This window comes from Streptomyces sp. NPDC058457 (genome assembly GCF_042720695.1).
Lineage (GTDB): Bacteria > Actinomycetota > Actinomycetes > Streptomycetales > Streptomycetaceae > Streptomyces.
The window spans coordinates 1-107959 of the sequence record NZ_JBHXLU010000003.1; the positions used below are offsets into that span (position 1 = coordinate 1).

At 70.3% G+C, this 107959-nt stretch carries 119 protein-coding genes, 1 rRNA gene and 3 pseudogenes (1 of these 123 cut by a window edge); 70 read left to right on the forward strand and 53 right to left on the reverse strand.

Going from position 1 to position 107959, the window contains the following annotated elements; all coding sequences use genetic code 11:
* Positions 1-142 precede the first annotated feature (142 nt).
* Positions 143-259: ribosomal RNA gene (rrf, locus tag ACFWPS_RS03420) — 5S ribosomal RNA — on the forward strand.
* Positions 260-307: 48 nt separating this feature from the next.
* Here rrf and ACFWPS_RS03425 read toward each other — a convergent pair.
* Positions 308-856, reverse strand: coding sequence for an isochorismatase family protein (locus ACFWPS_RS03425; protein ID WP_383700445.1), 549 nt, complete (start codon positions 854-856; stop codon positions 308-310).
* A gap of 108 nt (positions 857-964) precedes the next feature.
* Between ACFWPS_RS03425 and ACFWPS_RS03430 the strand changes: the two genes are divergently transcribed.
* A complete protein-coding gene (locus ACFWPS_RS03430) occupies positions 965-1531 on the forward strand; it encodes a GNAT family N-acetyltransferase (protein WP_383700448.1) in 567 nt (188 codons plus the stop codon).
* Here the strand turns inward: ACFWPS_RS03430 and ACFWPS_RS03435 are convergent.
* The 9 genes from ACFWPS_RS03435 to ACFWPS_RS03475 all read right to left on the reverse strand — a co-directional run bounded on the left by ACFWPS_RS03435 (position 1528) and on the right by ACFWPS_RS03475 (position 12995).
* Positions 1528-3036 carry a type IV secretory system conjugative DNA transfer family protein gene (locus tag ACFWPS_RS03435; RefSeq protein ID WP_383700450.1) on the reverse strand — a complete coding sequence of 503 codons (1509 nt, stop codon included), beginning with the start codon at positions 3034-3036 and terminating at the stop codon, positions 1528-1530. The genes ACFWPS_RS03430 and ACFWPS_RS03435 overlap by 4 nt on opposite strands.
* A 12-nt stretch (positions 3037-3048) precedes the next feature.
* The gene (locus tag ACFWPS_RS03440; protein ID WP_383700452.1) at positions 3049-4464 is read right to left on the reverse strand and encodes an ATP-binding protein; all 1416 of its coding nucleotides are present in this window, start codon (positions 4462-4464) and stop codon (positions 3049-3051) included.
* A gap of 14 nt (positions 4465-4478) precedes the next feature.
* Positions 4479-6038 (reverse strand): SCO6880 family protein, encoded by a 1560-nt coding sequence (locus tag ACFWPS_RS03445; protein ID WP_383700454.1) that lies wholly within the window; start codon positions 6036-6038, stop codon positions 4479-4481.
* Entirely contained in the window at positions 6035-7393 is a 1359-nt protein-coding gene (locus ACFWPS_RS03450) for a hypothetical protein (RefSeq protein WP_383700456.1), read from the reverse strand. The genes ACFWPS_RS03445 and ACFWPS_RS03450 overlap by 4 nt, the downstream gene beginning before the upstream one ends.
* Positions 7383-8210 carry a hypothetical protein gene (locus ACFWPS_RS03455; protein WP_383700458.1) on the reverse strand — a complete coding sequence of 276 codons (828 nt, stop codon included), beginning with the start codon at positions 8208-8210 and terminating at the stop codon, positions 7383-7385. Before ACFWPS_RS03455 ends, ACFWPS_RS03450 begins: the two co-directional genes overlap by 11 nt.
* A 141-nt stretch (positions 8211-8351) precedes the next feature.
* Positions 8352-8660 (reverse strand): hypothetical protein, encoded by a 309-nt coding sequence (locus ACFWPS_RS03460; protein WP_089101683.1) that lies wholly within the window; start codon positions 8658-8660, stop codon positions 8352-8354.
* 335 nt (positions 8661-8995) lie between these two features.
* Positions 8996-10303 (reverse strand): peptidase S8, encoded by a 1308-nt coding sequence (locus ACFWPS_RS03465; protein WP_383700460.1) that lies wholly within the window; start codon positions 10301-10303, stop codon positions 8996-8998.
* Between the two features lie 416 nt (positions 10304-10719).
* Positions 10720-12099, reverse strand: a complete 1380-nt coding sequence (locus ACFWPS_RS03470; RefSeq protein WP_383700461.1) for a peptidase S8 — start codon at positions 12097-12099, stop codon at positions 10720-10722.
* Positions 12100-12392: 293 nt separating this feature from the next.
* On the reverse strand, positions 12393-12995 hold the full coding sequence (locus ACFWPS_RS03475) for a TetR/AcrR family transcriptional regulator (protein ID WP_383700463.1): 603 nt from the start codon (positions 12993-12995) through the stop codon (positions 12393-12395).
* Between the two features lie 53 nt (positions 12996-13048).
* Between ACFWPS_RS03475 and ACFWPS_RS03480 the strand changes: the two genes are divergently transcribed.
* The 3 genes and pseudogenes from ACFWPS_RS03480 to ACFWPS_RS03490 all read left to right on the forward strand — a co-directional run.
* Complete coding sequence (locus tag ACFWPS_RS03480) at positions 13049-13957, forward strand: oxidoreductase (RefSeq protein WP_383700465.1); 909 nt, start codon at positions 13049-13051, stop codon at positions 13955-13957.
* Positions 13958-14111: 154 nt separating this feature from the next.
* Positions 14112-14879, forward strand: coding sequence for an SDR family oxidoreductase (locus tag ACFWPS_RS03485; protein ID WP_383700467.1), 768 nt, complete (start codon positions 14112-14114; stop codon positions 14877-14879).
* Between the two features lie 213 nt (positions 14880-15092).
* Positions 15093-15248, forward strand: a pseudogene (locus ACFWPS_RS03490) (trypsin-like serine protease); the annotation flags it as partial.
* Here ACFWPS_RS03490 and ACFWPS_RS03495 read toward each other — a convergent pair.
* Both ACFWPS_RS03495 and ACFWPS_RS03500 read right to left on the reverse strand, forming a co-directional pair.
* The gene (locus tag ACFWPS_RS03495; RefSeq protein WP_383700469.1) at positions 15245-15568 is read right to left on the reverse strand and encodes a DUF397 domain-containing protein; all 324 of its coding nucleotides are present in this window, start codon (positions 15566-15568) and stop codon (positions 15245-15247) included. The pseudogene ACFWPS_RS03490 and the gene ACFWPS_RS03495 overlap by 4 nt on opposite strands.
* An 11-nt stretch (positions 15569-15579) precedes the next feature.
* Positions 15580-16425 (reverse strand): helix-turn-helix domain-containing protein, encoded by an 846-nt coding sequence (locus tag ACFWPS_RS03500; protein ID WP_383700471.1) that lies wholly within the window; start codon positions 16423-16425, stop codon positions 15580-15582.
* 183 nt (positions 16426-16608) lie between these two features.
* On the opposite strand from ACFWPS_RS03500, the gene ACFWPS_RS03505 reads away from it, so the two are divergent.
* The 5 genes from ACFWPS_RS03505 to ACFWPS_RS03525 all read left to right on the forward strand — a co-directional run bounded on the left by ACFWPS_RS03505 (position 16609) and on the right by ACFWPS_RS03525 (position 20664).
* On the forward strand, positions 16609-17043 hold the full coding sequence (locus ACFWPS_RS03505) for an ATP-binding protein (RefSeq protein ID WP_383700473.1): 435 nt from the start codon (positions 16609-16611) through the stop codon (positions 17041-17043).
* A 172-nt stretch (positions 17044-17215) separates the two neighbouring features.
* Positions 17216-17842, forward strand: a complete 627-nt coding sequence (locus ACFWPS_RS03510; protein WP_089101694.1) for a Uma2 family endonuclease — start codon at positions 17216-17218, stop codon at positions 17840-17842.
* A gap of 44 nt (positions 17843-17886) precedes the next feature.
* The gene (locus ACFWPS_RS03515; RefSeq protein WP_383700475.1) at positions 17887-18660 is read left to right on the forward strand and encodes a trypsin-like serine peptidase; all 774 of its coding nucleotides are present in this window, start codon (positions 17887-17889) and stop codon (positions 18658-18660) included.
* Positions 18661-18760: 100 nt separating this feature from the next.
* Positions 18761-19780, forward strand: a complete 1020-nt coding sequence (locus ACFWPS_RS03520) for an NlpC/P60 family protein (RefSeq protein WP_383700477.1) — start codon at positions 18761-18763, stop codon at positions 19778-19780.
* 191 nt (positions 19781-19971) lie between these two features.
* Positions 19972-20664: a phosphatase PAP2 family protein gene (locus tag ACFWPS_RS03525; protein ID WP_383700479.1), complete on the forward strand. Its 693-nt coding sequence runs from the start codon at positions 19972-19974 to the stop codon at positions 20662-20664.
* A gap of 165 nt (positions 20665-20829) precedes the next feature.
* Here ACFWPS_RS03525 and ACFWPS_RS03530 read toward each other — a convergent pair whose 3' ends face one another.
* The gene (locus tag ACFWPS_RS03530; RefSeq protein WP_383700481.1) at positions 20830-22392 is read right to left on the reverse strand and encodes an FAD-binding oxidoreductase; all 1563 of its coding nucleotides are present in this window, start codon (positions 22390-22392) and stop codon (positions 20830-20832) included.
* 365 nt (positions 22393-22757) lie between these two features.
* On the opposite strand from ACFWPS_RS03530, the gene pstS reads away from it, so the two are divergent.
* The 4 genes from pstS to pstB all read left to right on the forward strand — a co-directional run bounded on the left by pstS (position 22758) and on the right by pstB (position 26902).
* Entirely contained in the window at positions 22758-23888 is a 1131-nt protein-coding gene (pstS, locus tag ACFWPS_RS03535) for a phosphate ABC transporter substrate-binding protein PstS (RefSeq protein WP_383700483.1), read from the forward strand.
* Positions 23889-24031: 143 nt separating this feature from the next.
* Entirely contained in the window at positions 24032-25042 is a 1011-nt protein-coding gene (gene pstC, locus ACFWPS_RS03540) for a phosphate ABC transporter permease subunit PstC (RefSeq protein ID WP_383700485.1), read from the forward strand.
* Positions 25039-26085 (forward strand): phosphate ABC transporter permease PstA, encoded by a 1047-nt coding sequence (gene pstA / locus ACFWPS_RS03545; RefSeq protein ID WP_383700487.1) that lies wholly within the window; start codon positions 25039-25041, stop codon positions 26083-26085. Before pstC ends, pstA begins: the two co-directional genes overlap by 4 nt.
* Positions 26086-26125: 40 nt before the next feature.
* Positions 26126-26902 carry a phosphate ABC transporter ATP-binding protein PstB gene (gene pstB / locus ACFWPS_RS03550; RefSeq protein ID WP_383700489.1) on the forward strand — a complete coding sequence of 259 codons (777 nt, stop codon included), beginning with the start codon at positions 26126-26128 and terminating at the stop codon, positions 26900-26902.
* A gap of 397 nt (positions 26903-27299) precedes the next feature.
* On the opposite strand, the gene ACFWPS_RS03555 is transcribed toward pstB, so the two are convergent.
* Both ACFWPS_RS03555 and ACFWPS_RS03560 read right to left on the reverse strand, forming a co-directional pair.
* Positions 27300-28298: an anion permease gene (locus ACFWPS_RS03555; protein WP_383700491.1), complete on the reverse strand. Its 999-nt coding sequence runs from the start codon at positions 28296-28298 to the stop codon at positions 27300-27302.
* A gap of 7 nt (positions 28299-28305) precedes the next feature.
* Complete coding sequence (locus ACFWPS_RS03560; protein WP_132892118.1) at positions 28306-28926, reverse strand: DUF47 domain-containing protein; 621 nt, start codon at positions 28924-28926, stop codon at positions 28306-28308.
* 197 nt (positions 28927-29123) lie between these two features.
* Here ACFWPS_RS03560 and ACFWPS_RS03565 point away from each other — a divergent pair, with 197 nt between their 5' ends.
* Positions 29124-29462, forward strand: coding sequence for a metal-sensitive transcriptional regulator (locus ACFWPS_RS03565; protein ID WP_217546246.1), 339 nt, complete (start codon positions 29124-29126; stop codon positions 29460-29462).
* A gap of 30 nt (positions 29463-29492) precedes the next feature.
* Here ACFWPS_RS03565 and ACFWPS_RS03570 read toward each other — a convergent pair whose 3' ends face one another.
* The 9 genes from ACFWPS_RS03570 to ACFWPS_RS03610 all read right to left on the reverse strand — a co-directional run bounded on the left by ACFWPS_RS03570 (position 29493) and on the right by ACFWPS_RS03610 (position 37666).
* Positions 29493-29660 carry a hypothetical protein gene (locus tag ACFWPS_RS03570; RefSeq protein ID WP_383700493.1) on the reverse strand — a complete coding sequence of 56 codons (168 nt, stop codon included), beginning with the start codon at positions 29658-29660 and terminating at the stop codon, positions 29493-29495.
* Positions 29661-29764: 104 nt separating this feature from the next.
* On the reverse strand, positions 29765-30619 hold the full coding sequence (locus ACFWPS_RS03575; RefSeq protein ID WP_383700495.1) for a hypothetical protein: 855 nt from the start codon (positions 30617-30619) through the stop codon (positions 29765-29767).
* A gap of 426 nt (positions 30620-31045) precedes the next feature.
* The gene (locus ACFWPS_RS03580) at positions 31046-31462 is read right to left on the reverse strand and encodes an NUDIX hydrolase (RefSeq protein ID WP_383700497.1); all 417 of its coding nucleotides are present in this window, start codon (positions 31460-31462) and stop codon (positions 31046-31048) included.
* Complete coding sequence (locus ACFWPS_RS03585; RefSeq protein WP_383700499.1) at positions 31459-32481, reverse strand: CHAD domain-containing protein; 1023 nt, start codon at positions 32479-32481, stop codon at positions 31459-31461. The genes ACFWPS_RS03580 and ACFWPS_RS03585 overlap by 4 nt, the downstream gene beginning before the upstream one ends.
* Entirely contained in the window at positions 32462-34873 is a 2412-nt protein-coding gene (locus ACFWPS_RS03590; protein WP_383700501.1) for an RNA degradosome polyphosphate kinase, read from the reverse strand. Before ACFWPS_RS03590 ends, ACFWPS_RS03585 begins: the two co-directional genes overlap by 20 nt.
* Before the next feature lie 220 nt (positions 34874-35093).
* Complete coding sequence (locus ACFWPS_RS03595; protein ID WP_383700503.1) at positions 35094-35249, reverse strand: hypothetical protein; 156 nt, start codon at positions 35247-35249, stop codon at positions 35094-35096.
* 256 nt (positions 35250-35505) lie between these two features.
* Positions 35506-36408 (reverse strand): ABC transporter permease, encoded by a 903-nt coding sequence (locus ACFWPS_RS03600; RefSeq protein WP_383700505.1) that lies wholly within the window; start codon positions 36406-36408, stop codon positions 35506-35508.
* The gene (locus ACFWPS_RS03605) at positions 36405-37283 is read right to left on the reverse strand and encodes an ABC transporter ATP-binding protein (RefSeq protein WP_383700507.1); all 879 of its coding nucleotides are present in this window, start codon (positions 37281-37283) and stop codon (positions 36405-36407) included. The genes ACFWPS_RS03600 and ACFWPS_RS03605 overlap by 4 nt, the downstream gene beginning before the upstream one ends.
* On the reverse strand, positions 37280-37666 hold the full coding sequence (locus ACFWPS_RS03610; protein WP_383701016.1) for a GntR family transcriptional regulator: 387 nt from the start codon (positions 37664-37666) through the stop codon (positions 37280-37282). Before ACFWPS_RS03610 ends, ACFWPS_RS03605 begins: the two co-directional genes overlap by 4 nt.
* A 111-nt stretch (positions 37667-37777) precedes the next feature.
* Here ACFWPS_RS03610 and ACFWPS_RS03615 point away from each other — a divergent pair, with 111 nt between their 5' ends.
* The 5 genes from ACFWPS_RS03615 to ACFWPS_RS03635 are packed head-to-tail and all read left to right on the forward strand — an operon-like array spanning position 37778 to position 41818.
* A complete protein-coding gene (locus tag ACFWPS_RS03615) occupies positions 37778-38320 on the forward strand; it encodes an RNA polymerase sigma factor (RefSeq protein ID WP_383700509.1) in 543 nt (180 codons plus the stop codon).
* Positions 38317-39126 (forward strand): zf-HC2 domain-containing protein, encoded by an 810-nt coding sequence (locus ACFWPS_RS03620; RefSeq protein WP_383700511.1) that lies wholly within the window; start codon positions 38317-38319, stop codon positions 39124-39126. The genes ACFWPS_RS03615 and ACFWPS_RS03620 overlap by 4 nt, the downstream gene beginning before the upstream one ends.
* A gap of 40 nt (positions 39127-39166) precedes the next feature.
* Positions 39167-40030: an ABC transporter ATP-binding protein gene (locus tag ACFWPS_RS03625; protein WP_383700513.1), complete on the forward strand. Its 864-nt coding sequence runs from the start codon at positions 39167-39169 to the stop codon at positions 40028-40030.
* On the forward strand, positions 40027-41568 hold the full coding sequence (locus ACFWPS_RS03630) for an ABC transporter permease (RefSeq protein ID WP_383700515.1): 1542 nt from the start codon (positions 40027-40029) through the stop codon (positions 41566-41568). Before ACFWPS_RS03625 ends, ACFWPS_RS03630 begins: the two co-directional genes overlap by 4 nt.
* Before the next feature lie 7 nt (positions 41569-41575).
* On the forward strand, positions 41576-41818 hold the full coding sequence (locus tag ACFWPS_RS03635; RefSeq protein ID WP_383700518.1) for a hypothetical protein: 243 nt from the start codon (positions 41576-41578) through the stop codon (positions 41816-41818).
* Between the two features lie 7 nt (positions 41819-41825).
* Here ACFWPS_RS03635 and mshD read toward each other — a convergent pair whose 3' ends face one another.
* Positions 41826-42755: a mycothiol synthase gene (mshD, locus tag ACFWPS_RS03640; RefSeq protein ID WP_383700520.1), complete on the reverse strand. Its 930-nt coding sequence runs from the start codon at positions 42753-42755 to the stop codon at positions 41826-41828.
* Between the two features lie 168 nt (positions 42756-42923).
* On the opposite strand from mshD, the gene ACFWPS_RS03645 reads away from it, so the two are divergent.
* Both ACFWPS_RS03645 and ACFWPS_RS03650 read left to right on the forward strand, forming a co-directional pair.
* Positions 42924-44720, forward strand: a complete 1797-nt coding sequence (locus tag ACFWPS_RS03645; RefSeq protein WP_383700522.1) for a bifunctional metallophosphatase/5'-nucleotidase — start codon at positions 42924-42926, stop codon at positions 44718-44720.
* 862 nt (positions 44721-45582) lie between these two features.
* On the forward strand, positions 45583-47370 hold the full coding sequence (locus tag ACFWPS_RS03650) for an ABC transporter ATP-binding protein (protein ID WP_383700524.1): 1788 nt from the start codon (positions 45583-45585) through the stop codon (positions 47368-47370).
* A 25-nt stretch (positions 47371-47395) separates the two neighbouring features.
* Here ACFWPS_RS03650 and ACFWPS_RS03655 read toward each other — a convergent pair whose 3' ends face one another.
* A complete protein-coding gene (locus ACFWPS_RS03655) occupies positions 47396-48118 on the reverse strand; it encodes a response regulator transcription factor (protein WP_383700526.1) in 723 nt (240 codons plus the stop codon).
* Positions 48119-48376: 258 nt separating this feature from the next.
* Positions 48377-49120 carry a PH domain-containing protein gene (locus ACFWPS_RS03660; protein WP_383700528.1) on the reverse strand — a complete coding sequence of 248 codons (744 nt, stop codon included), beginning with the start codon at positions 49118-49120 and terminating at the stop codon, positions 48377-48379.
* Between the two features lie 381 nt (positions 49121-49501).
* Between ACFWPS_RS03660 and ACFWPS_RS03665 the strand changes: the two genes are divergently transcribed.
* Positions 49502-50149 carry a Uma2 family endonuclease gene (locus ACFWPS_RS03665; RefSeq protein ID WP_383700530.1) on the forward strand — a complete coding sequence of 216 codons (648 nt, stop codon included), beginning with the start codon at positions 49502-49504 and terminating at the stop codon, positions 50147-50149.
* 318 nt (positions 50150-50467) lie between these two features.
* Positions 50468-50743, forward strand: coding sequence for a hypothetical protein (locus tag ACFWPS_RS03670; protein ID WP_383700532.1), 276 nt, complete (start codon positions 50468-50470; stop codon positions 50741-50743).
* Between the two features lie 15 nt (positions 50744-50758).
* Here ACFWPS_RS03670 and ACFWPS_RS03675 read toward each other — a convergent pair whose 3' ends face one another.
* Positions 50759-50893 (reverse strand): hypothetical protein, encoded by a 135-nt coding sequence (locus tag ACFWPS_RS03675; protein ID WP_383700534.1) that lies wholly within the window; start codon positions 50891-50893, stop codon positions 50759-50761.
* On the opposite strand from ACFWPS_RS03675, the gene ACFWPS_RS03680 reads away from it, so the two are divergent.
* The 3 genes from ACFWPS_RS03680 to ACFWPS_RS03690 all read left to right on the forward strand — a co-directional run bounded on the left by ACFWPS_RS03680 (position 50892) and on the right by ACFWPS_RS03690 (position 51959).
* Positions 50892-51113, forward strand: a complete 222-nt coding sequence (locus tag ACFWPS_RS03680) for a DUF397 domain-containing protein (RefSeq protein WP_383700536.1) — start codon at positions 50892-50894, stop codon at positions 51111-51113. The two genes, ACFWPS_RS03675 and ACFWPS_RS03680, sit on opposite strands and share 2 nt — an antisense overlap.
* A gap of 136 nt (positions 51114-51249) precedes the next feature.
* Positions 51250-51600: a hypothetical protein gene (locus ACFWPS_RS03685; protein ID WP_383700538.1), complete on the forward strand. Its 351-nt coding sequence runs from the start codon at positions 51250-51252 to the stop codon at positions 51598-51600.
* A complete protein-coding gene (locus tag ACFWPS_RS03690; protein ID WP_383700540.1) occupies positions 51597-51959 on the forward strand; it encodes a hypothetical protein in 363 nt (120 codons plus the stop codon). The genes ACFWPS_RS03685 and ACFWPS_RS03690 overlap by 4 nt, the downstream gene beginning before the upstream one ends.
* On the opposite strand, the gene ACFWPS_RS03695 is transcribed toward ACFWPS_RS03690, so the two are convergent.
* The 6 genes from ACFWPS_RS03695 to ACFWPS_RS03720 all read right to left on the reverse strand — a co-directional run bounded on the left by ACFWPS_RS03695 (position 51922) and on the right by ACFWPS_RS03720 (position 57834).
* The gene (locus ACFWPS_RS03695; RefSeq protein WP_383700542.1) at positions 51922-53361 is read right to left on the reverse strand and encodes an ATP-binding protein; all 1440 of its coding nucleotides are present in this window, start codon (positions 53359-53361) and stop codon (positions 51922-51924) included. The genes ACFWPS_RS03690 and ACFWPS_RS03695 overlap by 38 nt on opposite strands.
* The gene (locus tag ACFWPS_RS03700) at positions 53358-54092 is read right to left on the reverse strand and encodes a response regulator transcription factor (protein ID WP_383700544.1); all 735 of its coding nucleotides are present in this window, start codon (positions 54090-54092) and stop codon (positions 53358-53360) included. The genes ACFWPS_RS03695 and ACFWPS_RS03700 overlap by 4 nt, the downstream gene beginning before the upstream one ends.
* Positions 54093-54194: 102 nt before the next feature.
* The gene (locus tag ACFWPS_RS03705; RefSeq protein ID WP_383700546.1) at positions 54195-54428 is read right to left on the reverse strand and encodes a hypothetical protein; all 234 of its coding nucleotides are present in this window, start codon (positions 54426-54428) and stop codon (positions 54195-54197) included.
* A 35-nt stretch (positions 54429-54463) separates the two neighbouring features.
* Entirely contained in the window at positions 54464-55645 is a 1182-nt protein-coding gene (locus tag ACFWPS_RS03710) for a S1C family serine protease (RefSeq protein ID WP_383700548.1), read from the reverse strand.
* A 279-nt stretch (positions 55646-55924) separates the two neighbouring features.
* A complete protein-coding gene (locus ACFWPS_RS03715; RefSeq protein ID WP_383700550.1) occupies positions 55925-56947 on the reverse strand; it encodes a LacI family DNA-binding transcriptional regulator in 1023 nt (340 codons plus the stop codon).
* A 107-nt stretch (positions 56948-57054) separates the two neighbouring features.
* Positions 57055-57834, reverse strand: coding sequence for a response regulator transcription factor (locus ACFWPS_RS03720; RefSeq protein WP_217546290.1), 780 nt, complete (start codon positions 57832-57834; stop codon positions 57055-57057).
* A 179-nt stretch (positions 57835-58013) separates the two neighbouring features.
* Here ACFWPS_RS03720 and ACFWPS_RS03725 point away from each other — a divergent pair, with 179 nt between their 5' ends.
* The 8 genes from ACFWPS_RS03725 to ACFWPS_RS03760 all read left to right on the forward strand — a co-directional run bounded on the left by ACFWPS_RS03725 (position 58014) and on the right by ACFWPS_RS03760 (position 63480).
* Positions 58014-58850, forward strand: coding sequence for an alpha/beta hydrolase (locus ACFWPS_RS03725; RefSeq protein ID WP_383700552.1), 837 nt, complete (start codon positions 58014-58016; stop codon positions 58848-58850).
* A gap of 45 nt (positions 58851-58895) precedes the next feature.
* Positions 58896-59150 (forward strand): MoaD/ThiS family protein, encoded by a 255-nt coding sequence (locus ACFWPS_RS03730; protein WP_217546294.1) that lies wholly within the window; start codon positions 58896-58898, stop codon positions 59148-59150.
* 9 nt (positions 59151-59159) lie between these two features.
* Positions 59160-60260, forward strand: a complete 1101-nt coding sequence (locus tag ACFWPS_RS03735; protein ID WP_383700555.1) for a hypothetical protein — start codon at positions 59160-59162, stop codon at positions 60258-60260.
* Positions 60261-60664: 404 nt separating this feature from the next.
* Complete coding sequence (locus tag ACFWPS_RS03740; protein ID WP_383700557.1) at positions 60665-61402, forward strand: DUF2993 domain-containing protein; 738 nt, start codon at positions 60665-60667, stop codon at positions 61400-61402.
* A 201-nt stretch (positions 61403-61603) separates the two neighbouring features.
* On the forward strand, positions 61604-61711 hold the full coding sequence (locus tag ACFWPS_RS03745; protein WP_350849312.1) for an Ms5788A family Cys-rich leader peptide: 108 nt from the start codon (positions 61604-61606) through the stop codon (positions 61709-61711).
* A gap of 120 nt (positions 61712-61831) precedes the next feature.
* The gene (locus tag ACFWPS_RS03750; protein WP_383700559.1) at positions 61832-62671 is read left to right on the forward strand and encodes a sulfurtransferase; all 840 of its coding nucleotides are present in this window, start codon (positions 61832-61834) and stop codon (positions 62669-62671) included.
* A gap of 57 nt (positions 62672-62728) precedes the next feature.
* Complete coding sequence (locus ACFWPS_RS03755; RefSeq protein ID WP_093501297.1) at positions 62729-63016, forward strand: DUF1416 domain-containing protein; 288 nt, start codon at positions 62729-62731, stop codon at positions 63014-63016.
* Between the two features lie 203 nt (positions 63017-63219).
* Entirely contained in the window at positions 63220-63480 is a 261-nt protein-coding gene (locus tag ACFWPS_RS03760; RefSeq protein WP_383700561.1) for a DUF3099 domain-containing protein, read from the forward strand.
* Here ACFWPS_RS03760 and ACFWPS_RS03765 read toward each other — a convergent pair.
* Positions 63474-63836 carry a DsrE family protein gene (locus tag ACFWPS_RS03765; protein WP_217546300.1) on the reverse strand — a complete coding sequence of 121 codons (363 nt, stop codon included), beginning with the start codon at positions 63834-63836 and terminating at the stop codon, positions 63474-63476. The genes ACFWPS_RS03760 and ACFWPS_RS03765 overlap by 7 nt on opposite strands.
* Positions 63837-63915: 79 nt before the next feature.
* Positions 63916-64554, reverse strand: a complete 639-nt coding sequence (locus ACFWPS_RS03770) for an LUD domain-containing protein (protein WP_383700563.1) — start codon at positions 64552-64554, stop codon at positions 63916-63918.
* 188 nt (positions 64555-64742) lie between these two features.
* On the opposite strand from ACFWPS_RS03770, the gene sigJ reads away from it, so the two are divergent.
* The gene (sigJ, locus tag ACFWPS_RS03775; RefSeq protein ID WP_383700565.1) at positions 64743-65696 is read left to right on the forward strand and encodes an RNA polymerase sigma factor SigJ; all 954 of its coding nucleotides are present in this window, start codon (positions 64743-64745) and stop codon (positions 65694-65696) included.
* Positions 65697-65723: 27 nt separating this feature from the next.
* Here sigJ and ACFWPS_RS03780 read toward each other — a convergent pair whose 3' ends face one another.
* Entirely contained in the window at positions 65724-66740 is a 1017-nt protein-coding gene (locus ACFWPS_RS03780) for a Gfo/Idh/MocA family oxidoreductase (protein ID WP_383700567.1), read from the reverse strand.
* Between the two features lie 78 nt (positions 66741-66818).
* Positions 66819-67601 (reverse strand): TIM barrel protein, encoded by a 783-nt coding sequence (locus ACFWPS_RS03785; RefSeq protein WP_383700569.1) that lies wholly within the window; start codon positions 67599-67601, stop codon positions 66819-66821.
* A 200-nt stretch (positions 67602-67801) separates the two neighbouring features.
* On the opposite strand from ACFWPS_RS03785, the gene ACFWPS_RS03790 reads away from it, so the two are divergent.
* From ACFWPS_RS03790 to ACFWPS_RS03800, 3 genes are all read left to right on the forward strand, one after another.
* Entirely contained in the window at positions 67802-68854 is a 1053-nt protein-coding gene (locus ACFWPS_RS03790; protein ID WP_383700571.1) for a LacI family DNA-binding transcriptional regulator, read from the forward strand.
* Positions 68855-69044: 190 nt separating this feature from the next.
* The gene (locus ACFWPS_RS03795) at positions 69045-69275 is read left to right on the forward strand and encodes a hypothetical protein (RefSeq protein ID WP_383700573.1); all 231 of its coding nucleotides are present in this window, start codon (positions 69045-69047) and stop codon (positions 69273-69275) included.
* 83 nt (positions 69276-69358) lie between these two features.
* Positions 69359-69961, forward strand: a complete 603-nt coding sequence (locus ACFWPS_RS03800; RefSeq protein ID WP_383700575.1) for a hypothetical protein — start codon at positions 69359-69361, stop codon at positions 69959-69961.
* A gap of 29 nt (positions 69962-69990) precedes the next feature.
* Here the strand turns inward: ACFWPS_RS03800 and ACFWPS_RS03805 are convergent, their stop codons facing one another.
* Together ACFWPS_RS03805 and ACFWPS_RS03810 are read right to left on the reverse strand one after the other, a co-directional pair.
* On the reverse strand, positions 69991-70224 hold the full coding sequence (locus tag ACFWPS_RS03805) for a hypothetical protein (RefSeq protein ID WP_383700577.1): 234 nt from the start codon (positions 70222-70224) through the stop codon (positions 69991-69993).
* Complete coding sequence (locus tag ACFWPS_RS03810; protein WP_383700579.1) at positions 70221-70589, reverse strand: hypothetical protein; 369 nt, start codon at positions 70587-70589, stop codon at positions 70221-70223. The genes ACFWPS_RS03805 and ACFWPS_RS03810 overlap by 4 nt, the downstream gene beginning before the upstream one ends.
* A 176-nt stretch (positions 70590-70765) precedes the next feature.
* On the opposite strand from ACFWPS_RS03810, the gene ACFWPS_RS03815 reads away from it, so the two are divergent.
* From ACFWPS_RS03815 to ACFWPS_RS03830, 4 genes are read left to right on the forward strand one after another with little or no spacing between them, the layout of a single operon-like run.
* Positions 70766-71608, forward strand: coding sequence for a helix-turn-helix transcriptional regulator (locus ACFWPS_RS03815; RefSeq protein WP_383700581.1), 843 nt, complete (start codon positions 70766-70768; stop codon positions 71606-71608).
* Complete coding sequence (locus ACFWPS_RS03820) at positions 71590-71790, forward strand: DUF397 domain-containing protein (RefSeq protein WP_383700583.1); 201 nt, start codon at positions 71590-71592, stop codon at positions 71788-71790. Before ACFWPS_RS03815 ends, ACFWPS_RS03820 begins: the two co-directional genes overlap by 19 nt.
* 49 nt (positions 71791-71839) lie before the next feature.
* Positions 71840-72511 (forward strand): HEAT repeat domain-containing protein, encoded by a 672-nt coding sequence (locus ACFWPS_RS03825; RefSeq protein ID WP_383700585.1) that lies wholly within the window; start codon positions 71840-71842, stop codon positions 72509-72511.
* Positions 72512-72514: 3 nt separating this feature from the next.
* Complete coding sequence (locus tag ACFWPS_RS03830) at positions 72515-73519, forward strand: MerR family transcriptional regulator (RefSeq protein ID WP_383700587.1); 1005 nt, start codon at positions 72515-72517, stop codon at positions 73517-73519.
* A 54-nt stretch (positions 73520-73573) separates the two neighbouring features.
* Here ACFWPS_RS03830 and ACFWPS_RS03835 read toward each other — a convergent pair whose 3' ends face one another.
* Positions 73574-74434 carry a LysR substrate-binding domain-containing protein gene (locus ACFWPS_RS03835; RefSeq protein WP_383700589.1) on the reverse strand — a complete coding sequence of 287 codons (861 nt, stop codon included), beginning with the start codon at positions 74432-74434 and terminating at the stop codon, positions 73574-73576.
* Positions 74435-74514: 80 nt separating this feature from the next.
* Between ACFWPS_RS03835 and ACFWPS_RS03840 the strand changes: the two genes are divergently transcribed.
* The 9 genes from ACFWPS_RS03840 (at position 74515) to ACFWPS_RS03880 (ending at position 82284) form a co-directional block, all read left to right on the forward strand.
* Complete coding sequence (locus tag ACFWPS_RS03840) at positions 74515-74982, forward strand: cupin domain-containing protein (RefSeq protein ID WP_383700591.1); 468 nt, start codon at positions 74515-74517, stop codon at positions 74980-74982.
* The gene (locus tag ACFWPS_RS03845) at positions 74979-75338 is read left to right on the forward strand and encodes a DoxX family protein (RefSeq protein ID WP_383700593.1); all 360 of its coding nucleotides are present in this window, start codon (positions 74979-74981) and stop codon (positions 75336-75338) included. The genes ACFWPS_RS03840 and ACFWPS_RS03845 overlap by 4 nt, the downstream gene beginning before the upstream one ends.
* 212 nt (positions 75339-75550) lie before the next feature.
* The gene (locus ACFWPS_RS03850) at positions 75551-76222 is read left to right on the forward strand and encodes a hypothetical protein (RefSeq protein WP_383700595.1); all 672 of its coding nucleotides are present in this window, start codon (positions 75551-75553) and stop codon (positions 76220-76222) included.
* Positions 76219-77097 carry a hypothetical protein gene (locus tag ACFWPS_RS03855; protein WP_383700597.1) on the forward strand — a complete coding sequence of 293 codons (879 nt, stop codon included), beginning with the start codon at positions 76219-76221 and terminating at the stop codon, positions 77095-77097. Before ACFWPS_RS03850 ends, ACFWPS_RS03855 begins: the two co-directional genes overlap by 4 nt.
* Positions 77098-77099: 2 nt before the next feature.
* The gene (locus tag ACFWPS_RS03860; RefSeq protein ID WP_383701019.1) at positions 77100-78005 is read left to right on the forward strand and encodes a hypothetical protein; all 906 of its coding nucleotides are present in this window, start codon (positions 77100-77102) and stop codon (positions 78003-78005) included.
* A 226-nt stretch (positions 78006-78231) separates the two neighbouring features.
* The gene (locus ACFWPS_RS03865) at positions 78232-78807 is read left to right on the forward strand and encodes an FABP family protein (RefSeq protein ID WP_383700599.1); all 576 of its coding nucleotides are present in this window, start codon (positions 78232-78234) and stop codon (positions 78805-78807) included.
* A gap of 53 nt (positions 78808-78860) precedes the next feature.
* The gene (locus ACFWPS_RS03870) at positions 78861-79337 is read left to right on the forward strand and encodes a Fur family transcriptional regulator (protein ID WP_383700601.1); all 477 of its coding nucleotides are present in this window, start codon (positions 78861-78863) and stop codon (positions 79335-79337) included.
* A gap of 10 nt (positions 79338-79347) precedes the next feature.
* Positions 79348-80313: a YgfZ/GcvT domain-containing protein gene (locus ACFWPS_RS03875; RefSeq protein ID WP_383700603.1), complete on the forward strand. Its 966-nt coding sequence runs from the start codon at positions 79348-79350 to the stop codon at positions 80311-80313.
* 156 nt (positions 80314-80469) lie between these two features.
* Positions 80470-82284, forward strand: coding sequence for a helix-turn-helix domain-containing protein (locus ACFWPS_RS03880; RefSeq protein WP_383700605.1), 1815 nt, complete (start codon positions 80470-80472; stop codon positions 82282-82284).
* Here ACFWPS_RS03880 and dtd read toward each other — a convergent pair.
* Positions 82262-82687 carry a D-aminoacyl-tRNA deacylase gene (dtd, locus tag ACFWPS_RS03885; protein ID WP_383700607.1) on the reverse strand — a complete coding sequence of 142 codons (426 nt, stop codon included), beginning with the start codon at positions 82685-82687 and terminating at the stop codon, positions 82262-82264. The genes ACFWPS_RS03880 and dtd overlap by 23 nt on opposite strands.
* A 169-nt stretch (positions 82688-82856) precedes the next feature.
* On the opposite strand from dtd, the gene ACFWPS_RS03890 reads away from it, so the two are divergent.
* The 3 genes from ACFWPS_RS03890 to ACFWPS_RS03900 all read left to right on the forward strand — a co-directional run bounded on the left by ACFWPS_RS03890 (position 82857) and on the right by ACFWPS_RS03900 (position 86121).
* On the forward strand, positions 82857-83450 hold the full coding sequence (locus tag ACFWPS_RS03890; RefSeq protein ID WP_383700609.1) for an aerial mycelium formation protein: 594 nt from the start codon (positions 82857-82859) through the stop codon (positions 83448-83450).
* Positions 83451-83577: 127 nt separating this feature from the next.
* Complete coding sequence (locus tag ACFWPS_RS03895; protein WP_383700611.1) at positions 83578-84822, forward strand: GNAT family N-acetyltransferase; 1245 nt, start codon at positions 83578-83580, stop codon at positions 84820-84822.
* 384 nt (positions 84823-85206) lie between these two features.
* Complete coding sequence (locus ACFWPS_RS03900) at positions 85207-86121, forward strand: winged helix-turn-helix domain-containing protein (protein ID WP_383700613.1); 915 nt, start codon at positions 85207-85209, stop codon at positions 86119-86121.
* 49 nt (positions 86122-86170) lie between these two features.
* On the opposite strand, the gene ACFWPS_RS03905 is transcribed toward ACFWPS_RS03900, so the two are convergent.
* On the reverse strand, positions 86171-86362 hold the full coding sequence (locus ACFWPS_RS03905) for a hypothetical protein (RefSeq protein ID WP_383700615.1): 192 nt from the start codon (positions 86360-86362) through the stop codon (positions 86171-86173).
* A 145-nt stretch (positions 86363-86507) separates the two neighbouring features.
* On the opposite strand from ACFWPS_RS03905, the gene ACFWPS_RS03910 reads away from it, so the two are divergent.
* The 3 genes from ACFWPS_RS03910 (at position 86508) to ACFWPS_RS03920 (ending at position 89130) form a co-directional block, all read left to right on the forward strand.
* Positions 86508-87383 carry a GntR family transcriptional regulator gene (locus tag ACFWPS_RS03910; protein WP_383700617.1) on the forward strand — a complete coding sequence of 292 codons (876 nt, stop codon included), beginning with the start codon at positions 86508-86510 and terminating at the stop codon, positions 87381-87383.
* A 29-nt stretch (positions 87384-87412) separates the two neighbouring features.
* On the forward strand, positions 87413-88126 hold the full coding sequence (locus ACFWPS_RS03915) for an HAD family hydrolase (RefSeq protein WP_383700619.1): 714 nt from the start codon (positions 87413-87415) through the stop codon (positions 88124-88126).
* A gap of 134 nt (positions 88127-88260) precedes the next feature.
* Complete coding sequence (locus ACFWPS_RS03920) at positions 88261-89130, forward strand: winged helix-turn-helix domain-containing protein (protein ID WP_383700621.1); 870 nt, start codon at positions 88261-88263, stop codon at positions 89128-89130.
* Positions 89131-89135: 5 nt separating this feature from the next.
* On the opposite strand, the gene ACFWPS_RS03925 is transcribed toward ACFWPS_RS03920, so the two are convergent.
* Together ACFWPS_RS03925 and ACFWPS_RS03930 are read right to left on the reverse strand one after the other, a co-directional pair.
* Positions 89136-90122, reverse strand: a complete 987-nt coding sequence (locus tag ACFWPS_RS03925) for a hypothetical protein (RefSeq protein ID WP_383700623.1) — start codon at positions 90120-90122, stop codon at positions 89136-89138.
* A 99-nt stretch (positions 90123-90221) separates the two neighbouring features.
* A complete protein-coding gene (locus ACFWPS_RS03930) occupies positions 90222-90965 on the reverse strand; it encodes an HAD family hydrolase (protein WP_383700625.1) in 744 nt (247 codons plus the stop codon).
* Positions 90966-91219: 254 nt separating this feature from the next.
* Here ACFWPS_RS03930 and ACFWPS_RS03935 point away from each other — a divergent pair, with 254 nt between their 5' ends.
* From ACFWPS_RS03935 to ACFWPS_RS03950, 4 genes are all read left to right on the forward strand, one after another.
* Positions 91220-92323, forward strand: a complete 1104-nt coding sequence (locus tag ACFWPS_RS03935; protein ID WP_383700627.1) for a phosphotransferase — start codon at positions 91220-91222, stop codon at positions 92321-92323.
* Positions 92324-92366: 43 nt separating this feature from the next.
* Positions 92367-92972, forward strand: coding sequence for a TetR family transcriptional regulator (locus ACFWPS_RS03940; protein WP_383700629.1), 606 nt, complete (start codon positions 92367-92369; stop codon positions 92970-92972).
* A 62-nt stretch (positions 92973-93034) separates the two neighbouring features.
* Positions 93035-95083, forward strand: coding sequence for a HelD family protein (locus ACFWPS_RS03945; protein WP_383700631.1), 2049 nt, complete (start codon positions 93035-93037; stop codon positions 95081-95083).
* 143 nt (positions 95084-95226) lie between these two features.
* Positions 95227-95706 (forward strand): HAD domain-containing protein, encoded by a 480-nt coding sequence (locus ACFWPS_RS03950; protein WP_383700633.1) that lies wholly within the window; start codon positions 95227-95229, stop codon positions 95704-95706.
* A gap of 7 nt (positions 95707-95713) precedes the next feature.
* Here the strand turns inward: ACFWPS_RS03950 and ACFWPS_RS03955 are convergent.
* Positions 95714-95974, reverse strand: a pseudogene (locus ACFWPS_RS03955) (LysR family transcriptional regulator); the annotation flags it as partial.
* A gap of 113 nt (positions 95975-96087) precedes the next feature.
* On the opposite strand from ACFWPS_RS03955, the gene ACFWPS_RS03960 reads away from it, so the two are divergent.
* The 3 genes and pseudogenes from ACFWPS_RS03960 to ACFWPS_RS03970 all read left to right on the forward strand — a co-directional run bounded on the left by ACFWPS_RS03960 (position 96088) and on the right by ACFWPS_RS03970 (position 97647).
* Positions 96088-96690, forward strand: a complete 603-nt coding sequence (locus ACFWPS_RS03960) for a DUF6817 domain-containing protein (protein ID WP_383700635.1) — start codon at positions 96088-96090, stop codon at positions 96688-96690.
* 97 nt (positions 96691-96787) lie between these two features.
* Positions 96788-97159, forward strand: coding sequence for a VOC family protein (locus ACFWPS_RS03965; protein WP_383700637.1), 372 nt, complete (start codon positions 96788-96790; stop codon positions 97157-97159).
* A 74-nt stretch (positions 97160-97233) separates the two neighbouring features.
* A pseudogene (locus tag ACFWPS_RS03970) lies at positions 97234-97647 on the forward strand (M15 family metallopeptidase).
* Between the two features lie 82 nt (positions 97648-97729).
* Here ACFWPS_RS03970 and ACFWPS_RS03975 read toward each other — a convergent pair.
* Positions 97730-98413: a class I SAM-dependent methyltransferase gene (locus ACFWPS_RS03975; protein ID WP_383700640.1), complete on the reverse strand. Its 684-nt coding sequence runs from the start codon at positions 98411-98413 to the stop codon at positions 97730-97732.
* A 160-nt stretch (positions 98414-98573) separates the two neighbouring features.
* On the opposite strand from ACFWPS_RS03975, the gene ACFWPS_RS03980 reads away from it, so the two are divergent.
* Positions 98574-98723, forward strand: coding sequence for a hypothetical protein (locus ACFWPS_RS03980; protein WP_383700642.1), 150 nt, complete (start codon positions 98574-98576; stop codon positions 98721-98723).
* Here ACFWPS_RS03980 and ACFWPS_RS03985 read toward each other — a convergent pair.
* The 3 genes from ACFWPS_RS03985 to ACFWPS_RS03995 form a co-directional block, all read right to left on the reverse strand.
* The gene (locus tag ACFWPS_RS03985; protein ID WP_383700644.1) at positions 98716-99546 is read right to left on the reverse strand and encodes a transglutaminase-like domain-containing protein; all 831 of its coding nucleotides are present in this window, start codon (positions 99544-99546) and stop codon (positions 98716-98718) included. The two genes, ACFWPS_RS03980 and ACFWPS_RS03985, sit on opposite strands and share 8 nt — an antisense overlap.
* A gap of 139 nt (positions 99547-99685) precedes the next feature.
* Positions 99686-100282 carry a nucleotidyltransferase family protein gene (locus tag ACFWPS_RS03990; protein ID WP_383700647.1) on the reverse strand — a complete coding sequence of 199 codons (597 nt, stop codon included), beginning with the start codon at positions 100280-100282 and terminating at the stop codon, positions 99686-99688.
* A gap of 81 nt (positions 100283-100363) precedes the next feature.
* Positions 100364-100876 (reverse strand): NUDIX domain-containing protein, encoded by a 513-nt coding sequence (locus tag ACFWPS_RS03995; RefSeq protein ID WP_383700649.1) that lies wholly within the window; start codon positions 100874-100876, stop codon positions 100364-100366.
* A gap of 130 nt (positions 100877-101006) precedes the next feature.
* On the opposite strand from ACFWPS_RS03995, the gene ACFWPS_RS04000 reads away from it, so the two are divergent.
* The 3 genes from ACFWPS_RS04000 (at position 101007) to ACFWPS_RS04010 (ending at position 102647) form a co-directional block, all read left to right on the forward strand.
* A complete protein-coding gene (locus ACFWPS_RS04000) occupies positions 101007-101477 on the forward strand; it encodes a helix-turn-helix domain-containing protein (protein WP_383700651.1) in 471 nt (156 codons plus the stop codon).
* A 77-nt stretch (positions 101478-101554) separates the two neighbouring features.
* Positions 101555-102187 carry a hypothetical protein gene (locus ACFWPS_RS04005; protein WP_383700653.1) on the forward strand — a complete coding sequence of 211 codons (633 nt, stop codon included), beginning with the start codon at positions 101555-101557 and terminating at the stop codon, positions 102185-102187.
* A 109-nt stretch (positions 102188-102296) separates the two neighbouring features.
* Positions 102297-102647, forward strand: coding sequence for a DUF2516 family protein (locus ACFWPS_RS04010; RefSeq protein ID WP_383700655.1), 351 nt, complete (start codon positions 102297-102299; stop codon positions 102645-102647).
* 134 nt (positions 102648-102781) lie between these two features.
* Here the strand turns inward: ACFWPS_RS04010 and ACFWPS_RS04015 are convergent, their stop codons facing one another.
* The 3 genes from ACFWPS_RS04015 to ACFWPS_RS04025 form a co-directional block, all read right to left on the reverse strand.
* Positions 102782-104092, reverse strand: a complete 1311-nt coding sequence (locus ACFWPS_RS04015) for a PP2C family protein-serine/threonine phosphatase (protein WP_383700657.1) — start codon at positions 104090-104092, stop codon at positions 102782-102784.
* A gap of 288 nt (positions 104093-104380) precedes the next feature.
* Entirely contained in the window at positions 104381-105499 is a 1119-nt protein-coding gene (locus ACFWPS_RS04020) for an NlpC/P60 family protein (protein ID WP_383700659.1), read from the reverse strand.
* A 186-nt stretch (positions 105500-105685) separates the two neighbouring features.
* Positions 105686-106480: a class I SAM-dependent methyltransferase gene (locus tag ACFWPS_RS04025; RefSeq protein WP_383700661.1), complete on the reverse strand. Its 795-nt coding sequence runs from the start codon at positions 106478-106480 to the stop codon at positions 105686-105688.
* A gap of 281 nt (positions 106481-106761) precedes the next feature.
* Here ACFWPS_RS04025 and mshA point away from each other — a divergent pair, with 281 nt between their 5' ends.
* Positions 106762-107959, forward strand: the 5' portion of a protein-coding gene (gene mshA / locus ACFWPS_RS04030; protein WP_383700663.1) for a D-inositol-3-phosphate glycosyltransferase. Its footprint extends 140 nt past the window's final position; the window shows 1198 of its 1338 coding nt (coding positions 1-1198); the start codon lies at positions 106762-106764; its stop codon lies off the right edge, out of view.

A 107959-nucleotide genomic window follows, 5' to 3' on the forward strand; every position in this document is an offset into this window, starting at 1 on the left:
AGTAATGGGTGGAGGTGACCGGTACTAATAGGCCGAGGGCTTGTCCTCAGTTGCTCGCGTCCACTGTGTTGGTTCTGAAACCACGAACAGCCCCACGTTTCACAGAGCGTGGTGTGGCATAGGTTCGACAGTTTCATAGTGTTTCGGTGGTCATAGCGTGAGGGAAACGCCCGGTTACATTCCGAACCCGGAAGCTAAGCCTTACAGCGCCGATGGTACTGCAGGGGGGACCCTGTGGGAGAGTAGGACACCGCCGAACAAATATTGGGAAAGGCCCACGCCGTCATGGCGTGGGCCTTTCTGCGTTTTAGAACGTCACGTCCACTGTGCTTACCGTTCCGCCCTTTCGGCCGGGGGCCTCCTGCCAGCTCCAGTAGAGGTTCGTGTGCGAGATGACCTTTTCGGGGGCCGGCGCGCCGTACTCGGTGAGGTCCTCCGTGGTGTGGGCGTCGCCTACCAGCGTCGCGTCGTAGCCGCGGACGATCGCGCCGTGCAGGGTGGAGCGGATGCAGGCGTCGGTCTGGGCGCCGGTGACGACCACGCGGCCCACGCCGTGCTCGGCCAGCACCGACTCCAGGTCGGTGTCCTCGAAGGAGTCTCCGTAGCGCTTGTGGATGAGGGGCTCGGTGGCTTCGCGGATGAGCTCCGGGACGTACTGCCAGGGGGCGCTGTCCGGCTTCAGCTCGTCGCTGGAGTGCTGGATCCAGACCACGGGGACCGCCTCGGAACGGGCCTTGGCGAGCAGGGTGTTGATGTTCGCGATCACCTCGTCGCGGTTGTGGGAGCTGTCCACCACGCCGTTCTGCACGTCCACGACGAGCAGTGCGGTGTTCGGACGGTTCGAAAGAGTCGTCATGACGCCCACCGTAGACCGGGGCACTGACAACAGGTCAGGCGTGAGCATCGTGGGCGAGGCGTCGTAAACGAGGTGAGCGCGGTGGCTGGTGGAGGTTAGCGTGACCGCATGAGTGCTACGACCAGCGGTGATTACGTGATTCGCGCGATACGGGCCGACGAGTGGGAGGCCGTCAAGCGGTTGCGGCTCGTCGCGTTGCGGGACCCGGTGGCGGACATCGCGTTCCTGGAGACCTATGACGAGGCCCTGGAGCGGCCGGACTCCTTCTACCAGGAGCGGGCCGGGCGTTCGGCCGCGGAGCCGAGTGACGCACGGCAGTTCGTCGCGGTGGCCGCGGACGGGGAGTGGGCCGGGACCGTGACCGTGCTGATCGAGGAGGCCGGGATCACGGACTGGGCCGGGTTCCCGGTCGAGCGGCGGCAGGGGCATGTCGTGGGGGTGTTCGTACGGCCCGAGCACCGGGGGAGCGGGCTGGTCAAGGCGTTGTTCGACGCCGGTGTGGAGTGGGCGCGGGAGCGGGGCGCGGAGCGGGTGAGGCTGCTGGTGCACGCGGAGAACCCGCGGGCCCAGGGGGCGTACCGCAAGGCGGGGTTCGTGCCGAGCGGGGTGCTCGTGCCGTTCTTCAAGGACGAGGCCGAGACCGAGGTCGAGTTCGTTCGGGAGTGGCCGGCCTAGGCGGGCAGTTCCCGGTGCGGCCAGCGGGAGCGGGCCTGTTCGTGGGAGCGGAGCAGGGCGAGCGCCGGCAGGCCCTGGTCGGTGCCGCCGGCCAGGAGGTCGGGGAGCTGGGGGAGCGGGGCCACGGCCGCCACGTCGTCCAGGACCAGGGTCAGTGGTGGGTCGAGCCGACCGGAGGATGACCGTTCGGCCATGCGCCGGCCGCGCTCGACCACGCTGGAGGCGAGGGCCGTCAGGAGGGGCATGGCGCCTGGGTTGGTCCTGGGGTCCTCGATGGATTCACCGACCACATAAAGCGTGCCCCCTTCGTCGATGAAGGAATCCAGGGCGAGGGCATCGGATCGGTTGGGTGTGCAGGCCTCGCGGATGTTGACCGTGAAGAGGGCGGCGAGCGCCCTGGCCGTCAGCTCCTGGGCGATGTCCCGGCGTTCGGGGTGGGACGTGAGGGCGGCTTCCAGCTCGCCGGCGGAGCCGGGGGCGGCCTTCGGGTGGGTGCGGAGGGTCCGTACGGCGTCCTGGACTCCGGTGCCCTGTGCCCAGCGGTGGACGTGGCGGATCGTGCGGTTCTCCAGGGCGGCGGCGTGGAGGTAGCTGCGGAGGAGGGTCTCGGCGGTGTCCGTGACGGTCTGGTCGATCTTCGCGGTCGGCTTGACCGGGGTGAGGAGGGCCTGGGCGCGCTGGATCGCGGTGTGCTTGTCCTCGCAGTGGGCCGTGGGGGACCAGTGGAAGCGGGCGGGGGTGTCGCAGAGGTGGTTCGGGTCGTAGAGGAGGACGGGGCCGAGTTTGGCTCTGGCGTCCTTCGTCTCCGACCAGAGGGCGGCGTTCGAGGTGACGACTAGGGCGGGGCCGAGCGCGTCCTGGATGGCCTGGGTCGCGGTCGCCTGCCGGCTCTCCCGCGGTGCGATGTGGATTCTGGTCCATGCGCCCGGCCGGTCACCGTTGAGGGAGGGGCGGATGTCCTCAAGAAGGGGGTCGGCTGCGGCAGCCGCCGGGATCGCCGGGACCGGGACCGTGGGCGCTGCCGGGATCGTCGGCACCGTCGGCTCCATCGGGCGAGTCGCCTCCTGGAGGGTCTCCGGCTCGGTGCGGGACTCCGGTGCCGCGGCGGCCGTGTGTCTGCCCTTCGCCGTCGCCGCCCGTCTTCTCCTCCCGGCCCGCCAGCGGGCTAGCGTTCCCAGCACGAACACGGTGAGGACGACCAGGACCATCAGCTGGCCGATGAACAGGCCCCAGAACAGCCCCCAGCCCGACAGCTGGGCCGCCGGTGTGTCCGGCCAGGCGCCCGTGATGTCGTGCGGGGAGCCGATGAGGTGGCGCATCGCGAGCGGGGTGTGGGAGAGGTTGACCGTCGACGGCCAGCTGCCCTGGGCGAGCCAGGCCGCCAGTCCCGTCGCCGTCCACACCAGGATCGTGATGCCGAGCAGGAACCCGAGTATGCCGATCAGCAGGCCGTCGGGGATCCCGCCGCCCTGCTGATCGCGTTCCTGCCGAGGGTCCGGTCTCACGAACGGTCCTCCCTACGCCACCGTCGACTCGGAGTCGCCGAGATGCTGCTCCACGAAGGCCGCCGCCCGCTGTTCCGCCTCGAGCTCGGCGGCGAGGAGGGCGTCCTCCGGGTTCAGTACGTCGCTGGACGACTCGGTCATCGCGCGGTCGGTGAAGACGAGCGGGCGTTCTGTCTCCGTGACCAGGTGTTTGACCACCTGGACGTTGCCGTTGACGTCCCAGACCGCGATACCGGGGGTGAGCGTCGGGATGATCTCGACCGCCCAGCGGGGCAGGCCGAGCACCCGGCCCGTCGCCCTCGCCTCGTCCGCCTTCTGGGCGTAGATCGTCCTTGTCGACGCCATCTTCAGGATCGCCGAAGCCTCCTTCGCCGCCGCGCCGTCCACGACGTCGGACAGGTGGTGCACCACCGCCACGAACGACAGACCGAGCCGCCGGCCGAACTTCAGAAGGCGCTGGAACAGCTGGGCCACGAACGGGCTGGCGATGATGTGCCAGGCCTCTTCCACCAGGAAGATGCGCTTCTTGCGGTCCGGGCGGATCCAGGTGTGCTCCAGCCACACGCCGACGATCGCCATCAGGATCGGCATGGCGATGGAGTTGCGGTCGATGTGGGAGAGGTCGAAGACGATGAGCGGGGCGTCGAGGTCGATGCCGACCGTGGTCGGGCCGTCGAACATGCCTCGCAGGTCACCGTCGACCAGGCGGTCCAGGACCAGGGCGACGTCCAGGCCCCACGCCCGTACGTCGTCTATGGCGACGTTCATCGCCTCGGCCGACTCCGGTTCGGGGTGCCGTAGCTGCTCGACGATGTCGGTCAGGACCGGCTGGCGGTCGAGGATCGTCTCGTTGACGTACGAGTGGGCGACCTTGAGGGCGAAGCCGGAGCGTTCGTCGAGGCCGTGGCCCATCGCGACCTCGATGATGGTCCTCAGGAGCGCCAGCTGGCCCGTCGTGGTGATCGACGGGTCCAGGGGGTTGAGGCGGATGCCGTGGTCCAGGGCCGCCATCGGGTCGAGCCGGATCGGTGTTATTCCCAGCTCTTCCGCGATGAGGTTCCACTCGCCGACGCCGTCCTCGCCCTGGGCGTCCAGGACGACGACCTGGCGGTCGCGGAAGCGCAGTTGCCGCAGGACGTAGGTCTTCTCCAGGGCCGACTTGCCGTTGCCGGACTCGCCGAGGACCAGCCAGTGCGGGGCGGGGAGTTGCTGGCCGTAGAGCTGGAAGGGGTCGTAGATGTAGCCCTTGCCGGAGTACACCTCGCGGCCGATGATGACGCCCGAGTCGCCGAGGCCGGGCGCGGCCGTGGGGAGGTAGACCGCCTGGGCCTGGCCGGTGGAGGTGCGGACGGGCGAGCGGGTCGTCTCGACCTTCCCGAAGAGGAAGGACGTGAAGGCTTCGGTGAGGACGGACAGCGGGTCCCTCATCAGCGCATCAGCCTCTACCTTCGGATTCCGGTGGCGAAGGGAAGTGTGTTCACGAAGGCCCGGTGGTGCTCGCGGTCGCACCACTCCAGCTTCAGGTACGACTTTCCGGCCGATGCCCTTATCGTCCGCTTGTCGCGGTTGAGGGCCTCCGGGGTACGGGAGGAGACGGTGATGTAGCCGACCAGGTTGACGCCGGCCGCGCCGCTGGCCAGGTCCTCGCCGCGCTGGTCGAGGCGGTTGTGGGCGGCGATGTCGCGGGGGTCGACGGTCCGGTTCATCTTGGCGGCGCGGGACGCCTCCGCCTCGTCGTTGGTCTTCTCGGTCAGCATGCGCTCGATGGCGACCTCGGTGGGTTCGAGGTCCATGGTCACGGCGACCGTGCGGATGACGTCCGGGGTGTGGACGAGGAGGGGCGCCAGGAAGTTGACGCCGACCGGGGTCATGGGCCACTCCTTCACCCAGGCCGTGGCGTGGCACCAGGGTTCGCGGGTGCTGGACTCACGGGTCTTGGCCTGGAGGAACGTGGGCTCCATGGCGTCGAGTTCGGCCGGCCAGGCGTTGCGCTGGGTCATCGCCTGGATGTGGTCGATGGGGTGGTCCGGGTCGTACATGGAGTGGATCAACGACGCGAGGCGGCCCTGGCCGAGGGGCTGGCGGACGCGGATGTCCGCCTCCTGGAGGCGCGAGCAGATGTCCGTCAGTTCGCGGGCCATGACGACCGCGAGACCGGCGTCGCGGTCCAGCTTGCGGCCGGACCGGGGGCGGGCCGCGCGGGCCATCGCCTGTGCTTCCGCGGCCAGTTCGCGGGAGTAGTGCATGCAGGCGACGAGGTACGCGCGGTGCTGCTCGCTGCTGGTGGAGACCATGGACTGGAGCTGGTCGTAGGAGCGGGACAGCCAGTCCGGGGCCTTCTCGGCGCCGCGCTGGGCGACGTCCTTGGCGTGGGCGTCGGGGTCGGCGGGGAGGGTGCGGGCGAGCATCTGGAGGCGGGTGACGAAGCCGTCGCCGTTCGCCACGTGCTTGAGGAGGGTGCCGAAGCGGTCGACGAGGGCTTCCTGGTCCTCGGAGTCGCGCAGGCCGACGCCGGGGCCCTCGATCTCGATGGCGGCGGTGACCGTCTTGCGGTCCGCGTGCAGGAGTACGGCGATCTCGTCGGGGCCGAAGGGCGCGGCGAGCCAGCTGATGCGTCCGATGCCGGGCGGCGGGCCGACCTCGACCTCACGGCCGTCGATCCGCGTACCCGCCTCGGACGCGGTGGACCGGTAGACCGTGCCCTGGCGCAGGCTCCGCTTGTAACTGCGGTTGATCTCGAACCACTTGTAGAAGGTCCGGCGCTTGTACGGCACGTAGACCGCGGCCAGTGCGATCAGCGGGAAGCCCATCAGCAGGACGATCCGCAGGGAGAGGACCGGGACGAGGAGCCCGCACATCATGCCGAGGAATGCGCCCGCGATGATCAGCGCGATCTCGCCGGTCTCACGGTTCCTGCCGATGATCGCGTTCGGCCGGGCGCGGCCGATGAGATACGTACGGCGGGGCGTGATCGGATGGGACAGGTGGGACTCTGTCGTCAACGCCCTTCACCTCCCGAGCTGTTGTTGCGGGTATTGCTGGCGTGCGGGGTGTTCGCCGGGCTGGGCGCGCGGGGTGCGGGTGCGGCGGAGGGGACAGTTCCGCCGCCACCACCGTTCGGGGTGCGCGTGCTGTGCGCGGCGACGCCGCCCGAGACGGGGTTGGACGGGCGGGCACCGGAGGAGCCGGAACCGCCGCCCCCTCCGCCGTTGTTGTCGGCGCGGGCGCTGTGCGTTCTGATGCCCTGGGCGACGAGGTTGGCGGGGCTGCTGATGACGGCGGCGGCCTTGCCTTCGGCGCCCTGCATGATGCGGTTGTTGCGGCCGTTGGCGATCTCGTCGCCGAAGCCGGGGACGAATCGGTAGATCATCGCGCTGGCGAAGATGGCGAGCAGGATGATGGCGAGGCCGGAGACGACGGCGGAGAAGGCGTCGGGGCCGCCGTCGGAGGACAGGGCGCCGGCGAGGCCGAGCACGATCACGATGACCGGTTTGACGAGGATGACGGCGATCATGATGCCGGCCCAGCGGCGGACGTGGCCCCAGAGGTTCTTGTCGACGAGGCCGGCGTAGACGACGGTGCCGAGGAGGGCGCCGACGTAGAGCAGGGCGGCCCTGATGACGAGCTCCAGCCAGAGGACGCCGGCGGCGAGGATGCTGACCAGGGAGGCGACGATCAGCATGATCGGGCCGCCGCCGATGTCGTCGCCCTTGCTGAGGGCGGTGGAGAAGGTGCCGAAGAACGTGTCTGTCTGGTCGCCGGTGGTCTTGGCGAGGACGTCGGTGACGCCGTCGGTCGCCGAGACGACCGTGTAGAGGATCAGGGGGGTGAAGGCGGAGGCCAGGACGGTGAGCCAGAGGAACCCGATGGCTTCGGAGATGGCGGTGGTGAGGGGGACGCCTCGCACCGCGCGCTTGGCCACGGCCAGCAGCCAGAGCAGGAGGGTCAGGATCGTCGAGGCGGCGAAGACGACGGCGTACTGCTGGAGGAACTTCTCGTTGGTGAAGTCGACGTTGGCGGTCTCCTTGACGGCGTCACTGAGCTTGCCGACGGTCCAGGAGGCGGCCTTGGCGCAGCCCTGGGCGAGGGAGGAGAGCGGGTCGAGGGTGGAGGTGAGGGGGTCGGTGGAGCTGCCGCCGCTGCTGCCGCCGGAGCCGCTCTCGCAGAGTTGCTTGGTGGGGCCGGTGATCCCGGCGCAGTAGTCGCTGCTCGGCGATGCGCTGGGTGAGGGCGAGGCCGAGGGGCTGGCCGAGGGCGACGGCGCCGCAGCGGCACGGGTGGCCAGCAGTACGGCGGTTGTCTGTACGGCGGTCAGCACGCCGGCGAGCCCGAGGGCACGACGCGGGTTACCTGGCATAAGTGAACCCTCCGTACTGCTCGACGGCCTTGCTGATGGCATCGGAGGTGGCGGCTTGGTCGTCACCGGGAACTGGCGCTGGTCCGTCCGTCTGGGTGTCCGAGCCGACCTTCCAGTCGCTGCCGTCCCACTGGAGGCCGAAGGTCCAGGTCTTCCAGGTGGTGGTCACGGGGTTGGTCGAGGAGGCGCCCGACATGCCGATGAGCCCCATGTACCAGACGGAGACCTTGGCCGTGCTGTCGCTGTACTGCTGGACCTCGGTGCCCACCGGGACCGTGCGGGACACGAAGGTGCTGCCCTTCGGCGCGTTGCCGTTGGCGTCGAGGCCCAGTTTGCCGAGGAAGCCCGTCGAGTAGGCCGTGTCCATGGTGCCCTGGAGTCTGGTCGCCGCGGCCGACGTGTAGAGGCTGCTGACGATGCGGTGCCGGTCGACCTTGTTGTACATGCCCGTCGAGCCCAGCGTCACCGCGTAGTTGGCCGCCGCGCTCTGCGCCCCCTGCGCGTTGTGCGCGAACCCGCTCGGGATGCCCCCGCTCTTCGTCTCCACGGGTTTCGTGCCGCTCGCCGCCGTCGACGAGGTCGTCGGCTGGGTTCCGCTGCCGCTGCCGCCCGTGTTGGCCGTCGTCGACGAGCCGTTGCCGTCGCCTCTGTTCGCGAAGGCGATCGCCGCGATCAGGAGGACGACCACGCCGACGACCGTGACCAGGCTCCGGGAGGAGGAGCGGCCGCTGCGGCGGGCGCCGCCGTAGGGGTCGTCGGGGAGGCGGGTGCGGGTGTGGCCGGTTTCCGGGTAGCCGGGCTCGTCTCCGAGGCTCATGCCGGGTACTCCCCCTCCACGTCGTACCGGAACGCGTAGCAGTACGACGGTAGCCGTGCTGGTTCCCGCGCGGGCGCGGTGTGGTGACTCGACATCAGGGAAACGCAACCTCGGAGCGGGGGAGAGGGAGGTGCAGATTGGCTAGACGGCCATGCCGTACACGATGGTGAACAGGGTGCCGAGTGAGCCGATGATGAAGACTCCGGTGAGTCCGGCGATGATGAGGCCCTTGCCCTGTTCGGCACTGAAGGTGTCGCGGAGGGCCGTGGCGCCGATGCGCTGTTTGGCGGCGCCCCAGACGGCGATGCCGAGGCAGAGCAGGATGGCGACGGCCATGACCACCTGGATCATCGTCTTCGCTTCGTTGCCCAGGCTGCCGAAGGGGCCCCAGTCCGGAGCGATTCCGCCGATGATGGTGTTGATGTCACCCTTGTCGGCTGCAAGGAACATGTAAGTCACCGCCCCTGGTGGGTAGTTCTGTCCGCCCCTGCCGGGTGCAGAGGTCACGCATCATTCTCGCCGACAACGTCGCCGGAGTATGTCGACTTGACGTCATTGATTGGCGGGTTTCGTACGAAGGGATCGTACGGTCACTCTGTGTATCACGGCAGGTCACGCCGGGCAATGAGGCCTGGGCGGAACCTGTCGTGTGGTTCCGTCGTTGACCCCTTTTACGACCTGGCGGGGTTTTTGACGGCCAGTCGGGTGAAAGCCACCGTCTTGATGTTCTCATGACGAACGGGTCGCGGCTGGTTGCCGCGACCCGTCAGGGGGAGATGCCGGTACTAGTTGGCGAAGGCGGTGATGCCCTCGGGGGTGCCCCAGCCGGTCGGGCCGTCGTAGCCGGTGGCCGCGGTGCAGAAGTACGAGGTGGAGCAGGTGCCGTTGTTGCCGCTCGTCACGTCGTTGAGGGACGAGGTGCCCGCGTAGTCGTACGGGTACTGGGCGGGGTAGGTGCCGCTGGCCGGGGTGCCGGCGAGGGCGTAGACGCCGGCGATGATCGGCGCGGAGACGCTGGTGCCGCCGAAGGTGTACCAGCCGGCGGTGACGCCGTAGGAGTCGTAGACGGAGACGCCGGTGGCCGGGTCGGCGACCGCGGAGACGTCGGACTCCATGCGCTTGGTGCAGCCGGTGTCGGTCTGCCAGCTGGGCTTGGCGTCGTAGGAGGAGCAGCCGGAGCCGGTGCCCTCGGTGCTGGACGTCTTCCAGACGGTCTCGGTCCAGCCGCGGGTGGTGGAGGAGGTGGACAGCTTGGTGCCGCCGACCGCGGTGACGTACCGGGAGGTCGCCGGGTACTCGGCGCCGTAGGCGCTGTCACCGGAGGAGACGGTGATGGCGACACCGGCGTGGTTGTAGTACGAGGTGTCGTACGTGGTCTGGGAGGAGGACTCGGAGCCGCCGTAGCTGTTGGAGACGAACTTGGCGCCGAGGGCGACGGCCTCGTTCTCCGCGGTGCCGAGGTTGGCGTAGCTGGCGCTGGTGGCCTCGACGAGCGTGATGTTGCACAGCGGGCAGATCGCGGAGGCCATGTCGAGGTCGAGGGAGATCTCCTCGGACCAGCCGGCGTCGGAGGAGGGCAGCGAGGTCGTCGAGCCGGTCTGGCTGACCTTCTTGAAGCAGCCGTTGGCCGTCGTGCAGGCCGACAGGCCGTAGTACGACCGGTAGGTGGCGAGGTCGGCCTCGGCGTTCGGGTCGTTGTACGCGTCGACGATCGCGATCGTCTCGCCCGAGCCGTTGGAGGCGGCGGCCGAGGTCAGGCCGTAGGCCGACCGGAGGTTGGTCGGGCTGTAGCCGGAGGGGGTGGACGCGTCGGCGGCCTTGGGGGTGATGCCGGTCTTCGCTGCCTGCTGCTTCTGGTAGGCGGTGAGACCGCCGGTGACGCGGTAGGACTTGCAGGTGAGGTCACCCGTGTGCTTGGGGGTGGCACAGGGGGTCGAGACGTAGGTCACCTTGCTGGACGCGGTGGGTGCCGCGTCGGCCTGGGCGGCGGTGCCGAGGCCGGTGAAGACCAGCGCGGCCGTGGCCACTGCGGCGGCGCCGATGCGGCGCCAGCCACCGTGTGCGGACGGTCTGTTGGGGGGAGTGGAACGCATACGTGCAGCCTCCTGAGTTCCGGAACTGGGGTTGGAACAGGGGCGGTGCGGGTGCGATCTGGTGCGTTTGCCGTCGGTACGGGTTCCCCGGCGGCAGGGCGGCGGCCCGCGAAGAGAATCCTTTGTTGAGTACGTGACAACAAGAGGCTGCTGGAATCCTGACTTCCGCATTGCCGAACGGGGCCTTCGCGTGACCCTTCGATGGCCGTCCGTTGTCTTGCGGGTGACGGGTGCTTGACTCAACTCACAGGAGGTTCACGGGAGTTGCCCAGGACATGAAAAACCGGGGACATGGAAAACGGGCCACGGCCGGCTGCCGTGGCCCGTCTCTCTTTCCCTGCCGCCGAGGGGACCCCACGTCCCCCTTACGGTGGCGGCTCCCCGTGACCCGACGGGGAGGTCAATCTGTGAAGGGCTCAGCCGGTGAAGGCGTCGGTCCCCTCGGGGGTGCCCCAGCCGGTCGGGCCGTCGTAGCCCGACTTGGCGGTGCAGTAGTACGAGGTGGAGCAGGTGCCGTTGTTGCCGCTCGTCACGTCGTTGAGGGCGGAGGTGCCGGCCGCCGCGTAGGGGTACTCGGCCGGGTAGTCGCTGCTGCCCGGGGTGCCGGCCAGGGCGTAGACCGAGGCGATGAGCGGCGAGGAGGCGCTGGTGCCGCCGTAGGTGTTCCAGCCGGTGCCGTCGGAGCCGTAGCTGTCGTAGACGGAGACGCCGGTGGCCGGGTCGGCGACCGCGGAGACGTCGGCGATCATGCGCTTCGAGCAGCTGGTGTCGGTCTGCCAGGTGGGCTTGGCGTCGTAGGCGGAGCAGCCGGAGCCGGTGCCCTCGGTGGAGCTGGTCTTCCAGACCGACTCGGTCCAGCCGCGGCTGTTGGAGGAGGTCTTGAGGGCGGTGCCGCCGACGGCGGTCACGTACCGGGAGGCGGCCGGGTACTCGGCGCCGTAGCCCTCGTCACCGGCGCTCGCGGTGATGGCCACGCCCGCGTGCTTGTAGTACGAGGTGTCGTACGACGTGTCCGACGACGACTCGGAGCCGCCGTAGCTGTTCGACACGAACTTGGCGCCCAGCTTGACGGCCTCGTTCACCGCGGTGCCCAGGTTGGCGTCGGAGGCCGACTTCGCCTCGACCAGGAGGATGTTGCAGTTCGGGCAGGTGGCGCTGACCATGTCGAGGTCGAGCGACTCCTCGCCGGCCCAGCCGCTGTCGGCGGAGGGGAGCGAGGTGGTGGAGCCGGTCTGGGAGACCTTCTTGAAGCAGCCGTTGTCGGTCGTGCAGTCGGACAGGCCGTAGTACGACCGGTAGGTGGCCAGGTCCGCCTCGGCGTTCGGGTCGTCGTACGCGTCGACGATGGCGACGGTCTCGCCCGAGCCGTTGGAGGCGGCGGCGTCCGTCAGGCCGTAGGCGGACTGGATGTCGCTCGGGCCGTAGCCGGTGGGGGAGTCGGAGGCGGCGTTCGGCTTGACGGTCTTCGGCGCGATGCCCTTGAGGGCGGCCTGCTTCTCCATGAAGGCGGTGGTGCCGCCGGTGACCCGCAGGGCGTTGCAGGCGGCGTAGCCCTTCTTCGGGGTGGCGCCGCAGCCGGCCTTCTCGTACTGGACGTGGGCCTTGGCGACCTGGGCGGCGATGGCCTTGGTGCTGACCTTGTGGGTCGCGGTGGTCGCGGTGGTCGCTGTCGCCGCGCTGGCGTGGGCCGCGGTGCCGAAGCCGGCCACGAGGAGCGCGGCGGTGGCGGCGGCTGCCGAACCGAGCTGGCGCCATCTACCGCGTATGTGGGGGGAGTTGGGGGTGGGCGTACGCAACGTACAGCCTCCTGGGAGAGGTTGGGACAGAGGCCTGCGGGTGGGGGACCACCGGTGGTTGCCGGTGGGGGCGGCGGCCCGCGACGACCATCCCCTTGTTGAGTACGCGACAACAAGGTCGATTTCGGAATCCTGACTTCCGCGTTACTGAAGGGCGGGATGGGCTTACTGATCATTGGGGGGCGGATGGCCGGAAGTTGGGGTCCGGTTGACCTGAAGCCCGTCCGGGGCGGGACTCAATGCGCGTTGATCGGGGCGTACCGAGCCGCCGGGAGCCCCCAAGTGGAGTGGGGTCAGCGGGGCTTGAGGCCGTGCAGGAGGAGGTGGATGTGCTGCTCCAGGCCGGCCAGGACGGCCTCCGGCCGCAGACTGCCGTTGGCGGCCAGTGCGGCCAGGCCGTGGATGCCGGCCGCGGCCGCGAGGGTGACGGCCTCCGGGTCGCCCTGGACGATCTCGCCGCGCCGCTGGGCGTCGGCGACCAGCTGGACGAAACAGCCCAGGGAGTGCTCGGCGGCAGCGGCCAGTTCGGTGTCGATGTCCGGGTCGTGCTTGCGGGAGTACATCAGCTCCAGCAGCTCGGGGTTGTCGACGGTGAAGGTGACGTAGGCGCGGGCGAGTGCGGTGATGCGCGGTTCGAGGGCGGCGTCCGGGAGGTCCGCCGAGTCCAGGGCCTGGTTCATGCGCTCGAACCCGCTGAGGGCGAGCGCGTCCAGCAGAGCCTGCTTGTCCTTGAAGTGCCGGCCGGGGGCGGCGTGGCTCACCCCGGTGTCGCGGGCCAGTTCGCGCAGGGACAGGGCGGCGCTGCCCTTCTCGCGCAGGGTGCGCTCGGCGCCGGCGAGCAGGGCGGCGCGCAGGTCTCCGTGGTGGTAGGGGCGGCTTTGCGACATGGGCGCCATCGTAACCCGATGTTGTCGTTGACAGCATTGTTGTCGACGCCTACATTGGCGCCATGGCTGAGAAGAATCGCAAATGGAACGTGTCCGACCTTCCCGCTCTCTCCGGCCGTACGGCCGTGGTCACCGGCGCCAACAGCGGCCTCGGCTTCACGGCCGCGGACGCGCTGGCCCGGGCGGGCGCGCATGTGGTGTTCGCGGTACGGGACCCGGAGCGCGGGCGGGCGGCCGCGGCCAGGGTGAACGGCAGCACCGAGGTCCGCCGCCTGGACCTGGCCGACCTGTCCTCGGTGCGGGAGTTCGCCGCGGGCTGGGACCGCCCGCTGGACCTCCTGATCAACAACGCGGGCGTGATGATGCTCCCGGAGCTGCGCACCAAGGACGGCTTCGAGATGCAGTTCGGCACCAACCACCTGGGCCACTTCGCGCTGACGAACCTGCTGCTGCCGCACATCACGGACCGCGTGGTGACGGTCTCCTCGGGGCTGCACCGGGGCGGCGACGGAGTGATCCACTTCGACGACGTGAACCTGGAGGGCAACTACAACCCGACCCGCGCCTACGCCCAGTCCAAGCTGGCGAACCTGCTCTTCGTCCTGGAACTACAGCGCCGCCTGACGGAGGCAGGCTCCTCCGTCCGCGCCCTCGCCGCCCACCCCGGCTACGCGGCCACAAACCTGCAGAGCCACCACGCCAACCCGGTGGCCCGCCTCGGCATGCGGCTCGGCAACCGCCTGGTCGCCCAGGACGACCGCGCGGGCACCCTGCCCACGCTGTACGCGGCGACCCAGGACCTGCCGGGCGCGAGCTATGTCGGCCCGGACGGCCTGGGCGAGATGCGGGGAGCACCGGCCCTGGTCGGCCGCAGCGCGGCGGCGAGCGACCCGGCGGCGGCCCGCAGGCTGTGGACGCTGTCGGAGGAGATGACCGGGGTGACGTGGGAACTCGGGGTGGGGGCCGTGTGATCGTCGGGGTCGAGTGTGCGTCGCGGTCGCGTGGACGTCGTGGCTGGTGACCGCCCAGTTACTGGACGCCCGGCGGACCCGCCGCGGCACCCGGATACGGTGATGCGCACACGACGGATACAACGGATACGACGGTTCTCCGGGAGGTGGCCGGATGAGCGGCGGCGCCGTGGACTTCACGCTCGGCGGGCGTACGGCCCTGGTGACCGGCTCCGCGCGGGGGCTGGGCCTGGAGATGGCGCGGGGGCTGGCGGGCGCCGGCGCGCGGGTGGTCCTCAACGGCCGGGACGCGGCGACGCTGGAGGCGGTGGCGGCGGGCCTGCGTGAGGACGACGGCCTGGACGTGACGGGCGCCGCCTTCGACGTCACCGACCGTGAGGCGGCCGAGGCGGCGGTGACCGCCCTCGGCGCGATCGACATCCTTGTCAACAACGTGGGCCACCGCGACCGCAGGGGCGTCGAGGAGATGACCCCGGACGAGCTGTCCGCGCTGCTCGACGTCCACCTGACGTCGGCGTACGCGCTGAGCCAGACGGTCGCCCGGGGGCTGGCCGCGCGGGGCACGCCGGGCCGCATCATCAACGTCTCGTCCGTCGTCGGCCAGCTCGGCCGCATCGGCGATGTCGCCTACGCCACGGCGAAGGCGGGCCTCGACGGCCTGACCCGGGCGCTGGCGGCCGACCTGGGCCCCAGCGGCACGACGGTCAACTCGGTGGCCCCGGGCACCTTCGCCACGGAGGTCAACGCGGAGCTGGCCGAGGACCCGGAGTGGGGCAGGTGGCTGCGGACCCGGACGGCGCTGGGGCGGTGGGGGCGCCCGCCGGAGATCGCGGGCATCGTCGTCTTCCTGGCGAGCGACGCGGCGTCCTTCATCACAGGGCAGACGATCGCGGTGGACGGCGGGATGACGACGACGTTCTGAGCGCCGGTGAGCGCCGAAAGCGCATTCCACAGCCGTGGAGTCGCCCTCGCCGTGAGACGCGCGGGCCGGTGCTCCGGGCGGGTGGCGTACGGCTCCAGGCATTGGCAAACCCTCGACAAAGACGCCGGTTGTGTCGAAAGTAAGCGCTTGTAATGAACATGTGAAGAGCCCGATCGCGGTGGCTCGTCGCCCCACAGCAGGACGGCGGCGGGTGCTGGAGACTCGGGCAGTCCGGTCCTCGCCGTCGGCGCCCGTGCGGCGGTGGTGGGGCTGGTGAGCTGGGGGCCGAGTTGCCGTATCGAAGATGTCGGAGTGTACGTACGCGTCGGGTCATTGCGGCACTGGATCGGGTCGGACCATGGACTCTAGGTTCTGTCCGCTTCTGTCGCGAAGTGGTCGAACTCGCCTGCCTGGACCCCGAGTACGAATGCGCGCCACTTGCGGCGGTCGGTGGTGACGACGGTGGTTGCGGAGCGGATGTAGACGGGGGTGGGCTCGTCGTGGCCGCCGGGGGCGGGTTGCCGTTTGAGGGTGGTGAGGAGGGTGCCGAAGGCGGCGCGGGTGGTGGTGAGTATCGCGCCGGTGGGGTCGGCGGATTCGGTGAGGTGGATGGCGGTGGGGGTGGCGGCTATGTGTATGCAGGAAGCTCCTTCGGAGCAGTACGACGACTTCTGCCAGTGCGGGTTCACGGGCGTTCCCTTCACAGCTCTCGCATCACGGTGTGGATGAGGTCTCTGGTCTTCTCCGGGGTGAGTGCAACGGCGTCGAGCCGGTCGAACAGCATGCGGTACTTGTGCAGTTGGGCCTCGGCGTCGAGGAACGCGAGGCCGTGGGCCTGGTCGAGGTAGACCGTGTCGAGTTGCGGTACCGGGCCGTGCGCGTAGTGGATCGACTGCCCGGATCCCGGGTAGGCGCCGGCCTCGAACGTGATGGCGCGGACGGTGATGTGGTCCCGCTCGCTCATGTCGAGCAGATGCTGAAGCTGGGCTCGGGCGACTGCGGGGCCGCCTACCCTCATGCGCAGGGCGGCCTCGTGGGTGATCGCCTCGTAGGGGGTCGGAGTGGTCGCGCGGTAGAGGATCGCCTGCCGTTTGATGCGGAAGGACAGGCGGTACTCGACGTCGGGCGGTGGAAGCTCGGTGACCGCCTGGCGGAAGATCTCAAGTGCGTACTCGCGCGTCTGCAGCAGGCCCGGGATACGGGCGGTGGTCGAGTCGCGCAACGAGCAGGCGTGGTACTCCAGTTCGGCCAGGTCGAGGAGTGAGCCGGACACGAGATCGCGGTACTGCTCCCACCAGCCGCGCGTGCGCTCGGCGGTCATCTCGCTGAGCGCGTCGATCAGCGGCTTGTCGGGACAGTCGTAGTGGCCGCCGATCGTGCGCATCCGCTCAGGACTCACACCTACGCGACCGGCTTCCATGTTGCTGACCTGAGCCTGCTTGATGCCGAGGAGTTGACCGGCCTCGGTGGAGCTCAAGCCCGCGCGCTCCCGCAGTTTCCGCAGCTCAACGCCGAAACGTAGTTGGCGACCCGTTGGATTCCTCACGGGGCTGCCGCCTCCTTGCTGTCACTCACACGGGTTGCAGTAAAGGAGATTCCTGCATATCGGTGAAGAACTTAACTGCCTGCCGCTACCTTACAACTGGGTCCTCCGCCCAGAAGCGCACCGTCCGACGGGACGGCAGGCCACTGGGTCGCCAGTCAACTCCCCCAGTGATCGGAGACTTTCATGACCACCGTAGCCCCGCCCTGGTCCTACACCCTCCAACTGCCGCACGATCCACGCGCACCGGGGATCGCTCGTGTGACCCTCCGTGGCGTCCTCGCCGCCCACGACCTCTCGGCTCTCACCCCGACTGCCGAGCTGATCGCCGCCGAGCTGCTCGCCAACGCCCATCTGCACACCGCCGGCCCCTACGCCCTGCGGCTCCGCCAGGGCGAGGAAGGGCGGCTGCGGGTCGCCGTGTGGGACTCGGATCCGCGGGTGCCGCCGAGATTCGCGGCCGGCGCCGGTTCCGTCGGCGGGGACGCCGAAAGCGGGCGCGGGCTGTATCTCGTACAGGCGTGCGCCGAGTCGTGGGGCGTCTCCGTGCTGCGCGAGCCGGGAGCCGCGAGGGACGGGAAGCTGCTGTGGGCCGACTGTCAGTCCGATGACTTAGCGTAATCATGTCGGATCGGAGGGTGAGGGAGTGATGGCTGTGGTCAAGGCGGATCCGAGGCGTGGGCAGGCTGCGTGCGCGGAAGTCGGCCAGTACGGTGGATTCGAAACCGAGCGGGATGTAGGTCCTCCCCATGAGCCCGCTCGCGCAGCCGAGGCGGAACGGAGGCGGCGAGCCATGTCCGTGTCATCGGGCGCTCAGAACGGCCTGCGTCCCCGGCCCGGGAATCTGCGCGAGGTCGCCGAGAAGATCGAGGAAGCGACGGGTCTGCGGGTGCAGATCGTGGGAGGAAAGCTCGTGATGTCCCCGACCCCGCGTGGGAAGCACGCGGGCGTGGTCTATCAGATCCGCCGCCGGATCGACGGAGTGCTGCCGGAAGGGCTGGGAGCCTTCGAGGTGTCCTCGATCGCTCTCCCCGACGACCCCGACGACTATGTGACCCCCGATCTGATCGTCCTGCCCGTGGAGTGGATGGAGGACGACGACTGGCTCGCCGCCCCCGAGGACACCGCGCTCGCCGTCGAGGTCATCTCCGCCTCCGAGAAGTCCCGCGAGATCCGCGACAAGGCCGACTGGTACGCCGTCGCCCGGGTGCCCGTGCTCCTCGTCGTCGACCCGCGAAAGGGAACCTGGGCGCTGCACACCCGCCCCGACAACGGCGCCTACCAGGACGTACTGCCCGGGAAGTACGGCGAGAGCGTGCCGTTGCCCGAGCCCTTGGGGATCGAAGTCGCCACCGACGGGTTTCCGGTGTACGGCGAGGCCGTGCGGCCGCAAGGGCGGTTCCCAGAAAAAAATCAGTGAAGTCGGGAACCGTTTCTCACCTTTGTGGGAGACAGTGGGCGCTGATGAAGCGCACCTCACGCATCTCTGTCACCTCGCGACGCGTCGCGCTCTGCGTCGTCGTCGTGCTGTCCGCCACCTCGGCCTCCGTCGCGGCCGCCGACGAAGCGGCGGGGCCGTTCGGGGTGACCGCGGTGGTCGGGGCCACGGCGGAGAGCGCGAGAGTCGGGGCGCTGTTCGCCGCCGGCAAGGCCGGCAGCCTGTCCGGCAACCACTTCTGCACCGCCTCCGTCGTGCACAGCCCGCAGCGGGACCTGATCGTCAGTGCCGCGCACTGCATCGACGGGGACGGTGAAGCCTCGGGGCTGGTGTTCGTGCCGGGATACCGGGACGGGCAGGCGCCGTACGGGGTGTGGAAGGTCGGGAAGCGGTACCTGCCCGACGGGTGGGCCCACGGGCAGGACGAGGACAGCGACATCGCCTTCGCCGTCGTCGACGAGCTGGACGGCAGACGGGTCCAGGACGTGACCGGGAGCAACCGGTTCGCCGCCGGGGTGGCCACCGGCGCCACCGCCGTCACCGTCACCGGGTACCCCAACTCCCGTGAGGTGCCGATCAGCTGCACCAACAAGCCCGTCGCCCACAGCGCCACCCAACAGCGCATCGACTGCCCCGAGTTCACCGGAGGCACCAGCGGGAGTCCCTGGGTGAACGGGGACCACGAGGTGGTCGGGGTTCTGGGCGGGCACGAGCAGGGGGGCACCACCGCCGACACGTCCTACAGCGTCGTGCTCGGGACCGAGGCCGCCGAGCTGTACAAGGACGCCACCGGCGGCTGAGCCGCCGGGACCGGTACGGCTGGCTGAAACGGCGTCATGTGCGCCGTCTTCCTGTGAAATAGCGCCACTCTCCGCCGAAATGGCGTAGAGCAGCCCTGACATGGGGGAGGGTTGGGGCGTGCGGAAAGTATGGGTGATCGGCGGGGCGGCGACGGCGCTCGGCGTGAGCTTCGTCATGCTGCTCGTCATCGGCGTGTACGTCGTCGCCGGGAACCTCCTCAACGGGGTCGGCGGTGCCGGCAAGACCCTGGCCAAGGGTGCCGTACCGGCCGCATACCAGACGCTCGTGCAGAAGTGGGGCAACCTCTGCTCCGCCCTCAACCCCGCCCTGCTCGCCGCACAGCTCTACCAGGAGAGCGGGTTCAACCCGAAGGCGCAGAGCGCGGCGGCCGCGCAGGGGATAGCTCAGTTCATCCCGGGCACCTGGGCCACGCACGGCATCGACGGTAACGGGGACGGGGTCCGCGACGTCTGGGACCCGAACGACGCGATCCCGTCGGCCGCCTCCTACGACTGCCAGCTGGCGTCCTACGTGAAGGACGTGCCCGGCAACGTCTCCGACAACATGCTCGCCGCCTACAACGCGGGGGCGTACGCGGTCATCAAGTACAAGGGTGTGCCGCCGTACAAGGAGACCCAGAACTACGTCAAGACGATCACCACCCTGGAGGAGAGCTTCGCCGCGCCCGTCAGCCGGCTCTCCCCGACCAAGCAGGCCGCCGGAGCCATCAACTACGCCCAGACGAAGCTCGGCACCCCCTATCTCTGGGGCGGCAACGGCACTGCCCAGGACGGCGGCCGCTTCGACTGCTCCGGGCTGACCAAGGCGGCGTACGCCAGTGTCGGGATCACCCTGCCGCGGGTCGCCAACGACCAGTACAACGCGGGGCCGCATCCCTCGCGCAGCGAACTGCTCCCGGGGGATCTCGTCTTCTTCTCCACCGACCTCTCGAACTCCCGCGCCATCCACCACGTGGGGATCTATGTCGGCGGCGGCTACATGATCGACGCGCCCTACACCGGGGCCGTGATCCGGTTCGACCCCATCGACTCGGCCGACTACTTCGGGGCCACCCGCGTCACCGAGGATGGCGCGAAAGCGCTCCCCACGACGGTGTGAACGGAGCGTATAACCCACCCCCTGAGCTGGGGGTTTGTGTCTCTCTTCGATAACGTCTGCGTGATCATTCGGTGGAACCTGGAACGTAGTGGTGTGGGCCGTGCGTTCCTGTTGACGTAGCCGACCACGGGGGTGGCAGCGAGCGACGCACACCAGGTGCGTCCCGGACGACGAGAAGGGGCCGCAGCGCGATGGCTGTAATCGCCGAATCCGGATCGAACCCCGACGTCGACCTGCTCTACGACATCAACGGCCTGGCCAAGGACGCGCCGCACTGGTTCGACCGGGGCATGGAGTTCGTCGGGGAGTACGGGCTGCTGGTCGCGATGGTGCTGCTGGTGGTGTGGTGCTGGTGGTCCGTGCGGCGCCGGGGGGCCGAGGACGCCGCGTCCACGATGGCCGCGCTGGTGTGGGCGCCGCTCGCCGCCGCGATCGCCGTCCTCGTGAACGTTCCCATCCGCGGCTTCGTCGAGCGGCCCCGGCCGTTCCTCACCCACCAGGGGCTCGACGTCCTGATCTCCGGCAAGACCGACTACTCCTTCGTGAGCGACCACGCGACGATCACCATGGCGTTGGGGGTCGGGCTGTTCGTCGCCAACCGGAGGTTCGGGGTGGCGGGGATAGGGCTGGCGCTGGTGGAGGGGTTCTGCCGGGTGTACATGGGGGTGCACTACCCGACGGACGTGGTCGGCGGCTTCGCGCTGGGCACGGCGGTCGTCCTTCTCCTCTCTCCGCTGGCCACGGCCTTGCTGACGCCGGTGATGAAGGCGGTCGAGGGGTCGCCGCGGGTGGGGTGGATCGTGCGGGGACGGTCGGCGGCGGTGGGACTGGTGCCGGGGGGCCGTACGACGGTGGAGTCGGAGGAGCGGGATCTGGCGGCGTAGGCGGGGCTGAGGGCGGGGGGTTTCACTCGCCCGCGTTGGCGGGGTGCCGCTGCGCCCACCCGTGCCGCCCCAGCGGCACGACTGCCCGCGCAGCCATGGCGCCCCTCTAGGGGCGCGGGGAACTGCGCGAGCAACCCCCACGCGCCTGCAGACGACAACGGTTCCCTACAACCCCTGCGCGTACGAGAAGAACCTCTCCGGGTCGTACTGCTTCTTCACCTTGGTCAGCTTTGTCACGGCGTCGCCGTAGTACGCCTTCTTCCAGTCCGTCAGCGTCGGGTCCGTGTAGTTCTGGTAGGCCGCGCCGGAGGCGTACGGCTTCATCGCGGCATGCGCCGCGTTCAGCCAGGACTGGCCCGTGCTGCCGGAGGACCCGGCGCCCCAGGACACGATGTACTGCGCCAGCATCCGCGACCGCCGGTGCACGAACGCCGTCGCCGTCGGCGAGACCCGGTTCACCGCCCCGCCCAGCGCCGTGAACGCGATGCTGCCCGCACCGCCCCGGACGGCGGCGATCTGGTTCAGGGCCGTCTGGATACCGGCCGCGGAGAGCGAGCGGTCGAAGAAGTCGGAGCGGGCCGTGTAGGTCTCGCGGCCGAGCCTGCCCTGCGGGGAGCGGCCGGGGGTGGAGCCGGGCAGGTGGCACTGCGGCTCGGTGGAGAAGGAGGAGCAGCCGGCGTAGATCTCCATCGCCTCCTCGTAGCCGTGGCGGCGGAGAGAGACGGAGGAGGCGTTGGCGCCTGCCTGGTGGGCGAGGGTGTCGACCGCGTTCTGGAGTTCGCCGTACGTGCCCATGGAGAAGCAGGCCACCGCGACGCGCGGGCCGCTGCCCGAGTTCTCCAGGTGCAGGGACGACCAGATCTCGTCCGGCTGGGACGGGCCCCACTCCTGCCAGGCCTTCAGGACCTGCGCCGCCTTCGACCACGGCCAGGTCAGGTACGCCGTCACCCCCTGCGGGGTCGGGTGCGTCCTGAACTGCAGCTCCGTGACGACCCCGAAGTTGCCGTTGCCCGCGCCGCGCAGTGCCCAGAAGAGGTCCTTGTTGGTACTCGCGTTGGCGATCACCTGTGTGCCGTCCGCCGTGATCAGCGTCGCCTGCGTGAGGCTGTCGCAGGTCAGGCCGTAGGCGCGGGACGCGACCCCGTGGCCGCCGCCCATCACCACGCCGGAGACGCCGACGGTGGGGCAGGAACCCGCCGGTATGGTCACGCCCTTGGCCGCCAGGGCCCGGTAGACGTCGATCAGCTTGGAGCCGGCGCCGACGACCGCCGTACCGCCGCTGACGCGGATGCGGTTCAGCTTCGAGACGTCGACTATCAGGCGGCCGTTCCCGGAGGAGTAGCCCGCGTAGGAGTGGCCGCCGTTGCGGATCGAGACCTTCAGCGCGTGCGCCTGGGCGTACGACAGCGTCGTGCGGATGTCGTCGGCGTGGGCCACGTACGCGACCGCCGCCGGCTTCAGGCCGTCGAAGCGGGTGTTGTAGAGCTGGTGGGCTGTCGTCCAGGAGGCCTCGCCGGGGCGGACCAGGGTGCCGTCCAGGGCGTGGGCGAGGGCGGTCCAGTTGGCCGCGGCCGCTGCGCTGGTGGTCTTCAGCGCCGTACGAGAGGATGTGGTCGCGAGTGGCGTGCCGGTCGTGTGGGACGCGGTAGTGCCGCCGGAGCTGCACCCCGTCAGTGCGGTCGCCGTGAGGGCGGCCGCCCCGCCAGATATGAAGGTACGCCGTTCCATGCCCGTGCCTTTCGCGTCGGCTTTCGTGGGACGAGACGGCGTCCGTCGCACACGGGTTCCCGTGTGGTGTAACGAATGCTGTGACGTCGTAACGACTGCGATGGCGAACGGCGAAGAAATGTTCGCGTAACCCGCCCGTTGGAACCGGCATGTGCCCTCACCGTAAGCGTTCCGTGACCTAACCGGGTCGACGGCAGGGGTTCACCCTCCGTTCACCTATGGCCATCGGCCGCTTCACCTGTTCTGCCTAATTTCGGCCTTACCGGGTGCGGTGAGCGGTCGTTAATGCGCAGTGCAGGAGGCCCTCGCCCACCACCTACTTCGCACGCCGCCGAAGGTGGCGCCTCTGGAAGGAACTCCCGAAAGTGAAGCTTCAGCGCAAGAACCGGCTGCGCGCCCTGTCTCTCGGTGCTGTCGCCGTGTCCGGCGCCCTGGCCCTTACGGCGTGCGGCTCCGACGACAACGGTGGCGGCAGCGGTTCGAGCACGTCTTCGGCCTCCGCCAACGCCAGCTCCATCAAGTGCGACAACGCCAAGGGCCAGCTGCTTGCCGACGGCTCCTCCGCGCAGAAGAACGCGATCGACGCCTGGGTGAAGAGCTTCTCCCAGGCCTGTGGTGTGCAGATCAACTACAAGGGCTCCGGCTCCGGCGCCGGTGTGACCGCCTTCACGCAGGGCCAGGTCGCCTTCGCCGGTTCCGACTCCGCGCTCAAGCCGGAAGAGGTCACCGCCTCCAAGAAGGTCTGCTCCAGCGGCCAGGGCATCGACCTTCCGATGGTCGGCGGCGCGATCGCGATCGGTTACAACGTCCCGGGTGTCGACAACCTGGTTCTGGACGCGCCGACCCTCGCCAAGATCTTCGACAGCAAGATCACCAACTGGAACGACGCGGCGATCAAGAAGCTGAACCCGTCCGCCAAGCTCCCGGACCTGAAGATCCAGGCGTTCCACCGCTCGGACGAGTCGGGTACGACGGACAACCTCACCAAGTACCTGATCGCCACCACCCCGTCCAACTGGAAGTACTCCGGCGGCAAGGCCTGGCAGGCCAAGGGCGGCCAGTCCGCTCCGCAGTCCGCGGGTGTCGCCCAGCAGGTCAAGCAGACCTCCGGCGCCATCGGCTACTTCGAGCTCTCCTACGTCTCGGACGGCATCAAGGCCGCCTCCATCGACACGGGCGCCAGCGCGCCGGTGGCCCCGTCCACCGAGTCCGCCACCGCCGACATCGCGGCCGCCAAGGTCGTCGGTACCGGCAGCGACCTGTCGCTCCAGCTCGACTACAAGACCAAGGCCGAGGGCGCGTACCCGATCAGCCTGGTCACCTACGAGATCGTCTGCGACAAGGGCAACAAGGCCGACACCCTGCCCGCCACCAAGGCGTTCCTGCGCTACATCGCGAGCGAGGACGGCCAGAAGGTCCTCTCCACGATCGACTACGCCCCCGTTCCCGACGAGATCATCGCCAAGGTCCGTACCACCGTCGAGGGCCTGAGCTAAAGATCCGCGTGTGCGGCCGAGTTCCGGACGGAACCCGGCCGCACCGTCCGGTGCACCGCCGCCCGGAGCCGTACGCCCCTACGCGCGGGACGTACGGCTCCTCCGAGCCGCCCCCCAGGCGACTCCGCAGACCGGAGAACCCGATGGACATATCGACGCAGACATCAGACGCATCTCCCCCTACCCCCCCACAGCCCTCCGCGGCCGAGCAGAAGCGCGACGCGCGCGGTGCCACCCGCATCGGTGACCGGGTCTTCCTCGGGCTCTCCCGCGGTTCGGGCATCCTGCTCCTGGTGGTCATGGCCGCGATCGCGGTCTTCCTGACCTACCGGGCCGCCCTCGCGATCAACCGCGACCACGGCAACTTCCTCACCACCTTCGAGTGGAACACCAACCTCATCCCGCCGAGCTTCGGCATCGCGGTCCTGGCCTTCGGCACGGTCGTCTCCTCGATCATCGCCATGGCCGTCGCGGTCCCGATCGCGGTCGCGATCGCGCTGTTCATCACGCACTACGCACCGCGCCGCATGGCCGGCCCCGTCGCGTTCGTGATCGACCTGCTCGCCGCCGTGCCGTCCATCGTGTACGGCCTCTGGGGTGCCCTGATCCTCGTACCGCACATGACCGGCCTGTTCAGCTGGCTGAACGACTACTTCGGCTGGACCGGGATCTTCTCCTGGGACGGCGGCGCCCCGCGCACGATCCTGACCGTCTCGATCCTGCTCGCGATCATGATCCTGCCGATCATCACCAACGTGAGCCGCGAGGTCTTCCGTCAGGTCCCGCAGATGCACGAAGAGGCCGCCCTGGCCCTCGGTGCCACCCGCTGGGAGGTCGTCCGCATGGCGGTGCTGCCCTTCGGGCGCTCCGGCGTGATCTCCGCCTCGATGCTCGGCCTCGGCCGCGCGCTCGGCGAGACGATGGCCGTCGCCACCGTGCTCTCCCCGGACTTCGACATCCACGCCAGCCTGCTCAACCCGGGCGGCGGCACCTTCGCCCAGAACATCGCCAGCAAGTTCGGCGAGGCGACCGAGGACGGCCGTGACGCGCTCATCGCCTCCGGTCTGGTCCTCTTCGTCATCACCCTGCTGGTCAACGGCGCGGCCCGCATCATCATCCAGCGCCGCGCAGAGTACTCGGGGGCCAACGCATGAGCACCGCAGCAGCCAGCACCCTGCGCGGTGCCACCCTCCCCAAGTGGTCCTCCTACGCCATCGTCGGCGGGGCCATCGTCCTCGGCGTGGCCATCGGCCTGGTCGGCGGCCTGGACAGCAAGGTCCAGTGGGGTCTGATCGCCGGCCTCCTCTACGTCCTCGGCACCTATGTCATCGCCGCCCGTGTCGAGGGCCGCCGGCAGGCCAAGGACCGCGTCGCCACCTCCCTGGTCTGGGTCGCCTTCGTCGTCGCCGTGGTCCCGCTGGTCTCCCTGATCTGGGTGACCGTCTCGCGCGGTGTGAAGGTCCTGGACCCCTACTTCCTCAGCCACTCCATGGGCGTCGTCGCCAACGCCGACACCGGCGGTGGTGCCTACGCGGCCATCATCGGCTCCCTGGAGCAGGTCGGCCTCGCCACCCTGATCGGCGCCCCGATCGGCATCCTCACCGCGGTCTACCTCGTCGAGTACGGACGCGGTCGCCTCGCGAAGGCCGTCACCTTCTTCGTGGACGTGATGACCGGTATCCCGTCGATCGTCGCGGGTCTGTTCATCCTCAGCATCATGCTGATCTTCAAGATGCAGCCCTTCGGCTTCGCCGGATCGCTGGCCCTGGCCATCCTGATGATGCCGGTGGTCGTGCGCTCCACTGAGGAGATGCTCAAGCTCGTCCCGAACGAGCTCCGAGAGGCGTCCCTGGCGCTCGGCGTGCCCAAGTGGCGCACCATCCTGAAGGTGGTCCTGCCGACTTCTATCGGCGGTATCACGACCGGTGTCATGCTGGCCATTGCCCGTATCGCGGGTGAGACCGCGCCGGTGCTGCTGCTGGTGTTCGGCAACCCGTTCATCAACAACAACCCCTTCGAGGGTGCGCAGTCGTCGCTGCCGCTGTTCATCTACCAGCAGTACGCGGACAGCGCCGGTGCCAACGCGGCCTACGACCGTGCCTGGGCGGCCTCGCTCACGCTGATCGCCTTCGTGATGATCCTGAACCTGGTGGCTCGCGGCATCGCCCGCTGGAAGGCCCCCAAGACCGGTCGCTGACCGGCCGACAGCGACCGACTCTCTGGAAGTGAAGAAGTAAATGTCCAAGCGAATCGACGTAAGCGGGCTCACCGCCTACTACGGCTCCCACAAGGCCATCGAAGACATCTCGATGAACGTCGAGCCGCGTACGGTCACGGCGTTCATCGGCCCCTCCGGCTGCGGCAAGTCGACGTTCCTGCGCACGCTGAACCGCATGCACGAGGTCACCCCCGGCGGCCGCGTCGAGGGCAAGGTCCTCCTCGACGACGAGAACCTGTACGGCGCCAACATCGACCCGGTGGCGGTGCGCCGCGAGATCGGCATGGTGTTCCAGCGCCCCAACCCCTTCCCCACGATGTCGATCTTCGACAACGTGGCCGCGGGTCTGCGGCTGAACGGCAACTTCAAGAAGAGCGAGCTCGGCGACATCGTCGAGAAGTCGCTCAAGGGCGCGAACCTCTGGAACGAGGTCAAGGACCGCCTGAACAAGCCGGGTTCCGGCCTCTCCGGTGGTCAGCAGCAGCGTCTGTGCATCGCGCGCGCGATCGCGGTCGAGCCGAAGGTGCTGCTCATGGACGAGCCCTGCTCCGCCCTCGACCCGATCTCCACCCTCGCCATCGAGGACCTGATCGGTGAGCTGAAGGAGCGCTTCACGATCGTCATCGTGACGCACAACATGCAGCAGGCGGCGCGTGTCTCCGACCGTACGGCGTTCTTCAACCTGGCCGCCGTCGGCCAGCCCGGCAAGCTGATCGAGATCGACGACACGGAGCGCATCTTCTCCAACCCGTCGGTCCAGGCCACGGAGGACTACATCTCCGGCCGCTTCGGCTGAGCCGAGGATCCACCGACCCCTCGCGGTGCTGCATGGCGGTGCCACCGCGAGGATGCAAGAGGGCCCGCCCCTGGCTCCCGGGGGCGGGCCCGTCTGCGTGCAGCGCCTTGTCTCTTGGGGCGCGGGGTGTGCAGTGCCCTGTCTTTTTTGGGGGGCGCGGGGAACTGCGCGACAAGCCACGACGATGGCGCAACCCGACCGACGACGGACCGCGGCACTCTCGGACCCATTCCGTTCAGCGTCGACTGCGGGTGCGCTGTGGCTGGTCGCGCAGTTCCCCGCGCCCCTTCCGGGGCTCGTCGGGCAGCCGCACATCGAATACGGTCCCGTGCCTCTTACGTGGTATTCGACCTAGCCTCTCTACGAAGCGAGTCGGGTGGGCGGGTGGGCCAAGGGGCTACAGGAACGCCAGGTCCACGACGCCGAAGGCCGCCGCTGCCACCAGTGCCGCCGCCGGCATCGTGATGAACCAGCCCAGGACGATGTTCTTGGCCACGCCCCAGCGGACCGCGTTCACGCGCTTCGTCGCGCCGACGCCCATGATGGCCGAGGTGATGACGTGGGTGGTGGAGATGGGCGCCTTGAAGAGGAACGCCGTGGTGAACATGATCGACGCGCCCGTCGCCTCGGCGGCGAAGCCCTGCGGGGGGTCCAGTTCGATGATCTTCCGGCCCAGTGTGCGCATGATGCGCCAGCCGCCGGCGTAGGTGCCGAGGGAGAGCATGACGGCACAGACGATCTTGACCCAGACCGGGAACCCGTCGCCGTACGTCTCGTGGCCGGAAATCACCAGTGCCATGACGACGACGCCCATCGTCTTCTGGGCGTCCTGGAGGCCGTGTCCGAGGGCCATGCCGGCCGCGGAGACGGTCTGGGCGATACGGAAGCCGCGCTTCGTCTTGTGCGGGTTGGCGCGGCGGAAGATCCACATGATGGCCGTCATGACCAGGTAGCCGAGGATCAGGCCGACCACCGGCGACAGGAACATCGGGATGATGACCTTGTCGATGACGCCGTTCCAGAGGACCGTCGTGCCGCCGGCCAGGGCCGCGCCCACCAGGCCGCCGAAGAGCGCGTGGGAGGAGGACGAGGGCAGGCCGTAGTACCAGGTGACGAGGTTCCAGACGATCGCGCCGACCAGCGCCGCGAAGAGGATGCCCATGCCCTTGGAGCCCTCGGGCGTCTCGATCAGGCCCTCGCTGACGGTCTTGGCGACCCCGGTGCCGAAGAACGCGCCGGCCAGGTTCATCACCGCGGCCATGGCGAGCGCCGCCCGCGGGGTCAGCGCCCGGGTCGAGACCGACGTGGCGATCGCGTTCGCCGAGTCGTGGAAACCGTTCGTGTACGTGAAGAAGAGCGCGACCAGGATGGTCACGACGAGCGCGAAGGTGTCCATCGACGGCTCAGGACTCCTTGACGGCGATGGTCTCCACCGTGTTCGCAACGTGCTCGAACGCGTCCGCCGCCTCTTCCAGGACGTCCACGATCTGCTTGAGCTTCAGCACCTCGATCGCGTCGTACTTGCCGTTGAAGAGGTGGGCGAGAAGCTTGCGGTGGATCTGGTCCGCCTGGTTCTCCAGGCGGTTCACCTCGATCCAGTACTCGGTGAGGTTGTCCAGCGTGCGCAGGTGGGGCATCGCCTCGGCCGTCAGGTCGGCGGCCCGCGCCAGCACCTCGATCTGCTGCTCGACGCCCTTCGGCAGTTCCTCGACGTTGTAGAGGACGACCAGGTCGACGGCCTCCTCCATGAAGTCCATGATGTCGTCGAGGGAGGACGCGAGGGTGTAGATGTCCTCGCGGTCGAAGGGCGTGATGAACGAGGAGTTCAGCTGGTGGAAGATCGCATGCGTGGCGTCGTCACCTGCGTGTTCCGCTGCCCGCATACGCTCTGCGATCTCGGCCCGGGCAGACGCGTCCGCCCCGAGCAGTTCCATCAGGAGTTTCGAGCCCGTGACGATGTTGTCCGCGGAGGCGGCGAACATGTCGTAGAAGCTCGTCTCCCTGGGGGTCAGACGAAAGCGCACTTGGGGTCCTCGGTATGCATGGGTTTCGGTCAGGCTGATGCTAAGCGCATCATCCGGCCACGGCTAATGGGCCGCCCTCCAGTTTCGCCCATCGGGCTTGGTGATCAGCACGGGGGCGTCCCGAGGGCCCTATACCCAGCAAAGTTCGTTACCATATACCCACCAGGGGTATATGTCTCGACAATGCGGAGGACGCGATGACGACCACCGAGGCCGGCGCCACGAAGCCCTCCGGAAGCGGAGCGCCGGCGACCACGCACGGCTACCACAAGCAGAAGGACGAGCACCTCAAACGGCTGCGCCGGATCGAGGGCCAGATCCGGGGTCTGCAGCGGATGGTCGACGAGGACACCTACTGCATCGACATACTCACCCAGGTCTCCGCCTCCACCAAGGCCCTGCAGTCCTTCGCCCTGCAGCTGCTCGAGGAGCACCTGCGGCACTGCGTCGCCGACGCTGCCGTCAAGGGCGGGTCGGAGATCGACGCGAAGGTCGAGGAGGCCACTCAGGCCATCGCCCGCCTGCTGCGGACCTGACGCCGGGGTCCAGGGCGGAGCTGGCCGGAATCAGCAGGCCTCGCGCTCCTCGGTCACACGCAGCACCTCGTCGATGCTCGCCAGGCTGAGCCGGTCCTCGGCGGCCGACGCCGCGATGATCAGTTCTCCGCACAGCTCGATCTCGGCGAGGGCCACGTGGTCCTGAACTGCCGTACCGCCGACCGGAGCCACGTGCATCACCTCTTCTCTGCCGTCACCGACTCTCTAGAGTAGGCAGCGGTCTACACAACGCGCATGGCACGGACGGGCTAGTTCACAGGTTGCACAGAGCCGTTCCCTGACTAGTGCGTCGGCTGGTTTTCGGCGATCCGGCCCGCGTAGATGTCCCCGGGACGTGGCAGCTTCACGTCGACCGGTGTGCCGAAACCGTACAGCAGGGTCGTCGAGGCGACCGCCACGGTGCCCTTGCCGCTGTCGTTGACGAAGCTGAACCGCTGCCGCAGTTTCCGGATCCGGCCCTGGTCGTCGAGGTACACGTCGAACGGGACCTCGGCGGTGGCGAACCCTTTCGCCGCGGCCGCCAGGGAGGCCCTGTTGCCGGCCGAGGCCGAGCGGGCGGCGGCCGCGAGGTCGGCGGTGCCCCGGTAGTGCCGGACCTCGGTCCCGGCGAGCTCGGTCCTTCCCAGGTAGGTCGCCGTGCGGGTGCCGCGCAGCAGTTCGGCCGCCGCGAAGGGGTCGGTCGCGCCGCCGGTGACCAGGTTGCCGTCGGAGAGGGTGGCGGTCTCCACCCGGACCCACTTGTCGGCGGGCACCCCGGCGCCCCGGTTCTTCATGAACAGCGCGCCAGGGGCGAGGAGTTCGGTGATCGGGCGGTGCTCGGAGGCACCGGCGGGGTCCTGCGGGAGGACGACCGTGAGCCTGCCGAACTGCCTGTCGTAGTCGTAGACGCCCTTGCCGCGGATGGTGACCCGGGTGCCTCCGGTGGCCATCTCCATCGACGTCGTCGCCTCGGAGGTGCGGGTGGCGCGCAGGGTGTCCGCCGTGCGCTTCAGGAGGGGGACCGGGTTGTCGCCGGGGGTGCCGCCGACGCCCTCGGCCGTGGCGCCGCCGCAGCCGGTGGCGCAGGCGCCGAGGCCGACCACGAGCCCTACGGTGACGGCCGTCTTTCCAGCGCGCCAGTGCTGCCGCCGATCCATCGCCTGCCTACCCCCAGCCGGTACGTCCGTCACGGGCCCCCTGTCGTTCCGCTTAACGAGGGGTGGGAGGGGCCGTCACGCATACCAGCGCTTTACCGAGCGTGGGTAACGTTGTCGGTGTGGCGCAGGAGGACGGTTCCGGGCGGGCCCTGCAGGGGGCGGAACACGACGCGGGGACGGTTGAACAGGGGCGGTTCTGTTTCGCCCGGTGCACGTGTGGGTGGCGGGGGCCGGCCAGGAGGGCGAGAAGCCTTGCGCGTTCCGATGCGGAGGGGCACTTGGCCGGAGGGTGAGTTCGGTCGTTGGCTGGCTGCGGGCCGGTGGGGGCTTGTCGCGCAGTTCCCCGCGCCCCTGAAGGGGCGCCTCAGCTGGCGCCCCTATGAGGATCGCCTCCTGACGGGGCACTTCCCCTGACGGGGTGTTTCGCTACTGCGTGTTGTGGAGCGAGGTCAGTAGTTCGTCCACCAGTTCGGCGTCTCTCGGCTGGGTCAGTCGTCGGCGGGCCTCTGCCGGACGCAGCCAGAGGATTCTGTCCACCTCGTGGTTCGGGGTGAAGTGGCCCTCGCCTGCCTCGCCGGCCCAGTAACGGACGTCCTTGGGGCGGTCGTTGGCGTAGTAGTGGGCGGTGGAGAGTTCGCTGCCGAGGGTGGCTGTGTAGCCGGTCTCCTCGGCCACCTCGCGCAGTGCTGCCGCGCCCGCGTCCTCGCCGCGCTTGAGCTTGCCCTTCGGGTGGGACCAGTCGTCGTACTTGGGGCGGTGGACGAGGCAGATCTCCAGGTCGCCGTCGACCGGCGAGCGGCGCCACAGCACGCAGCCCGCCGCCAGCACCGGGGTGTCGTTCACACGGCCTCCACCCGCTGCTGCTGCCACGCCTGCTGGAACGCGAACCGGGCCGCCTCCACCTCGTGCCGCTGGTCGGCGTGGAGGACACCGAGGGCGTAGGCCGTGGCGGGGGCGATGCGCGGGGTGCGGGCCGCCGCGGCGGCCGCGGCGGCCGCTTCCGAGGCGTCGCGGTGGCGGTTCAGGGCCTGGCCGGCCGCGAACAGCCGTACGTCCACGGGCGCGCCCTCGCCGCACAGCACCTCGCGGGCGTAGCGGTGCAGGCGCAGCAGGAGGCGGACCTGGTGCCAGGGGCCGTCCTGGGGGTGCGGGGCGGGGTCCGGGGACAGGCCGTGGACCAGGGCCTCCGCGTTGTAGGGGTGGCCCGCGGTGACCAGTGGGAGCGCGGCGATTGCGTCGGTGAGGCGCTCCTCGGCCGCCGATGCCGACGGGCGCAGGTCGGCGGTGGGCGCCGCGGCCGTCAGCGGGACCTCGCTGGCCAGCACCGCGACCTTGTCGGCGACCGCGTGGAAGCGGGAGGAGCCGAGCGCCTGGAGGGCCGTGGAGTGGGCCCGGGTGCGGGCGAGGGTGAGCTGCCGGTCCAGGAGGGCGCCCGCCTTGGCCGCGCCGACGGTCAGGTTGCCGCGATCCTGAGGCGCCTCCGAAGTCGCCTGATTCGGCAGGGTCGTTGAGCCGGAGAGGCGGTGCAGCGCAAGCAACAGGCGCTCCAGTCGTGCCTCGTAAGCGTGCTCAAGGCCCAACGTGCCCGACAGCCAGGCCAGTTCGGGGCGGATCTCCTCGGACCAGTCCGCGTCGAGGAGCGGGCGGAAGGTGTGCAGGCTGCCGCTGATGCGCCGGGCCGAGCGGCGCAGGGCGCGGGCCGCGTCGACGGACCCCTCCGTCGCGCTCACCGTCCCGGTCTCCCGGTGCAGGCGCAGCGCGCGGAGGAACTCCGTGGCCTGGGCGCGCAGGTAGCCCGCGAGGGCTTCCCCGGTAACGACCCGGGCCGTGGGGTCCGTCGGTTCAAGGTGTTGCTGTGCCACGCCGGCGCCTCCGGGCGTCTATGAGCATCTCCTGGATGTTGCGCAGGGGCTGGCCGTCCGCGTCGTTCGCGTGCCGGTTCCATTCGCCGTCCGGGCCCAGGTGCCAGGAGGAGGTGGAGTCGGACATGCCGGTTTCGAGGAGCCGGTTGAGCGAGGCTCTGTGAGCCGGGTCGGTGACCCGGACCAGGGCTTCTATCCGCCGGTCGAGATTGCGGTGCATCATGTCGGCGCTGCCGATCCACACCTCGGGCTCGCCGCCGTTGCCGAAGGCGAAGAGCCGGGAGTGCTCCAGGAAGCGGCCGAGGATCGAGCGGACCTTGACGTTCTCCGAGAGGCCCGTGACGCCGGGGCGGATCGCGCAGATGCCGCGCACCCAGATGTCGACGGGTACGCCGGCCATGGACGCGCGGTAGAGGGCGTCGATGATCGCTTCGTCGACCATCGAGTTGGCCTTGATGCGGACGAACGCGGGCCGGCCGGCCCGGTGGTGCTGTATTTCCTTCTCGATGCGCGCGATCAGTCCGTCGCGCAGCGACTTGGGGGCCACCAGCAGGCGGCGGTAGGTCTCCCGGCGGGAGTAGCCGGAGAGCCGGTTGAACAGGTCGGACAGGTCCGCGCCGACCTGCGGGTCGGCGGTGAGCAGGCCGAGGTCCTCGTACAGGCGCGCGGTCTTCGGGTGGTAGTTGCCGGTGCCGACGTGGCTGTAGCGGCGGAGCGTCTCGCCCTCCTGGCGGACCACCAGGGACAGCTTGCAGTGGGTCTTCAGGCCGACCAGGCCGTAGACGACGTGGCAGCCGGCCTCTTCCAGCTTGCGCGCCCACTTGATGTTGGCGTGCTCGTCGAAGCGGGCCTTGATCTCGACCAGGACGAGGACCTGCTTGCCGGCCTCGGCGGCGTCGATGAGCGCGTTGACGATCGGGGAGTCGCCGGAGGTCCGGTACAGGGTCTGCTTGATGGCGAGGACGTCCGGGTCCTCGGCCGCCTGCTCGACGAAGGCCTGCACGGAGGTGGAGAAGCTGTCGTACGGGTGGTGCAGCAGCACGTCCCGCTCGCGCAGGGCCGCGAAGATGTCGGGCGCGGACGATGACTCGACCTCGGCGAGGTCGCGGTGGGTGCCCGCGATGAACTTGCGGTACTTCAGCTCCGGCCGGTCGAGACCGGAGATGCGGAAGAGGCCGGTCAGGTCGAGCGGGCCGGGCAGCGGGTAGACCTCGGCCTCGGAGATCTTCAGCTCGCGCACCAGCAGGTCGAGGACCTCGCGGTCGATGGACTCCTCGACCTCCAGGCGCACCGGCGGTCCGAAGCGGCGCCGCATGAGCTCCTTCTCCAGGGCCTGGAGCAGGTTCTCGGCGTCGTCCTCCTCGACCTCCAGGTCCTCGTTCCGGGTGAGGCGGAAGGCGTGGTGCTCCACGACCTCCATTCCCGGGAACAGCTCCTCCAGGTGGGCGGCGATGACGTCCTCGATCGGGACGTACCGGCCAGGGGAGCTCTCCAGGAAGCGGGACAGCGACGGCGGCACCTTGACCCGGGCGAAGTGCTTGTGGCCGCTGACCGGGTTGCGTACGACGACGGCCAGGTTCATGGACAGGCCGGAGATGTACGGGAAGGGGTGTGCCGGGTCGACCGCCAGCGGGGTCAGGACCGGGAAGATCTGGTGCCGGAAGAGCGTGAAGAGCCGCGCCTGCTCCTTCTCGGTCAGCTCGGCCCAGCGGACCAGGTGGATGCCCTCCTCCGCGAGCGCGGGGGCGACGTCCTCGTGGTAGCAGGCGGCGTGCCGGGCCATCAGCTCGCGGGAGCGGGCCCAGATCATCTCCAGCACCTCGCGCGGCTGCAGCCCGGAGGCGGACCGGGTGGCCACACCGGTGGCGATACGGCGCTTCAGGCCTGCCACCCGGACCATGAAGAACTCGTCCAGGTTGCTCGCGAAGATCGCCAGGAAGTTCGCCCGCTCCAGCAGCGGCGTCTCCGGGTCCTCGGCGAGCTCCAGCACCCGCTCGTTGAACGCGAGCCAGCTGCGCTCCCGGTCCAGGAAGCGCCCCTGGGGCAGCTGCACCCCGTCGACCTGCGACTCCTCGTACGTGTCGAGGTCGGCGTCGATGTCGGGTTCCAGGTCGGAGACCACGGCGGCCACGGTGTGCGGGCGGTGCGCGGCTATGGAGCCCACGGAGGGCTGGGCGTTTGAGTTGTTTCCGCGGCCCGCAGGGCCTCCGCCAAGGGTGGTGGTGGGAGACGGGTGGGCCTCGGCTGCCTGGGCGTTCTGCTGACTCATGACCCCATTCTTCCGCGCCCGGGCCGTGACAGGCGCGTCGGAACGCGCGGGTGGGAGCTGGACGACCCCGTTTCCCGCGAACACCTCGGAGGGTGGCGAAGGCTCTGGCACGGCGGGCTTCATTGGCTGAGCGTCGCAAGTCCGTCTGAACCAATGGTTACGAAGACATGGCGTATGGGATAGCGGAGGGAGGCTCGCGGACGTCTGTGATCAGGCCCAGAAGGCTCCGGGAATCACGAAAGTGACGATCCCGTACGACCTTCTCACCGGCCCCGTCCGCCCGTCCGCCAAGGATTCCGTACGCCCTTGCGCCGACGGGGGGACACGCGGGACCGACGGTCCCTCAGCGGGCCTGGCGGCGCAAGACGCAGAACGCGCCAGTGGTGGCCGCGACGGTGAGTGCGAGCACCATCGCGGTGGCGAGGAGATGCACCGCCCAGAAGCCGTGCAGCGGGCCGTGCAGCGGCTTCCACGCCTCGCGCAGGTACAGCCTGATCACGAGCGTCACGGCGGCGGCCGCGCCGAGTGCCGGGAGGGCGCGGCGCAGCGCGATCCCGGCGAGGGCGCCGACGGCGAGGCCGAGCAGGAGCAGGGCCGGCAGGAGCGGGCCGCGCGGGATGAAGACGCGATCGTAGGTCCAGTTGCCAGCCAGCCCGTCACCAGCAGCAGGAAACCGGCCCGGACGAGCAGCGCGGGGCGGTGCAGCCGGCTCAGGGAGCGGTGGGCGGTCGCGGGGGCCGCCGACAGGGCGGTCATCACGCGGTCGTCTTTCCGGTCAGGCGGCGCAGCGCCAGGAAGCAGCCCAGGGTCAGCAGGGCCGTCACGGCGAGGAGCAGGACGGTCGTGTTCAGCTGGAGCGGCCAGTAGTGCGAGGCGGGGTGGTAGTCGCCGTAGGGGACTTCGGCGTGCTTGCCGGTCCGCACCGTCCAGGAGCTGTTCGGGAGGGCGAAGAAGGCCTCTCCGTTGCTGGTCCGTGTCGGCCACAGGCGGGGCAGGAGCAGCTGGGCGACAGTCCAGAGCGCGCCGGTGAGGAGCAGGCCGAGGCCCAGGGCGGGCAGGGTGCGGCGGGACAGCAGGCCCGTCAGCGCGCCCGCCGTCAGGCCGCACAGGGCGAGGGCGACGAGGGTGGGGCCGTTGGTGTGGAAGGTCGGGACGTCGTACCACTGCTTGGCGGTGTCGATACGGCCGTTGCCCGCGACCCAGGCCAGACGGTGCAGCCAGACCAGCAGCGCGGTGCCGGTGGCGACGGCCGCGGCCGGTACCGCGAGCCGGACGGCCAGCCAGCGCACGGGGGTGCTGGACTGGGTCCAGGCCAGCCGGGCGGTGCCGGACTCCAGTTCCTTGCCGAACGTGCCGCCCGCCCAGGCCGCCGCGAGGAAGGGCACCGCGGCCACGGCCAGGGTGGCGTAGTTGTACCAGTCCTTGTAGCGCAGGATCGCCTTCTGGTCGTACGTACAGTTCTGCCAGTCCGTGCAGCTGTCGTACTGACGCCAGGCATCGGCCGCCGCGTCGGCCAGCGGGCCGTGCAGGAGGAGGAGCAGGACGGCGGCGGCGAGCACCAGGCCTGCCCAGACGTACAGCGCGGGGCGGTGCAGGCGCAGCAGCCAGCGGGTGAGGTGGGCCCGTGGGGCCGGTGCGGGTGCGGTCAGGGTGGTCATACGGCTGCCTCCATCGCGGCCATGGCCGGGGCCTCGGGGTTGCGCAGATGGGCGAGGACCAGGTCCTCCAGGGTGGGGGCGGCGGTGCGCCAGTCCTCGGGCAGCGGTCCGGCCGTGCGGATCAGGGCGCTGAGCTGACGGCCGGTGGTCCGGGACTCGACGACGGTGTGCGGTGCGAGGTCGGTGCCGGCTTCGGTGGCGACCCGGGTGTGGGCGGCCAGCAGGTCGTCGAGCTCGCCGGCCAGCCGGACCCGGCCGCCGCCGATCAGCAGCAAGTGGTCGCAGGAGTCCTCCAGTTCGGCTACCACGTGCGAGGACATCGCGATGGTGGTGCCGTACTGGGCGGCCTGCACCATCAGCACGCCCATCAGCTCGTGCCGGGCCAGCGGGTCGAGGTCGGCCATCGGCTCGTCCAGGAGCAGTAGTTCGGGCCGCTTGCCGAGGGCGAGGGCGAGCGCGACCCGGGTGCGCTGGCCGCCGGAGAGGGTGCGGATACGGGACTTCGGGTCCAGGTCCCCGCCGGCGACGACGTCTTCGGCGGCGGCCGCGTCCCAGCGCCCGGGGTTGAGGCCGGCGCCCATCCGGAGCGTCTCGGCGACCGTGAGCTGCGGGTACAGCGGCTTGTCCTGGGCGACGTAGCCGACCCGGGGGCGGGCCTCGGCCGGGGTGGTGCCGAGGACGGTCAGCTCGCCCTCGGTGGCGCCCAGCAGACCGGCGGCGAGGGCGAGGAGCGTGGACTTGCCCGCCCCGTTGGGGCCGACGACGGCACACACCCGCCCGGCGGGCAGCCGGAAGGTGCAGTCGCGCAGCGCCCAGCCCCCGCGCCGGCCGAACCGCTTGCCGAGCGCGGACGCCGCTATCGCGGTGTCGGTCATGGACTCTCTCCTTGGAAGTGCTTGTCGAGTACGGCGGTGAAGAGTGCGGCCACGTCGTCCCGGTCCAGGCCGGCCGCGCGGGCCCGGGCGGCCCAGTCGTCCAGCTCGCCGTGCAGGGGGGACTCGGCCGGGGCGGTGCCCAGGGCGCGTTTCACGAACGTGCCGAGGCCGCGCCGGGCCTCCACCAGGCCCTCGCGCTCCAGCTCCCGGTAGGCCTTCAGGACGGTGTTGGGGTTGATGGCGGTGGCCTCGACCACCTCGCGGGCGGTGGGCAGCTTGTCTCCCGGGTGGAGGTGCCCCAGGCGCAGGGCCTGTTTGGTCTGCTGGACGATCTGGACGTAGGTGGCGACGCCGGAGCGCCGGTCGATGCGGTACTCGACCACCCGTACAACCACCCTTTCACTAATTGAGTAGTGAAAGGGTGGTGCAGGATGCTGCGGAAAGTCAAGGCCGGTTCCGTGAACCGATCGGCCGGGCTCGTGCGATGAGGGGACGTGAGCGGAACGAGAAGCGACGGGGAGCTGCTGCGGGCGATCGCGGCGGATGCGGACCGGCGCGCCTTCGAGGAGCTGTACCGGCGGTACGCGCCGTGGCTGACCGCGCGGCTGCGCGGCCGGTGCGCGGATCCGTCGGTCGTCGACGACGTGGTGCAGGAGACGTTCCTCGCGGTGTGGCGGGGGACCGCCCGCTACCACGAGGAGGGTGACGCCGCCGGGTGGCTGTGGCGGATCGGGTCGCGGCGGCTGGTCGACGCGCTGCGCGGCGACGGGGCCCGCGGCCGGCTGCGGCAGGCGCTGGCCCGGCTGCGGCACCGGGACGAGGTCTCGGCGGAGGAACGCGTGCTCGCGGGGGTGGAGCACGGGGACCTCGCCGGGGCCCTGGTCCGGCTCTCGCCCGAACTGCGGGCGGTGCTCCAGGCGACGGTGATCGACGGGCTGACCACCCGCGAGGCGGCGGTCCTGCTCGGCATCCCGCCGGGGACGGTCAAGACCCGCGCGATGCGGGCGCGCAAGCAGCTGCGGGAGGAGTTGGCATGACCTGGCACGTGTCCGAAGAGGATCTGCGGGCGTACGCGCGCGGCGAGCTGGCGCCGCCGCTGCTCTGGTCGGCCGACACCCACGTCGGCTCCTGCGCCGACTGCCGTGCGGTGCTCGCGTCGGTGTCCGACCCGGTCGCGCTGGACGCCGGCTGGGACCGCCTGGACGCCGAACTGGACGCGCCCCGGCCCGGGCTGGGCGAACGGCTCCTGACCCGCGTCGGGGTCGCCGAGCCCACCGCACGGCTGCTCACCGCGACCCCGGTGCTGCGCCGCTCCTGGCTGGCGTCGGTGGCGTTCGTGCTGGCGGCGACGGTCCTCGTGGTCCACGCGGTGGACGCCCCGGCCCTGTTCCTCGCCCTCGCCCCGCTGCTCCCGCTCGCCGCGGTGGCCCTGTCGTACGGACCGGTCCTCGACCCGACGTACGAGATCGCCGCGGTCGCCCCGACGCACGGCTTCCGGCTGCTGATGATCCGCACGGTCGCCGCGCTGACCGCCTCCCTCGGCCTCAACTGCCTGGCCGCGCTGGCCCTGCCCGGCTACGGCCTGCTCGCCTTCGGCTGGCTGCTGCCCGCTCTCGCGCTCACCGCGGCGGGCCTCGCCCTCTCCGTCCGGCTGGGCCCGCTGCTCGGGCCCGGACTGGTCGGCGGGGCGTGGACGGCCCTGATGGCGGTGGCCGCGATGCACCCGGCGCACACGCCGGTCGCCTTCACCACGGCAGGCCAGTCGGTGGCCGCCGCTCTCGCCGCGCTGGCGACGGCCCTGCTGCACCAGGTGCGGGACCGCTTCGACGCCAGGCCCTACTGACCGCCCGACCGAATGACCGCCTGATCGCTGGAGTCCTACGTTGAACACCACTGTCTCCGCCGCCGGCCTCACCATGCGCTACGGCGGCACCCCGGCGCTCGACGGCGTCACCCTGTCGCTGACGGACGGCGTGACGGGCCTGCTCGGGCCCAACGGTGCGGGAAAGACGACCCTGTTGAAGGTCCTGGCGACCGCCGTGCCGCCGGACGCCGGCGCCTTCACGGTGCACGGCGCGGACCCGGCCACGCCGGCCGGCCGGCTCGCGGTCCGCCGCACGCTGGGCTACCTCCCGCAGACCCCCGGCTTCCACCCGGACTTCACGGCCTTCGAGTTCGTTGACTACGTCGCCATCCTCAAGGAGCTCACCGACCGGGGTGATCGCCATCGCGAGGTACGGCGCGTCCTTGACCAGGTCGGCCTGGCCGACGTGCGCGGCAAGCGGATCAAGCGGCTCTCCGGCGGGATGCGGCAGCGGGTCGCGCTGGCCGCCGCGCTCGTCGGCGACCCCCGCTTCCTGGTCCTGGACGAGCCGACGGTCGGACTCGACCCCGAACAGCGCATGAGGTTCCGGGAGTTGATCGCGGAGGCGGGCGAGGACCGCACGGTACTGCTGTCCACCCACCAGACCGAGGACGTGGCGATGCTCTGCAACCGGGTGATCGTGCTCACCGAGGGCCGGGTCCGGTACGACGGCACGCCGGCCGGGCTGACGGCCCACGCGGCCGGACGTGTCTGGAGCAGCACGGAACGCGCCCCGGGCGCACGGGCGAGCTGGCGCACCGGCACCGGCGCCTTCCGTAACGTCGGCGACCCGCCCACCGGCGCCGACCTGCTCGAACCGACCCTGGAGGACGGCTATCTGCTGGTCCTCGAAGCGGCGGAGTCCGAGGTGGCGGCGGCATGACGACGACACTCGTGACGAAGCCGGCGGCCGCCGGGCGCGCGGACCACGACCGCGACACCGCGTCCGCGTCCGTCTTCGCCCTGGCCGTGTTCGAGGCCCGTCAGCTGCTCCTCCAGATCCCGCTGCTGGTCTTCGGCCTGCTGTATCTCGCCTACGTCGGGTACGGCCTGTTCGGCCGCGACGAGGGCATGGACGCGTATCCGGTCCTGCACGACGTGGACCGCGCCACCCAGGGCGGCCCGGAACTGCTCGCCGTCGCCCTGCTGGTGTGCGTGCACCGGGCGGCGCTGCTCAACCGGCGGCGGGGCCTGGAGGAGCAGTTCGGGGTGCTGGCGATGCCGCCCGCGCGCCGTACGCTCGCCCACGCCCTGTCCGCCGTGCCCTTCGCGGTCGGCGTCGCCCTGGTGGTCGACGTCCAGTTCGCGTGGGCGGCGCTGCGGCCGGGCGCGGTCGGCCACGGCTCGGTCTACGAACTGGCGGTGGCCCCGCTGACCGTCCTGCTCGCCGGTGCGCTCGGCGTGCTGCTGGCCCGGGTCCTGCCCCACCCGGCGGCCCCGCTGCTCTTCCTGCTCGCGATCGGGCTCGTCACCAGCCTGCTGCCCGGCGGCTCGGGCCGGCACGGCGTGGACTGGCTGTGGCCGGTGGTGCTGGAGAACGGCGGCACCCCGGTCCCCGGTGAACTGCTGGGCCGCCCGGCGGGCTGGCACGCGCTGTACCTGACCGGGCTCACGGTGCTGCTGGTGTGCGTGGCGATGTGGATGGCCGGCGGCCGGGCGCGGGTCCTGAAGGCGGCGACGGCCGTGGCCCTGGCTGCGGCGGTGGCCGGCGCGGCCGGTCAGGCGCCGGGGGACTCCGCCGGTCTGCAGGCCGCGCGGAAGGTAGAGGCGGACCACCCGGCGAAGTTCCAGACGTGCGTCGAGCGGGCCGGCTCCCGGTACTGCGCGTACCCGGACTGGAAGGGCTGGACGGTCGACTGGGCCGCAGTGGTGCACCGGGTGCAGGCCGAGGCGGGCGGCGACGCGGCCACGACCCGGCTCACCGTCCGCCAGCGCATCCAGGAGATCACCGACCTGACCGCGGACGCCACCCTCCCGACCAGCTCCACCCCGGGCACGGTCACCGTCGGCACCCAGTGGGGCGGCAACCGGGTCCCCGAGTTCGCGGTCGGGGTCGCCCGGGTCCTGGTCGCGGGCAGTGAAAACGCCTCCGCGGACATGTGCGACGCCCGCGTGGTGACGACGATGTGGCTGGCCCTGGCCACCGACCCCACCCCGACGGACACCTTCCGCCACCTCCGCATCGACGACAGCCTCAGCGGCTCGGCCGCGGTCCTGACCTCGGACGGCGGCAGCATGTCCGTCTCGGCCCAGCAGACCGAGGTCGTACGGGAGCTGCTCCGGGAGCCGCACGACACGGTGGCGGCCCGGGTGAAGGCCCACTGGCAGGAGCTGGTCTCACCGCACACGACGACGGCCGAGGCGGCCCGCCTGCTCGGCGTGAAGGTACCGAAGGGACCGGACGACTGCCCGGCGGGCTGACGGGGGCATGATGAAGGCGACAGGTGCCTGGGCGGACGAGGAGACGGGCATGGAGAACCCCTTCCGCGACGGAGGGCCCCTCGAAAGGGCGATGCCCTGGCTCTCGGCGGCCGTGGTCCTGCTGCTCGCCGCGGCCGTCCTGGCGGGCGGCGCCGGACCCCTCGTCAAGGCGCTCGCCGCGGCCGTCGCCGTCGCCGTGCTCGGCAGGTCCGCCTACCTGGTCAACCGCAGGCGGCCGCCGGGGCGCTGAGGCCCCCTCAGGTCTCCGTCCGGTACATCAGGTCCGTCTCGTGGGTCGTGAAGCCCAGGCGTTCGTATACCGCCACCGCCGCCGTGTTGTCCGCGTCGACGTACAGCATCGCCGTCGGCAGGCCGCGGTCGGCCAGGTGGCGCAGGCCGATCGTGGTGAGGGACTTGCCGAGGCCGCCGCCCTGGGCCGCGGGGGAGACGCCGAGGACGTAGACCTCGCCGAGGCGTTCCGCGTCGTGGACCTTCGTCCAGTGGAAGCCGAGGAGTTCGCCGCCGCGCTCCGCGAGGAAGAAGCCGGCCTGGTCGAACCAGGGCTGGGCCTTGCGGTCGTCCAGGTCGCGCTGGGTGAGCGAGCCCTGCTCCGGGTGGTGGGCGAAGGCGGCGGCGTTGACGGCCAGCCAGGCCGCGTCGTCCCGGCCGGGCTCGAAGGCGCGGACGGTGACGCCCTCGGGCAGCTTCGGCTCCGGCAGGTCCAGGTCCGTCAAAGGGCGGCGCATCTGGCGCAGTTCGCGGAAGAGGGTGAGGCCGAGGACCTGGGCGAGGTGGCGGGCCGCGGAGTGGCCGCCGTGTGCCCATACCCGCAGCCGCTTGCCGGACGCGGCCAGCAGGGCGGCGCCCAGCGCGCGGCCGTGACCGTGCCCGCGGTGATCGGGGTGCACGACGAGTTCCGCGGCCGGCGCCTCCACCGGGTCGGTGTCCTCCAGCTGGGCGTAGCCCACGAGTTCGCCGCCGACGGAGAGGAGCAGATGGGAGACGCCCTCCCGGGCGCCGCCGGTCAGCTGGAGGCGGCCCTGCTCGGACACCGGCTGCTGGCCGTCGGCCCGCGCGGCCGCCGCCAGCAGTTCCCCTACGGCCTCGGCCTGATCCGGGGTGAGCGCGGAGAAGGTGTCGATGGAGCGGGAGTACATGGGGGGCCGTGCGGTGTCGTCGCTGGTCATGCGTACGAGGGTACGGGGCCTGATCGGCAAAGTGGGGACACCGGGGAAAGGTAAAGGGCGGGGCAACCGGCAACCAAGATGTAACCATGAACCCCCTGTCGTGCTACGCGCGTTGACCCTAGGCTGCGCCGGACCGGGCCACTTCTCAGCAGACCCACAGGGGGCTCCATGCAAGCGCAGTCCAGACCCTCCAGACGGCGTACCTACGCGCTGCTCGCGTCGGCCGCCGGGCTCGCCACCGTCGCGGCCCTGGCGGGTGCGCTGCCCGCCGACGCGCACTCCGGCAAGGGGCACGGGCACCAGCACCCCAGTCGCTACCAGGACGTCCAGCTGCTCTCCTTCAACGACCTGCACGGCAACCTGGAGCCGCCGGCCGGCTCCTCGGGCCGGGTCACCGAGACCCAGGCCGACGGGACGACGAAGACCATCGACGCCGGTGGTGTCGAGTACCTGGCCACCCATCTCCGCGAGGCCCGTAAGGGACACCCGTACTCCGTCACCGCCGCCGGCGGCGACATGGTCGGCGCCTCCCCGCTGATCTCCGGTCTCTTCCACGACGAGCCGACCATCGAGGCGCTGAACAAGCTCGACCTGGACGTGACGACGGTCGGCAACCACGAGTTCGACGAGGGCGCCAGGGAACTGGCCCGCCTCCAGAACGGCGGCTGCCACCCCACCGACGGCTGCTACACCGGCAAGAAGTTCAAGGGCGCCGACTTCCCCTACCTGGCGGCCAACGTCCTGGACGAGAAGACGGACAAGCCGATCCTCAAGCCCTACTGGGTCTGGCAGAAGAAGGACGTCAGGATCGGGTTCATCGGCGTCACCCTGGAGGGCACGCCCGGCATCGTCTCCGCCGACGGCGTCAAGGGCCTGGCCTTCAAGGACGAGGTCGAGACCATCAACAAGTACGCCAAGGTGCTCCAGCGCCAGGGCGTCCAGTCGATCGTGGCGCTGGTCCACGAGGGCGGCTTCCCGTCCTCGTCCAGCTACAACCACGACTGCGACTCGCCGGGCGCCGGCGACGGCATCTCCGGTCCCATCGTGGACATCGCGAAGAACGTGACCCCGGCCGTGGACGCGCTGGTCACCGGGCACACCCACACCGCGTACGTGTGCACGGTCGACGACCCGGCCGGCAACCCCCGCATGGTCACGTCCGCCGCCTCCTTCGGCCGCCTCTACACCGACACCACGCTGACCTACGACCGCCGTACCGGTGACATCGCGCGTACGGCCGTCCAGTCCGCGAACCACGTGGTCACCCGGGACGTCGCCAAGGCGCCCGACATGACCGAGCTGATCGGCAAGTGGAACACCCTCGCCGCCCCGATCGGCAACCGCGCCATCGGCCACATCTCCGCCGACGTGAACAACACCGGCACCGAGTCCCCGATGGGCGACCTGATCGCCGACGCCCAGTTCGCGTACGGCAAGGAGCTGGACCCGGGGACCGACCTCGCGCTGATGAACCCGGGCGGGGTGCGGGCCGGGCTGACGTACGCGGCCAAGGGGAGTGAGGGCGACGGCGTCGTGACGTACGCCGAGGGCTTCACCGTGCAGCCGTTCGCCAACACCGTGAACCTCCAGGACTTCACCGGCGCGCAGCTGATCCAGGTGCTCAAGGAACAGGTGAGCGGTACGAACGCGGCCGCCCCGAAGATCCTCCAGCCGTCCGCCGGCCTCGCCTACACCCTCGACCTGACGAAGACCGGCGCGGACCGTGTCGTCACCGATTCGGTGAAGCTGAACGGCACGGCCATCGACCCGGCCGCCACCTACCGCGTCGCCACCAACTCCTTCCTCGCGGGCGGCGGCGACGGCTTCACCACCCTCGGCCAGGGCACCGGAGACCTCGTCGGCACCGACGACCTGTCGGCCCTCGCCCAGTACCTGACGGCCAACTCCTCGGCCACGAACCCGCTCGCGCCGCCGGCCGCGAACCGGATCACGATCGTGCAGTAGCCGCCGTCTCCGCCCCGCCCGAGGGCCCGGTACGCACACCCGTGCGTACCGGGCCCTTTCTGCTGGAGCTGCCGGATCTGCTGGATAAAACCTATGTGAGGCAGCGAACGGTTCCCGGTTGCTTCTGAAAATTCATCTCAGCCGCAATTCATCGAGGTCTAAGTGAAAATGGCTTTCTCCGGGTCTCGGATCACGTAATGTTTTCCATGTCGAAAGCGAACGGCGCGGACGGCAGAACGAAGGAGAAGAGCATGAGCTTCCACAAGATCGTCCCGGTGAAGAAGTCCGAGCGGCCCGCCCCGAAGCCGGAGCCGAAGAAGAAGGACTGCAAGAAGTCCCAGCCCAAGCGCCCCGTCGGTAACCGCTAAGTCACCAGCCCTGAGGAGGGAATTTTCATGAGCTTCCACAAGATCGTCCCCGTCAAGAAGCACCGCAAGCCCGCTCCGGCCCCGAAGAAGCCCGCGCCGAAGAAGCCGGAGCCGAACCGCCGCCCGGTCGGCGACGAGCGCTGACAAAGAATTTACAGACGTAATTCAAATTAATTCACAGGTTGTTGCAGCGGGGCAGTAGAGAAACTGTTGCAGAACCAGGACAGAAGTCCCCACAGAAGTCACCACGGAGAGGTAGAACACCATGAGCTTCCACAAGATCGTCCCCGTCAAGAAGCACCGCAAGCCGGCCCCGGCCCCGAAGAAGCCCGCGCCGAAGAAGCCGGAGCCGAAGCGCCCCGTCGGCGACCAGCACTGAGGCAAGCCGTGAGGCGGGGTCACCGGTTACGCGTGGTCGTACCGGTGGCCCCGCCTCGGCCATGTCCACCCCCGCCCCTCCGAAGCCCCGACACCCCTGAAGGGAGTTGCCGACCATGAGAGAAGCCCGTACGGCCTTCCGCCGCTTCTGGCCGCTGACCCGCGGCGACCGCAAGTGGCTGTGGATGATCATCGCGTGTGTCGTGGTGTCCGCGCTCGCCGAGACCGCCGCGATCCTGCTCTTCGCCGACCTCACCGACAACGCCCTGCAGGCCGGTTCGCTCTCCGCCTTCTGGGGCCCGGCCGGCGCCTGGCTGCTGGTCGCCGCGGTGGGCGCGTTCGTCGGCTACCTCGGCAACTCGCTGGCCACCTGGACCGCCGAGAGATTCGTGCTGCGCCTGCGCGCCAAGGTCTTCCGGCACGTCCAGGACCTGCCCCCGCACTTCTTCCAGCAGCACCGCCAGGGCGACCTGGTGGAACGCCTCACCGGTGACGTCGAGGCCATCGAGCAGATGGTCGTGTCCGGTGTCGTCGGCACCGTCGCCGCCGCCTTCTCCGCCGTCTTCTACGCGGCCGCCGCCTTCTGGCTGCGCTGGGACCTGGCGCTGGCCACCTTCGTCCTCGCACCCCTGTTCCTGTTCGCCGCCCGCCGCTTCTCCGGCCGGATCAGGACCGCCTCTCAGGACGAGCGGGTCGCCGACGGCGCGATCACCTCCGTGGTCGAGGAGTCCCTCGGCAACGTCGTCCTCACCCAGGCGTACAACCGCCGCCGGGACGAGGAGAAGCGCCTCGACGTCGAGGCCCGCGCCTGGATGCGGGCGAGCGTGCGCGGAGCCCGGCTCAGCGAGATGTACGCGCAGTTCGTCGAGGTCGTCGAGACCCTCTGCGTGCTCGCCGTGATCGGCCTGGGCGTCTGGGAGATCTCCGCCGACCGCATGACCCTGGGCCAGCTCCTCGCCTTCGCCGCCTTCCTCGGCTACCTCTACCCGCCGATCCGCAACCTCGGCCAGCTCGGCCTCACCCTCACCGCGGCCACCGCGGGCGCCGAGCGCATCGGCGAGATCCTGGACGCCGAGCCCGCCGTCACCGACCCCGCCCTGCCGGTCGGCTCCTGGCCCGTCCGCGGCTGGGTCAGCTTCCACAACGTCTCCTTCCGCTACCCGGAGTCCCCTCGCGCCTCCCTCCGAGACGTCGACTTCGCGGTCGGCCCCGGCGAACTGGTCCTGGTCACCGGCAAGAGCGGCGCCGGCAAGTCCACCCTCTCCAAGCTCCTCACCCGCTTCTACGACCCCTCGGCCGGCGTGATCTGCCTGGACGGCGTCCCGCTCACCGACGTACCCCTGGAGTTCCTCCGCGAGAACGTCGCCCTGCTCCCGCAGCAGACGCTGATCCTCAACGGCACGGTCCGCGAGAACATCGAGTGCGGCCGCCCCGGCGCGAGTGACGAGGAGATCGAGCAGGCGGCACGCGACGCCGCCGCCCACGACTTCATCACCGCCCTCCCCGAGGGCTACGACACCCACATCGCCCCGGGCACGGCCGCCCTCTCCGGGGGCCAGCTCCAGCGGATCGCCATCGCCCGCGCGATGCTCCGCGCCGCCCCGGTCCTCGTCCTCGACGAGCCGACCGCGGGCCTGGACGCGATCGCCGCCCGCCAGGTGGTGGCCCCGCTGCGCAGGCTCATGGCCGGCCGCACGACCATCATGATCACGCACGACCTCACCCTGGCCCCCGACGCCGACCGCATCCTCGTCGTCGACCACGGCCGCCTGGTGGAGGCGGGCACCCACGCCGAACTCCTCGCCCGCGGCGGCGCCTACGCCGCCCTGGCCCACCCGCTCCCGGAGGCCATCGCGGCGGAACCGGCGGCGGCCCCGGACGAGACGATGATCCTCAGGTGGTAGCCACGTCGGTGGCTCAGGAGGCAGTTCAAGAAGCAGGAGCCGTCCGCAGGGTGTACCCCATCCCGCGCACGGTGTGGATGAGCCGCGGTTCGCCGCGGCTCTCCAGTTTCCGCCGCAGGTACATGATGTAGACGTCCAGCGTGTTGGAGGCGGGCGCGAACTCGAAGCCCCACACGTCCCGCAGGATCCGCTCCCGGCTGAGCACCCGCCCCGGATACCGCAGCAGGAACTCCAGCAGCGCGTACTCGGTCTTGGTCAGGTCGAGGGCCCGGTCCCCGCGGTGCACGGTCCGGGTCCGCAGATCCATCGCGACGTCGTCGTACCCGAGGAAACGGTCCTTGCCCGGCTCCGTCCCCGCCGCCTGCGCCTCCCGCCGCGGACTGCGCCGCAGCAACGCCCGTACCCGGGCGAGGAGCTCCTCGGCGGCGAACGGCTTGGCCAGATACCCGTCCGCACCGTTGTCGAGGGCGACGATGCGGTCCCCGACCGCGTTCCGCCCGGTGATCATGAGAATGGGCACGGTGGACCCGGAGGCCCGGATCCGCCGGGTGGCCGCAAGACCGTCGAGGCCCGGCATCTCCACGTCCATGAGCACCAGGTCGGGCTCGCTCTCCGGGGCCCCGAGGAGATCGAGGGCCACTCTGCCGTCCCCGGCGAGGAGCGTCTCGTATCCCTCGAACCTGAGCAGCCGGCTGATCCCGTCCCGCACGGCCGCGTCGTCGTCGGCCAGCAAAATCTTCCTCGCCATCTGACTCGCCATCTGACAAAAGTGTGACGAGGGGCTGTGACGGGCCTGGGTGAGGGATGTGGATGGGCTACGGCCGTCGGAGCCGGCCGGTCACCGGAGGACGACGGCCGCTGTGACCAGCAGTCCCACGGCCAGGGCTCCCCGCCTGATCCGCTCCTTGCGCCGCGCGATCCGCCCCCCAATCGAGGCCCCCTCCCCGGACGTGACGCACCGATCAGGTGCACGACAGGGGAGAGGGCAAGTCGGCCCGCTGTGGCCTCAGTCGGGCCCCTGCGCCACTCCGTCGCGCGGCGGCCGGGTGCTCCAGTACCACTGGAGTGCGGCGGCGAGGACGGCGCCCGAGACCAGGGGTACGCACACGAAGAGCACGAGCGGATGGTCCGGACGTTCCATCAGGATCAGCCCGATGTCGACCACGAACATGGCGAAGAAGACCCCGATCCCGCCGTACACCCCCCACATCCACGCCCTGCGCCGCACGGCCCCCTGCCGGATCCGTTCCTCGACGTCCGGGCGGCGCTCCCAGGTGAGGCTGCGGTGCGGGGCGGCGGCCAGGCACAGCTCCGCGACCTCGGCGTAGGGGTCGTCCAGCTGCCAGTCGTTGAGGTGCGGGAGCAGGAAGCGGCGGCCCTGGAAGTCGTACAGGTAGGTGAGCCACTGCGGGGCCATCCGCCCGGAACCGCGCGGCGCCTGCTCGACCCGGATGTCGTACACCTCGGACCAGGCCCAGCTCCGCGCACGCACCGGACCCTGCGCGGTGATCCCCGCGGCCGTGACCCTGGTGCGCGCCCGGAACTGCTCCAGCGCGATCCGCGCGACCGCCAGGACCAGCAGCGCCACGATGAACGGCGGCTCCCACCGGAACCTGCTCCCGCCGCGGTCGGCGTCGACCCGGCCGGTCTGGATGAGCGCGTTCAGCAGTATCAGCCCCAGCAGGAGGAACTGCCCCAGGGGCGGGTTGCGCCGCCTCCGGTACTCCCGCTCGACTCCACCCTCGTCCACGTCTCGTGCCCCTCACCAGGCGCACCGAACGGGTGCGCGACTGGGGAGAGGATAAGGCGGCTTGCTGAGGCGTCAGGAGGCGGTGGGCATCCAGTCGCCGGGCTGGTCCGCGATCTTCTGCGGGGCCGCCTGCGCATTGCTGAGCTGCGGCTGGCCGGAGCTCGCCGCCGGCTGACCGAGGGTGTCCGTGACCGGCCGGGGCCGGCGAAGGGACGTGGTTCGAGCTGAGCGGTGGTGGACCGTTCCGTCTTCGCTTCCGTCTTCGCTCGAACGGGTGAGCTGGAGTCGATTCCCCTGGTCACTCACGGCGTCTTACCTACCGTGATCGCGTTGCTTGTGCCGCAGGCACGCCCAGCCCACACTTGATGAGGAGGTGCCACCTTGACCGCTCTCGCACATGAGAGGCCCGAGACCATGTCCGAGGCTTCGGCTGACATCGTGAACGGACCTGACCTGGACGAGGTCCTGTGGCAGGCATGGAAGGCCATGGAACTCCCCGAGGGCTACCGCGCCGAGATCATCGAGGGAGCCATCGAGGTGTCGCCCACCGCTCGCCGTTCGCACATGCAGATCGCCAATCGCGTGCGAAAGGCCCTGGACAAGTTCCTGGACGGAGGTGAGTACACCTGCTACCAGGATGGGAACGTGATCCACAATTGCAAGGCATGGATCCCAGATGTCTTCGTCGCCCCGGAGGACACGGAGCCGTGCGGTGACGAGGATGACATGGGAGTCAGGGCCGACGCTGTGCACCTCATCGTCGAGGTGGTCTCCCCCGGAAAACGCAACCAGGACCGTGACCGCATCCGCAAGCGCCGCGAGTACGCCCGCGCCGGAATCCCCGTGTACGTGATCATCGACGACTACGACGGCCAGGGCGCCGTCACCGTCTTCACCGGCCCTCGCCCCGACAAGGCCGACTGGGAGGACATCCACCGTGTCCCCTACGGCACCGAGGTCACGGTTCCCGAAAGTTCCGCCAAGGGTTTCGTGATCGGGGAGACGATCACGGGCCCGAAGCGCGGGTGAGTGCTCTCTTGCAGGGGGGCGGGTCGGCGTGGGTCGCTTTTCGCTCGCCGAACCGGGGTTCAGGACGAAGGTGATGGGCGACTGTCACGAACGGGTGAAGCCGGTGAAAGTCGGCTCGGCCGGTTCCATACGTGCTCGGCAACATCCGTCGGATTGCCGCTGAGAAGGCGCGCGCGGCCAAGGGGATCGCAGCAGCGTGATCATCCTCGACACCAGCGCGACCTGCGCGTTGGCGGACGGCCTAAAACGCTGAACCTCCTGGCCGCGAACATGGCGCGTACCCCTGGCGATCTCCTGCGCATCCCTGCGATCTGCCTCATGCACGCGGAGTCGGAGGACGAGGGCGTCGCACGCCGCGTCCTCGCGTTCTCTTCCGCCGAGGTCGACGAGCTGGACACGGCCGCGGCAGCCACCGTCGGCACCATGATCCGGGACGGATACGGCGGAGCCGATACCTGCCATGCTCTGTACGCTGCGCTACCGCGGCCCGACTTCAACGGGATGTCGATCCTCCTGACGGACCGCGAAGACCGTTATCCGCCTGGGGTGGTTGCCATCGACATCGACTCCCCGGGGATGCTCGGCTTCTACTGAGCGCCGTACGTGATCTCACCCGTCGCGCTCCAGCAGACGCCCGCCCCGGCTGACGGCGATGCGGATCACGTCCTCCAGCGACTCGGTCGCCCTGGTCAGCGCGGAACGTACGGCGAACTCACAGGGGCCTATTGGAGGAGCACGGACCATGACCCGCACCCCCGATCTCAGCAACGCCATGTGGTGCAAGTCGAGCTACAGCGACGGGGGAGACAACAACTGTGTCGAGATCGCCTTCGGCCACCCCGGCACAGTCCCCGTCCGAGACAGCAAGCTCCCGGTGGCCTGCCCGCTCGTCTTCTCGGCCGCGTCCTGGTCCGGGTTCGTGGCCGGGGTCAAGGGAGAGGCCGATTGGCGCACATTTGGGTGACATATGCCCGAAGAGCTGATGTTCGAGGCGGCGCCGCCTACACGCTGGATCCCGTGACGACGACACGAACAACGGATCCACGAAGTGCGAGGCGGCTATGGTCGTAGACCTGAAGCGTCGGAGGAGGGCATCGGTCATGACCGCTCACGCCACGGAGAACGACCAGGTCATCCCGCCTATGCCGGAGCGGACGCCTAAGGCGCTGCGGGACGCCATCGCTGAGCATGCGCCCGTGCTGCTGCCGGATTTCGACGCGCACTGGAAGTGGGCGATCGCCGACGCGTACGACGTGGGTCCCGTGTGCGCGTTCATGGCCTTCTGGTGGGGCGAGTACGCCCTCGCGCGCGACCCCAAGCTGGACGCGTACGTGCATGATCTTGAGTACCGGGCCGGGAACGTGTGCACCGACATCAGTGAGGCGAAGGCTCTCCTCGAAGAGGCGGCGCGGATCCGCCATCGGGTGCAAGCTGTGGAGCCCGGGGAGTGACCGACGGTTTCATGGGGCCGCCCTGGCAGATGGACTGGCGGCTCGATGCTCTTGCTGCCCTGGAAGCGCTGCCTGCGCACGTGCGGGAAATGGTCTACGCGGCGCGTGCCGAGTTAGTTGTTGCCAAGGATCCCTGTTTCCGCGGCATCGAGACCGATGTCGGCCTCCCCGAGGGCATGAAAGTCAGGCCGATCCGGTCCACCCAACCGAAGGGCGCCCACGCGCTTTTCTTCGACTACGGCAACGGCTGGCTGAAATACACCTTCTCCCGACGCATCGAGGATCCGCAGATCCTGGTCGAGGAGGTCTTCTGGCTGGAATTCAAACCGCCTGCCCCGGCGTCTCCGGCGGAGCCGTAGGCGCCCCCGGCAGCCGTACCGTCGCCACGGTCCCACCGCCGTTGGCGCGGGCCAGGGTGACGTCGCCGCCGGCCTGCTGGACCGTGCGGGCGACGATGGAGAGGCCGAGGCCGGAGCCGGGGAGGGCCCGTGCGCTCGGTGAGCGCCAGAAGCGGTCGAAGACGTGGGGGAGTTCGTCCTCGGGGATGCCGGGGCCGTGGTCGCGGACGGTGAGGACGCCGCGTTCGAGGGTGACCTCGATCTTGCCGCCCTCCGGGCTGAACTTCACCGCGTTGTCGAGGATGTTGACTATCGCCCGCTCCAGGGCGGAGGGCTCCGCCCGGACGAACCACGGCTGGACGTCCGCCGTGATCGTCAGCTCCGGACCGCGCAGCCGGGCGCGGCGCAGGGCCGCCTCGACCGTGTCCTGAAGGGCCACCATCTGCACGCGCTCACCGCGCTGCCCCTCCGAGCGGGACAGCTCCTGGAGGTCGCCGATCAGCGACGCCAACTCCGTCATCTGCGCCTTCACCGAGGCGAGCAGCGCCTTGCGGTCCGCCGGGGGGATCGGACGGCCGGTCTCCTCGCTGCGGGTGAGGAGTTCGATGTTCGTGCGGAGGGAGGTCAGGGGGGTGCGGAGTTCGTGGCCGGCGTCGGCGATCAGCTGCTGCTGGAGCTCCCGGGAGTTCGCCAGAGAGCTGGTCATGCTGTTGAACGAGCGGGACAGGCGGGCGATCTCGTCGTCCGACTCCTCCTCCACCGGGATGCGGACACTGAGGTCTTCGGTGCGGGCGACGTGTTCGACGGCTTCGGTGAGCTTGTCGACGGGGCGCAGACCGGCGCGGGCGACGGCCAGGCCTGCGGCTCCGGCGCCGAGGACTCCGATACCGGAGACGAGGAGGAGGATCAGGGCGAGGTCTTTGAGGGTGTCCTGGGTGCTCTTCAGGGGGACGGCGGTGACCAGTCCGACGTAGGAGCCGGTATCGGTGGGGAACACCTGCGTCATCACGCGCAGTGCGTTGCCGTCCTTGTCGGTGCCGTTGCGGAAGTAGAGCGTGTCGGTGTCCCCGGCCTTGATGACGTTCTTGTCGTCCTGAGTGACCTTGACCTCGCCCGTGGAGCCGGGCAGAAGGCAGACCCTGTTGTCCAGCGTGACTGCCTGGCCGTAGTTGGTCCGGAAGCTGTTGGCGTCCTGGGGCGTTTCGGAGCAGTCGGCGATGGCGTTGCTGAGGATCCCGTATACCGCCGGCCCGCGCTGTTCCCTCTGCAAGTCGTTCCGGAGCTGGTCGTACAGCTTCCCCTGCACAATGAACCAGCACGTCACCGAAACCGCCGCCACCGCGAACGCCACCGCCGCCGCGACCAGCATCGACAGGCGGGACCGGAGCGGGAGGTTGCGGAAGCGGCGGGCGAGCCTGTTCACTCCGCGCCGCCCTGGCGCAGGACGTACCCGACGCCGCGCACGGTGTGGACGAGGCGCGGCTCGCCGCCGGCCTCGGTCTTGCGGCGGAGGTACATGACGTAGACGTCGAGGGAGTTGGAGGACGGCTCGAAGTCGAAGCCCCAGACGGCCTTGAGGATCTGCTCGCGGGTGAGGACCTGGCGCGGGTGTGCCATGAACATTTCGAGGAGGGTGAACTCGGTGCGGGTCAGCTCGACCTGGCGGCCGGATCGGGTGACCTCTCGGGTCGCCAGGTCCATGCGCAGGTCGCCGAAGGTCAGGGCCTCGTCCTCCTGGGCGCCGTCGGAGAGCGACGCCGCGTAGGAGCTGCGGCGGAGGAGGGCCCGGATACGGGCGAAGAGCTCGTCGAGTTCGAACGGCTTGACCAGGTAGTCGTCGGCCCCGGCGTCGAGGCCGGTGACACGGTCGCCGACCGTGTCGCGGGCCGTCAGCATCAGGATCGGGGTGGTGTCGCCGGCCCCGCGGATGCGGCGGGCCGCGGTCATGCCGTCCATCCGCGGCATCTGGATGTCGAGGACGATCAGGTCCGGCTTGTAGGCGGTCGCCTTCTCCAGCGCGTCCGCGCCGTCGACCGCGACCTCGGTCTCGTACCCCTCGAAGGCGAGGCTGCGCTGGAGAGCCTCGCGTACGGCCGGCTCGTCGTCGACGATCAGGATGCGCTGGGGTTCACGGTCGCCATCGGCGGGGCTCATCGCTCGCGGTTCCTCGGGGTGCGGTGGTTCGTGGTCGGGACGCCTCTCAGCCTCGCATGTTTCCGGGCTGTCGGGTATGCACGCTGGTGGGACGGAACGCCCCTAGCCGCGTACCAGGGTCATGCGGCTCAGCGGCACCTTGCGCTGGTGCGGCCGGGCCGCCGAGGTACGCAGGCCCATCAGCTGCGGAGCCGACGCGACCTCCGGGGCGCGCGGGGCCGGGGTCGGGGCCACCGCCGCCTCCGTCGGTGCGTGGAGCTCGTACGCCACGGCAAGGGCCAGGCTGAAACCGGCCGGGCTGTCGGCGGCCATCGTGTGCGAAACCTGCTTGATCATGACGTACTCCCTTGCTGTTGGTGCTGTGCCGTTGCTCAGCTGGTGGAGCCCGCCCGCAGCTTGGCCAGGTCGGACTTGACGGTGTTGATCGGGATGGCGAAGCCGAGGCCGACGCTGCCCGCGTCCGAGGAGGACGACGAGGAGTCCGAACTGGCCGAGTACATCGCCGAGTTGATGCCGATGATGTTGCCGCCGGCGTCGATCAGCGCGCCGCCGGAGTTGCCGGGGTTCAACGAGGCGTCCGTCTGGATCGCCTTGTAGGTCGTCGTCGACGAACCCGTGTCGCCGTTGAACTGCTGGCCGCCGAAGGAGAACGGCCACTGGCCGCTGCCGCCGCTGCCCTGCTGTTGCTGCTGCTGGCCCTCGTCGGTGGAGACGGTCACGTCCCGGTTGAGCGCGGAGACGATGCCGCTGGTGACGGTGCCGGTCAGGCCCTCGGGGGAGCCGATCGCCACGACCGAGTCGCCGACCTGGACCCCGTCGGAGTTGCCGAGGGTGGCGGACTTGAGGCCGGAGGCGCCCTGGAGCTTGAGGAGGGCGAGGTCCTTGGAGCTGTCGGTGCCGACGACCTCGGCGGTGTACGACTTGCCGTCGCTGGTGGAGACCTTGACCGACTGGGCGCCGGAGATGACGTGGTTGTTGGTGATGATCTCGCCGTCGCTGGTGATGACGATGCCGGAACCGGTGGAGGTGCCGTTGCTGAGGGTCGCGTTGACCTCGACGACGCTCGGACTGACGGCGGCGGCGATCGCGGCGACGTCACCCTTCTTGCTGGAGGGCACCACGTTGGTGGTGGTGCTGCTGGAGACGACGTCGTTCTTGCCGGTCAGCTCCTGGAAGGCGTACGCGGTGCCGCCGCCGACGGCCGCCGCGACGATCGCGACCGCGGCGAGGAGGGCTATCGGGCCCCGGGTGCGCTTCTTCTTGGCATGGGCCGAGTGCTCGGGGTGCTCCGGGTGCTCCGCCGGGTGCTCCGCTTCGGGGCCGACGGTGGGAAGTACGGCCGTACCGCCGCCGTAGCCGCCGCCCTGACCGCCGTCCGCCGCCGGCTCCGCGGCCACCGGCTGCTGCGCAGGCTGGTGGGTGGGCGGGGGCGGCCACTCCGGGTTGACAGGGGAGGAGGCGTGCTGCTGCTGGGGGTACGCGCCCTGGTAGGCGTCACCCTGGGGACCCTGCGGGTTCTCGTACTCGCCGCTGCGGCGGAAGCTCTCGGTCATGACAAATAGCTTGTCCCGCGACCATGAGAGCCTCCTGAGTGCCCGCTGAGAACGCCGCGAGAAGCGTGTTTGCCCGATATAAGGAAGCTTCTCGCAGGTCGGGGAGGGTTCTCAGAAAGGGTTCATGAAGGGTTTCCTGTGGGTGCCCGCCGGTGGGGGCTGGTCGCGCAGTTCCCCGCGCCCCTTGGGGCGCGTCTGTGGCGCCCCTTGCTACAGCGCCCCGTCAGGGGCGCGGGGAACTGCGCGAGCAACCACGACGCACCCGCAGCCGACGACGTACTACACGCAGCCGCAGGAACTCCGTACCACCAGCCGGGAAGGAAACGTCTTCAGGCGTTCCCTCCTCGACCCCGCCACCCGCAGGCCGTCGTCCAGGACCAGGTCGACCGCCGCGCGGGCCATCGCCGGCCGGTCGGAGGCGATCGTCGTCAGCGGCGGGTCCGCAAGACCCGCCTCCTTGATGTCGTCGAAGCCGGCCACCGCCAGCTCCCCCGGCACGTCGATGCGCAGCTCACGGGCCGCCCGCAGGACGCCGAGCGCCTGGTCGTCGGTGGAGCAGAAGACCGCCGGCGGGCGGTGCGGGCCGGCGAGGATGTCGAGGGCCACCTTGTACGCGTCGTACCGGTTGTACGGCGCCTCGAACAGCCGGCCCTCCGTCGGCAGGCCCGCCTCGGCCATGGCCCGGCGCCAGCCCTCGACGTGGTCGGAGACCGGGTCGCCGACGGCCGGGGTGTCGGCGGTGCCGCCCATGCAGGCCACGTACTCGTAGCCGTGCTCCAGCAGATGGCGGACGGCGAGCTGGGCGCCGCCGAGGTCGTCCGTCACCACCGCCACGTCGTCGATCGCCTCCGGCCGCTCGTGCAGCAGCACCACCCGGGCGTCCCAGGCCTCGATCTCGGCGGCGGCCAGGTCGTTCAGCGCGTGCGAGACGAGGATGAGGCCCGAGACCCGCATCCCGAGGAACGCGCGCAGATAGTGGACCTCGCGCTCCCCGACGTAGTCGGTGTTGCCGACCAGCACCATTTTCCCGCGCTCGGACGCGGCCTGCTCGACCGCGTGCGCCATCTCGCCGAAGAACGGCTGACGGGCGTCCGGGATGATGAGGCCTATGAGGTCGGTGCGCCGCGAGGCCATCGCCTGGGCGACCCGGTCAGGCCGGTACCCCAGTTCCTTGATCGCCGCGAGGACACGCTCGCGCGTGGCCGGGGCGACCGGCCGGGGTCCGTTGTTGATGACATAGCTGACAACGGCGGTGGAAGTCCCCGCCAGCCGCGCCACATCATCCCGAGTCACCTTGGCCACGCGCGGAGTCTACGCGGATGGACCCGCTCTGGGCAGGGCGTATCGAAGCTTCGCTTGCGGAAGCAATGCCCCGTCCGGGCGACGCCCATGCCTCGCCCGGACGACGGCTATGCCTCCGTGGGTACCTCGACCGCGTCCAGGGCGGCCGATGCGTCCGCATCCTCCGCCTTTGCGAGCTCCGCCTTCGCCCTGGCCTCGTCGCTGAGCCGGTCGCCCTTCTCCGGCGTAACGAATCGATAACCGACGTTCCGGACGGTTCCGATCAAGGACTCGTGCTCCACGCCGAGCTTGGCGCGCAGCCGTCGTACGTGTACGTCGACGGTCCGGGTGCCGCCGAAGTAGTCGTACCCCCAGACCTCCTGGAGCAGCTGTGCGCGAGTGAACACCCGGCCGGGGTGCTGGGCGAGGTATTTCAGCAGCTCGAACTCCTTGAAGGTGAGGTCGAGGACCCGGCCCTTCAGCTTCGCGCTGTACGTCGCCTCGTCGACCGACAGGTCGCCGTTGCGGATCTCCATGGGGGAGTCGTCGTTGACGATCTGCTGCCGGCCCATGGCGAGCCGCAGCCGTGCCTCGACCTCGGCGGGGCCCGCGGTGTCGAGGAGCACGTCGTCGATGCCCCAGTCGGCGGTGACGGCGGCGAGCCCGCCCTCGGTGACGACGAGGATGAGCGGACAGCCTGGGCCGGTCGAGCGGAGCAGCTGGCAGAGGCTGCGGACCTGCGGGAGGTCGCGGCGGCCGTCGATCAGGATGACGTCGGCACCGGGGGTGTCGACGAGTGCGGGCCCCTCGGCCGGTGCGACCCGCACGTTGTGCAGGAGCAGGCCGAGAGCCGGCAGCACCTCCGTCGACGGCTGGAGGGCGTTGGTCAGGAGCAGCAGAGAACTCATATGTCTGGTTCCTCCTCGGTCCCTGCGAGGACTGTGTGCAATGACACTGCGCTGCGCTCCCGATGTTCCGTACACCGGCGGTCACCTGGAGTTTCCCGCTTCGTATACAGCCCTTCCGAAAGCACAAAAGGACCCGGTGGCGGCGCTGCCCGAGTCCTCTGCCCAGCAGAATAGCCCACATGAGCATTGGTCCGGCAGGTCATGTGGCACGTTCCATCGTTCGTCCGGCATATGAGACGAGCAGAAACGGCTCTATGCGGACGTTTCTGTGCACGGACGACGGGGTTTCCATCGATTCCGTATACGATCCCGCCGCGGTCGTATACGACGGCTCCCGGCCACTCTCCCGTGACCTTGTGTTCGTCATGGCCCACGGTTTCACCGGCGACGTGGACCGGCCACACGTACGACGGGTGGTGGCGGCCCTGACGGATTACGCGCCGGTGGTCAGCTTCTCCTTCCGCGGCCACGGCCGGTCCGCAGGGCGTACCACCGTCGGCGACCGCGAGGTCCTCGACCTGGCGGCGGCGGTGGCGTGGGCCCGGAACCTCGGCCACACCCGCGTCGTCACCGTCGGCTTCTCGATGGGCGGCTCGGTGGTCCTGCGGCACGCGGCCCTGCACGCCGGAGTGGACGCCGTGGTCTCCGTGTCGTCCCCCGCCCGCTGGTACTACCGCGGCACCGCCCCCATGCGCCGCCTGCACTGGCTGGTCACCAGACCGGAGGGCCGCCTCGTCGGCCGCTACGGCTTCCACACCCGTATCCACCACCGCGACTGGGACCCGGTACCGCTGTCCCCGGTGGAAGCGGTGCCGAAGATCGCCCCGACCCCGCTGCTGATCGTGCACGGCGACAGCGACGGCTACTTCCCGGTCGACCACCCCCGGATGCTGGCCGACGCCGCAGGTGGCGCGGCCGAGCTCTGGCTGGAGCCGGGCATGGGCCACGCCGAACACGCGGCGGACGACCTGCTGCTGGCCAGGATCGGCGACTGGGCGGCCTCCCGGGCGGGCTAGCCTGACCTGTACACAGCCGATTGATCGACTCTCTTGAGGAACCGGATGCCCAAGGTCACGGTGCGCTACTGGGCCGCCGCGAAGGCCGCGGCCGGCATCGCCGAGGAGCCGTACGACGCGGACACCCTCGCCGAGGCGCTGGCGGAGGTACGCGTGCGACACCCCGGGGAACTGGCGCACGTCCTGCGGCGATGCTCCTTCCTCATCGACGGTGACCCCGTGGGCACGCGCGAACATGAGACGGTACGGCTGGCCGAGGGCGGCACGGTCGAGGTGCTCCCGCCGTTCGCAGGAGGGTGAGCGAGAGCGATGACCAACCAGCCGTATGACCCGTACCAGCCGTACGAGGGCCACGACCCGTACCGGCAGCAGCCCCCCGCCCAGCCGCAGTGGGGGTACGAGGAGCAGCAGTACGCCACGCAGCAGTGGCAGGGGCAGACCTGGGAGACCCAGACGCACGCCCCGGTGCAGGCGGCGGCCGCGGAGACGGGGTACCTGCCACCGCAGTCGTACGAGCGGCCGTACGTCGCCGACCAGCAGCAGGCGTACCCCGCACCCCCGCAGGCGCAGCCCCAGGCACCCACCCCCACCCCGACCCCCACCCCGGCCTCCGCCGAGGCCGCCGACCGGGACTACGGTCCCGCGACCCTCGCCGGCAACGCGCGGATCACGGACGCCCAGCGGGCCCGCCTGGAGGGCCGCTCGCCGGTCATCGAACCGGGCATGCAGCCGGCGCTGCTCACGGCACTGCTGGGCCTGCTGCTCGCGGTGGCGGCGCCGATCTCCTCGTACGCCCTGGTCGTCCCCCTGGTGATCCTCCAGGCCGTGACGGCGGCGGGCTGGTTCCGGCTGAACGGCATGTGGCCGGCCCGGCAGGGCATCGCGCTCGCCTTCCTGGGCGGGGTCACGGCGGACGTGGCGGTACTGGTGGCGGGCCGCGACCAGGCGCCGGCGGCGATCCTCGGCCCCCTGGGCATCTGGGTCCTGCTCACCCTCGTCCTCCAGCTGCGCTCGCACGCGGACCCCGACACCCGTATGTACGGCCTGATGGCCACCGTCGCCTCCTCCGCACTGGCGATCATCGCGACCGGCTACCTGGGCGCGGACCCCGACGCGGTGTCGGTCGGCGCGGCCGCGGTCGCGGTGGCGGTCCTGGCCCGGGCGCTGCCCCTGCCGACCCCGGCGTCGGTCGCCGTGTCCCTGCTGGCCGCGGCCGGGGCGGGCATCGCGGTGGGCGGCATGACGGGGCTGGGCACGAAGGGCGCGCTGATCGGAGCGTCGGCCGCGGTCTGCGCCCTCGTCGGCCACCGGGCGGCGAGCTACGACTACCCGTCGAGGTTCGTCCACTTCACGGCGGGCGTGGCCCTTCCCCTGACGGCAGCGGCCCCGGTGGTCTGGATCCTCCACTGACCTGTTGCCCACCCACCCGACTCGGTTGGTGAAGAGCCCACGTCGAGGGCCGGCAAGCCGAACTCCGTCACAAGGCGAGGCCCCTCGAACACCATGCGGGTAACCGACCGGCGGGTGCGTCTCGAACGCCGTGCACGCAGCCGACCCAAGGGGCGCGGGGAACTGCGCGATCAGCCCCCACCGGCCCGCACCCGCCCGAGGACCGGTGGCGACCAACCCCCCCACCGGCCCGCGCCCGAGGACGGACCGGTTCATCCCTGATGCGGGGGTCTGGGGGCGGCAGCCCCCAGCACCACCAGCGCGCCCAGTGTCACAGCTGCTCGACAATCCCCCGTCGGCCCGCTCCCGCAGGGTTAGCGTGGCGGAACCGACGTGACCAGCCGACCCCGGGGGAAACCGACCACATGCGTGCCCTGCGAATCTTTCTGATCGTTGTCGTCGTCCTCGGCGTCCTCTTCGTGGTCGTCGACCGGGTCGCCGTGCACTTCGCCCAGGGCGAGGCCGCCGACAAGCTGAAGACGACGGAGAACCTCGCGAGCACCCCCGACGTCTCCATCAAGGGCTTCCCGTTCCTCACCCAGGTCGCGAGCGGCACCCTCGACGACGTGCACGTCGGCATCAAGGAATACGACGCCACCACCGGCACCACCGGCAAGACCATCCGCATCGAGGACCTGAACGCCGACATGAAGGACGTCACCTTCACCGGCGACTACAGCTCCGCCACCGCGCAGACCGCCACCGGCACCGCGCACATCTCCTACGCGGATCTGCTGAAGGACGCCCAGACGGAGCCCACCGACCTCGGCCTCGGCTTCACCGGCCAGGTCGTCGGGCTCGCCTACGGCGGCAACGGCAAGATCAAGGTCACCGTCGACGTCACCGTCCCCGGCGTCAGCGCCCACCAGAAGGCGACCGTCCTGAGCACGGTCACCGTCAAGGACAACACCGTCCAGGTGCACGCCGACAACCTCCCCAAGCTCGCCGGTGTCGGCCTCGCCGAGGACCGCTTCCGCCAGGCCTCCGACTTCCAGCAGGCGATCGACCAGCTCCCCGGCGGCATCAAGCTGGACAAGGTGGAGGCCGCGAAGGACGGTGTGGAGATCGCGGTGAAGGGTTCGAACGTCAGGCTCGCCGGGTAGGAGGCGGCACGGCGGGAACCGGCGCCGTTCCACCACGCGAGACGGCCGCGTCCGTACAGTAGATGTGATGACCGATACAGGCGTCCGGCGGTCCCGGAATCACGCCCCGGACCCTCATCCCGTCCCACAATTCGGACGATCGCGTCTCACCATACGACATGCCGGTGACATGCCCGCTTATCCGTCCCTACGATCGAGCCCATGCAGTGCCAGACAAGCGTCCTCCGTGCGCGGGGACAGGCGGATCTCACGAAGCGGCGGGCAGTCGACCTGTGCCGCGTCGCCGCCATGCTCTGTCGACCTTTCTGACGTGGAGGCCGCTGCCTCCGCCTCCCCCTGCCCTCCCATGCCGAGGGCATCCGTGCGCCATCGCCGCGCACCCACCCGCACTCGCACGCCCCGCCGCAACTGCCCCGGAGGAGAAAGAGCATGAGCCGCAGCGACGTCCTGGTCGACGCCGACTGGGTCCAGGACAACCTGGACAACCCCGAGATCGCGATCGTGGAGGTGGACGAGGACACGTCCGCCTACGAGAAGAACCACATCCGAGGCGCGATCCGTATCGACTGGACCAAGGACCTGCAGGACCCGGTCCGCCGCGACTTCATCGACCAGGAGGGCTTCGAGAAGCTCCTGTCGGCGAAGGGCATCGCCAACGACACGCTGGTGATCCTCTACGGCGGCAACAACAACTGGTTCGCGTCCTACGCCTACTGGTACTTCAAGCTCTACGGCCACGAGAACGTCAAGCTCCTCGACGGCGGTCGCAAGAAGTGGGAGCTGGACGCCCGCGAGCTGGTCGAGGAGGTCCCGGACCGCACCGAGACCACCTACACGGCCAAGCCGCAGAACAAGGCGATCCGTGCCTTCCGCGACGACGTCGTGGCGGCCATCGGCTCGCAGAACCTCGTCGACGTCCGTTCCCCCGACGAGTTCTCCGGCAAGCTGCTCGCCCCGGCCCACCTGCCGCAGGAGCAGTCCCAGCGCCCCGGCCACGTGCCCTCGGCCCGCAACATCCCGTGGTCGAAGAACGCCAACGACGACGGCACCTTCAAGTCGGACGACGAGCTCAAGGAGCTCTACGCCGAGGAGCAGGTCGACCTCGCCAAGGACACCATCGCCTACTGCCGCATCGGTGAGCGCTCGGCCCTGACCTGGTTCGTCCTGCACGAGCTGCTCGGTGTCGAGAACGTCAAGAACTACGACGGCTCCTGGACCGAGTACGGCAGCCTCGTCGGCGTCCCGATCGAGCTCGGCGCCAACAAGTAAGACCCCGGCAAGTCCCCTCGGACCGACCTTTCAAGACCCCATCCTCAGGAGTACGACATGTGTGGAGCGAAGGCCGGCGGCCCGGACCCCTCGACGATCAAGCCCGGTGAGACCACGATCCAGGGTCAGGTGACGAAGGACGGCGAGCCCGTGGTCGGCTACGTCCGCCTGCTCGACTCGACCGGCGAGTTCACCGCGGAGGTCCCCACCTCCGCCACCGGACAGTTCCGCTTCTACGCGGCGGAGGGCACCTGGACCGTCCGCGCCCTCGTCCCCGGCGCCACCGCCGACCGCACGGTCGTCGCCCAGCAGGGCGGCCTGGCCGAGGTCGCGATCGCGGTCTGAGACCAGCGGCAGCAGAAGGGCCGCGCCACCGGCACCGACACCGGAGGCGCGGCCCTTCGCCGCATCCGGACCGAGCCCCGAACCCTGTCTCCGCCATAGCGGAGGACCCGCTGCGCCGGACTCCGTCCGTCGGCCCTGGTGTGGGCGTATGCCGGTGGTTCCGTCATGGCGCCGGACCCGTCGCGCAGACCTACCCTGGATGCATGCTGGCCCGTCGCCGTCGCGTCTACTTGGTCATGATGGGGATCTGCATCGGTCTCTTCGTCCTGGCGTGGGGTGTCGTACGCATCTGGTCGGTCCCCGCCGCGGTGGGGATGTGCCTGGTGGCCATGGTCATCCCGCCGGTCGCCGCGATGGTCGCGAACCGCCGGGGCCCCGACGACCGCTGGTGGGACGATCCCTCCGGCGACCCGCAGTCCGACGAGTGGTGGGACGAGCTGGACGGCAAGAAGCGCCGTCAGTAGACCAGCGCCTGGGTCCCGTCCGTCATCGCCTCCTGGACGAAGACCTGGGCGCCCGCGATCCGTACGCCCTCGATGACGTCCTTCTCCGTGATGTCCCGGCGGGCCGCGCACTGCGTGCAGAGCGTGAGCGTGCCCCCGGCGAGGATCGACTCGATCAGGTCGGGGAGCGGGGCCGCGTGGGGGAGTTCGAACTCGGCGGCCCGGCCCGGCAGCGCGAACCACGCGGACTCGCCGGTCAGCCACATCGACACCTCGACGCCGCTCGCCACGGCCACCGCCGCCACCGTGAACGCCTGCGAGCACCGCTCGGGGGCGTCCGCCCCCGCCGTCACCTTGATCACCAGCTTCTTCGCCATGCCGGAAGCGTAACCACCGCCCGGGACGCCCGCGCCGGGACGCCCGCGCCGGGCAGCGCGGTGCTCGTTTTCGCCGTCGTCAGTATCCGACGGCTTCGCGGAGCAGCAGCACGGTGCCGCGCCCCGGGCGGGGGTCCGCGTTGAGGACGAGCAGGCGGTTGACGGCGCTGGGCACCCCGTACACCGCCCGGGCGCGGACGTCCTCCAGCGGGAGGGCGTGCTCCTCGACGCGGCGCAGCGCCGTGCTCAGGTCGGGCACCACCTTCTGCGCGCCGACGACCCAGACCGCGTGGCCGGCCCCGCCCGCGTTGGCGGGGAGCTGGCTGCCGCTGCCCGAGGCGAGGACGAGCGAGCCGGTCTCGGTGACCGCGGCGACGCTGTTGACGACGAACTCGGGAACGGCGACCAGCCTGCGGATCTCGTCGGCGTCGGTGACCCGGTCCATGGCCAGGACGCGCGGCCTGACGGCGTCGTACCGGCCGCTGGCGTTGAGGTCGTCGTCGATGCCGGACAGCCGGAGCGTCTCGCTGGCTCCGGTGAGCACGCCGGCGCCCTCGGGGATCAGCTCCCCGACGCGGGCGCGGGCAGCCTTGGCGTCGTCCAGGATCTCGGCGCCGAAACCGTTGGCACGCAGCGCGGCGGCCGCCCGCTCCAGTCGTTCCGGCGATGCCGGGTCGGTGAACTCGCCGCGGTCCGCGATGGCCTGGAAGTCGTTCATCAAAGTCGCCTCACCGTCTGCGTGTTGCCGCGTCTTGTCGTCGTCCTCACCGGTACGACAACGCGGCCCCGCGGAATGTGAGGTGGTGTGGGCCTCACATTCGGGCCCGCTGTCCTGTCGTAACGGGTAGAGGGCACAGGCGTGGACGCACACACGCACAGGCAGCGAGCGAGGGAGACGGCCGGACCATGAACACCGGAGCCGAACCCGGCGACGACCGGGACGAGTCGAGCGATCCGGGGCTCGGCGCGATCATGAGCGAGCGGCGTCGGCTGATCAACCTCGCCTACCGGCTCCTCGGATCCCTCGCCGACGCCGAGGACGTCGTGCAGGAGACCTACGCCCGCTGGTACGCCATGTCCGCACGGGAGCAGCAGGCCATCGAGTCCCCCGGCGCCTGGCTGATGACGGTCGCCGGCCGCATCTGCCTGAACCTGCTCGGCTCGGCGCGGGCCAGGCGGGAGACATACGTGGGCGACTGGATCCCGGAGCCGCTGCCCGAGCCCGCGGAGTGGATCACCGGGCGGGCGGGCGCCGGTGGCACCGATCCGGCCGACCGGATCACCCTCGACGAGTCGGTGACCATGGCCTTCCTGGTCGTCCTCGACGCGATGACCCCGGCGGAGCGCGTCGCGTTCGTCCTGCACGACGTCTTCCGCTACCCCTTCGGCGAGGTCGCCGAGATCGTCGGCCGCACTCCGGCTGCGTGCCGCCAACTCGCCTCGTCCGCCCGCCGCCGCATCCGCACCGCACAGCTCCCCGCGGGTCCGGGTCCGGGTGCCGGACAGGCCGGCATCGTCAGGCGGTTCAGGGCCGCGTGGGAGGCCAAGGACATCGACGCCCTGATCGGCCTGCTCGACCCGGACGCCACCGCGACCGCCGACGGCGGCGGGCTGGCCGTCACCCACCTGTACCCGATCGTGGGCGGTGAGCGGATCGCCCGTGCCTACGCCGAGATCGCACGCGTGTCGGGCCACCGCACCACGTTCGTGGAGTGCACGGTCAACGGCCTGCCCGGCCTGGTCGCGCAGCAGGACGGCGCCGTCGCCACCGTCTTCGCCTTCGAGATCGCGGCCGACCGGATCAGGCACATCTGGGCGGTACGCAACCCCGAGAAGCTCCGTCCCTGGCGGCTCGGCTGAGCGGCGGACACCGCCTGCCCCGGGGTTCTAGACGCGGGCGACCCGCACCGGGCCGCCCGTGGTGACCGACTCGACGGCCGCCAGGGCGACGGCCAGGGCCGCGCGGGCGTCCTCGCCGGTCACGTACGGGGTACGGCCGGTACGGACGGTCTCCGCGAAGTCGGCCAGCTCGGCGACGTAGGCGTCCCGGAACAGGTCCTGGTCGTACGTCGTGCAGCCGGCGGTGATGCCGTCGGGGCCGTAGGCGGTGAGGTGGGTGCGGCGGATGTCGCCCATGGTGAACATGCCGTTCGAGCCGAAGACCTCGCCGCGCACGTCGTAGCCGTACACCGCCTGGAAGTTGGCCTCCGCCGTGGCCAGGGCGCCGTTGTCGAAACGGATGGTGACCACGGCCGTGTCGAGGAGGCCCCGGTCCTTGAAGTCGGGGCGGACCAAGGCGTCGGCCATCGCGAAGACTTCCGCCGGTTCGGCGCCGGGGTTGAGATAGCGCAGGGTGTCGAAGTCGTGGATGAGGGTCTCAAGGAAGATCGTCCATGGCGGGATGCGGGACGGGTCGGCGAGCCCCGGGTCCCGGGTCAGCGAGCGCAGCAGCTGCGGGGTGCCGATGTCACCGGCCCTGATCCGGTCGTGGGCCGCTCGGAAACCGGCGTCGTAGCGGCGGTTGAAGCCCACCTGGAGCGGCACTCCCGCCACCCGTGCGGCCTCGACGGCCCGGTCGGCCTCGGCGAGGGTGACGGCCATGGGCTTCTCGCAGTAGACCGCCTTGCCGGCCTTGGCCGCGGCCTCGACCAGGTCGGCGTGGGTACGGGCCGGGGTCGCGATCACCACCGCGCCGATGTCCGGGTCCGCGAACAGGTCGGCCGCGTCGGTGTAGGCGGTGGCGCAGCCGAGCCGGTCGGCAAGGGCCAGGGCGGCGCCCGGGGCGGGGTCGGCGAGGGCGCCGAGCCGGACGCCGGGCAGCCGGCGGGCGAGCGTCTCGGCGTGGAAGGCGCCCATGCGGCCGGTGCCGATGAGGCCGACGGAGAGGGCGGGTGAAGTGGTCATGAGGCGCTTCCTCGTGTCCGTGGGTGGTTGCGTCGGTGGCCGGTTGCGTCGGTGGGCGGTCGCGTCCGTGGGCGCCGGTCAGACGGTGAACGCGGTGCGGAACCGGCGGAGCGCGCTGTCGCCGTCCTCGCTCGCCCAGGCCTCCATCGCCACCGTGCCGTCGTAACCGAGGCCGGCCAGGGCGCGGGCGACCGCCGGGTAGTTGATCTCGCCGGTGCCGGGTTCGCGGCGGCCGGGCACGTCGGCCACCTGGATCTCGCCGATCAGACCCGCGCCGTGCGCCGCGCGGACCAGCTCGATCAGATTCCCCTCGCCGATCTGGGCGTGGTAGAGGTCCAGGTTCATCCGCAGACCCGGCCGGTCCACCGCGGCGACCAGTGCCAGGGTGTCGGCGGCCTTCGCGAACGGCACTCCGGGGTGGTCGACGGCCGTGTTGAGGTTCTCCAGCGTGAAGACGACACCGGCCCGCTCACCCAGCTCGGCGACCCGCGTGAGCGTGTCACGTGCGGCGGCCCACATCTCCTCCGTCGGCTCGCCCTTCACCGGGTCCACGGGCAGCCCGTCCCCGTCCAGGCCGGTGCCGTGCAGGTTGAGGCGCCGGCAGCCGAGCCGGTCGGCCGCGTCGATCGACTCCCGCGCGGTGCGCAGCAGTTCGGCCACGCCGTCCGGGTCCGTGAGGTTGCCCCGCACATACCCGGTCATCGAGCCGAACTCGGCCGGGGTGCGGGCCAGCGCGTCGAGATCGTGCCGGGTCCAGTCCCAGATCTCGACCTGGAACCCCTCGTCGTGCAGCCGCCGCGCCCGCTCGTCGACGGGCAGGTCCCGGAAGACCATCTCGGCACAGACCGCCAGTGTGAACATCGTCGTTCGCCCCTGTCATCTGGAAGCTGGCATCTAGAACGTTCTAGAAGGCTGCCGCCAGTACGCCAGCCCGCGACGGCCATGTCAAGACATGGTTTCTAGAACGTTGCAGTAGAACGTTGCAGTCGCTCTGAGCTGAGGCTTCGCCTTCGTCTACGATCGCCTTCGGGCTGTCAGTAGCTACGACCACGGAGGTTGCCGTGCCACCGCCCCCCGCGGTTCCCGACGGCCGTCGGCCGACCCTCGCCGACGTCGCCGCGCGCGCCGGCGTCTCCACGGCGCTGGTCTCCATCGTGATGCGCGGCGTGGCGGGCGCGAGCGCGGCCACCCGTGAACGCGTCCTCCAGGCCGCCCGGGAGATCGGCTACCGCCCCGACTCCCGGGCCCGGCTGCTGCGCAGCAACCGCACCCACCTGATCGGCGTGCAGTTCGAGATCCAGGAGCCCTTCCACACCGACCTGGTGGAGCGCCTGTACGCAGTCGCCGAGTCGGCGGGTTATCAGCTCGCCCTCAGCGCGGTCGCGGCCGGCCGCAGTGAGCGCCAGGCGGTCGAGTCACTGCTCGGCGACCGTTGCGAGGCGCTGGTTCTGCTGGGTCCCCGGGCTCCGGCCGGCCGCCTCGCCGAACTCGCCGCCCTCCTGCCCGTCGTCTCCGTGGCCCGGCGGCTGCGGCCCGCCGTCCCCGGCGTCCACGTCGTCCGCACCGCCGACGACGAGGGCGCCCGCCAGGCCGTCGACCACCTGGTGTCCCTGGGCCACCGGGACATCCTCCACATCGACGGCGGCCGGGCTCCGGGCGCGGCCGAACGCCGCCGCGGCTACCGCACCGCGATGAACGACCACGGTCTCGCCGACCGCGTCCGCGTCCTGCCCGGCGGCCTGACCGAACAGGACGGTGCGACGGCCGCCCGCACGATCCTCGACGCCACCCCCTGGCCCTCCGCGGTCCTCGCCTTCAACGACGCCTGCGCCACCGGCCTGCTCGGCGCGCTCTTCCGTGCCGGGGTCTCGGTCCCCGGTGAGTTCTCCGTGGTCGGCTTCGACGACAGCCGAGTGGCCCGCCTGCCCCACATCGACCTCACGACGGTGGCCCAGGACGTCTCCCGTATCGCCGAACTCGCCGTTGCGGCGGCAACGGCCCGCCTGGACGCGACGGCGACACCCGCGGCCACGGGGACGGTCGCGGCGACGACCAAGACCGAGGACGTGGTTGCCCCGCGCCTGGTCGTCCGGGGCACCACGGCGCCCGTATGACCTGACCCCTGGTTCTCAGCCCTGGGCCGTGGGCCGGACGACGAGTTCGTCGACGTCCACGTCGGCGGGCCGGCTGATGGCGGTTCGTGGCAGGCCCGGCGGCGTCACCCAGCTCTAGCCCCGGCCCGTCGGCGCCGTCTCGATCAGCTCCAGGAGGTTGCCCTCCGGGTCGGCGACGTACGCGTACCGCATGCCCGAGCTGGCCTCGGCCGGCGACGAGCTGACCGGCCTTCTGATGCCGGTCGCCCGCCGGCTGGCCCCGGACGAGGACGGCGCGTTCGACCTGCTGCTCCGTACCGCCGGTGTCGCACACGGCCTCGCCGTCTTCCTCCGCCAGGGCCTCTTCGGAGTCGGCAACGGAGCCCTCGCGGACACGGAGGAGAAGGCCGCCCGCACGGCCCGCGCGATCACGCGGGGGTGAGAGAGGGGTGGGAGTCGGGCAGGTTCTCGGTCACAGTGGACGTACTCGGTAGAGGGGAAACCGGGGCGGGGGAGAGAAGGCCGATGACGCAACCCGATCTGTTCGCACTGGAAGCCGTCGTGGTGGCGCAGCCGAAGCGCTCGAAGTGGCGCAGGTACACGGGCCCCGTCCTGGCCGTGTCCACCGTGGAGGGGACCCCGCTCGCCCAGGTCACGGACGTCAACCACAAGCACTTCTTCCTTACGGAAACGTCCGGTGAGTTCATCGTGCGCATCGAGAAGCGGTCCTGGTTCGATCCGTTCGAGCAGTTCGGACCGGTGCGGTTCCACTTCATGGACTTCATCGACGGAGCGGACCGGGAGGTCGGCACCGCCGCTGCCCGTGGACTCGTCAAGTCCCGGCAGCTGAGCCTCCGGACGGAGCGGGGACGTCGGCTCCTTCTCACCCGGCAGGGTCAGCTGTCCGTCGAGTGGCACCTCACCGAGGCCGACCCGGCAGGGGGCCCGGCGCCCGAGATCCTCGGCCGGGTCACGGTGAGCACCATCGACTCGTGGACCGGGTTACAGCAGTACGACGTCGAAATGACCCACCACCTGGACGCCTCCGAACGGCAGACCGTCGTTGCCTCGGTCGTCTGTCTGCACCTGATCCGCCGCCCTCCGGGCGAGGGCTCCGGGGTGGCGTAACAGGCAGCGATGGGCGTCCGTCGAACGGCTCAAGCCGGGGTGAGTACCGCGTAGTCCGCGAAGACCCGCCGGTACCGCAGGTGCCGGGTCTCCTGCGTGTGCCTGCGCTGCCACTCCTCGACCTCGGCCGGATGCCCGCACACCCCCGACTCGGCCCCGCAGTCCTCCTCGTCCCCGGACACGCACCGCGCCGCGTACTCCGGCGCCGCGCCCGCGTCCTGTGCGATCACGTACGGCACGTAGCGGAAGACACGGCGGGTCACGGGTGCTCCGCCCGCTGGTGCTGGCGCAGCAACACGTTCGCGTCGGTGGCCGCGCTGTGGTCGTGGGCGGCGCGGGCGGTCTCCCGCCGGCCGTCGAGGTGGGTGCACTCGGCGCAGCCGGGGACGGGCCAGGGCGGGCGGCTGAGGTCCTCGGGGTCCGGCGGCAAGGCCCAGGTGCGGTCGTTCGCCGCGCGTACGCCCGCACTGAGCCGCTCTCTGTCGGTGGCGGGCCGCAGCGTCGAGGGGTGGGCCTGCCACTCTCTCCCTCCGCCCACAGGACGCAGCATCGCGTACGGCCCCGACTGGTCCCGGTACTCGCCGACCTGTTCGGTGGCGGCGTCGTAGAGCAGGGTTCCGGGCTCCATGGCATTCGCTCCTTTTGTCCAACATCTATACGAAATGCGAGAGTTGGACTACTCTGCGTGTCGAGGCTGCTACGAGGATGGCCGGGAGGTGGGGTCGGCGCGCCGAGGAGGACCGGTTCTTCCCCGTCTGGCGGCGCTAATTCCACAAATTCCACGGGGAATCAGGGAGGGGTGCGGTGCCGCAGAGGCGGGTGGTGACGGGGCGCAGTCAGGAGCCCAGGCAGCGGTTCGCGGAGGAGCTGCGGTTGTTGCGGGCGGAGAGGGGGGTGAGTTTAAGGAAACTGGCGGAGGACGTCGGCTGGGATCCGTCCCAGTTCGGCAAGTTGGAGAACGGGCATACGTTGGGCGGGCCTGAGGTCGTGGAGGCCCTGGACCTTTACTACGGGACGCCGGGGCTTCTGCTGACGCTGTGGGAATTGGCGATCGCGGATCCGTCCCAGTTCAAGGAGCAGTACCGCCGCTATATGAGGCTGGAGGCTGAGGCGCTCAGCTTGTGGCACTACGGAGGCGGAACCGTTCACGGTTTGCTCCAAGCGCCCAGGTATGCACGTGAGTTGCTGGCGGCAGGTGGCAGTAGCGGCGTGGAACTGGATCGGCAGGTGGATGCTCGTGCCGGGCGACGCACAGTGCTCGACAAGGATGCCGCGCCGTCGTTCCGCGCCATTCTCTCGGAGGCAGTCCTGCGTACCTCGATGCGCGACGCCGAGGGATGGCGAGAACAGCTTGAACATCTGGTGGAGATGGGACAGCGCCTGAACGTCACGATTCAAGTGCTGCCGTTCGGCAGGGGGCTTCACGGCCTGATGGACACCGCAGTGACATTCCTCCGCATGCCAGAAGGCCATGCCGTGGCCTGGGCTGAGAACGACCTACGCGGCGAACTCGTTGAGGAAGCAAGCCGGGTTGAGCGCCTGCATCGCACATATGATGAAGTACGTGATTTGGCCTTGAATCCGGCCGAGTCGCTGACGTTCATCGTGCGAATGTTGGAGGAAGCGCCATGCGAGCCATCGACCTGAGCATCGTCACGTGGCGCAAGAGCAGTTACAGCAACTCCGACGGCGGCGCCTGCCTCGAAGTCGCCGCCGGTCTCCCCTCCCTCGTCCCCGTCCGGGACAGCAAGGCCCCGGCCCACGGCACCCTCCTCTTCGAAGCGGCCTCCTGGGCGGCGTTCGTCACGGCGGTCAGGCGCCCCGTTTGACCTTGACACGGTGACAAGGCCTTCACTGCTTGCCAAGGAGGTGGTCCCGATGACCACGACGAGGCAGCACACGGATGCGATGCGAGCGCTCCAGGGGCTGGAGGACGGCCGTTCGTCCGTGCGACTGCGGGCGGCTCTGGCGGTCGGCACGACGCCTGACCCGCGCTTTGTCGAGAAGCTTGTCGAGCGATGCGCGATCGAGCCCGAGTTCTTCGTCCGCGAAGCGCTGACCTGGGCACTCACCCGCCACCCCGTGTCCGTGACGCTCCCCGGGCTGTTGCGCGAGGTCCGCTCGGAGCGTGCACAGGCACGGAGCCAGGCGCTGCATACCCTGTCCAAGATCGGGGACCGGCAGGCGTGGCCGACGATCACACGGGCGCTTCTGTCCGACGCCGACGACGAGGTGGCGCGGAGCGCCTGGCGGGCCGCGGTGGTGCTGGTGCCGCAAGGCGAGGAGTCCGCCTTGGCCGCGGTGCTGGTGACACAGCTCGGGCGCGGTGAGCGGGAGACACAGCTGAGTCTCAGCCGGGCGCTGGTCGCGCTGGGTGAAGTCATTCTGCCGGCTCTGCGTCCTGCGACGACGGCCCCTGACCCGCGCGTGCGCACGCACGCGCTCGCCACGGAACGGCTGCTGCGCGACCCGGACACCGGATTCGAGTCCGCGATCGAGGAGGCGAAGCGCGTCCTGGCCCTCGGCGGTTCCGGTCAGGAGGGACGATAGGAAGTGTTGATCGGTGAGGTGGCGCGACGGTCCGGGGCCAGTGCCCGCATGCTCAGGCATTACGAGTCGCTCGGCCTGGTGCGGCCTTCGGGCCGTACGGGCTCCGGCTATCGGGAGTACTCCGGCGAGGACATCCGGCGGATCTTCCATGTCGAGAGCCTGCGGTCGCTGGGGCTGTCGTTGCGTGAGATCGGGCGCGCGCTCGACGATCCCGGCTTCACGCCCTCGGCGCTCGTCGACGACCTCATCCGGCAGACGCGCGAACGCCTCGCGGCCGAGACCGAGCTGCTCACGCGGCTCCGTCGGATCGACGCCGCGGAACCCGCCGGCTGGGAGGACGTCCTCCAGGTCGTTGCGCTCCTCCATGCACTTGCGTCGACGAGCGCCGACGCGCGTCAGCGCGCGGCCCTCTCCTCGGTCGACGAGGTTCCGGTGCCGGTGGAGGCCCTGGTCGAGGCGGCGCTGAGCGAGACGGAGCCGAACGTCGCCGGAGCCCTTCGATGGGCGCTGGCCCGATCGGGCGGCGGCGGCCCAGCACTGCTCGCGGAGGGCCTCGGCTCACCGGTGGCCGCGGTGCGGGAACGTGCCGTTCGGTCCCTCGCCGAGATGCCCGGTGACGAGGCCACCGCCCGGCTGCGCGACGCCCTCGCGAACCCCGATGCCGTGGTCCGTCAGTGTGCGGCTCTGGCGCTCGGGACACGGGGAGTGGCCGATGTGGTCCCGACGCTCATCGACATGATCGTGGCGGGAAGGAACGACACCGATGCGGCCGATGCGCTGAGCGTGCTGGCGAGCGACACCGCGACGGCGGACCAGATCGCGACCAGGCTCGTCGAGCGCCTCGCCCCCGACACCACCGAAGCGCCTGCGCGCGGACGGCTGACCCAGGCGCTGGCGGACATCCCGGGGACCACGGCGGCACATGCCCTCGTGGAGCTGGCGCAGGACGGGGACCGTGCCGTTGCGCTGACCGCGGCGTACCTTCTTCAGCTGCGCGACGCACGGTGACGGGTCTCTCCCGGGGTGCCGCGTACGCGGCCCGCGGGACGGAAGGTCCCGGACCTATCGCCGTCCACCACGGTAGGCCGTGACCGCCACCCGCACGAACGACCGCAGCAACGGATTCCCGTCGCCCTCCCGCCACGCCACCGCCACCCGGCTCGGCGGCATGTCGCTGACCGGCACCACCGTGAGCCCGTCGCCCGGCTCGTGGTCGGTCAGGGTCATCCCCACCGTGCCGTTCCACAGCACCGCCTGCCGGCATTCCTGAACGGCGCGTACCACCGGCCCCTCCCGCACCTCCCCGCCGTTCCAGTACGACTGCCAGAGCCGGTCCGTGTCCTCCGGGAACCGGAACCAGCGCCGGTCGGCGAGATCGGCCAGCCTCAGGCTCTCCCGGTCGGCCAGCGGATCGTCGGCACGCAGCAGCGCCCCCACCGGGTCGGCGCGCAACTCCCGTACCACCAGCCCCGTCTCGTCGAACGGCGCGCGGGTCAGGGCGATGTCGACGGCACCGGCGTGCAACCCGCACGTGGGGTCCGTCAGGTCGGTCTCGCGGATACGGATCTCGACGCCCGGGTGCCGTTCGCGGTACGCCTGCGCCAGCCGCCGTACCCCCGGATCCGTGCTGTCGCCCAGGAGACCGACGGTGAGCACCCCGGCCCCCGCCGCCGTGGCGACCCGCACGCGCAGCCTGTCGGCCTGATCGAGGAGCACGCGCGCCTCGTCCAGCAGGACCGCTCCGACCGGGGTCAGGGCGACCCCCGCCGGCGACCGCTCGAAGAGCCGCGCGCCCATCTCGGCCTCCAGCGCCTTGATCGCACGGCTCAGCGGCGGCTGGCTCATATGAAGCCGTGCGGCGGCCCGGCCGAAGTGGAGTTCCTCGGCGACCGCCACGAAATAGCGCAGCGTCCGTAGCTCCATACAGCAACGATACCGATCGGGTATCGAGGTGACGGAACAGGTCTTGGACGGCCGTACCGCCCACGCCGTCGAATCGGAGCATGACCACTCACGACCACACCCCGGCTGTATCCGTCGTCGGCCCCGGCGACGGTGAGGTGCTGATGCTCGGTACCACCCGTATGCGCGTCCTGGAGGACGGGCGTACCACCGGCCACCGGCTCGGCCTCGCCGAGTCCGTCCTCGCGCCGCACACCCCAGGGCCGCCGCAGCACCGGCACGCCCGGCACGACGAGGGGTTCTACGTCATCTCCGGCTCGGTGCGCTTCACGGTCGGGGACGAGGAGTACGACGCCGGGGCCGGGACGCTCGTCATGGTGCCGCCCGGCGCCCCGCACACCTTCGCCAACGTCACCGGTGAACCGGCCGTCATGCTCAGCACGTTCACGCCCGACCTGTACGTGCAGTACTTCCGGGACCTGCGGGACATGTTCGCGGCCGACGAGGCGCCGACCCGGCAGGCGAACATCGACGTGATGAGCCGTTACGCCACCGAGCCCGCCTCATGAGCGTCGCGTACTGGATCGTGGCCGGTCTGCTCGCCCTCTTCTACCTCTACGCGGGCGGGCTGAAGGTCGTACGGAGCCGGGAGCGGCTGCGGCCGATGATGGCGTGGGTGGACGGCATGCCGATGGCGACCGTGCGGGCGATCGGGGGCGTCGAGGTGCTCGGTGCGGTCGGCTTGGTCCTCCCGCGTCTGACCGGGGTCGCGCCCTGGCTGGGGCCGGCCGCCGCCGTCGGGTTCGTCGTGCTTCAGATCGGCGCGGTCCGGGTCCATCTGAAGACGGGGGACCGCCAAGTGGCCCTCAACCTCGCGCTTCTGCTCGCGGCGGGGGTGGTCGTCGGGCTCGCGGCGGTGTCCTGATCGTAATTAATCCTTGTACAACTCACTGAGTGGACCATGAGTCTCCTGTGGGGCGTGGATCAAGGAATTCACGTTCCCGTTGTGCACAGGGGGACGAAATGGATGAATCAGAGACACCTCCGGAACCTCGGCCGGAAACGCCACCGGATACGCCACCGGATACGCCACCAGGAACGGCTCGCCGTACCGCTGCGCTGATCGCCGGCGCCGCCGTGCTCGGTGTCGCGGCCGGGACCTGTGTCGGCTACCTCGTGCAGGCCGACCGTGCGCCCACCGCCCTGCCGCCCCTCTCCCAGCCGTCGATCGCGCAGGCGAAGGGCGCCGGCCCGGAGCCGCTGTCGGCCGCCCAGGACCGGAAGGTCAAGGTCGACGGCGATCTGCGCAAGCTGCTGCTGAAGAAGCCGCGCGGGGCGGGCAAGGGGGTCGTCGAGGTGGGCGAGGACGGGTGGATGGACCTCGCCGAGTACGCGGACACCTTCAAGTACCCGGCGGGGGCCTTCCGGAGCCTGACCGAGGACGAGGAGTTCCGTCGCGCGGCCGTCACCGACTGGCGTGAGGGCAGCACGTTCAGCGTGCAGATCAGGCTGATCCAGTTCCGCCAGGAGGAGAAGGGCACGGAGGCCGCCGACGCGGCATCCGACGGTAACTACTACGCCATCACGCCGGACAACTACGACACCCACAGCTGGCCGATACCCGGCACGGGCGACGGCATGGCGTACGTCCGCTCCAGGCCCGACACCTCCTACGGCGTGAACGTGTACTCGGCGGAGGCGCACGCGTGGCGCGGGGACATCGAGATGCAGGTCTGGATCTACGACACGAAGCCGATCCCGAAGGCGAAGGTGCTGGACCTCGCGAAGCGGCAGATGGAGCAGCTGTGAGCGACAACCCGGAAACCTCCGTGACCCCTGAGCCGACCCCCGCCCAGCAGCCTGCCGCCGCCGAGCCGACGCTTGCCGAGCCGACAGCAGCTGAGCCTGCGGCCCCCGCCCCGGCCCCCACCCCGGCCCCCACCCCCAAGCGCCCCCGCAACCCCCGCCGTATCGCCACCGTCGCCGCCGTCGGTGTCCTGGTCGCGGCCGTGCTCGCCGCCGGTGCCTGGACCGTGGTCACCGTCCACGACGCGGACCGCGACCCCGGCGCCCCCGTCTGGAGCCTTCCGAAGGCCGCCAAGGAGACGAAGGCGGCCTCGGCCACCGGTCTCCAGGGGATGCTGCTGCCGTACGGCACCGACACGTACGGGCGCGGCCCGGACATGGCCGGGTTCGGGTCGGACGCCGCGCTGACCGGTGCCCAGGCGACCCTGCTGCGCAAGGAGTCGATCAAGGACCTGCCGCGTTCGCAGCGGCGGGAGCTGGAGCGGCAGATCGACCGGAACCCGGTCAGGGGCATGGCCATGCGCAGCTACGTGAGCAGGGACGAGCCGGGCTACCCGTACACGATGGAGATCGTGCTGGCGCAGATGGGGAACCAGCGGACGGTCCGCTCCATGGCGGGCGTCCAGAAGGAGCTCCTCGACGCGCTGAAGGTGTTCCGCAAGGGCCCGGAGATCAAGGGGTACAAGGACTCGACCGCGTGCTTCCTGACGCCGGTCGGCAAGGACGTGAAGCTCGACACGATGTTCTGCTCCGGCTACGTGGGCGACATCCTGGTCACCACGACGGCCACCGCGGCGAAGCCGCTGGACAAGCAGAGCGCGGCGGACATGCTCCGCGCACAGCTCGACCGCATCAAGGAGCCGGGGGCGGCCGTATGACCATGGAAGTGAACCAGCAGCCGGAACCCGACGTCGCCGTCGCCGACGTACCCGAGAACCGCCCCGTGGACCCCGTGGACCCCGTGGACCCCGTGGACCCCGTGGACCTTCCCGAGGTCCAGCCCCAGCAGCCCGCCCCCAAGGACCGGCGCCTGCTGCGTGCCGCGCTCCGCTGGGGCGCCGCGGTGGCCGTCTTCGCGGTCGTCGGCGGCGGGACGGCGTACGGCATCACCAGTCTCGACCGCACCGACGTACCCGGTCTGGCCACGCACTCCGACGGCCGCTGGGCGTACCCCGTCCTCGTGAGGCCCCCGCTGCCCGCCGGCAGCCCAGGACCGAACGACGACACCCGCAACCCGGCCGGCACCCACTACGCCGACCTGCGCGGACTCGTCCTGCCCGCGCCGAAGGGCGCGACCGCCGACGCGTCGCTCAAGGGGACGGACGGCTGGCTGGCGACGAAGACGTTCCTCAAGGAGTTCTCGCTCGCGCCCGACCGCGAGGACGTGGGCCGGCGGCTCACCGACAACGGGCTCCGGCACATCGCGGCCCGCGGCTGGACCACCGCCGACGGCACGCACACCCGCGTCTACCTGCTGCAGTTCGACACCGGGGCGGTCGCCGACCACGTCCTCGGCGACGAGCTCACGGTGAACGAGGCGCCGATCTACCGGGTACGGGGCGGCGACGCGTTCGAGCCGGACGACCTCCTCCCGAAGGCGGCGCAGGTGGCGGACGTGCGCACGGTCCTGGTCCACGAGGCCAGGCCGTACGGTGCCGAACAGGTCCGCGAGGCGTATCTCGCCTCAGGGGACACCGTCGCCGTGATCGTCCAGTCCCGGAAGGGCAGCGCGCTCGCCGTCCCCTTCCGGCAGACCGTGACCCTGCAGGGCGAGCTGCTGAGCTGACCCCGCGCGGGCGTACCTCGCCAAGAGGGCCGGGCCCGGGCCGCGTAAGCTGGGGCCCGGCTCTTGTACGTACGACCGCCCTCGCTCAAGGAGCATCCGTGGAAGCCTTCTTCGAAACCCTGCTGGTCCTGGTCTGCGTCGGCGTCGTCGCCTTCGCCTGGCTGACCGTGAAGAAGCTGTACCAGGGCCAGCGCTGAACCGAGTCCGACTCTAGGAACCCCCACTCATGATCGAGATTCCGTCCGACCTGCACAAGGACCTGGTCCCGCTCGCCTTCCTGCTCGGCAGCTGGGCAGGCGCGGGTGTCCACGACTTCCCGGGCTCGGAGAAGTGCAACTTCGGCCAGGAGGTCAGCTTCAGCCACGACGGGCGGGACTTCCTGGAGTACCGCTCCCACACCTGGGTGCTGGACAACGACGGGAACAAGGTCCGTCCGCTGGAGTCGGAGTCCGGCTTCTGGCGCATCGACGCCGACCGCAAGGTCGAGGTCACGATGGTCCGCGACGACGGCGTGATCGAGATCTGGTACGGCGAGATGGCCGTCAAGAAGCCCCAGATCGACCTGGTCACCGACGCCGTGGCCCGGACCGCCGCCTCCGCCCCGTACAGCGGCGGCAAGCGCCTCTACGGCTACGTCAAGAGCGACCTGATGTGGGTCGGCGAGAAGCAGACCCCCGAGGTCGAGCTGCGCCCCTACATGTCGGCCCACCTGAAGAAGGTCGTCACCCCGGAGGACGTCGAGCGCTGGGCCAAGGCCCTCCCCGACGACATGCCGGACGACGGCATCGCGTTCTTCAAGTAGTTCTGATCACTTCAGGTAGTTCCGAACATTAGAAGTAGTTCTAGACTTTCGGTGTGGTGAGCACCGACTGGAAGAGCGACCTCAGGCAGCGCGGCTACCGGCTGACGCCGCAGCGGCAACTCGTGCTCGAAGCCGTGGACACCCTTGAGCACGCGACCCCCGACGACATCCTCGGTGAAGTGAGGAAGACCGCGTCGGGGGTCAACATCTCGACGGTCTACCGGACCCTGGAGCTCCTGGAGGAGCTGGGGCTGGTCAGCCACGCCCATCTCGGGCACGGGGCGCCGACCTACCACCTCGCGGACCGGCACCACCACATCCACCTGGTCTGCCGCGACTGCGAGAACGTGATCGAGGCGGACGTGGCGGTGGCCGCGGAGTTCACCGCCAAGCTGCGGCGGGACTTCGGCTTCGAGACGGACATGAAACACTTCGCGATCTTCGGGCGCTGCAAGGACTGCGCGCTGAAGAGAGCCAAGGCGGCATCCCCCGCGTCCGTGTCCGTCCAGAGTTCAATTACCGAGTCGTAGGCTTAGTCATATGAAGAGCCCCCTGCTGTCCCTGCCCGGCGCGGTGTCCGCCGAGGGCGTGGACGAAGGCGTCGCCGCGCACTACGGCGACCTGTTCCGCGAGCAGCGCGCCCTCGCCGACGGCGCCGGTTTCGTCGACCTCTCCCACCGGGGGGTCGTGGCCGTCACCGGCGAGGACCGGCTGAGCTGGCTGCACCTGCTGCTCACCCAGCACGTCAGCGAGCTGCCGGCCGGCGAGGCCACCGAGGCGCTGATCCTCTCCGCGCACGGCCACATCGAGCACGCGCTGTACCTGGTCGACGACGGTACGACCGTCTGGGCCCACGTCGAGCCCGGCACCCAGGAGGCGCTGATCGCCTACCTGGAGTCGATGAAGTTCTTCTACCGGGTGGAGGTCACCGACCGGACGGACGACTTCGCGGTCGTCCACCTGCCGGCGGGTTCGATCGCCGAGGTGCCGGACGGAGTCGTCGTCCGCGAGACGGCGTACGGCCGTGATCTCTTCCTGCCCCGCGCCGACCTGGAGTCGTACGCCCGGAAGGCGGGTCCGGCCGCCGGGCTGCTCGCCTACGAGGCGCTGCGCGTCGAGCAGCACAGGCCCCGGCTCGGCTTCGAGACCGACCACCGGACCATCCCGCACGAGCTGGGCTGGATCGGCACCGCGGTGCACCTCCAGAAGGGCTGCTACCGGGGCCAGGAGACGGTGGCCCGGGTGCAGAACCTCGGCAAGCCGCCGCGCCGCCTGGTCTTCCTCCACCTGGACGGCAGCGACGTCCACCTGCCGCCGCACGGGACCGAGATCCGGGTGGCCGACGAGGGCGCGGACGGCCGGAAGGTCGGCTTCGTGACGACGTCGGTACGCCACTTCGAACTGGGTCCTGTGGCCCTGGCGTTGGTCAAGCGCAACATCCCGGCGGACGCCCGGCTGATCGCGGGGGAGACGGCCGCGGCACAGGAAGTGATCGTCGAGCCGTAGCCCCGCCGCGGGGATCGGTCCACAGGCTGTGGATGTCCGCAAGCACGCTGCGAGATATGCCGTTGACACTCCATAATTGGCAACGGGCAGCGACCACTTGGACACGGTGTGCACGTGTTCGACCCGATCAGCGGCGTGCCCTCGGGGGGAGGCGCCGTGACACCGCAGGAGGAGTTCGCCGAGGCGCTGCGCGTCCGCCGGGAGGCCGCGGACCTCTCCCTCGCCGAGCTGGCCCGCCGGGTGCACTACAGCAAGAGCTACCTCAGCCGGGTGGAGAACGGCCTGCGGCCCCCGGGCCGGCTGCTGGCCGAGCGCTGTGACGCCGCCCTGCGGGCCGACGGCACCCTGCTCGCCCTGCTGCCGCCCGGACCCGAGCAGCACGAGAGACGGGACGAGGCCGACCAGCCCGTCCGCGGCACCCGGCGCCGCCCGCCTCCCGATCCGGCCCCGGCCGCGCCCCCGCCCGCCCGGCCGAGCGACTACGGCGCCGGGTTCGACCAGCACATCCGGCGCGGCGACACCCGCCACCTGCTCGGCGAGATGTACGAGGCGGGCCAGCACTACCGGGCCGCCTACGAGGCCGCCGGCGGCGACCAGCTGGCCCGCGCGCACGCCGTCGTCCGCAGCGCCCGGCGCTGGTCGGACCCCGGACAGGTCGACCGCGACCTGCTGTTCCGCATCGACGCCTGCCTGGCCGCGCTGGCCGGCCGCGAGGACACCCGGGCGGTGGAGCTGCGGCTCCAGCTCACCGCCCACCGGGCCAAGAAGCTCGCCATGGCCATCGGCGACGACACCGCGGTCACCGGCGCCGAACCCCGCACCGGCGCCCGGCTGGCCCGCCAGGCGCTGGCGGAGCTGCGCGAGCGCGGCCGCCGGCCGGCCGGAGCACCCGGCGGCGTGGGCGACGAGGCCCGCTGCGAGGTCCTGACCGAGACCCGCTGGGCGCTGTACGACTTCGAGCCCGCCCGCACCCTGCTCGCCCTCTCCACCGAACTCCGCGACCTCGCCGTCCGCTCCCACTCCGCCTACTTTCAGGGCGAGGCGCTGGTCGCCCTCGCCATCGACCAGCTGCGCACCGGCCGGGTGCCCGCCGCCGAGGCGACGCTCAGCCTGCACCGGGAGTACGCGGCCCGGCACCGCAGCCGGCTCGCGCACTGGCAACAGGGCACGCTGGACGCCCTGATGAACCTGTGGCGCGGGGAGTTCGCCGCCGCCGAGGGGTGGATCCTCGGGGAGGCCGGGCAGGTGGCGGCGGCGATGGAGGCCGGGCTCTCGATGCCCGCGGACGCCCTGAGCCAGACCGTGCTCGGCCAGGAGTACTGGCTGCGCCACGAACAGGGCCGCCTGGCCGAGCTGTTCGCCTCCCCGCGGATGGCCGGCGTCCAGCGCCGTGGCTACTTCCCGGTGTGGCGGGCGGGCCTCGCCCTCGCGCTGTGCGCGACCGGACGGTACGAACAGGCCGCGGACCAGCTCCGGGCGTTCGCCGCCGACGCCGGCGACTTCACCAGGTTCCCGCCGAGCGGCTGGGCCCTGCCCACCGCGGCGACCCTCGCCCTGGTCTGTGCCGACCTGGCGGAGCGCACGGACCGCCGTACCGAGGTGTCGGCGTACGTCCCGGCGCTGCGCGCCCTCCTCGACGCGCACGGCGACGAACTGGTCCTGGCCGGCTGGCCCACCGTGCTCCTCGGCCCCGCCGCCCGCTTCAGCGCCCTGCTCGCGCTCGTCGCCGGCGAACCGGAGACCGCGCTCGGGCACCTCGCCCGGGCCGTACGCCTGGCGCAGCGCTACCCGGCGCAGATGGCCCGGCTCCGCCTCGACGAGGCCCGCGCCCGGATCCGTACCGGCTCGCCCGCCGCCCTGGCCACCGCCCACGGCCTGGCCCGGACCGCGCTCGGCACGGCTGAGGAACTCGGCATGGTGACGCTGGCCCGGGACTGCCGGGAGCTGCTCAAATATCCAGCAGGACGGTGAACGGGCCGTCGTTCGTCAGCGACACCCGCATCTGCGCACCGAACCGCCCGGTCGCCACGGTCGCTCCGAGGGACCGCAGCTGCGCGACCACCTCGTCCACCAGCGGCTCGGCCACCTCGCCGGGCGCCGCCGCGTTCCACGTCGGCCTGCGCCCCTTGCGGGCGTCGCCGTAGAGCGTGAACTGGCTAATGACGAGCAGCGGCGCGTCGATGTCACTGCACGACTTCTCGTCCGCCAGCATGCGGACCGACCAGAGTTTCCGGGCGAGTTGGGCCGCCTTCTCCTTCGTGTCCTCATGCGTCACGCCGACGAGCACGCACAGCCCCTCGCCCTCGATCGCGCCCACCGTCTCGCCGTCCACGACGACGCTCGCGCCGTCCACCCGCTGTACCACCGCTCGCATGCGGACCATCATGCCCGGTGCCCGGGTGGCCCTCACAGGGGGCTGCCGAGGGGCCCATTATTGATCCTTAACGTCCCAACTAGGGCCGTTCGGGGGCACTCGGTCACATTGCGGCCACTTGGGGTGACACCATGCTTCCACACGCCGGTCGAGGGGACGGTAGAGACGCATGAGCACACCGAGCACCGGGCGACTGAAGACGCAGGGCACGCAGAGCGTGCAGAGCCTGCACCGGCCGCCCGCACAGCGTGGCGAGGACATCCCGCTGCCCGCGGAACCACCGGAGCACGACCTGGCCCGTCTGAGCCTGCCCGAACTGCGCGTCCTGCGCCGGGACGCGCAGCGCGACGAGGCGGACCTGAGCTATGTACGACGGCTGCTCCAGGGCCGTATCGACATCCTGCGCGCGGAACTGGCCCGCCGCTCCCCGGCGGGCGCGGCCTCCGTCGTGGACCGCCTCCCGGAGATCCTCACGGACGCCCCGGCCCGCCACCGCTCCTCCGCCCGCCACGTCACCCTGGGCACCCCGCACAACGAGGAGTACGGCAGGCTGGCGGCCGACATGCTGGCCGAGGTCGAACTCTCCGACCTGCTGGCCCGCACGGACACCGAACTGACGGCGGCGATGGGCCGCCTGGTCCGCTACGAGCAGGAGGTGTCCCGCCGCAGGCAGCGCCTGCAACGGACGGCGGACGATTCGAGCGGCGAGATCACGAGGCGCTACCGGGAGGGCGAGGCGCAGGTCGACGATCTACTGACCTGAAGCTGACTGCTTGGGGGCGCGAGGCTGTATCGATATGCGGCTCCGCCGCGTGGGCGCGCTCAGCCCCCACCCACCCGCAGCCAAAATTGAATCGGCACCACCCCGATCCACCACCTACCGTGCTGTCATGACTGACGCCGTCGAAGTCCGCCCCATAACCGAACCCGAGCTAGCCGACTGGCACCGGGCCCTGTCCACCGGCTTCCTCCAGACCCCCACCCTCTCGGCCGACCAACTCGAGGCCCGCCGAAGGCAGTTCGTACCGGGCAGACTTCTCGGCGCCTTCGACGGCCCCCGCTGCGTGGCGACGTTCCGCTCCTTCGACCAGGAGCTGACCGCGGTCGGCGGCGCGACCGTCCCCGCCGACGCCATCTCGAACGTCACCGTGACCGCCACCCACCGCCGCCGCGGCCTGCTCACCCGCATGATGAGCCAGGACCTGGCCGCGGCGAAGGAGCGCGGAGACGTCGTCGCGACCCTGATCGCCGCCGAGTACCCGATCTACGGCCGCTACGGCTTCGGCCCGGCGACCACGCTGACGGAGTGGACGATCGAGGTCCCGCGGACCGGCCTGGACCCGCGTTGGTCGGGCCCCGGGGACGGCGGCCGGATCGACCTCGTCGACGGTGAGGACATCCGCAAGCTCGGCCCCGACCTGCATGAACGCATCCGGCGCAGCACCCCGGGCGCGGTCAGCCGCAGCGATCTGTGGTGGCAGTTGCGGACCGGCGTGGTCCGCTTCGACGAGGAGTGGAAGGAGCCCTACTTCGCGGTGTACCGCTCGGCGGCCGGCGAGGTGGAGGGCATCGCGTCCTACGAGTCGGACGACAACTGGCAGGGCAAGCAGCCGTACAACACGGCCGACGTGCACTGGCTGCTCGGCACGACCCCGGCGGCCGAGCGCGCGCTGTGGCACTACCTGTGCTCGATCGACTGGATCACCCGGGTGAAGACCGGCTGGCGGTCGCCGGACGACCTGCTGCCGCACTACCTGCCCGACCCGCGTGCCGCACGCGTCACCAACCAGGCGGACTGGCTGTGGGTGCGGATCCTGGACGTCGTACGGGCTCTGGAGGCGCGGACGTACGACAGGGCGGGCTCGCTGGTCCTTGAGGTGGCGGACCGGCAGGGGCTGGCCGGCGGCCGGTTCCGGCTGGACGCCTCCCCCGATGGGGCGTCCTGCACCCCGACCACCGACACCCCCGACCTCGCCCTCGGCGTCGCCGAGCTGGCGAGTGTCTGGCTCGGTGACCAGTCCGTGGCGCGGTTGCACGCGCTCGGACGGGTCCAGGAAGAGCGAGTGGGCGCCGCCCGGGAGGCCGACGCCCTGCTGCGCGCGTCCGGGCGGCCTTGGTGCCCGGACATCTTCTGAGACGGGTCTCCTTCCTCCTGGTTGCTCCCCGGGTTCCCCCCGGGGTCGGGTGCCTGAATCACCATGTTCAGTTGTGTCGGTGCTGTTGAGCCTGTGCTGTGCTGCTCATCCGTAGCGAGCTGTGAAGTTGTGGCTGTGCGGGTCTGCCTGTGTTCGATTGTCGGTGTTCAGTTGTGACTGTGCTGGTCGTGCGCCCCGACAGCCGGCCCTGGTGGACCGGGCTCCCGGCTCCCCTCCGGAAGGGAACCCGGATGGCCAACCGCCGAGGAAGTTTGACCATGTTGCATGAGTTGGTGACCAACTCAACAGTACTTATCTCCACTTGGATGCGACTCATAACCACCTTCCCGCGAACTGCCGAAAGATGGCGGGAAGTTGTACTGTTTGTCCGTGGACCCGGAACTCGCCGCCGTCAATGGGCGGAAGAGGTCACAGCGGCCTCAGGCGTCACACCGCGAGGTGGCCGACGAGCTGCGCACCCGGATCAGGTCCGGGGTGCTGCGGCCGGGCCAGCGCATGCCCACCCAGGCCAAACTGGCCGACGAGTTCGGCGTCGAGCGCGGGGCCGTACGGCAGGCACTGCGCATCCTGCAGTCGGAGCACCTGCTCATCAACGTCTCGAAGGGTGCTCCGGCGACGGTGGCCCAGGGTCCGGGCCCGGCACGGTCCGCGGTGGGCGCGGCGGCAGCGCCGCAACCGACCATGGTGGCCCTCACCCCCCGCATAGAGGCGGCCTTCGCGGCCTCGCACGTGAGGATCGACGCGCTCTGCCTGACCTCGGTCTCGCTCAACCTCGCGCTCGGCGGGCCGTTGCGGCTCATCCACGCGGGGAGTCTGGAACCGGCCAAGATCGACGTCCGGGTGCTGCTGCCGGGCCGGAACATCGACCTCGCGTTCCCGACGGCGGTGGACGCCTCGGCCGAGGACGCGGTGCACGACCGCTGGCTGGCCCAGCGCAACGCACAGGGCCAGGTGCTGCGGCACAACCTGCAGGCGCTGCGCGCCACGCACGGCATCGACGTGCACGTCACCTTCCGGGCCCTGCCGTTCACCCCGCCGGTCAAGCTGTACCTGCTCAACGGGGCGGAGGCGCTCTTCGCGTACTACACGCTGGGGCGCCACGAGCGGGAGATCGACCACGAGCACCTGCAGACGTACGACGCCGAGGGCACGCGGTCGATGCTCTTCGCCTTCGAACAGGGCGCGGGGCTGCGGGACACCACGTTCGTGGACCAGTCCACGCGGTGGTTCGACGCCCTGTGGGAGACGATCAGTTCTGAGCTGCACCTGACGTCCTAGGGCCCCGGGACCGGACGGGCCCAGGTGCCCACAGGACGGGCCCGGGTGCCTACAGGGCAGGCCCGGTGAGCACCAGGGCGAGCAGGACGGCGCCGGCGGAGCTGAACGCCGGACTCTTGGCCTTGACCCCCACTGTGAGCAACAGCAGGCCGATAATGCCAGTGGCACCGTACTTCGACTGGACCATCTGCTCGAAGCCGATGACGAAGACGGCGGAGACGAGAGCGAGGGCGGCGGGCATGGTGGTTCCCCCCTTCAGTCGGGAAGCAAGGCTTCCGCCAACTCAATCAAGTTGGTGACCAACTCTGATTAAGTTGTCCCCAGTTGGCTACTACTTATAAACAACCTTCAAACAACTCCCGCCAGATGGATCAAAGTTGTAGCGTTTGGTCGTGACTCAGGAGAACGTGGCAGTGAACGGTGGAAGCAGGTTCACGCACCAGGAGATCGCCGACACCCTGCGGAAACGCATCCGCGCCGGCGACCTCAAGGCGGGCGACCGACTGCCCACGCAGGCCGAGTTGGCCGAGGAGTTCGGGGTGGAGCGGGGGACCGTGCGCCAGGCCCTGCGCGCGCTCCAGGACGACGGCCTGCTCAGCAGCGTCAGCCGGGGCAGTCCGCCGCGTATCGCCGGGCCGGTCCCGTCGCGGCACGACGAGCCGCAGCCGACGATGGTCGGCCTCAGCCCCCGCCTCACCGAGGCCTTCTCCGTCCCGCAGGTGCGCATCGACGCCGCCTGCCTCACCGCGCAGAGCCTCATCCCGGCACTTGGCGAACCCCTGCGGCAGATCCACGAAGGCCGCATCCGCCCCGAGCGCATCGACGTCCGCATCCTCCTCCCCGGCCGTGACATCAACCTCGCCTTCCCGGTCCCGGTCGAGGGCGACGTTGACGCCGTGCACCGTCGCTGGCTCGACATGCGCAATGCCCAGGGCCAGGTGCTCCGCTACAACCTCCAGTCCCTGCGCTCCACCCACGACATCGACGTCAACGTCACCTTCCGGGCCCTGCCGTTCACCCCGCCGATCAAGCTGTACCTGCTCAACGGCGCGGAGGCGCTGTTCGCGTACTACACGGTCACCCGTCGCGAGGAGCAGACGGAGAACGGCCCGCTCGACATGTACGACGCCGTCGGCTCGGAGTCCCTCCTCTTCTCCTTCGAGAAGCGAACCGGCCAGCGGGACGCCGCGTTCGTGGACCAATCCCAGAAGTGGTTCGACGCCCTCTGGGAAACCATCACGACGGACCTGACACTCTCTTAGTGACTTCTGATACGACGCAGACTGAACTGGTGGCGGCCAAGAGCAAGAACGCGACCGAAGAGCTCACGGAACTGGTCAGAGACGCCCGGGTCGTCCTCTGGGACTTCGACGGGCCGATCTGCCGGTTGTTCGCGGGTCACTCGGCGGCGGGCGTGGCCGGCGAGCTGGTCGAGTGGCTGGCGGACCAGGGCCTGCACAGCCTGGTCACGGACACGGAGCGGGACTCCCTCGACCCACACCTCGTGCTGCGCGCGGTGGACCGCCGGCACCCCGGCAGCGACCTGGTGGCGGAGCTGGAGGAACGTCTCACCAAGGAGGAGCTGCGGGCCACGTCGACGGCGATGCCCACGGCGTTCGCGGACATCGTCATCCAGACGTGGCGAGCGCGTGGCGCCCGCATGGCAGTCACCACCAACAACTCCCCCCGGGTGGTCCGCGCCTACCTCGACGACCGCGCCCTGACCCCCTGCTTCGCCCCGCACATCTACGGCCGCACCCAGGACCTGCACCGCCTCAAGCCCGACCCGCACTGCCTCAACCGCGCCCTCAACGCGATGGGCGCCGCCCCCGGCGCGGCCCTGATGATCGGCGACTCGCCGACGGACTTCCAGGCGGCCCGGACGGCCGGGGTGCCGTTTCTGGGCTACGCGCGTAACGCACGGAAAGCCAAGCTCTTGACCGAGGCCGGCGCGGGGTACGTGGTGGGGTCCTTGTGGCCGCTGCTGGAGATACTCCGGCATTAGGCGGCGCCTGCCTGGTTGCCGGTCAATGCCAGGCATACCCGGGCAGGTTGATCCCTTAACCCGGGTGCGGCAGCAGGGCTTCCTGCCTGACCAGGTCGTGTTTGCACGGAGGTTGGGAAAGGAACGTTCGCTGTATGGCGGCCAGGCAGGCGGGTGACGGTGGTGGCAAGGCGTTCCGGCAGGTCTCCGAGGCGCTGCGGGCCCGGATGACGGACGGGACGTACCAGCAGGGTGCCGAACTGCCCGCACAGGGCAGGCTCGCCAAGGAGTTCGGGGTCTCCCGCGACACCGTCCAGCGGGTGGTGCGCGAACTGGGCAACGAGGGGTGGATCGAATCCCGCCAGGGCAGCCCGGCACGGGTCGTCAACGTCCAGCGCGCGCAGTCCACCACGGCCAAGGCCACCAGGTCACGACAGGTGATGATGGGGCCACTCATAAGCGAGGCGTTCGAACAGCCCGAAGTCTCCCTGGACGTCTTCACGTTGACCTCGGAGTCCCTCGACACCCACATCCGGCTCCAGGCGGAGCGGATCCGGGCCGGCGTCATCGCCCCCTGCAGGATCGCCGTGCGGTTGCTGCTGCCTGATCCTCTGCTCGACCTGCCGTATCCCGTGAGCAGGCAGGACAAGGACGATCCGCGCCCACAGGAGCGGCTGCGCGCCATCACCGACCGGCACACGGAATCGCTGCGTACCGCGCTGCGGGACCTGCAGGCCGAGCAACTCGTACAGTCCGTCGACGTCCAGATCCGGCATGTGCGGTTGGTGCCGACCTTCAAGCTCTACGTCATCAACAGCACAGAGGTGCTGCACGCCCTCTACGAGGTCATCCGACGGCTCATCATCCTGGACACCGACGAGGAGATGGAGGTGCTCGACGTCCTGGGACTGGGAGCCATGCTGACGCACCACGTCGAGGACGCCGACCCGGACTCGCCGGGATCGGTCTTCGTGCTGCAGATGCGGTCCTGGTTCGAGTCGGTCTGGAACCTGCTCGCGAGTTAGCCTCGCTATGCGGACGTGCTCTGCTGTCTCGGACGTGTCCACCGGGGGTCGCTGATCACAGGGTGTTCTGGTTTGATCTCGCCGAGCTTCTGCCACAGATTCTCGTACCAGGCGATGTGATGATCCGCGATCTCTCTGACCGGATGGGAATTCGACTTCAGATCCCAGCCGATGTAACGGGCTCGGCCGTAGAGTGGCGCGAATCCCTGGGCGTCGAGGATCTCGTACTGGTTCTCCTGCGGCCCGACAGTGTCCGGCTCGATCCCGTAGGGAGTGGTGAAGACCCGCTCGCGGTTCAGGATGTACAGCTTCCGATCCGGTATCTGCGTCGCCTCCCGGATCTCGCACGATATGGCCATTCTCGGATTTTTTGCCTGTATGGCGTTGAGCATGCCCTTGAGTCTCGTCCAATTGGGTTTGGTGAACTCGTCGCGCATGCGTTCGCGATTTTTCGGGGAGTCCGCGAAATAATACTTCGTAGTGTCTGATTCGCCCGTTCGCGGTGCCGGAACGAGGCCTCCGGGCAGCCCCATCGGAAGGTTCAGGTGGGCGATGATGATGCGAAAATGCAGCTCGACCGTGTGTACTTCTCGGTCGGCCATCTTCCGCATCGGTACGGCAATCGCCTCAAGCAGCGTCTCCATGGTGAAACCGGAGAAATCGACGTGCACGCTGCGGGCGCTGAAGGCCTCCCTGAATTCATCGTGCAATCTGTCCGAGTCGGCGAACACATAGACACCCGCGGCCTCTTTGGAGCCGGACTCGCTGATGGCGTCGTAGAGGATGAGGGCGATCAGCGATGCGAAGGAACCCCCCAGTAGCTGCTGGTCCTTGAGGGCGTCGCCGAGCGGACCGATCAGAGCTCCGGCACCTTGCAGGACGGCGGTCAGTCCCAGCGCCGACTTGACGATGCGGGGTTTCCAGCTGCCCAGCGTGGACCGGATACGGTCGAGTCTGGTCGGGCCATTGCCGGCTGGACTGCGAGAAGACACCCAAACCCCCTGTGGGCGCCGCTGCTTCGCGGCGCCGACGCTGCCCGGTAGCTCTCCGTGCAGCCATCATGCCCGGCGTCACTTCGCAGCACCAGAAGGTCAGTTGGGACTCGACCTGCTCTTCACGGCCTCGATGAGGGGTTTATGGGAGGACACGACGTACTTCGCGCCGAGTTCCGTCATCTGCGCCGCGCGCTCGGGCGACTGCGTGTATCCGAGGAAGGGGGTTCCGGCCTGCTGTGCCGCGCTGAGGTCGGTCAACTGGTCGCCGACGAGAAGAGCCGACTCGGGCGGCAGGTCGACGCACTTCAGGGCGCGCTTCACCGAACCTGGGTGGGGCTTCATATCTCGTAGGAGTGGGTCGCGGCCCACGACGGCGTAGACCTTCTCCTGCCGCTGGACCCGCTCGCCCTTGAAGAACTCCCAGATGGGCCCGTCGGAGTTGTTGCTGACGACGACGAGGGGCGGACCGTGCTTGAAGAGCATGTCGACGAGGCTGACCAGATGGGGGGCCGGCCTCGCTGTCTTGACGGCTTCGTACTCGTATCCGGTGACGATTTCCTCGGCTGCGACGAGCCCCTGGGGATCGAGCGATCCGGGGGCCGACCGGTCGTACATCTCCCGCAGCAGGCGGAGGATGCCGTGGGAATCGTCGCACGCGTCGACCTCGGGATCGACGTGGTCCCAGACCTTCCGTACGGCCGTCTTGATCTCGAGAGCCACGGGGGCCGTCGACCGGCCGCGGAACAGGTCGGTGACGGGTCCGTCGAAGTCGAGCAGTACGGCGTGCACGTCCGTCAGCAACTCCCGCAGAGCCGCACCGTGATCGGCTGCGCTGCTCATGGGCTTCCTCCTGTCGCCTCGGCCAGTGTGGACCACGTCGCGCGCGGCGGCCAGCACCGCAGCTCATGGCGCGCGAGGGACGCGGAGTGAGTGGACGCAGGGTGATTCATCGTTGCACATATGTGCGTCCAGTCGTTGTGCGGCGAGACCGGGTTCGACGAGTCGTGGACGTCTGGCACGATGCACGCCAGCACAGGAGTACCGTGCTCCCACTTCTGCACCCTTCGGAAGGGTCACGGCGAAGGAAACGGGCAATGTCACTCGAACTGGCTTCCCTTGCTCGGCTGCACGCGGTCGAGATGAGTGGCGACGAGGGCGTGGTCGAAGGACCGCTCCACGGTTACCACCACGAGACGTATGTCTTTCCGCTGTCCAGGGAAATGGAGGGTGGGCGATCGGGGCGCTGGAAATGCCGCGAACCGCGTGCCGACCTTCTCTGGTTCGATCGTCGATGCTTCTCTTCCGAGGAGAACTTGCTGAGAGCTCTCCATGGTCAGATTCTCAGAATTCCGGATATTATCGACGTTGATGGCGTCGGGTTGCAGAGTTTCATCGAAGGGGAGACGCTCGCTTATTTTCATAAATCGGGGACCATGGTCCCCGATAATTTCCTCGATCAGATCATGGATTTGTTCCGGCAGATGGTCGGGATTCGGCCTGATTCTCTTTCGGTCGAACGGCGGTGCAGGCTCGACGACCGTCCCGATGATGGTGACACGGACGGTTTTCTGGAGCGACTCGTCCTTTTCGCCGAGCAGCGGGTCTACCGGGCGAACCTGGAGCGGTTCGCCGGACTTTTCGATGACCTCTGGCTGGGTGAAGATTCGTTCAGGCATCTCCGGAAGAACGTCTTCGGGCTGGAGAGACGCCCTTTCTGTCTGCTGCATGCCGATCTGCATCGTGAGAACTTCATCGTCGACGCCGAGTCCACGCTGTGGACGATCGACTGGGAACTCGCAATGCTGGGCGACCCGCTGTACGACCTGGCAACGCATCTCCATTTGATGCGCTATCCGGCACGACAGGAGCGTGTTGTCGCCCAGCGCTGGTGCGAGACCGTTGAGGGCGTCCGTGTCGGCAGCTCGAACGGCTGGGGGGACGACCTGGAACGTCTGCTCACTTACAAGAAGGCCCAGTCCGTCTTCACCGATGTGATCCGCACCGCCTTGGAACTGGATGCCGACCCGGAGCCGAGCTGGTGGCAGATCGCGCCCGCCGCATTCAAGCTCCGCAAGGTGCTGGCCGTCGCCGCGTCTTCCTTGGGGCTCGAAGAGGTTCCCGGTACCCGCAGGATCGTGACGGCACTGATGCGGTGGTGTCGCGAGCACGGCTCCGTCCCCGGTGAGAAGGCGCCGTGACACAGGGGACCTCGCTCTGACCACCGCTGCGTAGGCTCCCCCCATGGGTGAGATGGGCCTGCGTGAGCGCAAGAAGCGGCGGATGTACGAGGACGTGTCGGACATCGCCGTGCGGCTGTTCCTGGCGAAGGGGTTCGACGCGGTGTCGGTCGCCGAGGTGGCCGCCGCCGCCGGGATCTCCAAGCCCACGCTGTTCCGGTACTTCCCGGCCAAGGAGGACCTGGTCCTGCACCGGATCGCCGACCACGAGACGGAGGCGGCGCGGCTGGTCGCGGGGGCCGGGTCCCCGGTCGGCGTGCTGCGGGCCCACTTCCTGGACGGACTCCGGCGCGGCGACCCGATCACCGGGCTCAACGACCACCCCCAGGTGCTCGCCTTCCACACCCTGCTCAACAGCACCCCCACCCTGGTCGCCCGGCAGTACGCCTACCTGGAGAGGTCGGAGGCCGCGCTCGCCGAGGCCCTCGGCGGCACCCTGGAGGCCAGACTGGCGGCCGGCCAGATCATCGCCGTACAGCGGATCCTCGCGCAGGACAACTGGCGGCGGATCGCGGCGGGGGAGCGGGTCGAGGACGTGCGGGAGGGTGCGGTGCGGGCGGCGGAGGAGGCGTTCGGGCGGCTGGAGCGGGCTGTGGCGGACGCCGGCTGAGTTCCGACTGAGTTGCGGTAAAAAATTTAACCCGGTAACGATTTCTCGTTTACGCTGTCTCCATGCAGCAGGAACTCGACCGTGAACGCGCCTACCACGACATCTGCCGAGCCGCCCTCGCCCGCATGGTCGAAGGCGCCGTCGAGCACGTCGTCACCGGTGCGGACGTCTCCGCGTCCGGTGCCGACGCCGAAGTGCTCGGGTACCGGCTGCGCAGCCGGGCCAAGGAGATGCGCGAGCTGCCGGAAGGGCCGCTGTTCTTCGGCAAGCTGGACTTCGAGGCAGGAGAAGCAGGAGAAGCAGGAGAAGCAGGAGAGGCAGGAGAAGCAGGAGAGCACGCCGGGCAGAGCTACCGCATCGGCCGGCTGCGGATCAGCGAGGAGCCGACCGCCCCGCCCCTCGTCGTCGACTGGCGCGCCCCTGTCTCCCGCGCCTTCTACCAGGCCGGCCCCGACGACCCGCAGGGCGTCGCGGTACGGCGGCGGTTCGGCTGGGCCCCCGGCAGCCGCGGCGACTCCGCCGACCTGACGGGGATGGAGGACGAGCGGCTCGGCAAGGGGGAGTCGGGGACGGGGGCGCTGCTCACCCATGAGATCGAACGGCCCCGCGTCGGCCCCATGCGGGACATCGCCGCCACCATCCAGCCCGACCAGGACGACCTGGTCCGCGCCGGCCTCGCCGACTCCGTCTGCGTCCAGGGCGCCCCGGGCACCGGCAAGACCGCCGTCGGCCTGCACCGCGCCGCCTACCTCCTCTACACCCACCCGCAGCGCATCCGCCGCTCCGGCCTCCTGATCCTCGGCCCCAACCGCACCTTCCTCTCCTACATCTCCGAGGTCCTCCCTGCCCTGGGCGAGACGGGCGTACGACAGGCGACCCTCCGCGAGGAGATCGGCCGCCACCCGGTCACCGGCACCGACCCCGAGCGCACCGCCGCGCTCAAGCACGACCCGCGGATGGCCGAGGTCCTGCGCCGCGCCCTGTTCGCGCACGTCCGCACCGACACCGTCACCCCGCTCTCGCTCTCCGACGGCACGTACACCTGGCGGGTGCCCGTCGGCACTCTGACGGCGATCGTCGAGGGGGTACGGGACGAGGAACCGCCGTACGCCGTCGGGCGGGAGCGGGTGCGGGGGCGGGCGATGCGGGCCGTGCAACTCCAGGCCGAACGGCGGGCGGGCCCGCAGCCAGGCGCCTGGACCCGGCGCCTGGAACGCTCCCGCGCGATGGGCGCCTGCCTCGACACCGTCTGGCCCAAGGTGCGCCCGGAGGAGGTGGTGGCCGGACTCCTCACGGACGGCGAGGTGCTGGCCGCGGCCGCCGAAGGACTCCTGACCCCCGGCGAACAGCGGGACCTGCTCTGGGCCCGCCCGCCGCGCTCGTGCAAGTCCGCCCGCTGGTCGGCCGCCGACCTGGTCCTCCTCGACGAGGTCGCGGGGCTCGTCGAACACCCCGAGGGCTACGGCCACATCGTCGTCGACGAGGCCCAGGACCTGTCTCCCATGGAGTGCAGGGCGATCGCCCGCCGGGCCGCCTTCGGCTCCCTCACCGTCCTCGGCGACCTCGCCCAGGCCACCACACCCTGGTCGGCGCGGAGCTGGGACACCGTGCTGGGCCACCTGGGCAAGCCGGACGCGACCGTCGTCCCGCTCACCACCGGCTTCCGCGTCCCGGCGGCGGTCGTGGCCCTGACCAACCGGCTGCTGCGGCGCCTGGGCACGGACGTACCCCCGGCCGAGTCCTACCGCGGCGACGGCGAGGTGCGGATCCGCCCGGCCGACGACGTGCCCGCGGCGACGGTCACCGCCGTCCGGGAGGCCCTGGCCCACGAGGGTTCGGTGGGGGTCGTGGCGGCCGACGCCCAGGTGACCGCCGTACGCGAGGCGCTGACGGCCGCCGGCGTCGAACCGGCGGGACCGGACGAGCTGGGCGCGCGGGTGGCCGTGGTCCCGGCGAGCATGGTCAAGGGTCTGGAGTACGACCACGTGGTGGCCGTGGAACCGGCGGCGGTCGCGGAGGGGGAGGAGAGAGGGCTGCACAGGCTGTACGTGGTGCTGACGCGGGCGGTGTCCCGGCTGGACGTGGTGCACGCGAGACCGCTGCCGTTCTGAGGAGGCCAGTGGCAACGCGCCCCTTTGGGGGCGCGGGGCTGTATCAATTTGCGGCTCCGCCGCGTGGGCGCGAGCAACCCCCAAGCGCCCGCAGTCGCCCCGCAACCTTTCCCGGCACTCTCCGCGATGCGATCCTGTCCCCGATGCTCCTCTTCCTAGACATCGACGGCACCCTCATCCCCTTCGGTGCCCCCGCCGACCGCCCCTACCCGGTCTACGGGACCGGCGGCCACACCTCATCGAACCCGCTGCTCACCCGCATCGACCCCGCCCTCGGTCCCCGCCTGGAAGCCCTCCGCTGCGAGCTCGTCTGGGCCACCACCTGGATGGACGAAGCGAACGCCGCTGTCGCCCCCTGGCTGGGCCTGCCCCCGCTGCCCGTCGTGGAGTGGCCGGACGAGGACCGGCCCCCTGCCCTGCTGCACTGGAAGACCCGGCCGCTGGTCGCGTGGGCGGGGCGGCGGCCGTTCGTCTGGATCGACGACGAGATCACCGAGGCCGACCGCGCCTGGGTCGCCGCCCACCACCACACGCCCGCGCTCCTCCACCGCGTCGACCACCAGTTCGGCCTGACGGAGGGGGACTTCGCGGTGCTGGAGGACTGGCTGGCGGTCCAGCGCTGACGTCGCCTCACACCCGGCGCGGCGCGCTCGCGGTGACGCAGTCCGCGACGGTGCCGGCGAAGACCCGGGCGAGCGGGGAGAGCGCGTCCCAGCGACGCACCGCCCAGCCGACGGGCAGCGGCGGCAGGTCGGGGACGGGGACGAGCCGGAGGGGATCGTCGCCGCCGGGTGCCCGGCGGCCGGGCAGTGCGGGTACGACGGCGTGGCCGAGGCCGAGTTCCGCCAGCAGGAGGGCGGTGTCCCAGTCGGCGACGCCGGTGGATACTCGCGATGATCGGTGCAGGGCCCTGGGCGGCAACCCGTCCGGTGCCTTCGCGGGGTCCGGACCCCTGGCGGAGGCACGGACGGGTGCCGACCCGAGCGACGGAAGGAACCCGCCTCGTGTCCGCTTCCCCCGTATCTCCCTCATCCCCCGCAAGCCCTGAGGCCTCGGCTCGTGCCGCCGCGCTCCTGCGCGCGCTCGGCGCCGCGGAGATCGCCCACCCCGGCGGCACGCTTCTCGTGCACCTCCAGCGCGTCCAGGAGCAACTCGCCGCCTGGGGCGCCCGCCCCGCCCTCCAACTCGCGGGCCTGTGCCACGCGTTCTACGGCACCGACGGCTTCCCCACGGCCCTGCTCCCCCTGGACCGCCGTACCGAACTCGTGGCGGTGATCGGCGCGGAGGCCGAGGCGATCGTGTACCTCTACGCCTCGTGCGACCGGAAGGCCACCTACCCGGCGCTCGCGAACCCCGACGCGGCCTTCCACGACCGCTTCACCGGACAAGCCCGCGTTCCCGAACCCCGGCAGCGCCGGGACTTCGCCGAGCTGTCCGCCGCCAACGAACTCGATCTCGCCCGTGTCGACCCGTCCTTCCGCGAGAAGTGGGGAGCCCGACTCCTCGCCCTGTTCACCCGCTTCCGCCCCCTGCTGAGCCTCCCGGCCTGGTCCGCGTGCCGCGCCGTTCTCGCTCCGGAACCCGGCGAGCCTGTCAGGCATGCCTGAGTGCGCGGAGCGGGGCTGAGGGGACCGGCCCGGACAACCGTGCCGGCCGCCTCTAGGGTTTTCATCGCGGAAGTCCACTGGCCGGCCCGGAGGTGCCATGTCCCTGCAGATGAAGCTGGTCGCCATCACGCTCGACTGCCCTGATCCACTGGCCCTGGCGGCGTTCTACCAGCAGGCCACCGGTCTTGAGCCGCATCCGAAGTCGGACGCCGACTTCGCGGGTCTCAACGGTGAGCACGGACTTTTCATCGGTTTTCAGCGGGTCGACGACTACCGGGCGCCCAACTGGCCCGGCCAGACCGTTCCCCAGCAGCTCCACATCTGTTTCCAGGTGGACGAGGACCTGGCCGAGGCCGAGGCCCGGCTGCTGGAGCTGGGCGCGGGCAGGCCGGATCACCAGCCGCACGGGGACAAGGCACGGGTCCTCACCGATCCGGCCGGCCATCCGTTCTGCATCACCACGCGCTGACCGGCGCTGCCGGTCGCTCGTCGAGTGCAGGCGCCGGTGGCAGGGTCTGCCCAGGTCCGCGAGATGATCGCGTCATGGCTGAGATCGTTCTGATGTCCGATCCGAGGGTCGCAGCCCTGCCTGTTCGGGAGTGCGGTGAACGACTCGTGGAGGTTCGACGCGACGGGACCTCTGCTGGTCGACGAGATCGCTCCGCACAGTGCCGGCGCGGCCGTCGACCTGACGCTCGCGGATGCCGACGGGCGTGAACTCGACATGGGCACCCGTATGAACGCGACCCCCGAGGAGAGCGCGGGTGCCTGCTGCACACAGGCCGACAACATCAGCGACGAGGCCCGCTCCCTTCGGGACGTCCTGAGCACCGCGCTCACCGCCGCCGGCCTGGTCAACTACCCCACAGAGTGGTGGCACCGGTCGCACGGAGACCGCTACTGGGCCCTGACGACGGGAGCGAAGCCGCCCACTACGGTCCCGCGGAGCTGGGCTGACGGGCCTTCCCGGGTGCACCTCGGAACAGATCTGCAAAGGGCGTCGGCCCGTCCGACTACGGACGCATGCGCATGTGTGCCGTCAGCGTGGCGTCGGCGGGTGGGACGGGTGGGCGGGACGGGCCGGCTTGCGGGCCAGGATCTGGATTCCCTTCGACTCGTGCCCGTTCATGGTGGCGACGGTGATGCGGCGGGTGTCGGCGATCTCGAAGTCCGCGAGCAGGGAGGTGAACCAGTCGACCGGGTGGTGGCGGCAGACCGCGCCGTCGTCGGTCTCGAACACCCCGTAGGTGCCGTGGCGTTCCGCGAACCCGGCATAGCGGTCGCGATTGCGCTCGTCGTCCTGGAGCAGCAGGTCGCTGAGGTAGAGCATTCCGCCCGGTCCGAGTACGCGGCTCAGTTCGCCGACCAGTCGTCGCTGTGCTTCGTTGCCGGGTACGCAGGTCAGCACCGCGAAGAGGAGGACCACGTCGACGCTCGCGTCCGGGAGGGCCGGCATCGGAGGCGGATCCAGCACGGCGAAGCGCATCGTGGGATGCAGGGCGCGTGCCCGGGAGATCATCCCCGGTGAGGTGTCGACGCCGTGGAGGTCGGTGAAGCCCTGCTGTTCGAGGGCTTGCATGGTCCGGCCGTAGCCGCACCCGTAGTCCAGGAGCGCGGCATGCCGGTCGACGCCGTCCAGCCACGGCATGTGCAGTGGGTGCGTGAACGTCTTGGTCGTCGCGGCGGCGTCCCAGTAGGCGGTCTGGCTGTCGGGGTCGGACATGGCGGATACCTCCGTCGCGCTCTGGAACCCGGCTCCGACCCGGCTTCTGAGGCGCGGTCGCTGCGCGTGACGGAGACAATACGATCTCCGTCCCGGCCGCACCGTCCGTCTCGTCCCGCTCTCGGTCGATCATGCGGAGGCACTCTTTCTGCGCAGCCACATGGTGCGCCAGGACGGCACGCGCCCGGATTCGCTGTACTACAGCGTGCTCGCGGAGGAGTGGCCCTCCCCGCGCGACAAGCTGCTCACCCGGGTCATGGCCAAAGCCGCCGGCTGCTGGCGCCCTGCCGGCGCGGCGCACGTCAGCTGATCATGTGGTGGGGAACCGTGAGGTTCTCGTCGGCGAACAGAGCGGTCAGGGTGGCCGGATCCTCGCCGAGACAGGCCTCGGCGACCGTATCGACGAGCCGGTCGTAGTCGGGGCCGGTCCGGCCCTCGTAGGCCTCGGTCATCCGGCCCCACTCGTCCCAGGGCAGCATCTCCAGCTTGCCGAGGGCCGCGAGGTCGCGGACGGCGTTGCCGCTGAGCTCCGCGGGTCCCCAGGCGTGATCGGTGCCGGGCACCCCGAACAGCTGTGGATCGATCAGCCCCTTGCGGTACTGGATCCACGCTTCGCCACCGGTCAGGAACTCACCCGGTGCGAGGTCTTCCGGGCGCTCGACGTAGCCGTGGCCCAGATGTTCCGTGTCGACGCGTATCCAGCGCCGTTCACCGGCGTTCCAGTACTCGGTGATCCAGTGGTCGAGGCCGCGTCCCTCCAGGAAGCAGGTACCGAAGCCGCACCTGGCCCTGGAGCGGATGCCCCGTGCCCGCAGGAGCGCGCAGGCGACGGTGGCGAAGTGGCGGCACGTGCCCACCACTCTTCTCTCCGGCGGCCGGGGGTGGTGCAGAGGAGAGGGGTCCAGCGCGGTCAGCCTGGCGACCAGCTCGTTCACCGGCCGGATGTTCTTCTCCGCGAGCCGCTCTTCGGGAACGCCGAGCGCGGCGGCCTCGGTCGGCTGGACGACCAGGCTCTGTACGGCAGCACACATGCCGACCGGGTCGGCCGGCAGGCCCTCGACGAGCCACAACTGGTCGGCGGCAAGGCGGGTGAGCGGACCGGGCCGGGAGTGGTCGAGCGCGTTGTCGGTCATGACCGGGGATCGTAGAGGGCCGGTCCGACAGGCACCCGTCTGCTACGCCCGCATGGATCTCGCAGTCATCCCGGGCCGCCGTCAAGGACAACTGGCCCGCGGGCGAGGAACTCGCCGCATGACCACTCGCATCCGAGAGTCAGCTCGGCCACGGCAGCACGGTGAGCTCCGGCCACTCGTCCCTCCAGCGCGCCGCCTTGGCCTCATAGACCTCCCGCGGGGCAAGGACCGGGTTGGGTCGGACCACCAGGTTGAACACGTCGGAGAGCCCGTGGGGCGCATAGACGCGCCACCCACCGTCGGGGTCCAGCCGCACCCCCAGACAGCACGTCGTCGCGGCGAACGAGTCGATCGCCGCCTCGGTGGACTCGTGAGGCGGGCAGGGCACGCCGAATTTCTGCTCGTACCAGAGGTGCACGCGGGCCTCGTTGCGGATCTCCACCTCGGCCGGCAGCCCGGCGAACACCTCCTGCCCTGCCTCGATCGCGGCATCCTCCGCCTCCCAGGAGAGGTCGGTGCCGTCGAAGTAGAAGATGTCGTAGTCCTTGATGCCGCTGGTCGGGGGCCTGTCGGTGACCACGTTCCACACCGTCTGGAACAGGCAGCCCGCCGTCACATACCAGCCGGGCAGTTCCAGCATCGCCGCCCTGGTCAGCACGTCGGTCAGGACTTCGTTCCGGGAGAGCACGGACCGCAAGCCATCGAGCTGCTCAACGAGCGGGAGTCGACCAAGCATCCGTACTCCCTATCACGATCAGCCGCTCTCACAAGGCGCGTTGGCTGCAAGCGGGCGTCCCAGCCCGCGAGGCGGGCAAGGTCAGGACTGCGCGCTCCGGAACGCGAGATACCGGCTGAAGGCTTCGTGGCTGTCGGGGGTGAAGCGCCACTCCGGCAGGGCCGACCGCAGCTCCGGCTCGGTCAGCCAGCCATGCCAGGCGACCTCATCAGGATCGGCGGCCACGGCGTCCGGCACCACGGCTTCGTGCACGCCGAGCCAGTGAGGACTCAAACCGCTGTGGTTGAGGAACGTGAACAGCAGGCGCGGCAGCACACGAATGCCCAGCTCTTCGGCCAGCTCCCGCGCGGCGGCCTGTTCATAGGACTCACCGACATCCACGGCGCCGCCGACCACGACCTCGTAGAGCCCGGGGAAGCGCGACAGCTGCTCCGACCGCCGGTGAACGAGGATCCGCCCACGCTCATCACGACACACCGTCACGGCGACCCGGTGCAGCCAGCCCTCCCGGACGGCCTGCCGGCGGCTGACCACCACCCCCAGCACACGATCTTGACCGTCGACACGCTCCACCAGTTCATCCACGACGGACACCCTGGCAGAGCCCGCCGACAACGCCGCTTCGACACCTGTCGTGCTCAGGCTCGGCCATCCGGGTATGGTGCGGCACACTTTTGCAAGCAGGTGCTTGCAATTGTTAGCGGGGGTGGGGCACTGTGGAGGCATGGCATCGCTGAACGTCGGCAATCTCGGTGAGTATCTGCGTGAACAGCGGCGCAACGCGCAGCTGTCGCTCAGGCAGCTCGCCGACGCCGCCGGGGTGTCCAATCCGTACCTGAGCCAGATCGAGCGCGGGCTGCGCAAGCCGAGCGCGGAGGTGCTGCAGCAGGTCGCCAAGGCCCTGCGGATCTCCGCCGAGACGCTGTACGTCCGCGCCGGAATCCTCGACGCCGAGCGGGATCTGAACGAGGTGGAGACCCGTGCGGTCATCCTCGCCGACCCCACCCTCGACGAGCGGCAGAAGCAGGTGCTGCTGCAGATCTACGAGTCGTTCAGGAAAGAGAACGGCTTCGGGTCGGGCGAGGAACGGGCGAGCGACACGGACACCCCCGGCGCCAAGGGCGACGCCGGCAGCGACACCGACGACAGTGACACCGACGACAGCGAGACCGATCCGCGGCGGACGGCCGGATGAGCCGGCCAAGCGCGCCGGCCGCCGCGCCGCGGACCACAAAACCCTCAGTCGAACTTTAATACGGGAGGACCATCACCATGGCCATCACCGACGACCTGCGCAAGACCCTCAGCGACCCGACTCCGCTCTACTTCGCCGCCGGCACCGCCGACCTGGCCCTCCAGCAGGCCAAGAAGGTCCCCGGCCTGGTCGAGCAGCTGCGCGCCGAGGCCCCGGCCCGCATCGACGCGGTCCGCCACACCGACCCGAAGGCCGTGCAGGAGAAGGCCACCGCCCGCGCCAAGGAGGCCGGTGCCAAGGCCAAGGAGGCGCAGGTCAACCTCCAGTCCAAGGTCAACGACTTCATCGTCTCCCTCGACGGCGACCTCAAGAAGCTCGGCGAGTCCGCCCAGGACTTCGCCCTGCGCGGGGTCGGCGTGGCCGCCGAGTACGCGGTCAAGGCCCGTGAGACCTACGAGAAGGTCGCCGAGCACGGCGAGCAGGCCGTGAAGACCTGGCGCGGCGAGGCCGCCGACGAGATCGAGGACCTGGCCATCGCCGTCGAGGGCAAGCCCGAGCCGGTCGTGGTCAAGGAAGAGGAGAAGAAGGCGGAGGAGCCGAAGGCCGCCGAGGCCAAGCCGGCCGCGGTGAGGAAGGCCCCGGTCGCCAAGAAGACCCCGGCCCCCCGCAAGGCCACCCCGGTCAAGAAGACCACTCCGCCGGCCAAGTAACCGGCGTGCGCGTCAGCAGAACGTACGGACCGGGCACCCTGAGGGTGCCCGGTCCGTTCTACGGGTACGGTGGCCGCGTAGGGATCGGGAGAGAGCGGGCGGTGGCAGCATGCTGATGTTGGGGTTCGCAGGGTTCCTGGGACTGTTGAAGATCGTCCTGATGGCCCTGGCCGCGTTCGGGCTGGTCGACGCCGTGTTCCGGCGTGAGGACGCCTTCCGCGCGGCCGACAAGCAGAACAAGATGTTCTGGCTGATCATCCTGGCCATCGCCCTGGTCGTCAGCTACCTCTTCTCGATCCTCTCCATCCTCCCGATCGCGGGCCTGGTGGCGAGCATCGTCTACATCGTCGACGTCCGCCCCGCGGTCAAGCAGGCGTCGGGCGGTGGCGGCGGCTGGCGAGGCCGCCGCGGCGGCAGCAGCAGCGACGGCCCGTACGGCCCGTACAACGGCGGCCGCTGACCCCAGGACCTTCCAAGGGGCGCCCGCTGAGGCGCGCCCGCTGAAGCGCCCCAAAGGGGCGCGGGGAACTGCGCGATCAGCCACGACGCACCCGCACCCGGCTGACGGCAGAACTCCGTACGGCGAGCTGCCGCTCAAACCCCCCGATCCAGCAGAACAACGGCAACATCATCCGTCAGCTCGCCCCCATTGAGCTGCCGCACCTCGTTCACCGCCGCCCGCAACAACGCCTCCCCGGTCAGGCCGGAGGCCAGCTGCCGCCGGACCATCTCGACCATCCCCTCCTGCCCCAGCCGCTCCCCGCCCGAGCCCACCCGGCCCTCGATCAGGCCGTCGGTGTAGAGCATCAGGCTCCACTCGGCGCCCAGCTTCACCTGCATCCGCGGCCAGCGGGCACCCTTCAGCAGCCCCAGCGCCGGGCCGTTGTTGTCGTACGGCAGCAGTTCGGCAGGCCGCCCGGGCCGGGCGATCAGCGGTGCCGGATGCCCGGCCAGGCACAGCCCGGCCCGGCGCCCGTCCGGCGCTATGTCGACGGTGCAGAGCGTCGCGAAGATCTCCTCGTCGGAGCGCTCGTGCTCAAGGACCTCCTGCAGAGTACTCAGCAAATCGTCGCCGCTCAGCCCCGCCAGGGTCAGCGCCCGCCAGGCGATCCGCAGCTCCACGCCGAGCGCGGCCTCGTCCGGGCCGTGCCCGCAGACGTCACCGATCATCGCGTGCACGGTCCCGTCGGGCGTGCGCACGGTGTCGTAGAAGTCACCGCCGAGCAGCGCACGGGAGCGGCCGGGGCGGTAGCGGGCGGCGAAGCGCAGCGCGGAGCCGTCCAGCAGGGGCGTGGGCAGCAGGCCCCGCTCAAGACGGCGGTTCTCCTGCGCGCGCAGCCGCCCCTCCGCGAGCTTCCGCTCGGTCGTGAGGGAACGTTTGCGCTCCACGGCGTACCGGATGGCGCGGCTCAGCAGCCGTCCGTCCAGTTCGTCCCGGAAGAGGTAGTCCTGCGCACCGACGCGCACGGCCTCGGTGCCGCGCTCGGTGTCACCGGAGGCGGTGAGCGCGAGCACGGCGTGCCGGGGCGCGAGCTCCAGCACGTGCTTGAGCACGGCAAGCTCGCCCTCCGCGTCCTTGCCGCCCGGCGCCGGCAGCGCCAGGTCCAGCAGGATGCAGTGGACGTCGTCGGTCAGCAGCCGCTCGGCCTCGGTGAGGTTGCGCGCGGTGCGGACGCGGATCGAGGTGCCGGACGCGTCCCGCAACTCGGGCAGGACCGGCGAACCGGCCGGATCGTCCTCGATCAGCAGCAGGGTGAGAGTGATGCCGCCGCTGTTCGGGGCGACGGCTTCCGTGCGGTTGGCCTCTTCCTTGAGGGGGCCGCCGCCCTGTGCGGGCGCGGCGGCCGGCGCCTGACCACTCTCCACGGCCGGGATCGCTCTCTGCCGCGGTACGGGTACGGGCATCTGTTGGGTTCCTTCCCTCCCCCCGAGGGCATGGCGGGGCGAGGGACCTCGACCCACCAGACGGGGACCATAGCGGTACTGGCCACCGCAACGGAATGGTGTGAGCCGCGTCGCTCTGTCTCAGGCCTCTGTCATATGCCCCGTGCCGTACCGCAGTTGGGCAAGAAGGCCGTCCGGCGGAAATGACGAAGGTCACGTGCCGCCCGGGTTTGAGCGGGCGTTGGCGTGCACTGGGTCACATGGTGCAGTTCACGAAAGGGGCATCACGCTCAAACTGTCCTGCAATGCTCAGGCGTCCGGCCGTACCACTCCGAGGATCGGCATCGAACCCGCGCCGCCGATCGACACCGTCCGCCCCGGGCGCGGGGCCTGGATGATCGCGCCGTCCCCGATGTACATCGCGACATGGCTGGCGTCGTCGTAGTAGATGACCAGGTCGCCGGGGCGCATGTCCTCGACGTCGATGTGCTTGAGCTGCTTCCACTGCTCCTCGGAGGTGCGCGGGATCGGCTTCCCGGCGCTCGCCCAGGCCTGCGAGGTCAGCCCGGAGCAGTCGTAGGAGTCCGGGCCCTCCGCGCCCCACACGTACGGCTTGCCGAGCTGGGCGGTGGCGAACGCGACCGCCTTCTTGCCCGCCGCGGACGCCTTGGTGTGGATCTCGTCGAGTATCCCGGTGCCCAGCCAGGCGGTCTGCGCCTTGTAGGCGGCCTCCCGCTCCAGTTCGGCGAGACGCTCCTTCTGCTTCTTCTCCAGCGTCGACTCGAGCTTCTCCGCGGCGGCGATCCGCTGCTTGATCTTCTTCTTCGCGGCGGCCTTCGCCTTGCGGCCGGCCTCCAGTCTGTTCCACTGGTCGGCCGCGTCCGCCGCGTACTGCTTCAAGTCCTGCTGGGTCCGGGTCAGTTCCCTGAGCAGGGCCTTGGTGGCCCGTTGGCCCTGGAGCACCCGCCCGGCCCCGTCCAGGAACTGGGTGGGGTTGTCGCTCAGTATCAGCTGGGCGCTGTCCGGCAGTCCGCCGGTGCGGTACTGGGCGGCCGCCGCCCGGCCCGCCCGCTCCTTCAGCTCGTCGAGCTGCTGCTGTCCCTTGACGATCTTCTTGGCCAGGCCGACGATCTCGGCGGACTGCTTCTGGGCCGCCTCCTCGGCGGCGTTGTACGCGTCGGTGGCGACGGCCGCGTCGTGGTAGAGGTCGTCCAGCTTCTCGCGTACGGCCTCAAGGTCCTTGTCCGGCGGGAGGGTCGCGGAGGCGCCGGCCGAGGCTGAGGCCGAGGCGCTGGGGGAGGGTGTCGGGCTGGGCGCCGCGAACGCCGTGCCCGGTGCCGCCAGCACCGTCACCGCGCAGACCACGGTCACCGCCGTCGCCAGGATCCCGCGCCCACCCGGCCGGACGGCGTGCTTGTCCGGTCCCATGACCCGACCCCCCAAAACTGATTAACCGTCAGTAACTTACGGTACGTGGAGGATCGTGCCACGTAGTGCCGCAAAGCGACAGAGACAACGGCAGGCGGGTTCCTCCCCGGTTTCCCCCCGAGCATGACGATCTCCCCGCCTTTGTGACGAACGACTCATCTAGATCGTTCCCGGCCCGCAGCCCCGTCAGTCAGAGGGTGCCAACGCCGCCCACGCCACCGTCACTTCGCCCTGCCGCCAGCGCGCCGCCGAGTCCGTGACCGGCCAGTCGGCCGTCAGCTCCCGGACCGCCCGGATCCACCGCTGCCGGGCGCCGTACGACGCGTAGGGCGCGGCCGCCGCCCAGGCGCGGTCGAAGTCCCGCAGGAACGCGTGCACCGGTTCGCCCGGCACGTTGCGGTGGATCAGCGCCTTCGGCAGCCGTTCGGCGAGGTCCGAGGGCCGCTCCAGGGACCCGAGTCGGGTGGCGAAGGTCACCGTCCGCGGCCCCTCCGCCCCGAGCGCGACCCACACGTGCCGCCGCCCGATCTCGTCACAGGTCCCCTCCACCAGCAGACCGCCGGGCGCGAGCCGTCCGCACAGCCGCTGCCACACGTCGGCGACCTCGCTCTCGTCGTACTGCCGCAGCACGTTGGCCGCGCGGATCAGCAACGGCCGCGCGGAGACGGGAATCTCGAACCCGCCGTGCCGGAAACTGAGTCCCTCGCGCTCGTACGGCCTGGCGGCGGCAACCCGCGCGGGCTCGATCTCGACCCCGACGACACGCGCGCGTGGAGCGACGGTACGGAGCCGGCCGAGCAGTTCGACGGCGGTCCAGGGGGCGGCACCGTAACCGAGATCGACGGCAACGGGATCGCCGGCCCGACGCAACGCACCGCCGTGCGCGGCGGCGATCCACCGGTCCATACGGCGCAGGCGATTGGGGTTGGTGGTCCCGCGTGTCACGTTTCCCACGGGGCGGGAGGCGGCGCGGGCATTCATGCCTACGAGGGTAAGCGCCCCGAAGTGAGGCGCCCCGAGGGTAAGCGCCCCGCAAGGGGCGCGGGGAACTGCGCGACCAGCCCCCACCGGCCGGCACCCGAACCCCAACCGAACCACCCCTACACTCCACGCACCCCACCCTCGAACGGTTGAGCGACCGCAAGTAATGTGCCGGCAAAATCAACCATCCCTGGAATGGGAATCCTCCCCTCCGCGTTGCACCCCCTTGGAGGGCCCTCGGCGTCCTCCCACCGGCATGCCCGCACAAAGGAGACCGCCACGTGAGCCAGTACATCAGCAGGCTCGGGCGCCACTCCCCGTCGGCCGCCTCCCGGCTCCGCCGGGCCCGCCGCCCCCGCCGCGTCGCGATGCTCTCCGTGCACACCTCCCCGCTCCACCAGCCCGGCACCGGCGACGCCGGCGGCATGAACGTCTACATCGTGGAGCTGGCACAGCGCCTCGCCGCGATCAACATCGAGGTCGAGATCTTCACCCGGGCCACCTCCGGCGGCCTCCCGCACACCGTGGAGCTCGCCCCCGGCGTCCTCGTCCGGCATGTCGACGCCGGCCCCTACGAGGGCCTCGCCAAGGAGGACCTCCCCGCCCAGCTGTGCGCCTTCACACACGGCGTCATGCAGGCCTGGGCCGGACACCGCCCCGGCTACTACGACCTCGTCCACTCGCACTACTGGCTCTCCGGTCACGTCGGCTGGCTCGCCGCCCAGCGCTGGGGCGTCCCCCTGGTGCACGCCATGCACACCATGGCGAAGGTCAAGAACGCCAACCTGGCCGACGGCGACACCCCCGAGCCCGCCGCCCGGGTCATCGGCGAGACCCAGATCGTGGCCGCGGCCGACCGCCTCATCGCGAACACCTCCGAAGAGGCCGACGAGCTGGTACGCCACTACAGCGCCGACCCCGCGAAGGTCGCCGTCGTCCATCCCGGCGTGAACCTCGACCGGTTCCGCCCCGCCGACGGCCGCGCCGCCGCCCGCGCCCGCCTCGGTCTCCCGCAGGACGCCCTGATCCCGGTCTTCGCGGGCCGTATCCAGCCCCTCAAGGCCCCCGACGTGCTGCTCCGCGCCGTGGCCGTCCTCCTCGACGAGCGCCCCGAACTCCGCTCCCGGATCGTCGTGCCGATCGTCGGCGGCCCCAGCGGCAGCGGTCTCGCCAAGCCGGAGGGCCTGCAGAAGCTGGCCGCGCGGCTCGGTGTCGCGGACGTCGTCCGGTTCCGCCCGCCGGTCGGCCAGGAGCAGCTCGCGGACTGGTTCCGGGCGGCCTCCGTCCTGGTCATGCCCTCCTACAGCGAGTCCTTCGGCCTGGTGGCGATAGAGGCCCAGGCGGCCGGCACCCCCGTCCTCGCCGCCTCGGTCGGCGGCCTCCCCGTGGCCGTACAGGACGGCGAGACCGGCTTCCTGGTCTGCGGCCACGATCCCGCCGACTACGCGCGCGTGCTGCGCCGGTTCGCCGACGACCCGT

Bases quoted from the DNA above. Each gene is read 5' to 3' on its own strand.
- ACFWPS_RS03675 (WP_383700534.1), bottom strand. From the start codon at position 50,893: ATGGTCCGTGCTCCTCCAATAGGCCCCTGTGAGTTCGCCGTACGTTCC.
- ACFWPS_RS03570 (WP_383700493.1), bottom strand. From the start codon at position 29,660: ATGCACGTGGCTCCGGTCGGCGGTACGGCAGTTCAGGACCACGTGGCC.
- ACFWPS_RS03940 (WP_383700629.1), top strand. From the start codon at position 92,367: ATGGGTGAGATGGGCCTGCGTGAGCGCAAGAAGCGGCGGATGTACGAG.
- ACFWPS_RS03600 (WP_383700505.1), bottom strand. From the start codon at position 36,408: ATGACCACCCTGACCGCACCCGCACCGGCCCCACGGGCCCACCTCACC.
- ACFWPS_RS03750 (WP_383700559.1), top strand. From the start codon at position 61,832: ATGAGCCGCAGCGACGTCCTGGTCGACGCCGACTGGGTCCAGGACAAC.
- ACFWPS_RS03780 (WP_383700567.1), bottom strand. From the start codon at position 66,740: ATGACCACTTCACCCGCCCTCTCCGTCGGCCTCATCGGCACCGGCCGC.
- ACFWPS_RS03520 (WP_383700477.1), top strand. From the start codon at position 18,761: ATGGGGGAGGGTTGGGGCGTGCGGAAAGTATGGGTGATCGGCGGGGCG.
- ACFWPS_RS03980 (WP_383700642.1), top strand. From the start codon at position 98,574: ATGGTGCGCCAGGACGGCACGCGCCCGGATTCGCTGTACTACAGCGTG.
- ACFWPS_RS03505 (WP_383700473.1), top strand. From the start codon at position 16,609: ATGACCACCGTAGCCCCGCCCTGGTCCTACACCCTCCAACTGCCGCAC.
- ACFWPS_RS03745 (WP_350849312.1), top strand. From the start codon at position 61,604: ATGCAGTGCCAGACAAGCGTCCTCCGTGCGCGGGGACAGGCGGATCTC.
- ACFWPS_RS03670 (WP_383700532.1), top strand. From the start codon at position 50,468: ATGCACGCGGAGTCGGAGGACGAGGGCGTCGCACGCCGCGTCCTCGCG.
- ACFWPS_RS03685 (WP_383700538.1), top strand. From the start codon at position 51,250: ATGACCGCTCACGCCACGGAGAACGACCAGGTCATCCCGCCTATGCCG.
- ACFWPS_RS03860 (WP_383701019.1), top strand. From the start codon at position 77,100: ATGGAAGTGAACCAGCAGCCGGAACCCGACGTCGCCGTCGCCGACGTA.
- ACFWPS_RS03905 (WP_383700615.1), bottom strand. From the start codon at position 86,362: ATGCCCGCCGCCCTCGCTCTCGTCTCCGCCGTCTTCGTCATCGGCTTC.
- ACFWPS_RS03820 (WP_383700583.1), top strand. From the start codon at position 71,590: ATGCGAGCCATCGACCTGAGCATCGTCACGTGGCGCAAGAGCAGTTAC.
- ACFWPS_RS03655 (WP_383700526.1), bottom strand. From the start codon at position 48,118: ATGGCGAGGAAGATTTTGCTGGCCGACGACGACGCGGCCGTGCGGGAC.
- ACFWPS_RS03835 (WP_383700589.1), bottom strand. From the start codon at position 74,434: ATGGAGCTACGGACGCTGCGCTATTTCGTGGCGGTCGCCGAGGAACTC.
- ACFWPS_RS03650 (WP_383700524.1), top strand. From the start codon at position 45,583: ATGAGAGAAGCCCGTACGGCCTTCCGCCGCTTCTGGCCGCTGACCCGC.
- ACFWPS_RS04020 (WP_383700659.1), bottom strand. From the start codon at position 105,499: ATGGGACCGGACAAGCACGCCGTCCGGCCGGGTGGGCGCGGGATCCTG.
- ACFWPS_RS03965 (WP_383700637.1), top strand. From the start codon at position 96,788: ATGTCCCTGCAGATGAAGCTGGTCGCCATCACGCTCGACTGCCCTGAT.
- mshD (WP_383700520.1), bottom strand. From the start codon at position 42,755: ATGACCAGCGACGACACCGCACGGCCCCCCATGTACTCCCGCTCCATC.
- ACFWPS_RS03950 (WP_383700633.1), top strand. From the start codon at position 95,227: ATGCTCCTCTTCCTAGACATCGACGGCACCCTCATCCCCTTCGGTGCC.
- ACFWPS_RS03440 (WP_383700452.1), bottom strand. From the start codon at position 4,464: ATGAGGGACCCGCTGTCCGTCCTCACCGAAGCCTTCACGTCCTTCCTC.
- ACFWPS_RS03555 (WP_383700491.1), bottom strand. From the start codon at position 28,298: ATGGACACCTTCGCGCTCGTCGTGACCATCCTGGTCGCGCTCTTCTTC.
- ACFWPS_RS03430 (WP_383700448.1), top strand. From the start codon at position 965: ATGAGTGCTACGACCAGCGGTGATTACGTGATTCGCGCGATACGGGCC.
- ACFWPS_RS03840 (WP_383700591.1), top strand. From the start codon at position 74,515: ATGACCACTCACGACCACACCCCGGCTGTATCCGTCGTCGGCCCCGGC.
- ACFWPS_RS03730 (WP_217546294.1), top strand. From the start codon at position 58,896: ATGCCCAAGGTCACGGTGCGCTACTGGGCCGCCGCGAAGGCCGCGGCC.
- ACFWPS_RS03920 (WP_383700621.1), top strand. From the start codon at position 88,261: ATGGCGGCCAGGCAGGCGGGTGACGGTGGTGGCAAGGCGTTCCGGCAG.
- ACFWPS_RS03875 (WP_383700603.1), top strand. From the start codon at position 79,348: ATGAAGAGCCCCCTGCTGTCCCTGCCCGGCGCGGTGTCCGCCGAGGGC.
- ACFWPS_RS03785 (WP_383700569.1), bottom strand. From the start codon at position 67,601: ATGTTCACACTGGCGGTCTGTGCCGAGATGGTCTTCCGGGACCTGCCC.
- ACFWPS_RS03795 (WP_383700573.1), top strand. From the start codon at position 69,045: ATGCCCGAGCTGGCCTCGGCCGGCGACGAGCTGACCGGCCTTCTGATG.
- ACFWPS_RS03810 (WP_383700579.1), bottom strand. From the start codon at position 70,589: ATGGAGCCCGGAACCCTGCTCTACGACGCCGCCACCGAACAGGTCGGC.
- pstC (WP_383700485.1), top strand. From the start codon at position 24,032: ATGGACATATCGACGCAGACATCAGACGCATCTCCCCCTACCCCCCCA.
- dtd (WP_383700607.1), bottom strand. From the start codon at position 82,687: ATGCGAGCGGTGGTACAGCGGGTGGACGGCGCGAGCGTCGTCGTGGAC.
- ACFWPS_RS03510 (WP_089101694.1), top strand. From the start codon at position 17,216: ATGTCCGTGTCATCGGGCGCTCAGAACGGCCTGCGTCCCCGGCCCGGG.
- sigJ (WP_383700565.1), top strand. From the start codon at position 64,743: ATGAACACCGGAGCCGAACCCGGCGACGACCGGGACGAGTCGAGCGAT.
- ACFWPS_RS03575 (WP_383700495.1), bottom strand. From the start codon at position 30,619: ATGGATCGGCGGCAGCACTGGCGCGCTGGAAAGACGGCCGTCACCGTA.
- ACFWPS_RS03845 (WP_383700593.1), top strand. From the start codon at position 74,979: ATGAGCGTCGCGTACTGGATCGTGGCCGGTCTGCTCGCCCTCTTCTAC.
- ACFWPS_RS03725 (WP_383700552.1), top strand. From the start codon at position 58,014: ATGAGCATTGGTCCGGCAGGTCATGTGGCACGTTCCATCGTTCGTCCG.
- ACFWPS_RS04025 (WP_383700661.1), bottom strand. From the start codon at position 106,480: ATGAATGCCCGCGCCGCCTCCCGCCCCGTGGGAAACGTGACACGCGGG.
- ACFWPS_RS03720 (WP_217546290.1), bottom strand. From the start codon at position 57,834: ATGAGTTCTCTGCTGCTCCTGACCAACGCCCTCCAGCCGTCGACGGAG.
- ACFWPS_RS03705 (WP_383700546.1), bottom strand. From the start codon at position 54,428: ATGATCAAGCAGGTTTCGCACACGATGGCCGCCGACAGCCCGGCCGGT.
- ACFWPS_RS03770 (WP_383700563.1), bottom strand. From the start codon at position 64,554: ATGAACGACTTCCAGGCCATCGCGGACCGCGGCGAGTTCACCGACCCG.
- ACFWPS_RS03590 (WP_383700501.1), bottom strand. From the start codon at position 34,873: ATGAAGCCCGCCGTGCCAGAGCCTTCGCCACCCTCCGAGGTGTTCGCG.
- ACFWPS_RS03985 (WP_383700644.1), bottom strand. From the start codon at position 99,546: ATGACCGACAACGCGCTCGACCACTCCCGGCCCGGTCCGCTCACCCGC.
- ACFWPS_RS03935 (WP_383700627.1), top strand. From the start codon at position 91,220: ATGTCACTCGAACTGGCTTCCCTTGCTCGGCTGCACGCGGTCGAGATG.
- pstA (WP_383700487.1), top strand. From the start codon at position 25,039: ATGAGCACCGCAGCAGCCAGCACCCTGCGCGGTGCCACCCTCCCCAAG.
- ACFWPS_RS03460 (WP_089101683.1), bottom strand. From the start codon at position 8,660: ATGTTCCTTGCAGCCGACAAGGGTGACATCAACACCATCATCGGCGGA.
- pstB (WP_383700489.1), top strand. From the start codon at position 26,126: ATGTCCAAGCGAATCGACGTAAGCGGGCTCACCGCCTACTACGGCTCC.
- ACFWPS_RS03635 (WP_383700518.1), top strand. From the start codon at position 41,576: ATGATGAAGGCGACAGGTGCCTGGGCGGACGAGGAGACGGGCATGGAG.
- ACFWPS_RS03515 (WP_383700475.1), top strand. From the start codon at position 17,887: ATGAAGCGCACCTCACGCATCTCTGTCACCTCGCGACGCGTCGCGCTC.
- ACFWPS_RS03680 (WP_383700536.1), top strand. From the start codon at position 50,892: ATGACCCGCACCCCCGATCTCAGCAACGCCATGTGGTGCAAGTCGAGC.
- ACFWPS_RS03450 (WP_383700456.1), bottom strand. From the start codon at position 7,393: ATGCCAGGTAACCCGCGTCGTGCCCTCGGGCTCGCCGGCGTGCTGACC.
- ACFWPS_RS03755 (WP_093501297.1), top strand. From the start codon at position 62,729: ATGTGTGGAGCGAAGGCCGGCGGCCCGGACCCCTCGACGATCAAGCCC.
- ACFWPS_RS03930 (WP_383700625.1), bottom strand. From the start codon at position 90,965: ATGAGCAGCGCAGCCGATCACGGTGCGGCTCTGCGGGAGTTGCTGACG.
- ACFWPS_RS04010 (WP_383700655.1), top strand. From the start codon at position 102,297: ATGCTGATGTTGGGGTTCGCAGGGTTCCTGGGACTGTTGAAGATCGTC.
- ACFWPS_RS04000 (WP_383700651.1), top strand. From the start codon at position 101,007: ATGGCATCGCTGAACGTCGGCAATCTCGGTGAGTATCTGCGTGAACAG.
- ACFWPS_RS03895 (WP_383700611.1), top strand. From the start codon at position 83,578: ATGACTGACGCCGTCGAAGTCCGCCCCATAACCGAACCCGAGCTAGCC.
- ACFWPS_RS03700 (WP_383700544.1), bottom strand. From the start codon at position 54,092: ATGAGCCCCGCCGATGGCGACCGTGAACCCCAGCGCATCCTGATCGTC.
- ACFWPS_RS03760 (WP_383700561.1), top strand. From the start codon at position 63,220: ATGCTGGCCCGTCGCCGTCGCGTCTACTTGGTCATGATGGGGATCTGC.
- ACFWPS_RS03740 (WP_383700557.1), top strand. From the start codon at position 60,665: ATGCGTGCCCTGCGAATCTTTCTGATCGTTGTCGTCGTCCTCGGCGTC.
- ACFWPS_RS03945 (WP_383700631.1), top strand. From the start codon at position 93,035: ATGCAGCAGGAACTCGACCGTGAACGCGCCTACCACGACATCTGCCGA.
- ACFWPS_RS03530 (WP_383700481.1), bottom strand. From the start codon at position 22,392: ATGGAACGGCGTACCTTCATATCTGGCGGGGCGGCCGCCCTCACGGCG.
- ACFWPS_RS03465 (WP_383700460.1), bottom strand. From the start codon at position 10,303: ATGCGTTCCACTCCCCCCAACAGACCGTCCGCACACGGTGGCTGGCGC.
- ACFWPS_RS03480 (WP_383700465.1), top strand. From the start codon at position 13,049: ATGGCTGAGAAGAATCGCAAATGGAACGTGTCCGACCTTCCCGCTCTC.
- ACFWPS_RS04015 (WP_383700657.1), bottom strand. From the start codon at position 104,092: ATGCCCGTACCCGTACCGCGGCAGAGAGCGATCCCGGCCGTGGAGAGT.
- ACFWPS_RS03710 (WP_383700548.1), bottom strand. From the start codon at position 55,645: ATGACCGAGAGCTTCCGCCGCAGCGGCGAGTACGAGAACCCGCAGGGT.
- ACFWPS_RS04005 (WP_383700653.1), top strand. From the start codon at position 101,555: ATGGCCATCACCGACGACCTGCGCAAGACCCTCAGCGACCCGACTCCG.
- ACFWPS_RS03605 (WP_383700507.1), bottom strand. From the start codon at position 37,283: ATGACCGACACCGCGATAGCGGCGTCCGCGCTCGGCAAGCGGTTCGGC.
- ACFWPS_RS03890 (WP_383700609.1), top strand. From the start codon at position 82,857: ATGAGCACACCGAGCACCGGGCGACTGAAGACGCAGGGCACGCAGAGC.
- ACFWPS_RS03485 (WP_383700467.1), top strand. From the start codon at position 14,112: ATGAGCGGCGGCGCCGTGGACTTCACGCTCGGCGGGCGTACGGCCCTG.
- ACFWPS_RS03800 (WP_383700575.1), top strand. From the start codon at position 69,359: ATGACGCAACCCGATCTGTTCGCACTGGAAGCCGTCGTGGTGGCGCAG.
- ACFWPS_RS03765 (WP_217546300.1), bottom strand. From the start codon at position 63,836: ATGGCGAAGAAGCTGGTGATCAAGGTGACGGCGGGGGCGGACGCCCCC.
- ACFWPS_RS03425 (WP_383700445.1), bottom strand. From the start codon at position 856: ATGACGACTCTTTCGAACCGTCCGAACACCGCACTGCTCGTCGTGGAC.
- ACFWPS_RS03475 (WP_383700463.1), bottom strand. From the start codon at position 12,995: ATGGCGCCCATGTCGCAAAGCCGCCCCTACCACCACGGAGACCTGCGC.
- ACFWPS_RS03865 (WP_383700599.1), top strand. From the start codon at position 78,232: ATGATCGAGATTCCGTCCGACCTGCACAAGGACCTGGTCCCGCTCGCC.
- ACFWPS_RS03455 (WP_383700458.1), bottom strand. From the start codon at position 8,210: ATGAGCCTCGGAGACGAGCCCGGCTACCCGGAAACCGGCCACACCCGC.
- ACFWPS_RS03630 (WP_383700515.1), top strand. From the start codon at position 40,027: ATGACGACGACACTCGTGACGAAGCCGGCGGCCGCCGGGCGCGCGGAC.
- ACFWPS_RS03825 (WP_383700585.1), top strand. From the start codon at position 71,840: ATGACCACGACGAGGCAGCACACGGATGCGATGCGAGCGCTCCAGGGG.
- ACFWPS_RS03620 (WP_383700511.1), top strand. From the start codon at position 38,317: ATGACCTGGCACGTGTCCGAAGAGGATCTGCGGGCGTACGCGCGCGGC.
- ACFWPS_RS03525 (WP_383700479.1), top strand. From the start codon at position 19,972: ATGGCTGTAATCGCCGAATCCGGATCGAACCCCGACGTCGACCTGCTC.
- ACFWPS_RS03990 (WP_383700647.1), bottom strand. From the start codon at position 100,282: ATGCTTGGTCGACTCCCGCTCGTTGAGCAGCTCGATGGCTTGCGGTCC.
- ACFWPS_RS03975 (WP_383700640.1), bottom strand. From the start codon at position 98,413: ATGTCCGACCCCGACAGCCAGACCGCCTACTGGGACGCCGCCGCGACG.
- ACFWPS_RS03645 (WP_383700522.1), top strand. From the start codon at position 42,924: ATGCAAGCGCAGTCCAGACCCTCCAGACGGCGTACCTACGCGCTGCTC.
- ACFWPS_RS03565 (WP_217546246.1), top strand. From the start codon at position 29,124: ATGACGACCACCGAGGCCGGCGCCACGAAGCCCTCCGGAAGCGGAGCG.
- ACFWPS_RS03735 (WP_383700555.1), top strand. From the start codon at position 59,160: ATGACCAACCAGCCGTATGACCCGTACCAGCCGTACGAGGGCCACGAC.